This is a genomic window from Qipengyuania polymorpha, from assembly GCF_019711435.1.
Taxonomy (GTDB): Bacteria; Pseudomonadota; Alphaproteobacteria; order Sphingomonadales; family Sphingomonadaceae; genus Qipengyuania; species Qipengyuania polymorpha.
In genome coordinates this window covers 1-113978 of record NZ_JAIGNK010000004.1, presented here as the reverse complement: position 1 = coordinate 113978, position 113978 = coordinate 1, and the positions used below count along the sequence as shown (strand labels likewise).

General features: G+C 63.4%; 106 protein-coding genes, 1 tRNA gene and 1 riboswitch. Of the genes, 55 read left to right on the top strand and 52 right to left on the bottom strand.

All coding sequences use genetic code 11. The features are described from left to right. Window positions 1–30: 30 nt before the first annotated feature. From K3152_RS12700 to K3152_RS12675, 6 genes are all read left to right on the top strand, one after another. The gene (locus K3152_RS12700) at window positions 31–357 is read left to right on the top strand and encodes a hypothetical protein (RefSeq protein ID WP_221574510.1); all 327 of its coding nucleotides are present in this window, start codon (window positions 31–33) and stop codon (window positions 355–357) included. A gap of 25 nt (window positions 358–382) precedes the next feature. Further along, on the top strand, window positions 383–616 hold the full coding sequence (locus K3152_RS12695; protein WP_221574509.1) for a hypervirulence associated TUDOR domain-containing protein: 234 nt from the start codon (window positions 383–385) through the stop codon (window positions 614–616). Continuing rightward, window positions 616–807, top strand: coding sequence for a DUF3008 family protein (locus K3152_RS12690; protein ID WP_221574508.1), 192 nt, complete (start codon window positions 616–618; stop codon window positions 805–807). Before K3152_RS12695 ends, K3152_RS12690 begins: the two co-directional genes overlap by 1 nt. A 34-nt stretch (window positions 808–841) precedes the next feature. Then, window positions 842–1273 (top strand): DUF1810 domain-containing protein, encoded by a 432-nt coding sequence (locus K3152_RS12685; RefSeq protein ID WP_221574507.1) that lies wholly within the window; start codon window positions 842–844, stop codon window positions 1271–1273. Window positions 1274–1343: 70 nt separating this feature from the next. Next, window positions 1344–1634 carry a DUF427 domain-containing protein gene (locus tag K3152_RS12680; RefSeq protein ID WP_221574506.1) on the top strand — a complete coding sequence of 97 codons (291 nt, stop codon included), beginning with the start codon at window positions 1344–1346 and terminating at the stop codon, window positions 1632–1634. Next, entirely contained in the window at window positions 1631–2032 is a 402-nt protein-coding gene (locus K3152_RS12675; protein WP_345719810.1) for a DoxX family protein, read from the top strand. The genes K3152_RS12680 and K3152_RS12675 overlap by 4 nt, the downstream gene beginning before the upstream one ends. 4 nt (window positions 2033–2036) lie before the next feature. Here K3152_RS12675 and K3152_RS12670 read toward each other — a convergent pair whose 3' ends face one another. Both K3152_RS12670 and K3152_RS12665 read right to left on the bottom strand, forming a co-directional pair. Next, entirely contained in the window at window positions 2037–2288 is a 252-nt protein-coding gene (locus tag K3152_RS12670; RefSeq protein WP_221574504.1) for an SWIB/MDM2 domain-containing protein, read from the bottom strand. Window positions 2289–2321: 33 nt separating this feature from the next. Continuing rightward, window positions 2322–2903: a YbhB/YbcL family Raf kinase inhibitor-like protein gene (locus tag K3152_RS12665; protein ID WP_247713427.1), complete on the bottom strand. Its 582-nt coding sequence runs from the start codon at window positions 2901–2903 to the stop codon at window positions 2322–2324. 268 nt (window positions 2904–3171) lie between these two features. Here K3152_RS12665 and K3152_RS12660 point away from each other — a divergent pair, with 268 nt between their 5' ends. Together K3152_RS12660 and K3152_RS12655 are read left to right on the top strand one after the other, a co-directional pair. Beyond that, window positions 3172–4569 (top strand): S41 family peptidase, encoded by a 1398-nt coding sequence (locus tag K3152_RS12660; protein ID WP_221574502.1) that lies wholly within the window; start codon window positions 3172–3174, stop codon window positions 4567–4569. A gap of 150 nt (window positions 4570–4719) precedes the next feature. After that, window positions 4720–5052, top strand: coding sequence for an Mpo1-like protein (locus K3152_RS12655; RefSeq protein WP_221574501.1), 333 nt, complete (start codon window positions 4720–4722; stop codon window positions 5050–5052). Here K3152_RS12655 and K3152_RS12650 read toward each other — a convergent pair. From K3152_RS12650 to K3152_RS12635, 4 genes are all read right to left on the bottom strand, one after another. Beyond that, the gene (locus tag K3152_RS12650; protein ID WP_221574500.1) at window positions 5049–5501 is read right to left on the bottom strand and encodes a DUF3429 domain-containing protein; all 453 of its coding nucleotides are present in this window, start codon (window positions 5499–5501) and stop codon (window positions 5049–5051) included. The genes K3152_RS12655 and K3152_RS12650 overlap by 4 nt on opposite strands. A 16-nt stretch (window positions 5502–5517) precedes the next feature. Further along, window positions 5518–5946, bottom strand: a complete 429-nt coding sequence (locus K3152_RS12645) for a COG3650 family protein (RefSeq protein WP_221574499.1) — start codon at window positions 5944–5946, stop codon at window positions 5518–5520. Beyond that, on the bottom strand, window positions 5943–6866 hold the full coding sequence (locus K3152_RS12640) for an alpha/beta hydrolase fold domain-containing protein (RefSeq protein ID WP_221574498.1): 924 nt from the start codon (window positions 6864–6866) through the stop codon (window positions 5943–5945). Before K3152_RS12640 ends, K3152_RS12645 begins: the two co-directional genes overlap by 4 nt. Before the next feature lie 70 nt (window positions 6867–6936). Further along, entirely contained in the window at window positions 6937–7839 is a 903-nt protein-coding gene (locus K3152_RS12635; protein ID WP_221574497.1) for a hypothetical protein, read from the bottom strand. 203 nt (window positions 7840–8042) lie between these two features. Between K3152_RS12635 and K3152_RS12630 the strand changes: the two genes are divergently transcribed. The 4 genes from K3152_RS12630 (at window position 8043) to K3152_RS12615 (ending at window position 10317) form a co-directional block, all read left to right on the top strand. Further along, window positions 8043–8630 (top strand): hypothetical protein, encoded by a 588-nt coding sequence (locus K3152_RS12630; RefSeq protein ID WP_221574496.1) that lies wholly within the window; start codon window positions 8043–8045, stop codon window positions 8628–8630. A gap of 77 nt (window positions 8631–8707) precedes the next feature. Then, window positions 8708–9388, top strand: coding sequence for a hypothetical protein (locus tag K3152_RS12625; RefSeq protein ID WP_221574495.1), 681 nt, complete (start codon window positions 8708–8710; stop codon window positions 9386–9388). Between the two features lie 12 nt (window positions 9389–9400). Then, window positions 9401–9826 (top strand): ion channel, encoded by a 426-nt coding sequence (locus tag K3152_RS12620; protein ID WP_221574494.1) that lies wholly within the window; start codon window positions 9401–9403, stop codon window positions 9824–9826. Window positions 9827–9897: 71 nt separating this feature from the next. Further along, window positions 9898–10317 (top strand): pyridoxamine 5'-phosphate oxidase family protein, encoded by a 420-nt coding sequence (locus K3152_RS12615; RefSeq protein ID WP_221574493.1) that lies wholly within the window; start codon window positions 9898–9900, stop codon window positions 10315–10317. A 75-nt stretch (window positions 10318–10392) separates the two neighbouring features. On the opposite strand, the gene K3152_RS12610 is transcribed toward K3152_RS12615, so the two are convergent. The 4 genes from K3152_RS12610 to K3152_RS12595 form a co-directional block, all read right to left on the bottom strand. Continuing rightward, window positions 10393–10968, bottom strand: coding sequence for a fasciclin domain-containing protein (locus K3152_RS12610; protein ID WP_221574614.1), 576 nt, complete (start codon window positions 10966–10968; stop codon window positions 10393–10395). Window positions 10969–11123: 155 nt separating this feature from the next. After that, complete coding sequence (locus tag K3152_RS12605) at window positions 11124–11468, bottom strand: HPF/RaiA family ribosome-associated protein (RefSeq protein ID WP_221574492.1); 345 nt, start codon at window positions 11466–11468, stop codon at window positions 11124–11126. 226 nt (window positions 11469–11694) lie between these two features. Further along, a complete protein-coding gene (locus tag K3152_RS12600) occupies window positions 11695–11910 on the bottom strand; it encodes a hypothetical protein (protein WP_221574491.1) in 216 nt (71 codons plus the stop codon). Window positions 11911–11972: 62 nt separating this feature from the next. Further along, entirely contained in the window at window positions 11973–12185 is a 213-nt protein-coding gene (locus K3152_RS12595; protein WP_221574490.1) for a cold-shock protein, read from the bottom strand. Between the two features lie 213 nt (window positions 12186–12398). Between K3152_RS12595 and K3152_RS12590 the strand changes: the two genes are divergently transcribed. After that, window positions 12399–12857 carry a YaiI/YqxD family protein gene (locus tag K3152_RS12590; protein WP_221574489.1) on the top strand — a complete coding sequence of 153 codons (459 nt, stop codon included), beginning with the start codon at window positions 12399–12401 and terminating at the stop codon, window positions 12855–12857. Window positions 12858–12912: 55 nt separating this feature from the next. Then, the gene (locus tag K3152_RS12585) at window positions 12913–13347 is read left to right on the top strand and encodes a hypothetical protein (RefSeq protein WP_221574488.1); all 435 of its coding nucleotides are present in this window, start codon (window positions 12913–12915) and stop codon (window positions 13345–13347) included. 117 nt (window positions 13348–13464) lie between these two features. On the opposite strand, the gene K3152_RS12580 is transcribed toward K3152_RS12585, so the two are convergent. The 3 genes from K3152_RS12580 to thiC are packed head-to-tail and all read right to left on the bottom strand — an operon-like array spanning window position 13465 to window position 16330. Beyond that, the gene (locus K3152_RS12580; protein WP_221574487.1) at window positions 13465–14052 is read right to left on the bottom strand and encodes a DUF2199 domain-containing protein; all 588 of its coding nucleotides are present in this window, start codon (window positions 14050–14052) and stop codon (window positions 13465–13467) included. After that, window positions 14052–14435, bottom strand: a complete 384-nt coding sequence (locus tag K3152_RS12575) for a hypothetical protein (protein WP_221574486.1) — start codon at window positions 14433–14435, stop codon at window positions 14052–14054. The genes K3152_RS12580 and K3152_RS12575 overlap by 1 nt, the downstream gene beginning before the upstream one ends. Beyond that, window positions 14432–16330 (bottom strand): phosphomethylpyrimidine synthase ThiC, encoded by a 1899-nt coding sequence (thiC, locus tag K3152_RS12570; RefSeq protein ID WP_221574485.1) that lies wholly within the window; start codon window positions 16328–16330, stop codon window positions 14432–14434. Before thiC ends, K3152_RS12575 begins: the two co-directional genes overlap by 4 nt. A 34-nt stretch (window positions 16331–16364) precedes the next feature. After that, window positions 16365–16473, bottom strand: a riboswitch (TPP riboswitch). Window positions 16474–16617: 144 nt separating this feature from the next. On the opposite strand from thiC, the gene K3152_RS12565 reads away from it, so the two are divergent. Beyond that, a complete protein-coding gene (locus K3152_RS12565) occupies window positions 16618–19593 on the top strand; it encodes a hypothetical protein (RefSeq protein WP_221574484.1) in 2976 nt (991 codons plus the stop codon). A 70-nt stretch (window positions 19594–19663) separates the two neighbouring features. Here K3152_RS12565 and K3152_RS12560 read toward each other — a convergent pair whose 3' ends face one another. From K3152_RS12560 to K3152_RS12540, 5 genes are all read right to left on the bottom strand, one after another. Continuing rightward, window positions 19664–23368 carry a calcium-binding protein gene (locus K3152_RS12560; RefSeq protein ID WP_221574483.1) on the bottom strand — a complete coding sequence of 1235 codons (3705 nt, stop codon included), beginning with the start codon at window positions 23366–23368 and terminating at the stop codon, window positions 19664–19666. Window positions 23369–23540: 172 nt separating this feature from the next. Continuing rightward, the gene (locus tag K3152_RS12555) at window positions 23541–27638 is read right to left on the bottom strand and encodes a calcium-binding protein (protein ID WP_221574482.1); all 4098 of its coding nucleotides are present in this window, start codon (window positions 27636–27638) and stop codon (window positions 23541–23543) included. Between the two features lie 150 nt (window positions 27639–27788). Continuing rightward, the gene (locus K3152_RS12550) at window positions 27789–28412 is read right to left on the bottom strand and encodes a TetR/AcrR family transcriptional regulator (protein ID WP_221574481.1); all 624 of its coding nucleotides are present in this window, start codon (window positions 28410–28412) and stop codon (window positions 27789–27791) included. A 146-nt stretch (window positions 28413–28558) separates the two neighbouring features. Then, window positions 28559–30148: a calcium-binding protein gene (locus K3152_RS12545; RefSeq protein ID WP_221574480.1), complete on the bottom strand. Its 1590-nt coding sequence runs from the start codon at window positions 30146–30148 to the stop codon at window positions 28559–28561. Window positions 30149–30275: 127 nt separating this feature from the next. Next, window positions 30276–30349, bottom strand: a tRNA-Gln gene (locus K3152_RS12540). Window positions 30350–30530: 181 nt separating this feature from the next. Between K3152_RS12540 and K3152_RS12535 the strand changes: the two genes are divergently transcribed. Together K3152_RS12535 and K3152_RS12530 are read left to right on the top strand one after the other, a co-directional pair. Further along, on the top strand, window positions 30531–31766 hold the full coding sequence (locus K3152_RS12535; RefSeq protein ID WP_221574479.1) for a Ppx/GppA phosphatase family protein: 1236 nt from the start codon (window positions 30531–30533) through the stop codon (window positions 31764–31766). Next, the gene (locus K3152_RS12530; protein ID WP_221574478.1) at window positions 31759–32418 is read left to right on the top strand and encodes an RlmE family RNA methyltransferase; all 660 of its coding nucleotides are present in this window, start codon (window positions 31759–31761) and stop codon (window positions 32416–32418) included. The genes K3152_RS12535 and K3152_RS12530 overlap by 8 nt, the downstream gene beginning before the upstream one ends. A gap of 74 nt (window positions 32419–32492) precedes the next feature. Here the strand turns inward: K3152_RS12530 and K3152_RS12525 are convergent, their stop codons facing one another. Beyond that, window positions 32493–33173 carry a c-type cytochrome gene (locus K3152_RS12525; RefSeq protein WP_221574477.1) on the bottom strand — a complete coding sequence of 227 codons (681 nt, stop codon included), beginning with the start codon at window positions 33171–33173 and terminating at the stop codon, window positions 32493–32495. Window positions 33174–33307: 134 nt separating this feature from the next. On the opposite strand from K3152_RS12525, the gene K3152_RS12520 reads away from it, so the two are divergent. Beyond that, a complete protein-coding gene (locus K3152_RS12520) occupies window positions 33308–34201 on the top strand; it encodes a prephenate dehydratase (RefSeq protein ID WP_221574476.1) in 894 nt (297 codons plus the stop codon). 15 nt (window positions 34202–34216) lie between these two features. On the opposite strand, the gene K3152_RS12515 is transcribed toward K3152_RS12520, so the two are convergent. After that, window positions 34217–35266: an isoaspartyl peptidase/L-asparaginase family protein gene (locus tag K3152_RS12515; RefSeq protein ID WP_221574613.1), complete on the bottom strand. Its 1050-nt coding sequence runs from the start codon at window positions 35264–35266 to the stop codon at window positions 34217–34219. A 108-nt stretch (window positions 35267–35374) separates the two neighbouring features. Between K3152_RS12515 and K3152_RS12510 the strand changes: the two genes are divergently transcribed. The 5 genes from K3152_RS12510 to K3152_RS12490 all read left to right on the top strand — a co-directional run bounded on the left by K3152_RS12510 (window position 35375) and on the right by K3152_RS12490 (window position 40803). Then, window positions 35375–36628 carry a mechanosensitive ion channel gene (locus K3152_RS12510; RefSeq protein ID WP_221574475.1) on the top strand — a complete coding sequence of 418 codons (1254 nt, stop codon included), beginning with the start codon at window positions 35375–35377 and terminating at the stop codon, window positions 36626–36628. A gap of 112 nt (window positions 36629–36740) precedes the next feature. After that, window positions 36741–37703: an SDR family NAD(P)-dependent oxidoreductase gene (locus K3152_RS12505; RefSeq protein WP_221574474.1), complete on the top strand. Its 963-nt coding sequence runs from the start codon at window positions 36741–36743 to the stop codon at window positions 37701–37703. A 68-nt stretch (window positions 37704–37771) separates the two neighbouring features. Then, entirely contained in the window at window positions 37772–38302 is a 531-nt protein-coding gene (locus K3152_RS12500; RefSeq protein WP_221574473.1) for a sigma-70 family RNA polymerase sigma factor, read from the top strand. A gap of 1 nt (window position 38303) precedes the next feature. Beyond that, window positions 38304–38945: a DUF1109 domain-containing protein gene (locus K3152_RS12495; protein WP_221574472.1), complete on the top strand. Its 642-nt coding sequence runs from the start codon at window positions 38304–38306 to the stop codon at window positions 38943–38945. Window positions 38946–39021: 76 nt separating this feature from the next. Continuing rightward, window positions 39022–40803, top strand: coding sequence for a DUF885 domain-containing protein (locus K3152_RS12490; RefSeq protein WP_221574471.1), 1782 nt, complete (start codon window positions 39022–39024; stop codon window positions 40801–40803). 3 nt (window positions 40804–40806) lie between these two features. On the opposite strand, the gene K3152_RS12485 is transcribed toward K3152_RS12490, so the two are convergent. Beyond that, entirely contained in the window at window positions 40807–41808 is a 1002-nt protein-coding gene (locus K3152_RS12485; protein WP_221574470.1) for a zinc transporter ZntB, read from the bottom strand. Between the two features lie 111 nt (window positions 41809–41919). Between K3152_RS12485 and K3152_RS12480 the strand changes: the two genes are divergently transcribed. The 5 genes from K3152_RS12480 to K3152_RS12460 all read left to right on the top strand — a co-directional run bounded on the left by K3152_RS12480 (window position 41920) and on the right by K3152_RS12460 (window position 47743). After that, window positions 41920–43911 (top strand): pyrroloquinoline quinone-dependent dehydrogenase, encoded by a 1992-nt coding sequence (locus K3152_RS12480; protein WP_221574469.1) that lies wholly within the window; start codon window positions 41920–41922, stop codon window positions 43909–43911. A 70-nt stretch (window positions 43912–43981) separates the two neighbouring features. Then, a complete protein-coding gene (locus K3152_RS12475; protein WP_221574468.1) occupies window positions 43982–45289 on the top strand; it encodes an OmpP1/FadL family transporter in 1308 nt (435 codons plus the stop codon). A 56-nt stretch (window positions 45290–45345) separates the two neighbouring features. After that, window positions 45346–46485 carry a flavodoxin-dependent (E)-4-hydroxy-3-methylbut-2-enyl-diphosphate synthase gene (gene ispG / locus K3152_RS12470; protein ID WP_221574467.1) on the top strand — a complete coding sequence of 380 codons (1140 nt, stop codon included), beginning with the start codon at window positions 45346–45348 and terminating at the stop codon, window positions 46483–46485. Further along, window positions 46482–47246, top strand: a complete 765-nt coding sequence (locus K3152_RS12465; protein WP_221574466.1) for a hypothetical protein — start codon at window positions 46482–46484, stop codon at window positions 47244–47246. The genes ispG and K3152_RS12465 overlap by 4 nt, the downstream gene beginning before the upstream one ends. Then, window positions 47243–47743 (top strand): thioredoxin family protein, encoded by a 501-nt coding sequence (locus K3152_RS12460; protein ID WP_221574465.1) that lies wholly within the window; start codon window positions 47243–47245, stop codon window positions 47741–47743. Before K3152_RS12465 ends, K3152_RS12460 begins: the two co-directional genes overlap by 4 nt. Here the strand turns inward: K3152_RS12460 and K3152_RS12455 are convergent. Beyond that, a complete protein-coding gene (locus tag K3152_RS12455) occupies window positions 47740–48477 on the bottom strand; it encodes a 2OG-Fe(II) oxygenase (protein ID WP_221574464.1) in 738 nt (245 codons plus the stop codon). The two genes, K3152_RS12460 and K3152_RS12455, sit on opposite strands and share 4 nt — an antisense overlap. 66 nt (window positions 48478–48543) lie before the next feature. On the opposite strand from K3152_RS12455, the gene K3152_RS12450 reads away from it, so the two are divergent. Both K3152_RS12450 and K3152_RS12445 read left to right on the top strand, forming a co-directional pair. Continuing rightward, entirely contained in the window at window positions 48544–49545 is a 1002-nt protein-coding gene (locus K3152_RS12450) for a hypothetical protein (RefSeq protein ID WP_221574463.1), read from the top strand. Between the two features lie 40 nt (window positions 49546–49585). Beyond that, window positions 49586–50476, top strand: coding sequence for a histone deacetylase family protein (locus K3152_RS12445; protein WP_221574462.1), 891 nt, complete (start codon window positions 49586–49588; stop codon window positions 50474–50476). Here K3152_RS12445 and K3152_RS12440 read toward each other — a convergent pair. After that, entirely contained in the window at window positions 50454–51680 is a 1227-nt protein-coding gene (locus K3152_RS12440; RefSeq protein ID WP_221574461.1) for a hypothetical protein, read from the bottom strand. The two genes, K3152_RS12445 and K3152_RS12440, sit on opposite strands and share 23 nt — an antisense overlap. A gap of 128 nt (window positions 51681–51808) precedes the next feature. Between K3152_RS12440 and K3152_RS12435 the strand changes: the two genes are divergently transcribed. Together K3152_RS12435 and K3152_RS12430 are read left to right on the top strand one after the other, a co-directional pair. Continuing rightward, a complete protein-coding gene (locus K3152_RS12435) occupies window positions 51809–53257 on the top strand; it encodes an NAD(P)-binding protein (RefSeq protein WP_221574460.1) in 1449 nt (482 codons plus the stop codon). A 46-nt stretch (window positions 53258–53303) separates the two neighbouring features. Beyond that, a complete protein-coding gene (locus K3152_RS12430) occupies window positions 53304–54011 on the top strand; it encodes a murein L,D-transpeptidase catalytic domain-containing protein (RefSeq protein ID WP_221574459.1) in 708 nt (235 codons plus the stop codon). 18 nt (window positions 54012–54029) lie between these two features. Here the strand turns inward: K3152_RS12430 and K3152_RS12425 are convergent, their stop codons facing one another. After that, complete coding sequence (locus tag K3152_RS12425) at window positions 54030–55436, bottom strand: L,D-transpeptidase family protein (protein WP_221574458.1); 1407 nt, start codon at window positions 55434–55436, stop codon at window positions 54030–54032. 143 nt (window positions 55437–55579) lie between these two features. Between K3152_RS12425 and K3152_RS12420 the strand changes: the two genes are divergently transcribed. Then, window positions 55580–56470 carry a DMT family transporter gene (locus K3152_RS12420; protein WP_221574457.1) on the top strand — a complete coding sequence of 297 codons (891 nt, stop codon included), beginning with the start codon at window positions 55580–55582 and terminating at the stop codon, window positions 56468–56470. A gap of 12 nt (window positions 56471–56482) precedes the next feature. Here K3152_RS12420 and K3152_RS12415 read toward each other — a convergent pair whose 3' ends face one another. Continuing rightward, window positions 56483–56647, bottom strand: a complete 165-nt coding sequence (locus K3152_RS12415) for a hypothetical protein (protein ID WP_221574456.1) — start codon at window positions 56645–56647, stop codon at window positions 56483–56485. 231 nt (window positions 56648–56878) lie between these two features. Here K3152_RS12415 and acnA point away from each other — a divergent pair, with 231 nt between their 5' ends. Together acnA and K3152_RS12405 are read left to right on the top strand one after the other, a co-directional pair. Continuing rightward, window positions 56879–59554 carry an aconitate hydratase AcnA gene (gene acnA / locus K3152_RS12410; protein WP_221574455.1) on the top strand — a complete coding sequence of 892 codons (2676 nt, stop codon included), beginning with the start codon at window positions 56879–56881 and terminating at the stop codon, window positions 59552–59554. Beyond that, window positions 59554–59970 (top strand): rhodanese-like domain-containing protein, encoded by a 417-nt coding sequence (locus tag K3152_RS12405; protein ID WP_221574454.1) that lies wholly within the window; start codon window positions 59554–59556, stop codon window positions 59968–59970. Before acnA ends, K3152_RS12405 begins: the two co-directional genes overlap by 1 nt. Here K3152_RS12405 and ruvB read toward each other — a convergent pair whose 3' ends face one another. Genes ruvB through ruvA form a run of 4 tightly spaced genes read right to left on the bottom strand, consistent with a single transcriptional unit; the run spans window position 59971 to window position 62718 of the window. Beyond that, window positions 59971–61005 carry a Holliday junction branch migration DNA helicase RuvB gene (gene ruvB, locus K3152_RS12400; RefSeq protein WP_221574453.1) on the bottom strand — a complete coding sequence of 345 codons (1035 nt, stop codon included), beginning with the start codon at window positions 61003–61005 and terminating at the stop codon, window positions 59971–59973. After that, window positions 61002–61541, bottom strand: coding sequence for a DsrE family protein (locus tag K3152_RS12395; RefSeq protein ID WP_221574452.1), 540 nt, complete (start codon window positions 61539–61541; stop codon window positions 61002–61004). Before K3152_RS12395 ends, ruvB begins: the two co-directional genes overlap by 4 nt. 17 nt (window positions 61542–61558) lie before the next feature. Beyond that, complete coding sequence (locus tag K3152_RS12390) at window positions 61559–62116, bottom strand: DsrE family protein (protein WP_221574451.1); 558 nt, start codon at window positions 62114–62116, stop codon at window positions 61559–61561. Then, window positions 62113–62718 (bottom strand): Holliday junction branch migration protein RuvA, encoded by a 606-nt coding sequence (gene ruvA, locus K3152_RS12385; RefSeq protein WP_221574450.1) that lies wholly within the window; start codon window positions 62716–62718, stop codon window positions 62113–62115. Before ruvA ends, K3152_RS12390 begins: the two co-directional genes overlap by 4 nt. A gap of 157 nt (window positions 62719–62875) precedes the next feature. Between ruvA and aroC the strand changes: the two genes are divergently transcribed. Beyond that, window positions 62876–63949, top strand: a complete 1074-nt coding sequence (aroC, locus tag K3152_RS12380; protein ID WP_221574449.1) for a chorismate synthase — start codon at window positions 62876–62878, stop codon at window positions 63947–63949. A 33-nt stretch (window positions 63950–63982) separates the two neighbouring features. Here the strand turns inward: aroC and K3152_RS12375 are convergent, their stop codons facing one another. Further along, window positions 63983–64696 (bottom strand): methyltransferase domain-containing protein, encoded by a 714-nt coding sequence (locus K3152_RS12375; protein ID WP_221574448.1) that lies wholly within the window; start codon window positions 64694–64696, stop codon window positions 63983–63985. Between the two features lie 237 nt (window positions 64697–64933). Here K3152_RS12375 and ahpC point away from each other — a divergent pair, with 237 nt between their 5' ends. From ahpC to K3152_RS12355, 4 genes are all read left to right on the top strand, one after another. Next, window positions 64934–65500 (top strand): alkyl hydroperoxide reductase subunit C, encoded by a 567-nt coding sequence (gene ahpC, locus K3152_RS12370; protein ID WP_221574447.1) that lies wholly within the window; start codon window positions 64934–64936, stop codon window positions 65498–65500. Between the two features lie 172 nt (window positions 65501–65672). Further along, window positions 65673–67262: an alkyl hydroperoxide reductase subunit F gene (gene ahpF, locus K3152_RS12365; RefSeq protein ID WP_221574446.1), complete on the top strand. Its 1590-nt coding sequence runs from the start codon at window positions 65673–65675 to the stop codon at window positions 67260–67262. Window positions 67263–67463: 201 nt separating this feature from the next. Then, window positions 67464–69680 carry a catalase/peroxidase HPI gene (gene katG / locus K3152_RS12360; RefSeq protein WP_221574445.1) on the top strand — a complete coding sequence of 739 codons (2217 nt, stop codon included), beginning with the start codon at window positions 67464–67466 and terminating at the stop codon, window positions 69678–69680. A 100-nt stretch (window positions 69681–69780) separates the two neighbouring features. Next, on the top strand, window positions 69781–70395 hold the full coding sequence (locus K3152_RS12355; protein ID WP_221574444.1) for a Pr6Pr family membrane protein: 615 nt from the start codon (window positions 69781–69783) through the stop codon (window positions 70393–70395). Here the strand turns inward: K3152_RS12355 and K3152_RS12350 are convergent. The 3 genes from K3152_RS12350 to K3152_RS12340 are packed head-to-tail and all read right to left on the bottom strand — an operon-like array spanning window position 70376 to window position 72801. Then, window positions 70376–70930: a Smr/MutS family protein gene (locus K3152_RS12350; protein ID WP_221574443.1), complete on the bottom strand. Its 555-nt coding sequence runs from the start codon at window positions 70928–70930 to the stop codon at window positions 70376–70378. The two genes, K3152_RS12355 and K3152_RS12350, sit on opposite strands and share 20 nt — an antisense overlap. Beyond that, window positions 70927–72111: a murein transglycosylase A gene (mltA, locus tag K3152_RS12345; protein WP_221574442.1), complete on the bottom strand. Its 1185-nt coding sequence runs from the start codon at window positions 72109–72111 to the stop codon at window positions 70927–70929. The genes K3152_RS12350 and mltA overlap by 4 nt, the downstream gene beginning before the upstream one ends. Window positions 72112–72141: 30 nt before the next feature. After that, window positions 72142–72801 carry a Tim44/TimA family putative adaptor protein gene (locus K3152_RS12340; RefSeq protein WP_221574441.1) on the bottom strand — a complete coding sequence of 220 codons (660 nt, stop codon included), beginning with the start codon at window positions 72799–72801 and terminating at the stop codon, window positions 72142–72144. 234 nt (window positions 72802–73035) lie between these two features. Here K3152_RS12340 and secB point away from each other — a divergent pair, with 234 nt between their 5' ends. Genes secB through trpS form a run of 3 tightly spaced genes read left to right on the top strand, consistent with a single transcriptional unit; the run spans window position 73036 to window position 76216 of the window. Continuing rightward, window positions 73036–73566 (top strand): protein-export chaperone SecB, encoded by a 531-nt coding sequence (gene secB / locus K3152_RS12335; protein WP_221574440.1) that lies wholly within the window; start codon window positions 73036–73038, stop codon window positions 73564–73566. 22 nt (window positions 73567–73588) lie between these two features. After that, window positions 73589–75193 carry a murein biosynthesis integral membrane protein MurJ gene (murJ, locus tag K3152_RS12330; protein ID WP_221574439.1) on the top strand — a complete coding sequence of 535 codons (1605 nt, stop codon included), beginning with the start codon at window positions 73589–73591 and terminating at the stop codon, window positions 75191–75193. A 6-nt stretch (window positions 75194–75199) separates the two neighbouring features. Continuing rightward, window positions 75200–76216, top strand: a complete 1017-nt coding sequence (gene trpS, locus K3152_RS12325; protein ID WP_221574438.1) for a tryptophan--tRNA ligase — start codon at window positions 75200–75202, stop codon at window positions 76214–76216. Here the strand turns inward: trpS and K3152_RS12320 are convergent. From K3152_RS12320 to K3152_RS12305, 4 genes are all read right to left on the bottom strand, one after another. Next, window positions 76213–76560 carry a heavy metal-binding domain-containing protein gene (locus tag K3152_RS12320; RefSeq protein ID WP_221574437.1) on the bottom strand — a complete coding sequence of 116 codons (348 nt, stop codon included), beginning with the start codon at window positions 76558–76560 and terminating at the stop codon, window positions 76213–76215. The two genes, trpS and K3152_RS12320, sit on opposite strands and share 4 nt — an antisense overlap. Before the next feature lie 10 nt (window positions 76561–76570). Next, window positions 76571–76822 (bottom strand): hypothetical protein, encoded by a 252-nt coding sequence (locus tag K3152_RS12315; RefSeq protein WP_040966238.1) that lies wholly within the window; start codon window positions 76820–76822, stop codon window positions 76571–76573. Between the two features lie 63 nt (window positions 76823–76885). Beyond that, on the bottom strand, window positions 76886–77122 hold the full coding sequence (locus K3152_RS12310; protein ID WP_006833088.1) for a DUF2312 domain-containing protein: 237 nt from the start codon (window positions 77120–77122) through the stop codon (window positions 76886–76888). An 82-nt stretch (window positions 77123–77204) separates the two neighbouring features. Then, window positions 77205–77516, bottom strand: a complete 312-nt coding sequence (locus K3152_RS12305; protein ID WP_221574612.1) for a DUF1244 domain-containing protein — start codon at window positions 77514–77516, stop codon at window positions 77205–77207. 49 nt (window positions 77517–77565) lie between these two features. Here K3152_RS12305 and pyk point away from each other — a divergent pair, with 49 nt between their 5' ends. Continuing rightward, window positions 77566–79035, top strand: coding sequence for a pyruvate kinase (gene pyk, locus K3152_RS12300; RefSeq protein WP_221574436.1), 1470 nt, complete (start codon window positions 77566–77568; stop codon window positions 79033–79035). A gap of 3 nt (window positions 79036–79038) precedes the next feature. Here the strand turns inward: pyk and K3152_RS12295 are convergent, their stop codons facing one another. The 6 genes from K3152_RS12295 to rpoB form a co-directional block, all read right to left on the bottom strand. Then, window positions 79039–80748 carry a SulP family inorganic anion transporter gene (locus K3152_RS12295; RefSeq protein ID WP_221574435.1) on the bottom strand — a complete coding sequence of 570 codons (1710 nt, stop codon included), beginning with the start codon at window positions 80746–80748 and terminating at the stop codon, window positions 79039–79041. A gap of 47 nt (window positions 80749–80795) precedes the next feature. Then, window positions 80796–82142 carry a glutamate--tRNA ligase gene (gene gltX / locus K3152_RS12290; RefSeq protein WP_221574434.1) on the bottom strand — a complete coding sequence of 449 codons (1347 nt, stop codon included), beginning with the start codon at window positions 82140–82142 and terminating at the stop codon, window positions 80796–80798. A 28-nt stretch (window positions 82143–82170) separates the two neighbouring features. Beyond that, window positions 82171–82602: a hypothetical protein gene (locus K3152_RS12285; protein ID WP_221574433.1), complete on the bottom strand. Its 432-nt coding sequence runs from the start codon at window positions 82600–82602 to the stop codon at window positions 82171–82173. After that, window positions 82602–84956: a putative bifunctional diguanylate cyclase/phosphodiesterase gene (locus K3152_RS12280; RefSeq protein WP_221574432.1), complete on the bottom strand. Its 2355-nt coding sequence runs from the start codon at window positions 84954–84956 to the stop codon at window positions 82602–82604. The genes K3152_RS12285 and K3152_RS12280 overlap by 1 nt, the downstream gene beginning before the upstream one ends. 206 nt (window positions 84957–85162) lie before the next feature. After that, window positions 85163–89488 carry a DNA-directed RNA polymerase subunit beta' gene (gene rpoC, locus K3152_RS12275; protein ID WP_221574431.1) on the bottom strand — a complete coding sequence of 1442 codons (4326 nt, stop codon included), beginning with the start codon at window positions 89486–89488 and terminating at the stop codon, window positions 85163–85165. Between the two features lie 60 nt (window positions 89489–89548). Further along, the gene (gene rpoB, locus K3152_RS12270; RefSeq protein WP_221574430.1) at window positions 89549–93730 is read right to left on the bottom strand and encodes a DNA-directed RNA polymerase subunit beta; all 4182 of its coding nucleotides are present in this window, start codon (window positions 93728–93730) and stop codon (window positions 89549–89551) included. A gap of 317 nt (window positions 93731–94047) precedes the next feature. Here rpoB and K3152_RS12265 point away from each other — a divergent pair, with 317 nt between their 5' ends. The 3 genes from K3152_RS12265 to K3152_RS12255 all read left to right on the top strand — a co-directional run bounded on the left by K3152_RS12265 (window position 94048) and on the right by K3152_RS12255 (window position 96915). Then, the gene (locus K3152_RS12265; RefSeq protein WP_221574429.1) at window positions 94048–94671 is read left to right on the top strand and encodes a VOC family protein; all 624 of its coding nucleotides are present in this window, start codon (window positions 94048–94050) and stop codon (window positions 94669–94671) included. Between the two features lie 106 nt (window positions 94672–94777). After that, window positions 94778–95893, top strand: coding sequence for a metallophosphoesterase (locus K3152_RS12260; protein ID WP_221574428.1), 1116 nt, complete (start codon window positions 94778–94780; stop codon window positions 95891–95893). After that, entirely contained in the window at window positions 95890–96915 is a 1026-nt protein-coding gene (locus tag K3152_RS12255; RefSeq protein WP_221574427.1) for a CotH family protein, read from the top strand. Before K3152_RS12260 ends, K3152_RS12255 begins: the two co-directional genes overlap by 4 nt. Before the next feature lie 9 nt (window positions 96916–96924). On the opposite strand, the gene K3152_RS12250 is transcribed toward K3152_RS12255, so the two are convergent. After that, window positions 96925–97596, bottom strand: a complete 672-nt coding sequence (locus K3152_RS12250; protein ID WP_221574426.1) for a DUF4956 domain-containing protein — start codon at window positions 97594–97596, stop codon at window positions 96925–96927. Window positions 97597–97755: 159 nt separating this feature from the next. Between K3152_RS12250 and K3152_RS14315 the strand changes: the two genes are divergently transcribed. The 7 genes from K3152_RS14315 to K3152_RS12220 all read left to right on the top strand — a co-directional run bounded on the left by K3152_RS14315 (window position 97756) and on the right by K3152_RS12220 (window position 101832). Next, window positions 97756–97884 (top strand): hypothetical protein, encoded by a 129-nt coding sequence (locus tag K3152_RS14315; protein ID WP_282098373.1) that lies wholly within the window; start codon window positions 97756–97758, stop codon window positions 97882–97884. 21 nt (window positions 97885–97905) lie between these two features. Continuing rightward, on the top strand, window positions 97906–98445 hold the full coding sequence (locus K3152_RS12245) for a DUF2975 domain-containing protein (RefSeq protein ID WP_221574425.1): 540 nt from the start codon (window positions 97906–97908) through the stop codon (window positions 98443–98445). Further along, complete coding sequence (locus K3152_RS12240; protein WP_221574424.1) at window positions 98445–98672, top strand: helix-turn-helix domain-containing protein; 228 nt, start codon at window positions 98445–98447, stop codon at window positions 98670–98672. Before K3152_RS12245 ends, K3152_RS12240 begins: the two co-directional genes overlap by 1 nt. A 287-nt stretch (window positions 98673–98959) precedes the next feature. Further along, complete coding sequence (gene rplJ / locus K3152_RS12235) at window positions 98960–99475, top strand: 50S ribosomal protein L10 (protein WP_221574423.1); 516 nt, start codon at window positions 98960–98962, stop codon at window positions 99473–99475. Window positions 99476–99556: 81 nt separating this feature from the next. After that, window positions 99557–99934 (top strand): 50S ribosomal protein L7/L12, encoded by a 378-nt coding sequence (rplL, locus tag K3152_RS12230; protein WP_221574422.1) that lies wholly within the window; start codon window positions 99557–99559, stop codon window positions 99932–99934. Window positions 99935–100143: 209 nt separating this feature from the next. Next, window positions 100144–100488, top strand: coding sequence for a hypothetical protein (locus tag K3152_RS12225; protein WP_221574421.1), 345 nt, complete (start codon window positions 100144–100146; stop codon window positions 100486–100488). Between the two features lie 69 nt (window positions 100489–100557). Further along, window positions 100558–101832: a Xaa-Pro dipeptidase gene (locus tag K3152_RS12220; RefSeq protein ID WP_221574420.1), complete on the top strand. Its 1275-nt coding sequence runs from the start codon at window positions 100558–100560 to the stop codon at window positions 101830–101832. Window positions 101833–101836: 4 nt separating this feature from the next. On the opposite strand, the gene K3152_RS12215 is transcribed toward K3152_RS12220, so the two are convergent. Together K3152_RS12215 and K3152_RS12210 are read right to left on the bottom strand one after the other, a co-directional pair. Next, entirely contained in the window at window positions 101837–102187 is a 351-nt protein-coding gene (locus K3152_RS12215) for a c-type cytochrome (protein ID WP_221574419.1), read from the bottom strand. A gap of 144 nt (window positions 102188–102331) precedes the next feature. Beyond that, a complete protein-coding gene (locus K3152_RS12210; RefSeq protein ID WP_221574418.1) occupies window positions 102332–102865 on the bottom strand; it encodes an acyloxyacyl hydrolase in 534 nt (177 codons plus the stop codon). 138 nt (window positions 102866–103003) lie between these two features. Here K3152_RS12210 and K3152_RS12205 point away from each other — a divergent pair, with 138 nt between their 5' ends. After that, window positions 103004–104008 (top strand): transglutaminase-like cysteine peptidase, encoded by a 1005-nt coding sequence (locus tag K3152_RS12205; RefSeq protein WP_221574417.1) that lies wholly within the window; start codon window positions 103004–103006, stop codon window positions 104006–104008. 207 nt (window positions 104009–104215) lie between these two features. On the opposite strand, the gene K3152_RS12200 is transcribed toward K3152_RS12205, so the two are convergent. The 6 genes from K3152_RS12200 to K3152_RS12175 all read right to left on the bottom strand — a co-directional run. Further along, window positions 104216–105481, bottom strand: a complete 1266-nt coding sequence (locus K3152_RS12200; RefSeq protein ID WP_221574416.1) for an HlyD family type I secretion periplasmic adaptor subunit — start codon at window positions 105479–105481, stop codon at window positions 104216–104218. Beyond that, complete coding sequence (locus tag K3152_RS12195) at window positions 105478–106494, bottom strand: cell wall hydrolase (RefSeq protein ID WP_247713424.1); 1017 nt, start codon at window positions 106492–106494, stop codon at window positions 105478–105480. The genes K3152_RS12200 and K3152_RS12195 overlap by 4 nt, the downstream gene beginning before the upstream one ends. After that, complete coding sequence (locus tag K3152_RS12190; protein WP_221574415.1) at window positions 106491–108614, bottom strand: type I secretion system permease/ATPase; 2124 nt, start codon at window positions 108612–108614, stop codon at window positions 106491–106493. The genes K3152_RS12195 and K3152_RS12190 overlap by 4 nt, the downstream gene beginning before the upstream one ends. A gap of 48 nt (window positions 108615–108662) precedes the next feature. Beyond that, window positions 108663–110066: a TolC family protein gene (locus K3152_RS12185; protein WP_221574414.1), complete on the bottom strand. Its 1404-nt coding sequence runs from the start codon at window positions 110064–110066 to the stop codon at window positions 108663–108665. Between the two features lie 15 nt (window positions 110067–110081). After that, window positions 110082–110789, bottom strand: a complete 708-nt coding sequence (locus tag K3152_RS12180; protein ID WP_221574413.1) for an OmpA family protein — start codon at window positions 110787–110789, stop codon at window positions 110082–110084. 34 nt (window positions 110790–110823) lie between these two features. Then, window positions 110824–113978 (bottom strand): DUF5801 repeats-in-toxin domain-containing protein (locus K3152_RS12175; protein ID WP_221574412.1); only part of this gene is annotated, 3155 nt, incomplete at its 5' end.

Sequence of the window (113978 nt, the reverse complement as noted above, 5' to 3'; positions counted from 1 at the left end):
CGGGATCGCGATAACAGGGAGTAATCTGACGTGCACAAAGAAGGCGACGAAATTCACGTCTCCGAAACCGAAGCCAGCGGCGGCTCGAAAGAGGGCGTGGTGCGCTGGATCCTGCTCGGCGGGCTGGTGCTTGCCGTGTTGCTGATGTCGATCGTCTGGATCATCCCTGCGATGATGCAAGGTGATGTCGAGGAAGAAGCCACCGTCAGCGGAGAAATCCAGTCGATGGAGGAAGAGGGCGATAATACCGACAGCATTGTCGGCGTCCCCAGCAAGACGGACCTCGGCGACGACGAGACGGCAACGCCGGAAGACGAGACGACCACCGAAGACGGTATCGAGGTCATCGAGAACTGAGCGCGCGGACAGCAGGAGAGGTCGTATGAGCAATTCCAACAGCTTCCAGACGGACCAGTACGTCAAATGGAACTGGGGCAATGGCGAAGGCCATGGCCAGGTGAAGGAGCGGTTCGAGCGCGAAGTGACCCGCACGCTGCAGGGCAGTGAAGTCACCAGGGACGGTGACGAGGACAACCCCGCCTACCTCATCAAGCAGGAAGATGGGGACGAGGTCCTCAAACGGGGAAGTGAACTGTCGGCCTGGGACAAGGGCTGATGCCAAAAGCCTCGAGCAAGGCGCAGCAGCAAGCTGCCGGGGCCGCCCTTTCCGCAAAGCGCGGAGAGACCAAGGTCGAAGACCTAGAGGGCGCTTCCAAGGACATGTACGACAGCATGAGCGAGGACGAACTCGAGGACATAGCCTCGACCGATCGTTCCGACCTTCCCGAAACATCGGGCGCCGACTGATGGATCGACACGCGGGTCACTATCCGCTGAGGTAATGGCGCAAAGCGAACCATTCGACCACTTCGTCAAGGCGCAGGATGGCGGCACCTACGAGCAGGCGCTCGAGGAAATTGGCGAGGGTGCAAAGAAAAGCCACTGGATGTGGTTCGTTTTCCCGCAACTCGAAGGACTGGGTAGAAGCGCCAAGGCGAAGAAATACGCGCTGGCCGATCTCGACGAAGCCGCTGCCTATTGCCGACATGAGGAACTGGGGCCACGCCTGTTCGAGGCGACCGAGGCCATGCTCGAATGGGCCGGCACGATGAGCGCGGAAGACATTCTCGGCACTGTCGATGCGATGAAGTTCAGGAGCTCGATGACGCTCTTCGAGCGCGCCTGCCGTGACGAGGATGCGCAGGTCTTTTCCGATGCCCTCGAGGCATTCTACGACGGAGAACGCTGTCCGCTGACGCTGGAGCGCATTTAGCGGGAACGGGCAACGACAGGACATGCAACAGCCGTGCCTTGGCGCAGCCAACACTAAGGATAGGAAGTCGATGACAGTCGTGGCGCGATGGAATGGCGAGGAAATCGCCCGCAGTGAAGATACGGTGGTGGTCGAGGGCAACCACTATTTCCCCGCTGGCGATGTGGCGCGCAGTGCACTGGTGCCGAGCGAAAGGACCAGCGTTTGTCCGTCGAAGGGGACGGCGCAGTATCACTCGGTGAATGCTGGCGGAGCCATCAATCCCGATGCGGCATGGTATTACCCCGCCCCGAAGCCCGAGGCCGCGCAAATCAAGGACCGCATCGCATTCTGGAACGGCGTGGAAGTCACCGAAGAGTGAGACGCAACGGCCTGCGCTGGCTGCTCGCGGCATTCTATGCACTGGCAGGCACCATGCACCTTGCCAGTCCCGCCCCGTTCCTTGCCATCATGCCTGACTGGGTACCCTTCCCCGCGGCTGTCGTCTGGTGGACGGGCATAGCCGAGCTACTGGGCGCAGCATCACTGGCCCAGCCGTGGTCGCTCAATCTGAGGAAGGCCGGCGCTATCGGCCTGGCGCTATACGCAATTTGCGTCTTCCCCGCCAACATCAACCATTTCGCTATCGATATGGCGCGCGAGGACAAAGGTCTGGGGCTTGCCTATCACCTGCCGCGCATGCTTGCGCAGCCCGTGTTCGTCTGGCTGGCCCTGTGGGTCGGCGGCGTCACGGACTGGCCGTGGCGCCGCCGCTCCTAGGAACTTAGGACATGTGCTTCGAAACGGCACCCGTCATCTTGAACATGGAGATCTGCTCCTTGCCGATCACTGCACCCAGCTTGTCGTCGGGATTGATCATGCGCTTATCCTTCGAATCCTGAAGGTCGTTCGCCTTGATGTGATCCCACACCTTCTTGGTGACCTGCGCGCGGGTCATGGGGCCCTTGCCGACCACGTTTTCCAGTTGCGGCGACAGGTTCACCGGCTTCTGCAGTGCGTTGTTCTTGCCAGCCATGTCAGTATCCTTTCAGTTGGCTTCTTTTATTGATCAGTCTTCGATGTCGAAGTCTGCCGCGTCCAGCTCCTCGACCTCATGCCCTTCGAAACGGGCAGTGAGGACCGCGGCGGCTGTGACGTGTCCCTTGATATTCCTAAGCAGCTCTTCGTACCCCGCGCCCGGCATCAGCGTGAGCGGCAGGTCGACTGCGAAGAGCTGGAAAACATAGCGGTGCTCCACGCCCAGCGGGGGGTCGGGCAGCAGCCATTCCGAATTGCCGAGCGCGTTCTTGCCCGTGCGCGGCGGAGCCTCGCCCTCGAACAGCGCGCCCTTCTGGGCCTTCAGGCCCCAAACGAGCCAGTGGACCTTGCCGTCATCGGCATCCTCGACCACCAGCACCAGTTCCTGCGAGCCCGGCGGGGGCGCGGTCCATTCGAGCGGCGGAGCAACGGCGTCTTCCTCGACAGCGGTGAAGCTGGGGTCCATTTCCCCGCCATCGCGGAAGGCATCGCTCGACAGCGCGAAACCGGATTTGCCGAGCAGCTTCTCTTCGGCGACCTGGCCGATGGTGAGCGGGGCCTTTGCCTCGCCGCCGATTGCCTGCTGAACCCAAGCGGGTGTTCCGGTACTCAAAATCAAACTCCATTTCATCGCCTTGGCGCACAAGGAGCGCCTTGGAGGGGCAAGCCTAGGCGCAGGATTTGGCAAAAAGCCATGGCGCCAAGGCGTATTTGCACGATTTTCCCCTCGGTTCGGCGTGGTTTTCCACCGGATTCGCCTCTCGGAGGCCGTCTCGAAGGCATCAAAGGACATGTTGCTTGCTCACGGGCAGTTAATTGGCCAAGCTCCAGACGAGTCGACACGCCAGGAAGATGTCGTCCGGAACCGGGGAAAATCGCATATGAAATTGGGTCGCACCGCACTCGTCGCAGCCATGGCTGCATCGCTCGCCGCTTGCGGGGGAGATGACGATTCAGGTTCGAATGCCGGAGGACAGGTAGGCACCTGTTCGCTGTCGGCACGCCAGGACTGGGCCCGCGACGTGCTCGAAGAATGGTACCTCTTCCCCGAATTGCTCGACACCAGCGTCAACAAGGCGGCGCATGGCAGCGTGCAGTCGTATATCAACGCAATGGTCGCCGATGCGCGCGCACAGCGCAAGGACCGCTATTTCACCTACATCACGTCGATCGAGGAAGAGAACGACCTCATCAACAATGGCTCTAACGCGGGTTTCGGCATCCGCCTGGCCTATGACGAGGCGGCGAACCGGGTTTTCGTTGCCGAAGCTTTCGAGAATGCCCCGGCCTATCCTGCGGGTTTCGACCGTGGGACCGAAATCCTTTCAGTCGATGGCCAGTCGACCGCGTCGATCATGGCCGCGGGAGGGGACGATGCATTCAGCGAGGCGCTCGGCCCGAGCGACCCCGGCGTGACGCGTAGCTTTACGCTCCGCAGCCGCACCGGTGTGGAAACGACCGCCACCGTGACCAAGGCGGAATATTCGCTCGATCCCGTATCGGATCGCTACGGCGTCAAAATCCTTGACGACGGTGCGGGCGGCCAGGTCGGTTACGTCAACTTGCGCACCTTCATCGTGTCCGATGCCGCGCCCCAGCTGCGCGCCGCTTTCCAGCAGTTCCAAAGCCAGGGAATCACCAATGTCATTCTCGACCTGCGCTACAATGGCGGCGGACTGGTTTCGGTGGCCGAACTGCTCGGCGACCTGATGGCGGAAGGTCTCGAAGGCCAGATCTACTCGCAAACCATCCTGCGCCCGTCGAGGTCGGCGGAAAATTCGACCGCCTTCTTCAATGACCAGCCGCAGCAGATCCGCGCCATGAAGCTCGCGGTCATCGGCCGCGGCGGCACGGCGTCGGCCAGCGAGCTGGTGACCAATTCGATGATCCCTTACCTTGGCAGCAACATCGCGCTGGTCGGCGCGAACACTTATGGCAAACCCGTGGGCCAATTCGCCTTCGACCGCTCGGCCTGTGACGACCGCCTGCGCGCCGTCACCTTCAAGACGGTCAATGCCAACGGCCAGGGCGAATATTTCGACGGCCTTGCCAGCGTGATGCCCAACACCTGCCGCGCCGGCGACGACCTCACCGCGCAGCTGGGCGATGCCAACGAGGCGTCGGTGGCGGTCGCGCTCGACTTCATCGCTGGCAGGACCTGCACCCCGATCAGCGCTTCGGCGAAGGACGGGACGGTGAAGGCCGAAGGTGGCTCGCCGCGCCTGCTCCAGCCAGAAATGCCGAGCGCCGTGCAGCGCGACATTCCCGGCCTATACTGACCTGAACCGGCTGCAGGAGGGCAAGTCCTCTTGCCGTCGCAGGCGAGAGGAAGAACGCTCTCCAAGGGGTGACGCGGCGTGCATGCGCAAGCTTGCGGCACCCCATGCGCGGCCTTGACCCTTCCGCGATTGCGGCGTTTGATGCGTGCCATGTCCGAACGTTACGAAACATTTGCCGATTTCTGGCCCTTCTACCTGCGGGAGCACTCGAAGCCTCGCACGCGGGCGCTGCATTATGTCGGGACGACGCTGGTCGTGCTGCTGGCAGTAGCGGCAGCCCTGACCGGGCGCTGGCTGCTGCTCGCCGCCATGCCCGTGGCCGGCTATTTCTTTGCCTGGGTCGCGCATTTCGGCGTCGAGAAGAACCGGCCAGCGACCTTCACCTATCCGCTGTGGAGCCTTGGCGCGGATTTCAGGATGTGGTGGCTGTGGCTGACGGGGCGGCTCAGGCCGGAACTGGAGCGCGCCGGGGTCGCGGGCTAGGCGAGTCCGAGCGCTATCGTTGCCGCGCCCAGAATGAGCGACAGGGGCACGCGCAACTGCATCCACCAGCGCGGCGCAAGCGAGCCGAGCCGCACATCGACGGCAACGGCCATGAGCAGCCCGCCGCCAAGCATCACGAGCAGCGGTTCGAGCTGCAGCCGGTCGAGCATCCAAGCACCGACCAGCCCGAATGCAAGGAGGCTGGGCACGACCGCCGCCACCCACGCCCACGCCAGCCCGCCCCGACGTTCGGCAGCCGGAGCCCCCGCGGCGATGCCCCACCAAGCGCCGCCCAGAAAAGTAAAGATGAGCGCCGCGTAGAGCGCCCCCAAGGCGCGGGCCGGTTCATGCACATCACCAGGCCCTAAGAGCGCTACCAGCAATGCGCCCAACTGCGGCAGCAGGCCCGCCAGCCCGAGCAGGCGCGGCCAGCGTGGCACTGTGTTCATAGTCGAGAGCCCCGCATCATGGATGAGCGGGCCCGCTGAACGCCTGCCTGTCGGTCCATGCGCAGCCATTGCGCTGTTCACCGTCGATCTCCAGCGTGGCGACGAAGGGGTAGGTCCGATCGCTCATGCCGTCACTGCAATCCCCGGGAGTGACCATCAGGTCGAACCCGGCTCCGTCGATGCTTCCGGTGAAGGAAAGTCCGTTGTTGCCTGCAAAACGCTCGACATCGAAGCGCATGCCGTCCTGGTTCTCGGGCGTCGTGTAGAGCGCCTTGCCGCCAGCAATTTCACCGCCCCAGAAAGGTTCGGTGCCCGTCAGGTAAATGATTTCATCCTCCGCGATGCCGGAATAGGCCTGCGTGGCACCCGAACCTGCGCTGCCGTCTCCCGACTGGCACGCCGCGAGCAAGAAGGCGGTCAGGGCGATAGGAAGGAATTTGGTCATGCGGCCTCGCGTGAATGGTGCAACCGGATGAAGTCGACCGTTTCTGCCTGGGCTCTTTTACCCTCAGGCACCGGCAACAGCATCCAGTCGTGGAACATGTCCTCATACTCGCGGTAGAGGAAGTCGTTCACGCCGAGCGCTTGCAATTTTTCGACCAGTCGCCGCGCATCGACCACGAGGATGTCGCTCGTGCCGGCAAAGATGGCCATGGGCGGAAGGTTTTCGAGCGTGCCGAACAGCGGGCTCACGCGGGTATCGGTCAGCGGCAGCTTCCCGGCATAGCGCGTGCCGCAAGCCTCGAGCCCGCTTGGCGAAAGCATCCGGTCCTTGGGCTCGATTTCGTCCTGCCCCTCGCCCGAGACAGTCGCATCGAGCCAGGGCGAGAAAAGCACGAGGCTGGCCGGCAGCATCCCGCCCGATGCAGCCACAGCTTGCGTAAGCGCCAGCGCCATCCCGCCTCCGGCGCTGTCGCCCATGACGGTCAGGTTCCCTGCCCCGTGCATCCCGGCCAGCTCGGTATAGAGCGACTGGATTGCGGGCAGGGTCTGATCGGCCGTGACTTCGGGCGCGAGAGGGTAGAGCGGCACCGTGGCCGACGCGCCCAACTGCTCGCACAATCTGGCGACAGTGTCCCAATGGACCGCGGCGATGGGCATCACATAGCCCCCGCCGTGCAGGTACAGGAGGTGGGGCGCACCCGGTTTCGCCCCGCCCTTCGGAGCGAAGGTGAAGACCGGGAAGCCATGGCTCGATGTTTCGCCGATATCGAGCCGCTTGTACCATTTCGCGCCCGGTCGGACGGGCTTGGCGCGTCGCAACTTGGCGATACGCGCATCCATCTTTTCCGGCTGCGACATGAAAGCCTTTACCCCGAGCAGCGGCAAGGCGAGGTTGACGAGGCGCGCGCGCAGGCTTGGCATTTCGGAAGCTCCCCTGTTCGGCAGGGAGCCTAGCGCAGCCGCCGGGGAGCGCAAGCCGGGAGTGGGGACATCAGCGCCCGAAGATGCGGGCCATCAGGCTCTTCCTGGGCGGCTCTTCCACTTCGCTCGATTCCGAGACGCGGCGGCGCAGGTCGGTACCGGAAGGGGGCTCCTTCACCTCCTCGACCTCGCGGCGGGTAATCATTGCAGCCGGCAGCATCTCGGCCATCTGCGGACCTTCGTCCTCCTCGGCGCGCAGAGCCGGGCGTGCGCCTTCGACCTCGCCGTGCACCGCCATAACGTCGGGCTTCATGTCGACCATGCCGGCCAGCACCGGCACATGATGCGGCAGGGGCTTTTGCGAAATGATCTTCTCGACCGCACGGTGGAACAGCAGCGCACGCCACCAGCAGGCCAGCACATATTCGACATAACGGGCAGGCGCCTGCTCGGGCATGTCGTCGCGGAAGAAGTGGCGCTCCTTGTGGTGCACCAGCGCGGTGTTGATGGCGTCGAGACCTTCACACTCGAGGAAGACCTCGATGTCCTCGTCATAGCCGGCCCAGGCGGGCCCTTCTTCCGAGCTTGCCTCGGCGAGCAGATCGTGGCCGCTCTTGCCGCTGAAGGTATAATGGTCGTCGCTATAGAGGCCGAGCATCATGTAGGGATGGTGCACCTGCCCCTTCTCGAAGGCGCGATCGGCCTCGTTCGCAATGGCCAGCGTCACGCCCGTGATGGGGTCGCCTTCGTGCAGTTCGATGGCCTCGTACAATTCGTCCCAGCCGGCAATATTGACGCGGTCCGGATCGTCGATGAGGCAGCGCGTCGCCAGTTCGGTGCCGAGCGCTTCGAGCTGCGAGACCAGATAGGCCTGCGCCTCGTCCAGCGAGCCGGTGTGGAAATGCTCGTGCATCACCGCATTCCATGCGGCCTCGCCCTCTTCGCTGGCGAACTGCTTTTGTAACTCGTGCATCGTCTCGCGTTCCGTAAACCGTAATTTGCGCCGGGCTTATCGCGCAAAAATATCACTATCGCATTAACTGTGGCCTCCAAGCTTTGCAGCGGGCTTACCGGGTGTCGTTAAAGAGGGATGAAGCCAACCCGGGGCTTAGGAACGGGAACCCGCCCCGCGCACCAGCCGTTATCCTGGGCAAGACGCTTTTGCGGAGACATTCGATGAAATTCACCCCCCATATCCTGGGCGCGGTGGCGGTGGTGGCGATTGCCGGAGCCGTTTCGGGCGCCACCATCGGAGACAGCCCGGTCCTCAAGCGGGGCCTTACCGAGACCATGCCCGAAGCACCCATCGTGCGCGCTTCCAACTCTGCCATGCGCGACGGCAAGCGCCCGCCCGACCATTATCCGCTCAAGACTCCCGACGGCACCATCGAGGTCGCTGAACTCTCGCTCCACGGCCGCATGCGTGACCGCGGCGGCGACCTGTGGTGGGAAGGCCGCGATGACGAGCGCGCCTATATGGACGCGGGCTACGATTTCTACGAAACCGCAAGCCCCGAACGTATCGAGCACGAGCGACGCCTGCTTGCCTTCCACGGCAGTGAGAACGTGCAGACGCAACAGCAGGCCGCGCCTCCCACGGGCCAGCCCGAGCGAACGGCCATGACGCGCGCGGAAGCGCCGATGGCGCTCGCCGAACCGGCAGAAGTCGTCGCGCAGGAACCGGCACCCCAACCCGCCGACGAGGCCAGTATCGGCAATTCGCGGACCATCGACGTATCTGCCGCGCTCGCGCGCCGCGACTGATTGCGTCGGACGCCGGGAACGACCCGGCTGGGGAAGGTCATTGCGAAGCCGAAGGAAACGCGGCAGTCTCACCCGTGATGAGCGATGTCGACGAATTCAGTGCAACCCTTGGCATCGCCCCCGAGGCGACCACGGGCCGGCACATGCGCATCAAGAACAGCTTCCGCGGCATTTCGACCCGTACCCGGCTTCGTACGCTGATAGCGGGCGCGGTGAACCAGGATTTCTTCGAGGAGATCTGCCAGCTCACCGCGCTGGAGGACCTCAGTCTCGAATGGCCCACCACCGCGACCTCGCTCGACGGGCTTCAGCGACTGACCCGGCTGAAGCGGCTGCGCATCGATTCCCCGCGCAACATCACCGACTTCACGCCTATCCTCGCGCTGCCGAACCTCACGCAGCTCGACATCGAGAATGCCAAGCACCTCTATGACCTTCGCTGGATGCGCCCGCTGAAGGACCGGCTGGTCAGACTGAAACTCGACGGTTCCATCAACACCGTCCAGAAGCTCGCGAGTATCGACCCGCTCGATGGATTTGCCTTCGAGGAGCTCTCGATGTGCAGCACCAGCATCGCCGACAAGGACCTCTCCGCGCTCATCAATTGTCGCGAGCTGAAGAAACTGAGCTGCGCCAAGGCCGTATCGACCTTCGAAGGGTTCATGGCGCTTGCCGATGCGCGGCCGGACATCGCCTGCGCCTGGTTTTCGCCGGAAAGCTGGCCCGGTCGCAAGTTCCGCGGCGCACCGGCGACCTGAGGCGCGGCACCGATGCTCGCGCAACTCGCCATAGCAACCGGAATGGTCCTGGTGACCGTGACCATCCATGGCCTTGGACTGGTGTTCCTCAGCCGCATCCTCCGGCTGGAGCGTATGGAAGAACGCGAGGCTGCCATTTCCCCGCTCAGCGCCCAGGGGGTAGCCGTGACCTTCGGCGTGGTGCTGGGCCTGTTTGCAATCCACGGTCTGGAAATCTGGCTTTACGCGGTACTCTACCACTTGGGCGGAGCGTTCCCGGACCTGCACACGGCGGTCTATTTCAGCACCATCACCTACGGCACGATCGGCTATGACGACGAGGGGCTCGTCCGCGCCTGGCAGCTGGTCGCCGCGATCGAGGGGATCAATGGCATCCTGCTGCTGGGCTGGAGCACGGCCTTCTTCGTCGCCCTCATCGCCCGGCTCAACCGCCGCTGAGCCCTTGCGGGCACGAGTTGCCTCCCTGCCGGTTACTCCTTCACCGCCCACCTATGAAGGAGTCGCAGCCAATGTCCGACCGTTCGCTTTCCCAGATTGCCGGCAAGCTCAAATCCATCGATGTCGCCATGCTCGTTACCAAGACCGGTAGCGAGGGAGCAATCGCCGCACGCCCCATGTCCAACAACAAGGATGTGAGCGAGGAGGATGGCACATCCTATCACTTCGCCACCGACGACGGCCGTATCGACGATGATTTGAAAACGTCGAACCAGTGCGGCGCGACCTACAGCAGCGGCGACTTCTACTGCGCGGTCCAGGGCACCGGCAGGCTTCACCGCGACCGCGAGGTGCTGGAGAAGCACTGGGTTGCGGACCTCGAAGCCTGGTTCGAGAATGGCCTCGATACCGAGGGGCTGATCCTGATCGAAGTCTCACCCAGGCGCATCGACTGGTGGGAGGGACGCGAGGAAGGGCAACTGACTTTCTGAGCACAACTCTGAGAACGAGCACGAAAAAGGCGGCCCTGTTGAGGGGCCGCCTTTTCGTTGTCTGGCTACTCGCGCTTACTGCGGCATCAGCACGGTATCGATGACGTGGATCACGCCGTTCGAAGCCGCGACATCGGTTGCCGTCACAGTCGAGGTGCCACCTGCGGCATCAGTGAGGACGACATTCCCGTCGACCACATTGGCCGTCAGGGTGCCACCACCCACGGTGTTGATCGTATAGCCTGAATCGCCTGCATCGGTGATTGCCTGCGTCAGCGTAGCGGCGTCCACATTGCCTTCGACAACGTGGTACTGGAGGATGTTGCCCAGCGTTTCGGTGTCGTTGGTGGTAAGTTCGGTCAGCGTCGCTTCGGGAATCTTGCCGAAGGCGTCGTTGGTCGGCGCGAAGACGGTGAACGGACCTTCGCCCGACAGCGTTTCGCCAAGGCCGGCTGCGGTCACGGCACTGACCAGCGTCGAGAACTGGCTGTCGCCCTGCGCGACCTCCACGATCGTGCCGGTTTCGGCCGTGTCGTTGGCCATCTGGTCGGCCATGGCGGTATCGTCGGCCACCGGCTCTTCAGCTTCCCCGCCACAAGCGGCGAGTGCGAGCGATGCGGCAGACGCCAGCGCAAGTGTCATCTTGTTAATGATAGGTCCCTTTTTCTTTCGTAGAATAAGCGCGATGCAGCCGGCTCACCCGGCTGCTGCTTCAAGTTACGAACGATAGAGACATTCGGATGTTTCGAAATCCGGCGTAACTATGGCGAAGCGCGCCTCATACGGGACGAGCCGCGCCCCAGTTCTTACATCACCTTGTCGGGACGTGCGTCATGCTTGTGCTTGTCGCCCTTGCCGAAATGGCGCTCGAGGCGCTGAGCCAGCGTGTTGGCTGCCTTGCCGGCGGCATCGTCGACCTTGGCCGCATGGGCGGTCACCCCGATGGGCTTGCCCCCGCTCGGCCTTGCCTCGATCGTGCAGGCCTTGTCGTCGCCCCCGCCCTTGGCACCGTTCTCGTCGCGCACATGGATTTCGAGCCGGGTCAGCCGGCCTTCGAAACGCGAGAGCTTGTCGCGCACACGGGCCTCGATACGCTCGGCCACGTTCTCGGTGCCCATGACGCTGCTGTCGGAGTTGAACTGGACCTGCATTGGGAACTCTCCTTTGTTATCTTTCCTTCCCAACGATCGATATGGGGTTCCGCTCCCCGAATTTCGAGCGATTTCGCATCCCCAATCCAACAGGATGGAACGGATGGAACACGGTCCAGCGCGGAAACCTCCGTCGGGCCACGGGCCGCGGAATCCTGCGCAAATCATGAAGGTCGGACAGCATCATGCGAGGGGCGTAACGCGCACCTCATACTGTAGGAAAGAGCTAGGCTTCGAGCGCCCCTGCCGCCTCGCGGGCTTCACGCTTTTCGCGTTCGACCTTCACGCGCGCTTCGGCCACGCCGCGGGCGTGTTCGGCCAGCTCTTCCCACGATTTCGCCGCGCGCAGTTCGCGATCCCGGACATTGTCGAGCGTCGCGGCATCGGCGGCCTTGCGGGCCTCGTCGGCGCGGGCGGCGTAGAATTCGTAAGTCTGGGCCATGGGGGCTCCGGGGCAGGAGGGTGGCTCCCCTCCCGCACTCGTCGGGAGGGGAGACCGGATAATCAGTCGGCAGCCGAGAGGTTCACGGCGCTTTCCTTGCCGTTGCGGCCCTGCTCGACTTCGTAGTTGAGGCGCTGTTCCTTATCGAGCGTCTGCATGCCGGCGGCCTGCACGGCGCTGATGTGGACGAAGCTGTCGGCAGAGCCGTCGTCGGGCTGGATGAAGCCATAGCCCTTGTCGGTGTTGAAGAATTTTACGGTGCCAGTCTTGGCCATGATCGGTTCCTTTCGAGAACGCTAAAGGTTGCCGCCGCGCGACATACGCGCCGGTCGTGCATCAAATCGTCCGAAGAAAGGAAATCGTCGCCTGGTTTGCGCCGGGGCCATCTAAGGCAAGCGGCGGTCTTCAAATCTCGACATCCGTCGCAAATTTCGACGTCAGCAAGGGCTGGGTAGCACGGGAGTGCCGAAACGCCTAACGATTGCTGCATGAGCGATCCCGTCACCATACTCGTCGACGCCGATGCCTGCCCGGTGAAGGAGGAGGTCTACCGCGTGGCGCAGCGCCACAAGGCGCATGTCCGCGTGGTCAGCAACAGCCCCTTCCGCGTGCCGGTGAGCGAGCGTGTGAAGCGCGTGGTGGTCTCGGACGGCTTCGATGCCGCGGATGACTGGATTGCCGATAATGCGGGGCCGCGCAGCGTAGTCATCACCGCCGACATCCTGCTGGCCGAACGCTGCCTAAAGGCGGGCGCAAACGTCCTGCGCCACAATGGCAAACCCTTCGACGCCGCCAGCATCGGCAGCGCCATCGCCACCCGCGCGATCATGGAGGACCTACGCGCCGGGATGGACGGAGTTGGCGGAGGCCCGCCGCCGTTCAGCAAGGCGGACCGGTCGAACTTTCTACAAGCGCTGGACCGGGTGCTGGTGAAATTGGGCAAGTGATGCCCCCACGCTTGGGCGTTGACGAACCCTGTGTATTGTGTAAGCAATACACCCTATGAAACGCTTGCTGGCCATCCTTGTCGCCCTTGTCTTCCTCGCCTCCGGGCTCATCCGGATAGGTGTGAGCGGGCTGATGATCGGACAGGCGGCCGAATGGTGGAATTTTGGCGGAGAAGCGGTCGAGGCGCTGGCCGACACACGCGCCTTTTTCGGCTCGGCAGAGGTCAACCTCGTCGGCTTCTCGGTGCCCGCCTATTTCGCCTATATCGGGGCAATGGGAATGGTCGTCTCGATCGGCGCGATCGGTGCCCTTCTGCGCCGGAGCTGGGGCCTCGGCTGGCTCGCCGCCTATACCGCGATGCATGCGGCGCTCTTCGTGAACTTCTGGACGGTCAATCCGAAGCTGTGGCTGGTTCTGCTGGCGGTTGCCGGTATCGGTGTGATTAGGTGGGGGAACTCAGCCAAATTCACGCCGCGCGCGATGCGGTGAAGAAGGAAGCGCTGCGCAAGGCGGGCATCGGCTATCACGAGATCGTCGCCGGCCACACCACGCCGAGCGAACTCAGGGCGCTGGTGGAGAAGCTGGTTCCGGTGGGGTAGCCCTGCTTCAGCCTTCAGTTGCGGCTGGTGCGTGGCCGTAGTGGCCGAATACCTCCAACATCCGCTCGGCTGTGATGCCCTCGGATTGCGCGATCGCTAGTGGATGCTCCTCGTCCTGCACCCATAGCATCGGGCGCTGGCGTCCAGGCTGCGGCTGGACGATCACTCCTAGCGGCTCCGCCCCCGGCGCGAGGTCCGCAAGCCGGTTCATCAGCCAACCGGTCCATTGCGGCGCGTCCGGGTACTCACCGGCGTCGAAGCCGTCGATATATTTGTCGAAATTCGTCTCGCTCAGTGTGCTCCAGCATCCGAATGCGAACTCGCCGGGCACGCCGATCACCGACACGGGAAGGATCGCGCGCACCATGAAGTGCTTGCCGCCAAGGATACAGAAGTCCTCAGACAGGAAATCGCCATCGAAGCGCAAATCGCCGTTCTGCTCGTAGGCTACCTCGTGCGGCCACGGATCGGGTGCAAAAGCGGCAAGGTCGAAGGGCCACCTATGCCACTCGTCACAGCTGACGCACTTCCATTTCCCCGACGCGAGCTGATCGGCAGCGCTGACGCGCTTCTGCTTGCCGAACCCGAAGACCATTAACCGACCCCCTCCGTGCCGAGCCAATCGCGTAGCCGCGCTTCCGTGTCTTCCGTCACCACGATCTCCAAGCTGACTTCCTCGCCTGTCGGATCGCTATAACCGCCCCAGCCGATATCAATCCCGCGTGACCGCGCCTGTGCGAGGAGCTCGGCGATTTCCGGTTCGCCTTCGATCTCCGCGCGATAAGCCTCGGAAACCTGCTTGTACGTCTCCTGACTCACACTTGGCGGCAACTTGATCCCGGTGAGAAAGATGCGCGGGTAATTCCCGTCAAGAGCGCACCGACACTCTCGATAGGCCGCAGAGAGGCGCTGGCGAACATCTATTGCCCACTCTTCGCACGGGAAGGCGCGGTACTTGCTGAAGTCGATGTCGCTCACTTGCTGGGCATGTAGAGATCGCCGCCCTCGCGGTACTTCTCGGCCATTTCCTCCATGCCTTCCTGCGCGACCTCGCGTTCGTCCTCGCCGGTCTCGCGCTTGATGTTCTCGCTCGCCAGATAGCTGTCCGAGTTCTGCTTCGCCGCAAAGTCACGCACTTCCTGCGTGATCTTCATCGAGCAGAATTTCGGGCCGCACATCGAGCAGAAGTGGGCGGTCTTGGCGCCTTCTGCGGGGAGGGTCTGGTCGTGGTATTGCTCGGCCGTGTCGGGGTCGAGGCTGAGGTTGAACTGGTCGCGCCAGCGGAATTCGAAGCGCGCCTTGCTCAATGCGTCGTCGCGGACCTTGGCGGCCGGATGGCCCTTGGCGAGGTCGGCTGCGTGGGCGGCGAGTTTGTAGGTCACCACGCCCACTTTCACATCGTCGCGGTCGGGCAGGCCGAGGTGTTCCTTGGGCGTGACGTAGCAGAGCATGGCGGTGCCGTACCAGCCGATCTGCGCCGCGCCGATGCCGCTGGTGATGTGGTCGTAACCCGGCGCGATATCGGTTACGAGGGGCCCGAGCGTGTAGAAGGGCGCTTCGCCGCAGGCTTCGAGCTGCTTGTCCATGTTCTCCTTGATCTTGTGCATCGGCACGTGGCCGGGGCCTTCGATCATCACCTGCACGTCCTGCTCCCAGGCGCGCTTGGTGAGTTCGCCCAGCGTGTAGAGCTCGGCGAACTGGGCTTCGTCATTGGCGTCGGCGATACTGCCGGGGCGCAGGCCGTCGCCCAGCGAATAGGCGATATCATAGGCCTTCATGATCTCGGTGATCTCGTCGAAGCGTTCGTAGAGGAAGCTTTCCTTGTGATGCGCGAGGCACCATTTCGCCATGATCGAGCCGCCGCGCGACACGATGCCGGTGACGCGTTTCGCGGTCATCGGGACATAGGGCAGGCGCACGCCGGCGTGGATGGTGAAATAGTCGACGCCCTGTTCGGCCTGTTCGATCAGCGTGTCGCGGAAGATTTCCCAGGTCAGGTCCTCGGCAATGCCGCCGACTTTCTCCAGCGCCTGGTAGATCGGCACGGTGCCGATGGGGACGGGGCTGTTGCGGATGATCCATTCGCGCGTGTCGTGGATGTTGCGGCCAGTCGAAAGGTCCATGACCGTATCCGCGCCCCAGCGGATCGACCAGACCATCTTGTCGACCTCTGCCGCCACGTCGGATGCCACGGCGGAGTTGCCGATATTGGCGTTGATCTTGACGAGGAAGTTGCGCCCGATCGCCATCGGCTCCGTCTCAGGGTGGTTGATGTTGTTGGGAATGATCGCACGGCCGCGGGCGACTTCGTCACGCACGAATTCCGGCGTCACATAGTCGGGCAACTCGGCGCCCCAGGGCTGGCCATCGTTGCGCGCGGTGAGGCGGGCGGCTTCGTCGCGCAGCATTTCGCGGCCCAGGTTCTCGCGCTCGGCGACATATTCCATCTCGGGCGTGATGATGCCGCGACGGGCGTAGTGCATCTGGCTGACGTTCATGCCCGGCTTGGCGCGCAGCACCTTTTTGGCGACATTGGGGAAGCCGGGGACGCCGCCACTGCGGTCGGGGCCGAGCTGGCCGTTATCTTCGGGCTTCACTTCGCGCGCGTCATATTCCTCGACATCGCCGCGGGCCATGATCCACTCGCGGCGCTTCTGTTCGAGGCCTTTGCGGATGTCGATGGTGGCATCGGGATCGGTATAGGGGCCGGAGGTGTCGTAGACGCGCACGCTGGGTTCACCGCCCTCGAGATCGATCTCGCGCATGGCGACCTGTATGCCGCTGCCCGACTTGGCGCCGACATGGACCTTGCGGCTGCCGCGGATGGGACCGGTGGTGACGCCGATGTCGAATTTGCTGTTGATGTCGGCCATGCGTGCTCTCTCCATAAGGCGGACGGAGAGCGGTTACCTGGCGCCGCTCCACTCCCTCCGCCGATGCTAATCGGTTCAGGTTCGACGGGTCGGAGGGTGCGAGACCTCCCTCTCAGCGCACGCGCGCTCCCCGGGGATGGCGTGCTTTGTAGGCGCAACACGTCGCATCGTCCAGCTTGTCGCGCGCTTACAAGGTTTGACGCAGAACTTGGGGTAAAATCTTAATCAATGCGGGAGGTTAGAGGTCGGGAAGGATTCCCGCGACACCCCGCGAGGGGAGCCTTACCATGTCCATGCCACCTCGTTCCATCCGCCTGACCCTGCTCGCTGGCGCAGCGATGGTCGGGCTTTCAGCCACTCCTGCAAAAGCCGACGAGTGTATTCTCGAATCCAATGACGACCCGAACCAAGCGCCAGACGGAGACGGCTTTGCCGAAGCGGACAACGAATTAACAGCGATCGCGTGTGGCGGCTTTGCCGAAGCAACCGACAGCGACAATGACTTGACGACACCATCCTACGCATCGGCATTCGGCTACGAGGCCGGTGTTTTCGATACGGGCGGCATCGCCATTGGCGCATGGGCAGACGTCAACAGCAATTCCGGCTACAGTATCGCGATTGGATATCAGGCCGCCGCGACCGGCCCCTACTCGGTCGCCATTGGCAATGAGGCTCAGGTAAGCAGCATTTACTCGGTTTCGATTGGCAATGAGGCCAATGCCGCGAGTATTTGGTCGGTCGCGCTTGGGAGTTTTGCTCTTGCTTCCGAAGTATCGACCACGGCCATTGGTGAATCGGCTCAAGCCGTAGCCATCGGCGCCATCGCTATTGGCGCAGACGGCGGGGACGAAGATGAACGCGGTGCATTTGCAGAAGGTCCGACCAGCATCGCGATCGGTATGGACACCCACACCCTCGGGCGGAATGGCATTGCTATCGGCACCAATGCCGAGACGCTCGGCGCGCAAGCGGTCGCACTCGGCGTGTCTTCAAGCGCTAACGGGATCGGCGGAGTTGCGATCGGCCAGATGGCCAGCGCAGATGGCCAAGACTCGCTGTCCCTGGGCGTTTTCTCCAATGCCATCGGCAACAGGAGCATCGCCATCGGCACAGATGCCGAGAACCTCGACGGCATAGGCGCCGTCGCGAATGGTTTATTCGGGATAGCCATAGGCGCGGATGCGAACCAATCGGGCGAACGGAACATCGCGATCGGCGCCAATGCTCTCACCAGCGCACAATATGCGATCTCAATGGGCTATGCGGCTGGAACCGAAGGAATGCGCAGCGTCGCGCTCGGTAGCTTTGCCAATGGCTATGACGATTACACAATCGTCTTGGGCGCAAACGCATTTGCGGGCATCGATGATGAGGATGCCACGAATGCAGCCTACGCCATGGCAATCGGATATGGTGCCCGGGCGGTTGGCCTTCAGTCCGTCTCGCTTGGTCCGCAAACCACAACCAGCGGAGAGGGAGCCATCGCCATAGGCGGCGACAGCGGCGATTTCCAAGAACTCGGTGCACGCGCTTCGGAATATGGCGCCATCGCAATCGGCATGGATTCCATCGCGACAGGCTATGAAGCCATAGCCCAGGGTTCTGCCGCCGAAGCGAACGGTTCAAGCTCCATCGCGATGGGAACCGATGCGGTTTCAGATGGCTCCAGCAGTATTGCTATCGGGTCAAGAGCCACCACCGAAGCAGGTTCCTATGGAGGCATCGCCATAGGCACTAGCACACGCGCAAGCCAATACTACTCGCTCGCCTTGGGCCAACAGGCCAATGCCGCAGAGACAAATGCCATCGCGATCGGCACAGGAGCGCAAGCACTTGCATTCAATGCCATCGCGATCGGCGCCAGTTCGCGCAGCGATGAGGAATTGACGGTTTCTTTCGGCCGCGCCGAGGAAGACCGCAACGGCAATGGGTCAATCGATTTCAACGAGACCGAAATCCTGAGGCGGTTGACCAATGTCGCCGCACCGATCGATGACACCGATGCAGCGACCAAAGCCTATGTTGATGCGGTGATCGGCAGCGCGGGGAGTGATGCCTCCACCGCACTGGACACCGCCAATACAGCACTTGCCGCAGCCAACACGGCGCAGGATGTTGCCGACACTGCCCTCGCGGCGACGGTCGTAAACGCGAATGCTATCTCCGACCTGCAAAGCAGCGCCGCAGCGAATTCTGCCGAACTGGCCCAGTTCGCGACCGGCGCAGCAAGCGGCCTGGCAGGAGCAACGGGCGAATACGCGCTCGCCATCGGCGGGGACGGGCTCGAGGGCGAGGATGCACTCGGCGCCCAGGCTGCCGGGCTCGGCGCGACGGCCATCGGCACCGATGCCAATGCTGCCACCAACCTCTCGGTCGCGCTCGGCTATGGCGCGCAGGCTACAGGGGGACAGGCTTTCGCTCTGGGCAGCCGTGCGCAGGCAACCGAATTCCACGCCATGGCAATCGGCACCGACGCTTCGGCGACAGGTCAGCGAACGCTTGCCCTAGGGCGTGCATCGAGTGCGGCAGGGTTCGGCGCGCTGGCCATGGGTGGCAGTTCCAGTTCCCAGTCGCGCGGCACCGCAATCGGCTATGCGGCAACAGCGGGCTACCAGGGCACGGCAATCGGCGAAGCCTCGGTCGCGACCGGAGCAGGGTCGACTGCGGTGGGCCAGAACGCGCGAGCCACGCTCAATGGCTCGACAGCAATCGGCCAGAACGCGCAAACGACAAACGCCAACCAGATCATGCTCGGCACCAGTGGCACCGCGACGGTCGTGGCCGGGCTGGAAGAAGGCAATGCGCGCCAGCAGGGTGCCATCTACACGGTGACCGCCGATGCCAATGGTGTGCTCGGCCGCACGGCGGTCGCCAGCCAGTCGAGCGTCTCGGCAGGCTTCGATCAGCTGCGCGCGCAGATGAACACTATCGCCGCCGTCACCGACGAGCAGTTTGCCATGCTGTCTGCCGATGTCGCCATGCTGGAAAGCGGGCTTGCGGATACGAACTTCCGGCTCGAGGAACTGGATTCCGCCACGCGCGGCGGGATCGCCTCGGCCATGGCCATGGGCGCACCTGCCATTGCGCCGGGCAAGACCATTTCTCTGGCTGGCTCGGTCGCGAACTATCGCGGCACGCAGGCCTTTGCGGGCAGCCTCACCGGCGCGGTGGCCGAAGACGTCTATGTGACCGTCTCGGCCAGCGGCAACACTGCCGACGGCGATGTGGGCACGCGGGCCAGCGTCCTGTTCGGCTTCTGAAACAGGGCAGCAATTGTAAAGTGGGCCACAGCATTCAAGCTGCGGCCCACTTTTGACATTCCAGTCCTGACTAGATCGCGAAAATATCGAGGCTCAATGGCTCGACCGGCTGGAAGTCGGGCAAGCTCGCCGCAGCCGCCTCCTTGGGCATCTCGGCAGCCTGTTGCAGATAATAGGCTTCGAAATTGGCCGCAGACAGCTGTGTGCCCGCGGTGACCTTGGCGAAGAGAACTGCTGCCCCGCCGCCACTGCCATCGGCGTCGTAGAAAATCTCGCCTGTGGTCTTGTGGTAGATGATGCGGTCGCTGGCATCGGCTGCCGACGAGCCCTCGTGGAAGGCCGATGCCGACAGGACACCCGATTGCGCGATGCCTGCGAAGACATCGCGATCGAGAACGATGCCGTCCTCGCTAACGTTGAAATCGGTGATGGTATCGACATTGCCTGCACCCAGCGCCGTGTTGAAAATGAACACGTCCACACCCGCACCGCCCGTGAGCGTGTCCGAACCCGCGCCGCCCAGCAGGACATCGTAGCCATCTCCGCCGTCGATGACATCCCAGCCGCCATCGCCGAACAGAGTGTCGTCGCCGAAACCGCCGTAAATACGGTCGGCACCGTCGCCGCCTTCGATATAATCATGGCCCGCCTCGCCGAAGAGCTTGTCGTTGCCCGCGCCGCCGTAGATCGCATCGTTCGCATTGCCGCCCTCGATGAAGTCGTTGCCGTCTTCGCCATGGAGGGTGTCCGCGCCGTCTCCGCCGCGCATGAAGTCACTGCCGAGGCCGCCGTACATGGTGTCGACATTGCCTTCGCCGTTCATGGTGTCGTCGCCATCGTCACCATGCATGAGGTCTTCGCCCCAGCCGCCGGACATGGAATCGGCGCCTGCTCCGCCATGGAGTTCGTCGTCTCCCGCCTTGGCGCGGATGATGTCGTCGCCAAGCCCGCCGAAAGCAGTGTCGATACCGCCGCCGCCGATGATCTTGTCGTCGCCGTCGCCGCCGTCGAAGTGGTTATCGCCCAGCCAGCTGAAGAGCTCGTCGTTTCCGGTTCCGCCGATGAGGGTATCATTGCCCTTCCCGCCGTTGAGGAAGTCGTCGTCCGCCCCGCCATCGAGCGTATCGTTACCGACCTGACCGGAGAGGGAATCGAAGCCGTCCCCGCCGAAGAGCGTATCGTCGCCGGCCTGGCCCGACATGGTGTCGTCGCCCGCATAGCCATACATGGAGTTGTTACCCCACAGGCCTTTCAGCGTATCTCCGGCCTCGCTGCCGTAGAAGGACAGCGTGCCGGGGTCCCAGCTGAAATTGGACGTGGTCACAGTACCGATGTCAACGCCTTCGAAGACTGCAATCGTACTGTACCCTCCGAACCCTGAGACATCCACTTCCAACAGGGCATTTTCGCCCTCCTGAACCAGCCTCAGGCTTTGGGTGGTGAAGGGGTTCCATGCGGAGAGGTAACTGAATTTTCGCTCGAAGTAGGCAGCGAAGTCAAAAGTGTCGCCCGCCTCGCCGGTCTCGAAATCGGCTATCACTATGTGGTCTGCCCACTCGCCATAATTCGAGGTGTACCGCAGGATCAAACGGTCCTGGCCAGCACCGCCACTGATGCGATAGTCTGCGCCGCACATCGAGAATGTGATCTCGTCGTTTCCACCACCGCCATAGATTTCGACAGTACCTTGGCCGCTAGTGTACAGAATGGTGTCGTCTCCACCACCAGCATAAATGTAGGTGAGGACGCTGGCCGAATAACGGACGTTCAGTTCGTCATTGCCGGCACCCAGATTGATGAACAGGCTTTCCTGCTCGCCATTGTTGCCATGGCCGATTTCAACAGTATCGTTTCCGGCTCCCGCGTCGATGAAATCGTTTCCGAACCCATTGCCGTAGTCGGTGATGCTGTCATCGCCCGCCCCCCCATAGAGCAAGTCGTTGCCAGCGCCGCCATCGATAATGTCATTGCCGTCTCCGCCGTAGATAATGTCGTCGCTGCCTGCCCCTTCGATGACGTCGTCGCCGCCACCGCCACGGATCGTATCGGCTCCAAATGTCCCAGCTATCACCTCGGCGTCGTCAGAGCCTTCGAAAGTGATGCCTTCCGGGTCGCTGCCATCTGGGTTGTGACCCAGATTATCGGAATTGAAATCGGCTACGTTGGTGTTCTGGAAAACGGCGAAGGGATAGTAATCTTCGGGGTCTCTTCCTCCCGTGTCGCTGTATTCGAGATGTACATCATCCCCCTGCTGGACGAGACGAAAGTTCCCGTTGCGGAAGGGATTGTCCGGCAGGTCCATTTGGCGGCGCAGGTTGTTCCAGAACTCGTCCATGTCGAGAACGTCGCCGCCGGGTGACGTGTCGAAGTCGGTAATCTGGATCGGCCGTTGGTAGACCGTTGAAACCATAGATGCCAGGAAACGGAGCGTATCCGAACCATCTCCCAAGGTAATTTCGTAGCCCCCGGCAGGCAGCAGTTCGATCACATCGTCGCCTGCCCCGCCGTCAATCACGATGCTTGAGGAACTGCTTGTGAAGACGCTTGAGGAAATGACGTCTGCACCTTCTCCGCCAAGCGCGGTGACACTTATGTTTCCGTCGAAATCGAGAAGAATAGTGTCATCGCCGTCGCCGCCGTCCAGAAACGCCTGTTCGGCTTCGTTCTGATAGGGAGACAGGAAGATGCCCAAAGTATCGTTGCCGGCTCCCCCATAAGCTCGGCCGCTGCCTTCACCCAAAGACAAGCCGTCATTTCCTCCACCACCATACAGGATATCGTCACCGGCGGCGCCTATGAGCGAGTCATCCCCACCTTCTCCGTAGAGTGTATCACCGCCATTACCGCCCCACAGGTAGTCGCCCTGAGGGCCGCCAAACATGATGTCATCGCCATCCAGACCCCAAAGGCGGTCTACACCGCCAAGGCCGCGTACGGTGTCCCCGCGCTCTGTGCCGTTATATTCGTCGTCACCCTCGGTTCCCGTCCACGTTTCCCCCGGAACTTGCGAACCATCGGTGGTCCAGCCGAGGTTGTAATAGCCGACTTCGGTCGCTTGCACGTTTTGAAGAGTGATCAGCGTTTCCCACGCTCCAACCTGCCCCAGGTCGAACTGCACAAGAGTGTCGTCGCCCGATTGCACCAGACGTATGAAACCCTGGACAAACGGATTGCTCTCCCTGTCCCAGGCGCTCTCATTCGAGAGGAGGTAGTCGAAATCGATACGATCGCCGTCGATACCAGTCTCGAAGTCTGTAACCGTGATGTCTTCGTCCACAGGCCGGTGTCGGTAGATCTTGGTGAGACGGACCGTATCGATGCCCGCGCCCAGCGTGAGTGTGTAGGTCAACCCTTCGACTGCTACAGAGAAATAATCGTTGCCGTCGCCGCCGTCCGCCGTGACCGTTACCCCGGTCGCACTTCTGCCCTCAAGCGTAAAGCGGTCATCGCCCGTGCCTCCGAGCGCAGTCACATTCGAATTGTTAGAACCGCTGACAGTTATAACGAATGAATCGTTGTCGGCCCCGCCATCGACAAGGACGGTGTCGGAACCCTCACCGTCTCGCCAGACACGCAATGTGTCATCGCCAGCCTCCCCGTAGAAACGGTCATCGCCTTTGTTGGAATACAGGGTGTCGCTACCGTCTCCGCCGTACGCGGTGTCGTTCCCCCTGGTCGAGTTGAGCGTATCGTCACCTGCGAGCAGGTTTACGGTATCGTCCCCGTCGGTATCCCAAAAAAAATCGTCTCCGGCCGTGCCGGTAATATTTGTCATGATTGCGACCCCACAAAAAATTCGACCCGTAACATGCGAGGCGCGCAAGGTTTGTCTAGCCTGTGGTCAGGAATATCACGGGAATGAATGAAGACGTTGCCAAAATACACCGAAGCGACGCCCGAATTTTTTCGCGCGCCGCTTGGCGGTCAAGAATTACGTTGCCGGTGTATTAGAGAACCGGCGTTTCCGCGCCGGTGAGGAAATCTCCCGAGTGCCACGCGGTCCCGCCATCACCCAGTGAAGCCGTTTCTTCGAGGAAATAGGCCTCGATGTTGGAGGCTTCGAGCGCAGAGCCCGGTGTCAGCTTGGCAAACAGGATCTTGGCACCGCTGCCGCTGCCGTCCGCATCGTACCACAGCTGGCCGGTGTTCGCGTCGTAGATGATGCGGTGGCTCGTGCTGGTGGCATTGGTGCCCGCGTGGAACTTGCTCGCAGAGAGCACGCCTTCCGCGCCAATGCCGAAAAATACGCTGAGGTCGAGAACGATGGCGTCTTCGTAGAACCGGAAGTCGCCCAGCTCGTCGACATTGTCGATGCCCAGCGCGGTATCGAAGACGAAAATGTCGACACCCTCGCCGCCCCAAAGGCGGTCCGAACCGCCGCCGCCGAAGATGATGTCGGTCCCCGCGCCGCCGTAAATGCGATCGCCGCGATCGCCGCCGACGAGCAAGTCGTCGCCATCCTCTCCGTAGAGCTCGTCACTTCCGTCGCCGCCGATCAGGAAGTCGTGGCCGCCGCCGCCGTAGATGAGGTCGTTGCCGTCTTCTCCGGCAACATCATCATCGCCAAGACCTGCAAGGATAACGTCGCTTCCGGCCCCGCCGAGGATGAGGTCGGCGCCGTCGCCGCCATCGATTTCGTCATCGTCGGCCCCGCCGTCGATGACATCGTCGCCAGCGCCGCCCGAAAGCGTGTCTTCACCCTCGTCGCCGAACAGCGCGTCCTGCAACAGGCCGCCTTCGAGCAAATCATTGCCCGTGCCGCCATAAAGGACGTCGACACCGTCACCGCCATACAAGCGATCGTTCCCGGCCTCGCCGTGCATCACGTCGTCGCCGTTTTCGCCGTATAGCTTGTCGCCGTTGTCGCCGCCCCAAAGCTCGTCGTTGCCGTCTCCGCCGAAGAGCTGGTCGAGCCCCTCGTCGCCGCGCAGCTGGTCAGCGCCCAGCCCCCCGCGAAGGATATCGTCGCCGAGATTTCCCTCGATGTAATCATTGCCGGCAGAACCATCGACCGTGTCGGCGCCGTCACCGGCATAGATTGAATCATCGCCGTCGCCGCCGTCGATGGTGTCGTTGCCTTCATCGCCCTGGATAAAGTCGATACCGCCGCCACCGAACATGGTGTCGTTGCCAAGGCCGCCGAACATGCGGTCGCCGCCGCCTTCGCCCAGCATGCGGTCGCCGCCTTCGCCGCCATACAGGACGTCGTTGCCCCAGCCGCCGGTGAGGATGTCGTAATCGGCGCCGCCGTGAAGCTCGTCGTCGCCCGACCGGCCACGCAGGACATCCTTGCCAGCGCCGCCATAGGCGATGTCGCTGCCGCTGCCGCCGAGCAGCGTGTCGTTGCCGTCGCCGCCGTCGAAAATGTTGTTGCCCGACGCGCTGTAGAGCTTGTCGTCGCCCGCGCCGCCTTCGAGCCAGTCGTTACCGGAGCCGGCATCCATGACATCGTTGCCGTCCTGGCCGTACATGGTGTCGTCGCCGATGCCGCCGATCAGCTGGTCGTCGCCCATGCCGCCGTCGAGCGTGTCGTCACCGCCCTTGCCGCGCAGGATGTCGTTGCCGGCATAGCCGAACACCTTGTTGTTGCCCCAAAGGCCGTTCAGCGTGTCCGCACCCTCGGTGCCATAGAGCGTGCGGGTGCCCGGGTCGTAGCCGAGGTTGTAGCTGTCGGTGAAGGTGCCGATGTCGACGTTCTTCAGGACGACGATGTTTTCCCAGTTGCCGGTCTTGTAGACATCGAACTGGATGATGGCGTCGCCGCCGACCTGGATGAGCCGTGCGCTCTGGGTCGCGAAGGGATTCCAGGAATTGATGTTGATGTAGCTGGCGTAGGTCAGCGGTTCGAGGTCGAGCCGGTCGCCTTGGGGGCCGACCGTGAAGTCGTTGATGATCACCGCATCGCTATAGCGGCCCTGCTCGATCTGGCCGCCAAAGCGGACGAGGTCTGCGCCTCCACCAAGCGTGAATTCATAGGTCGATCCGGTGAGGAAGATTTCGAAGGTGTCGTCGCCGCCACCGCCATTCATCACGGCATGGCCCTGGCGTGCGGCATACCACACGTAATCATTGCCAGCGCCGCCATAAACGAGGTTGCGGGCCGAACCGGACTGGTAAACATAGAGCGTGTCATTGCCCGACCCGAGGACGATGCCCAACTGCTCGTCAGGGCCTGCGACCGAGTGGATGATGGTGACGACGTCGTCGCCATCGCCGGCATCGATGAAGTCGTTGCCGATGCCATTGCCCCAGTCGTCGATGGTATCGTTGCCGGCGCCGCCGTAGATGGTGTCGGCTCCGTCGCCCCCGTCGATCGTATCGTTGCCGCCACCGGCGTAGATGACATCGTCACCGTCATAGGCGCGAATCCAGTCGTCTCCGCCCATGGCATAAATTGTGTCGCTCCCCGGCGTCCCTTCGTAGACGTCGGGGCCGGAGGTCCCCGACCAGACCTCGCCCGGGGGATAGCTGCCGTCGGGCGCGAAGCCGAAGTTGAAGCTCGTGAACGCGCTCGCCTGGGTGTTCTCGAAGCGGACGATGGCCTCGTACATATCTGGCGCGTTGACACCGCCATAGCTGTATTCGAGCACGGTATCGCTGCCGTCCTGCCGCAGGCGCATGTATTCGCCGCGGAAGGGGTTGCTCTGGCCGTCCCAGCTCTGGTCGAAGTAAGAGAGCACTTCGGAAAAATCGAGCGTGTCGCCCGCGTCACCGGCGACGAAATCCGTGATGACCACACCGCCGGCCAGATTGCCGAAGCCGCTGGTCAGGCGCACCGTATCGGTGCCGGTGCCAAGCGTAATCCTCGACCCGACGCCGAAGGGCGAAACCTCGACCAGATCGTTGCCTGCGCCGCCATCGGCGTTGACCTGTCCGAAGCTGCCACTGATTTGGAGCGTATCGGCTCCGTCTCCGCCGAACATGTTTATGGTTGTGCCGCCGTCGGAGATGGCGACCACCAAGTCGTCGCCTCCCCCGCCGTAAAGCCGGGCGACGTCCTCGAAGCTGGCGTTGAAATCGTGATTGGCGGTCAGAGTGTCATTTCCGCCGCCGCCATAGGCCACGTCCGTCCCGGTCCCGACCGAGATGATGTCGTTGCCGCCTTCGCCGTAGATAAGGTCGTCGCCCGCCTCGCCGAACAGGCGGTCGTGCCCTGCTCCTCCAAGGATGGCATCATCGCCGAATCCACCGCCGATGATGTCGTCGCCGCCCATGCCGCGCAGGTCGTCGTTATAGTCCGTGCCCTGCCGGACATCATTGCCTTCCGTACCGACCCAGATTTCGCCCGGGATGGGGCTGCCGTCGGGCGTGTAGCCTAGGTTCTGGTAAGTGAAGTCGCCGAGCTGCGTATCCTTGAAGGTGATGAACGTCGTCCACGCGCCTTCCTGCCACTGGTCGATCTGGAGCAAGGTATCGGCGCCCGATTGGACCAGCTGCATGTATCCTTGCGCGAACGGGTTTTCCTGCGCAGACCCGAAAAGCATCTCGAGGAACTCGCGCATGTCCAGCACATCGCCGTTGGCGCCCGTCTCGAAGTCGGTGACAGTGATCAATTCGGCAAGGTCGTAGCCGCCCGAGCCTTGCAGGTGGATCGTGTCCACGCCCGCGCCGAGCGTGAGCGTATAGACAAGGCTGTCAATCTCGAGGTTGAAGACATCCGCGCCGTCCCCTCCGTCGGCGATGATGGTCCCGCCCCAGCCCGAGGCGTAGAACGTGTCGTCACCCAAGCCGCCTATCAGAGTGACTATCGAGCCGTTGGAGATATTGGCTTCGAGGAAATCGTTTCCGGCCCCCGCATCGAAACGGATCGTGCTGGCCGGCTCGCCGTAATAGCGCAGGGCATAGAGCAGATCGTTGCCGCCGCCGCCGAAGAACCGGTCGTCGCCGGCGTAGGAGGAGAGGGTATCGTCACCGCCCTCGCCGTAAGCGACATCATCACCTTCGCTGCTGGAGAAGGTGTCGTTACCCGCACCGCCCTTGACCACGTCGTCTTCCGGCGTGTCCACGAGATTGTCGTTGCCCGACGTTCCATCGATCTGTGCCATGCGACCCTAACCCCTCCGACCTTTCGGGAATCGCCGGAATGCGCGACCCCTCCGACAACATAATCCCTCATTCAAGTATTCGGCACAACTGTTCTTCGAAAGCCTTCCGAAATCATGGTGCAGTCCTGCAACAGCGCTTGAGCGCCAACCTTATTCCTTGCCTGCCTTTTGCCGCTCCCGCAGCCGCTTCAGACCCGCACTGACGAATTCCGCCAGGTCGTCACCCATCGCCTCCAGCTCGCCGGCCAGCCTTCCTTGACGATGCGCGCGCGACAGCAGTTCGGTCGGCCCCAGGAAAGCGGCCTGGTAAAACGCCGGTTGCAGGACCGGCAAGGCGCCGCTGGCGAAATGCTCCCGGGCCCACTCGATCACCGGCTGCTCCTCCTCGGAGGCCACTTCCAGCCACACATCGACATTCTGGCGCAGCCACTCGCTGTCGGAAAATTCGGCTATCAGTCGCTCGTAACGAACAGGGTGTTCGGCCTGGTAGCGCATGGCTGCGCGGGTCCCGGCGGCAAAGGCATCGCATGGGTCGCCCTCATGCGCGAGGATGGCTTCCTGCACGGCGTGGAGGTAGGCACCACGCTCTGCCCTGAAGAGCTGGCGGATGATGCCTTCCTTCGACCCGAAGTGGTGAAACACGCTGCCGTTGGACACGCCCGAACGCTCGCAGATGTCCTTCAGCGAGACCTGCTCGTGACCGTGTTCGATGATGAGCTCGCGCGCTGCCTCGAGGACTTTGGCCCGCGTTATGCGACTTCTTTCCTGCACCATTAACCGTGTTTTGGCACACGCTTCAGCTTTTGTCACTCTCGGCGACAAACCAGTCACTTAAGCTCAGGATTTATCGCTGGCAGAAACAAAACGGGCGCCTGACCGCAATCGAACAGGCGCCCGCCCATTTACCTTGTCGAGGTCAATCAGCCGAAGAACATTTCGTTCACCGAGAGGTCGGCATCCATGAAGCTTGCCTTGGCCGGTTCTGCTGCCTGCCCGCCACCGGCGTAGATGTCGGTGACTTCCAGAAGCGTGCCCTCGCCGAGGTTGGCGAAAAGGACCGCCTCGACTTCGGTACCGTTTCCATCGGCATCGAAATAGAGATTGCCGGTCGCCTGGTCGTAGATGAGGCGGTCGTCCGCATCATCAGCCTCGGTTCCGAGTTGGAAGTTGTCGGCGTTGAGCTCGCCATAATAGGAGAGGCCGAAATTCCACGGCGATACGCCCAGCGTATCCTCGCCGCTGGTGAAGTCGGTGATGGTCGCGACGCTTGTCCCATCGGGCACTCCGTTGAAATTGAACCAGTCGTTGCCCTGGCCGCCCGTGAGGATATCATTGCCCGAGTAGGTGGTCAGGAAGTCGTCGCCCAGCCCGCCCGAAAGACGGTCGTTGCCGGCATCGCCGTAGAGATAATCGCCATCAGCGCCGCCGGTAATGACGTCGTCACCGTCACCGCCGCTGATATAGTCGAAGCCGTCGCCGCCGATGAGCACGTCGTCGCCGTCGCCGCCTCCGAGATAATCGTTGCCGACACCACCGTCGACGCGGTCGCTGCCTTCATCGCCGAAGAGGTTGTCGTGTCCGTCTTCACCGAAGAGACGGTCGTTGTCCTGCCCACCGTAAAGGGTGTCGGTCTCGGTGCCACCGTAGAGCGTGTCGTTGCCTGCCTGGCCGTTGAGGACATCGATGCCGCTGCCGCCATTCAGCTCGTCATTGTTGTCACCGCCGTAAAGAGAGTCGTCACCGGCATCACCGTTGATCACGTCATTGCCGGCATCGCCGTACAGGTCGTCCGAATCCGCGCCACCATTGAGACGGTCGGCGCCGTAGCCGCCCTGGATGAGATCCGTGCCAGTACCGCCAAAGAGATTGTCGTCGCCGTAGTCACCCTGCAGCACGTCATTGCCGTCGCCGCCGTCGATATAGTCGTTGCCTCCCTGGCCGCGGATGGTGTCGGCATCGCCATTCCCGAGGAGGGTGTCCGCGCCGAGACCGCCATAGATCTCGTCCATGCCGTCACCGCCCCGCAGCACATCGTCACCATCTTCACCGAACATGGTGTCGTTGCCGGCTGCGCCATTGGCATCGTCATTGTCCGCACCGCCGTAAACGGTGTCGTCGCCGTCGCCGCCGCGCAGGATGTCGTCGCCGTCGCCGCCTTCGAGGCGGTCGGCGCCGAAGTTGCCGAACAGCGTATCGATGCCCTCATCGCCATAGAGACGGTCGTTGCCGTTGCCGCCTTCGAGGCGGTCGTCGCCAAGGTCGCCTTCGATGACGTCCCAGCCGTTCGAACCGTAGATGGTGTCGTTGCCGCTACCGCCGAAGATGATGTCGTTGTTGAAGCCGCCGCGGATAACGTCATTCCCGCCTGCGCCGTCGATGGTGTCCTCGCCGACGAGGCCGTCGATGGTATCGTCTTCCTCGGTGCCGTTGAGGATGTCGTCGCCGCCAGTGCCCGTCATTTCCTGCGAAAGCGGCTTATCGATGCGCTGGATCTTGTAATCGAATTTCATGGTTTGACCCCTGTTTTTGTCCGGGGCCCCGAATGCCCCGCAGAGGTAAACGAGCGGTTTTCCAAATCTGTATAAATCGTGGATTCTGCAAAAAATCGCAGAAGTGAGCCGCTTTTTGAGGAAGCAATGGATGCCCCGTGAGGATTCGAACCTCAATTGACGGAGTCAGAGTCCGTAGTCTTACCATTAGACGACGGGGCATCAGGCTCTCAGGTCAGCCGGGCAGAATCGCCTCGCAGCCGCAAGAGAGGCCGCGCATCTAGTTTCGCGAACGCGGAAGGTCAACCCTTCTGCTTGCCCCTTTCGTCATCGCCCGCTAGCATCGCCCACAGGTCCCCGCGCGAGGTGGTTTTGCGCGGGAGGAATAACGAAAGACATCCCCATGGCGGAACGTAATCCGCCGGACATGAAACGGGGGCACGGAAAGACAAGGGGCGGCACGTCCGGCAAGGTAGCCGATTTCCGCTACAAGCGCCCCTCCCGGCCCGACAAGCGGCCCCGCCAGAACGGGGCGAAGGCACGCGACGCATCGCCGCGCCAGCCGCAGGCAGAACAGCAGAAATCCGCCCGGACCAAACCCGCTCCTCCGCAATTCCCCCGTGGCCGCAAGCAGGCCTATGCCGCGCTCGACCTCGGCACCAACAATTGCCGCCTGCTGATCGCCCGGCCCTCGGGCGAGAATTTCACCGTCATCGATGCCTTCAGCCGCGTGGTGCGGCTGGGCGAAGGGCTGGCCGCCAGCGGACGCCTGTCGGACGAGGCGATGGACCGCACGCTCGCCGCGCTCCACGTCTGCGCCGAAAAGCTGCGCCGCCGCCATGTGCACCTTGCCCGCTCGGTCGCAACCGAGGCTTGCCGCCGCGCCAGCAATGGCGAGGAATTCATCGAGCGAGTGCGGCAGGAAACCGGCATCGTGCTCGACATCATCTCCGCGCAGGAAGAGGCGCGGCTTGCCGTTCTGGGCTGCCACATCCTCCTGGAAGACGGGGCGGGCCCTGCGGTCATCTTCGACATCGGCGGCGGCTCGACCGAGCTGGTGCTGGTCGAACCGAGTGGCGCAGTGCCGCGCATCCTCGACTGGATGAGCGTGCCCTGGGGCGTGGTCTCGCTGACCGATACCGTCGATGGCTCGGACGACAGCGAGGAACTCAGGCTCGACCGCTATCGCCGCATGCGCAAGACCGTGCTCGACAGCTTCAAGCCCTTCGCCGGGCGCGTGCGCGAATTCGCCAAGGGACCCAACCCCATCCGCCTCCTCGGCACCAGCGGAACGGTGACCACGCTTGCCAGCCTGCATCTCGAACTGCCGCAATACGACCGGCAGGCGGTCGACGGGCTCATCCTGCCATCCAAAGCCATGCGCGATATCTCTTTCAAGCTATCGCACATGAGCGGGCCGGAAAGGCGGCAATTGCCCTGCATCGGCGATGACCGCGCAAACCTCGTGGTGGCGGGCTGCGCCATCCTCGAGAGCATTCTCGATATCTGGCCGTCGGAGCAACTGGGCGTGGCCGACCGCGGCATTCGCGAAGGCATCTTGCGCAGCCTGATGGCGGCCGATGCCGATGGCGAACGCAGCCGCAACGCGCTCCAACGGATGAAGGAACAGGATGTCTAGGTCAGGCAAGGACAAGGATACGCGCGTCCGCACGGCGAAGAAACGCTCGGAATCCTCCACCCGCTGGCTGCAGCGGCAATTGAACGATCCTTACGTGAAGCAGGCCAAGGCCGACGGCTATCGCAGCCGCGCGGCCTACAAGCTGATCGAGATGGACGAGAAGTTCGGCATCCTGAAAGGCTCGAAGCGCATCGTCGACCTCGGCATCGCGCCTGGCGGCTGGGCGCAGGTGGCGCGCAAGGTGGTGCCGAAAGCGCAGGTGGTCGGCATCGATTTGCTGGAAGTCGAACCCATCGAGGGCGTCGAGATCTTCCAGATGGATTTCATGGACGATGATGCGCCGCGCGTGCTCGAAGAGGCGCTGGGCGGCAAGGCCGACCTCGTGATGAGTGACATGGCCGCCAATACCGTCGGCCACAAGCAGACCGACCATCTGCGCACCATGGGGCTGGTCGAGGCCGGCGCGTGGTTCGCGGTCGAGAACCTCGAGAAAGGCGGGACCTTCCTCGCCAAGGTGCTCGCGGGCGGGACCGACAAGGACCTGCTCGACCTCCTGAAGAAGCACTTCAAGACGGTCAAGCATGCCAAGCCGCCCGCCAGCCGCAAGGGCTCGAGCGAGTGGTACGTCATCGCGCAGGGGTTCAAGGGCTAGGAGCCCCAAGAACCCTTGGCGCACAAAAAACCCCGCGCGGTGGCGGGGCTTTTCGTAATCGCTTGTAGCGAGGCTTAGTCGACCTTGGTCGCGCCTTCGTTGTCGCCTGCGGCATTGTCCGAAGCGACCGGCTCGTCAGCACCCAGTGCACCGGCTGCTTCTGCTTCGGTCGGGTCTTCGCCCTCGATGCTTACGCCTTCTTCGGTGACTTCGGCTTCAGGCACGAATTCCGGCTTGGCTGGTGCGCCGCCCATGGAGGCCATGTATTCCATGACATTGGCGCGGTCTTCAATCTTGGAGAGGCCGGCGAAGCTCATCTTGGTGCCGCTGGCAAAGGCCTTGGGGCTCTTCAGCCATTCGTCCATGTTTTCCCAGGTCCACTGGCCGCCCTTGTCGGACAGGGCCGAGGAATAGGCGAAGCCTGCGTGGCCGGCGATGGCCTGGCCCATGGTGCCGTACAGGTTTGGGCCGATACCGTTGGCACCACCCTGGTTGATGGTGTGGCAGGCCTGGCACTTGGCGAAGACCTTCTCGCCCGCAGCCGCATCGGCAGTGACGAGCACTTCGGCGAGGCTCGGTCCGGCATCCGCGCCGCCTTCTTCCTCTACGCCTTCCACGTAATAGCCTGCTTCGCCCTGTTCGAGCACGTCATTGCTGTCGGCGTGGAAATACATGCCGGAGGCGATCGAAGCGCCGAGCGCGACGATACCCGAAAAGAGAACCCAACCGGAGGCGGTGTTGAAACGATCGTCCATTGCGTAAAAGCCTGCAAGAATCCGTAGTGGTCTGGTGGTTGCGCGCCGCTCTAGTGCCGCGCGCGCTCATGTGCAAGAGCACAAGACCCGTTAGCGCTTGCGACATGCGAATTGCCCGCTAACACCGAGGGCCTATGCGTACTTTTGCCAGACCCGCCATCGAAATGGTCGACATCATGCGGCAAGCCGCCGCTGCCGAGCCTACGCGCGCGATCGCCTTCGGCGGTGCGCCCGGGTCGAACTCGCACCAGGCGGCGATGCAGTTCGATCCCGAATGCCTGCCGCTGCCCTATCTCGGGTTCGAGGATGCGCTCGATGCGGTGAAAAGCGGCAAGGCGGGCTGCGCGATGATCCCCATCGAGAACAGCCAGCACGGGCGCGTGGCGGATATCCACTTCCTTCTGCCCGAAAGCGGGCTCGCCATCGTGGCGGAGCATTTCATGCGCATCACCCATGCGTTGATGGCGACCGGGCCGGGTCCGTTCGAGGCCGCCTACAGCCACCCGCAGGCGCTCGGCCAGTCGCGCGAATTTTTGCAAGAACGCGGGATCGTCGCCCTCGCCCATGCCGACACTGCGGGTGCGGCAGCTTACGTGGCAGAGTTGCAGGACCCGAATTACTGCGCCATCGCCCCGCCCATGGCCGCCGAGCTCTACGGCCTCGACATCATCGAAAACGCGGTCGAGGACGCCGCCGACAACACCACGCGCTTCGTGGTGCTTGCAAGGGAGCCGCGAAAGCCTGCCGATATCGAGGCGGCGATGAAGATGACCACGCTCATTTTCGAAGTGAAGAATATCCCCGCCGCGCTTTACAAGGCGCTGGGTTGCTTTGCGACCAACGGCGTCAACATGACGAAGCTGGAAAGCTACCAGAAGGGCGCGAGCTTCGCTGCGACGATGTTCTACGCCGACATCGAGGGCGCACCGGGCGACAGCCGCGTGGACGCCGCCCTGGAAGAGCTTGAGTTCCAGACCAACGGCGTCCGCCTGCTCGGCAGCTATGCACAGGCCCGCAAGCGGGGCTAGGCCCCGGCGACAAGGCTATTCGTCGCCGTAAATGGCGACTTCGTTCACGCCCTCGCTGGTGGCGCGGCCGCGGTACATGCCTGCGGTGTTGAAGCTGTAGAGCGCATGGCCGTCGGGCGTCACGACAATTACACCACCGTCGCCGCCAAGCTCTTTGACATCATCCATGACGGTATCGGCCACAGCTTGCGCCATCGTCCCCTTTTGCAACCGCTCCTGTTCGCTTGGGCCAAAAGCACCGACGCCCATGAACCTCATCGCAAGACAGATCTGCTGGGCCACACCGACACGGATAAAGTATTCGCCCCAGCCCGTGGCCGAGACTGCGCAGCTGCGATTGTCGGCATAGGTGCCTGCCCCGATGATGGGCGCGTCGCCGATACGGCCCCAGCGCTTGCCGGTCATGCCGCCGGTCGAGGTGCCTGCGGCGAGGTTGCCATGCGTGTCCAGCGCGACCGCCCCGACCGTGCCGAACTTCACGTCGACATCCAGCGCGGAAAGCTTGTCCGCCTTCACCCGTTCGAGCGAGCGGCGACGGAAATCGGTGTCGAACCACTCGTTGGGGACCACTTCGAGCCCATGCTCGGAAGCGAATTCCTCTGCGCCCTCACCTGCCAGCATGACATGCGGGCTATCGGTCATCACTTTCCTCGCCAGCAGGATGGGATTGCGGATGCCGGTCACACCCGCGACCGCACCCGCATCGCGGTTCCGCCCGTCCATGATGGATGCGTCGAGTTCGTGGGTCTCGTCCCAGGTGAATACCGCGCCGCGCCCGGCGTTGAAGCGCGCATCATCCTCCAGCATCACAATCACCGCCTCGACCGCATCGAGCGCCTCGCCGCCGTCTTCGAGCACCTTGCGCCCCGCATCGAGCGCGGCCTGCAAAGACGCGCGATAGGCGGCATCTTCCTCGTCGCTCATGTTCTCGCGGGCGATGGTCCCCGCCCCGCCATGGATGGCGATCGACCAGCGCGGCTCCTCTTCCTGCGCCCAAGCGGACGGGGCGAACACGGTCAGCGCAAATGCGAAACCGGTGGCGGCGGCGGTGAAAAATCCTCTCATCCCGCTGGCATAGCACGCAAAGTTATCCACTCCATCCCTTCCGGCTGTTTGGACAAAACCGACAGCAGTGATAGCTCGACGCTACGGAAACCAAGAGGGAGAGGTTTCATGCGTATCGGAAATTATCGTTTCGACGAAGTGGTCGCGATGGAGGTGCTCGAAAAACTCGGGCTGGCCCTCGTCGCGCTGCTCGTGACATGGGTCGCGGCCAAGGCTGCGAAATGGGCCTTTGCCAAGCTGGTGGACAATATCTCGTTCTTCCAGCGCAATACCGGCAGCGGCACGTCGCTGGGTGAATCGCTCGGCAAGATCGTATCCTTGCTCATCTGGCTGTTCGGCCTTCTCATCGTGCTGCAAATCCTCGGTCTCGGCGCAGTTGCCGGCCCCGTGGACAGCCTGCTCGAAAACGTCGTCGAGTTCGTGCCCAACCTCATCGGGGCCGGCCTCATCTTCTTCATCGGCATGATGGTGGCGCGTATCGTGCGCGACCTCATCACCACGACGCTGCAGACGGTCGAATTCGACAAATGGGCCAATCGCGGCGGGGTGGACAATGTCACCGGCAACACCGCGATCAGCAAGACCATTGCGACGATCGTCTACGCCATCATCGTCATCTTCGTGTCGATCATGGCGCTGGATGCGCTCAATATCGAAAGCATCTCCGGACCTGCCAGCTCGATGCTTCAGCTGATTTTCAACGCCATCCCGAACATCATCGCGGCAGCGGTCCTGCTCGGTATCGGCTACCTCATCAGCAAGTTCGTGGTGCAGGTGCTGAAGGAAGTGCTGCCCGGCCTTGGCGTCGATCGGGCGCTGGCGGAAAGCGGCATGATGGCGGAAGGCTCGCGCGCCTCCAGCATCATCGCCCGCGTGGTGCAGGTGGCCATCATCCTGTTCTTCGCCATCGCTGCGACGCGCCTGCTCGGTTTCCCCGAACTGACGCGCATCCTCGACAAGGTGCTGGAACTGGGCGGCAGCGTCATCTTCGGCGCGGTCATCATCGCCTTCGGCTTCTTCATCGCCAACCTGCTTGCCCGCCTGATTTCGGGCGACGGGGAGAACGGGACCGCAGCCACCATCGTGCGCTGGGCGACCATCATCCTGTTCGTCTTCATGGGCCTGCAGTTCACCGGCATCGGCGGCATGATACCGGCCAATGCGCTGACCATCCTGATTGCAGGCGTGGCCGTGGCGGGCGCGCTGGCCTTCGGGCTCGGCGGCCGCGACTGGGCGGCGCGCAAGCTCGACCAGATGGACAGCGACCTTGGAGGCGCGAGCCCCACACCGGCAGCGCCCAAGCCCAAGCGGCGCAAGGCGGCTGCTCCGAAGAGCGACGATCCGCTTCCTCCGGGCGCGTGAAGCACGGCTGACAAGACACCAGGGAGAGAGGGTGTCGGGGGCGCGGGGACAAAATCCTCGCGCCCCCTTTTCTTTGTGCTACGTCCTCTTTTGCAACTCACGAGGGCGAGACATGAGCGAATTCGGATTTGAAAGCACTGCAGACGAGGTCCTGGCGGACAGGGACCTCAAGGGCCGCACCGCGCTGATAACCGGAGGATACTCGGGTCTCGGCAAGGAGACGGCCCGCGCAATGGCAGCCAAGGGCGCGCACATCATCCTCTCGGGCCGCGATGCGACCAAGCTGTCTGCCGCTGCCGACGAACTCGCCACTGCGACCGGAGCAAAGGTCGATACGCTGGTCTGCGACCTTGCCTCGCTTGACAGCGTGAGGAAGGCAGGGGCCGAAGCCAACGAGCGCTTCGAGAAAATCGACCTGCTCATCAACAATGCGGGCGTGATGGCCTGCGACGAGGCAAAGACCGCCGACGGGTTCGAGATGCAGTTCGGCACCAACCATCTGGGTCATTTCCTGCTGACAAACCTCCTCATGCCGCTGGTCGAGAAGGGCGAGCGCCCGCGCATCGTGAACCTGTCCAGCCGCGGCCACCACATCGCGCCGGTCGATTTCGACGACCCCAATTTTGAAAGCCGCCCTTACGAGAAATGGGTGAGCTACGGTCAGTCGAAGACCGCCAATGTCCTCTTTGCGGTCGGGCTTGAGGAACGATTGGCAGAACGCGGCATCCACTCCTACGCGCTGCACCCGGGCGGCATTCACACCAACCTCGGCCGCCACATGAGCGAAGAGGATGTGCAGAACCTGATGGAGCGCATCCGCAAGTCCGCCGAGGAGCGCGGCGAGGAACCGCAGCCGTTCAAGACAATCCCGCAAGGCGCGGCGACCACCTGCTGGGTCGCGACGACCGAGGAACTGGAGGGCGCAGGCGGGCTCTATTGCGAGGATTGCCACGTTGCCGACGAGGACAATGAGGACACCGGCGGCGGCGTGCGCAGCTATGCCATCGACAAGGACAAGGCCGACCGGCTGTGGTCGATGAGCGAGGAAATGGTCGGGCAGTCCTTCGCCTACTGACGCGCTGTAACCTTTCCGGCCACGCGTCCGAATGACGGTCCAGCACACGACGGTGCAGGAGTGGTTCGATGATAGCCGATGAAGCCAGCATGGCGCAGATGATGGTCGCCGCCCAGAAGGGCGACCGGGCCGTCTACCGCGCGCTGCTGGCCGAAGTGCAGCTATGGCTCGAACGCTATTTCCGGAAGCGCGTCGCACCTGCCCAGCTCGACGACCTCGTGCAGGAAGTGCTGCTGGCGGTGCACAACAAGCGCGCGACCTGGGACCCGAAACGGGCTTTTTACCCCTGGCTCGCGGCCATCGCGCGCTATCGCTGGATCGACCATTTGCGCAAGGTCTACCGCTCGGCAGAGGACGAACTCGGCGACCACGATGCCGCCGAGGACAGCGAAGAAGAAGCCGTGATGGCGCGCATGAGCCTCGAGCGGCTCTTCGTCCACCTGCCCGAAAAGCAGGTCGAAGCCATCGAACTCGTGAAAATCGAAGGGCTGAGCATTGCCGAGGCGTCCCAGCGCTCCGGCCAGAGCGAAAGCCTCGTCAAAGTGAATATCCATCGCGGGCTGAAGAAGCTGTCCGCGCTCGTAGAGAAGGCTGACTAAAATGAACCGGGTCCATAATTCGCTCATCGACGAGCTTTCCTATGACCTCGACCCGGTGCGCCCCATGCGCATTTCGGGCGGGCTGGCGCTGGTGGCGCTTGCCGTGGTCGCTACGGTGGTGCTGGTCGAACTGCTCGACGGGCTGTGGCGCGGCGTACTTGCGGGCGAGGCATCGCCCGTATTCTTCATCACCAACGGTATGCTCGCGCTGCTGGGTGCAGCCGCTTCCTTCGCGGTCCTGCGCATGGCGAGCCCGCATGTCGGCAACACGCATGATGGCGCGCGCTGGTCGGCGGGCATGCTCGCCTTGCTTCCCACAACCGCGCTGATGATGCTCGGTATCGGCGGGTTCGCGGCGGCGGTGATGGAGGACATGTACGGCCTCGGCTGCTTCCTTGCGGGCAGCGCCTTCGGGCTGGTGACGGCAGGCGCGCTCATCGTCTGGCTGCGGCGCGGCGCGCCGGTCTCGCTCGCCGCTGCCGGGATCTATACAGGCATTGCCGCAGGCGCGCTCGGCAGCTTCGCCTTCGGCCTCGCCTGCCCCATCGACGACATCGGCCATCTCGGTATCTGGCATGTCGCGCCAGTTCTATTGTGCGGCATCCTCGGGCGCTTCGCGGTGCCGCCGCTGGTCCGCTGGTAACAGCCCTTCGTCGGGTGGAGGCTTGCCATAGGCGGCTCCGAGCGCCACCCCTCCCTCATACCGAGGGAGAGAATCCATGAAGACTTTCGCCGCTGCCATCGCGCTTGCCGCCGCGAGCGCCCTGCCCGCCGCCCCCCTGCTGGCGCAGGATGCCGCCGAAACGCCGGCCACGCCCGACTGGGTCGAGACCAGCAATGCCTACACGCAGAAGGCAATTGCGCTGCAGGCATCTTTCTATCCCATCGGTGCCTCTTCGGCGGGCTACGAACAGTATGATGGCCTGGTCAACGACATGTCGCTCGACCGGAACGCGCGCTATGTCGCTGCTGCCAAGGCTCTCATTGCGGAATACGAGGCGGCCCTTGCGACCGAGACCAACCCATTCGTGCGGCAGGACCTGCAAATCCTCATCAACTCGCTCGAGATGGACAATGAGGGCATCGCGCTGAACGAAAAGTACATGCTCGATTATGCGGAAGTCCCGCAGGGCATGTTCTACGCCATCGGCCAGCTGCTCTCGGACCAGACCGCCGAGCATCGCCGCGCCAAGGCGCTCGAATTGCTGAAACGCTTCACCGGCACCTGGCCCGGTACCGAGCCGATGACCGAACTCGCCAAGCGCCGCTACGAAGCCAGCCGGGGCGCGGGCAAGATGGGGCCCTACCGCGTGGAAGTGGCGGAATCGCTCGAGAAAATACCGACCTTCACCGCCGGCATCCGCGAATTGTTCGAGAAATACGAAATCGAGGGCGCGGAAGAAGCGCTGGACGCGATGGACCGCCAGCTCACCGACTATGGCGAGTGGACCCGCACCACCGTGCTTCCCGAAGCCCGCGACACCGCGCGCCTGCCCGAAGAACTCTATGCGCTGAGCCTCAAGCAGGTCGGCATCGACATGAACCCCCAGGAATCGATGCGTCAGGCCCGCCGCGGTTTCTACGAACTGCGCGCGCAGATGGAAGCGCTCGCCCCGCAGATTGCCGAGAAATATGGCTGGGAAGAAACCGACATGGCCTCGGTCATGGCGAACCTCAAGAAACAGACCATCGACAATGACGAAATCGAGGAATTCTACCGCAATGTGAACCGCGAGCTGGAGGCGAAAATCCGCGAGAACGATATCGTCTCACTTCCCGACAGCGAGCTGCAGATGCGCGTCGCCTCGGCTGCCGAAAGCGCTGCCCAGCCGGCCCCGCACATGCGCCCGCCGCGCCTCATCGGCAACACCGGCGAGCAGGGCACTTTCGTGCTCACCGTGGGCAATCCTTCGGCAGGCGCCGACAATGTCTATGACGACTTCAACCACCCCGCCGCCAGCTGGACACTGAGCGCGCATGAGGCGCGTCCGGGCCACGAAATGCAGTTCGCCGCGCTGGTCGAACAGGGCGTGAGCCTTGCCCGCATGCTCTATGCCTTCAACAGCGTGAATGTCGAAGGCTGGGCGCTTTATGCCGAGGCCGAGATGCTCCCGCACGAGCCCATCGAAGGCCAGTTCATCGCGCTCCAGTTCCGCCTGCTGCGTGCCGCCCGCGCCTTCCTCGATCCGGCGCTGAACCTCGGCCTCATGACCCGCGCAGAGGCCGAGCGCGTGCTGCGCGAGGAAGCGCTGTTCTCGCCCGGCATGACCAAGCAGGAACTCGACCGCTACGAATTTCGCATGCCGGGGCAGGCAGGCTCCTATTATTACGGCTATCGCAAGCTCATCGACCTGCGCGTCGAGACCGAACTGGCGCTGGGCGCGGACTTCAACGAGAAGGCGTTCAACGACTTCCTGCTGAGCCAGGGCATCATCCCGCTCGAACTCATCGCCAAGGCCGTGCGCGAGGAATTCATCCCCTCGCAGCGCAGCGGCGGGTGAGGCCTAAAGCCATCGTAGTCGCCTGAACACGACGATCAGCGCGACGAACAGGAAACCGCACAGGACGACCACGGCCCAGAAGGCGTCGGGGTCGTCCATGCCGGGCATGCCGCCGACATTGATGCCGAGCAGGCCGGTGAGGAACGAGAGCGGCAGGAAGATGCCCGCCACGATCGTGAGCATGTAGGTCGCGTGCTCGCTCGATGCGAGGCTGCGGGCGCGCAATTCGTCCTGCATCACCAGCGCGCTTTCCTTGCTGATGTCGATATCGTCGAGATAACGGCGCAGTCGGGCGATACTCTCGGCGATCTCGCGGCGGTCGTGATCCTCGAACCAGTAGGGCGCATCGCGACTGATCTGCTCGAGCGCCTCGTGCTGCGGGGCCATGTGGCGTTTCAGCCCAAGGCAGTTGCGGCGGATGGTCGAGATGCGCTTGAGCATGTCGTCCGCATGCTCTTCCGCGTCCATGTCTTCCAGTTCGTCGAGCACATGGTTCATGTCGATGATCGACTGGCTCATGCGCGCAATCATCAGTTCTGCAAGCAGCGTGATGGTGGCACCGGCATCGGGCGGGCCGCTGCCGCGGTCGAGCCTTGCCACCACCTCGCGCGGGGTCTGGAGGGGATGACGGCGCAAGGTGATGAGCCGCCTGCCATCGCACCATATCTGCATCGAAATCATGTCTTCGGGCTGCGCGCCGGGATTGAAGTTGATACCGCGCAGCGTGCCGACCAGTGTCTCGCCCTCGGCAAAGGCGCGGGGACGGGTCTGGTCGCTGGTGAGCAACTCCGCGGTCGGCTCGGGCACCCCCAGCGTGTTCTCGAGCCAGTCCTGCACCCCGGGCCGGTTGCGACAGACATGGAGCCAGAGCACCTCGCCCGGTGCCACCGGCTGCCAGTCGATGGCCTCCTCCCACTCGATGGTCCGTGCGCCGCCCTGCCCGTCGAGCACACGCCCGAACAGGAGCGCATTTTCGGTGATGACATCATCGGTCGCTTCGCTCATTTGCAAGCTGTTGCCGCATAGACCTACAAATATCCAGATACTGGCTGCAATGTGGCGCGTGGACCAGCAGGCCGAGCCGGGTCGGCGGGACATCCGGGAGGAGTGGGGATAGTGCGAAAGATCCTGAAAATTGCAGGACTTGCAGTGCTCTTGCTGGTGGCCGCCAGCTTTCTCGGCGGGTCGACGTTCTGGCACCTGATCGGTCTGGGGCAAACTCTCGATATCGAGGGAGAGGCACGGGTCGTGAGAAGCGATCCCGGCGACCTTGGAACAGCTTGGCGAGCCTATGGCGGGGACCCGGGCGGCAACCGTTATGTCGCCGCCGGCCAGATCGACCGCGACAATGTGTCCAGCCTCCGGATTGCCTGGACACATCGCAGTGGCGCGCTCGCAGGGCGACCCGATAGCGACCGCGCGAACAGCGCCTTCCAGGCAACACCGATCCTTGTCGCCGACGCGCTTGTGTACTGCACCCAGTTCCAGCAGGTCATCGCAATCGATCCCGGGACGGGCACGGAAAAGTGGCGGTTCGATCCGCAAGTCCCTTCGGGAAGCTATCCGGGCAACCAGTACACATGTCGCGGGGTGTCCTACTGGGCGGACGACCAAGCCGACAGCGACGCAGACTGCGCAGAGCGCATCTTCCTCGGGACGGTCGATGCCCGCATCATCGCTCTCGACGCGCGAACGGGCAAGCCGTGCGAGGCGTTCGGCACAGAAGGACAGCTTCGCATCGAACCCTCGCTTACGCTTCGCTGGCCGGGCGAATTCCAGATCACCTCGGCGCCCGCCATCGTCGGCGATATTGTCGTGACCGGCACCTCGATCAGCGACAATCTGCGCACCGATGCGCCCGAAGGAACGGTGTTCGCGTTCGACGCGCGAGACGGCGAGCCGCGCTGGACATTCGACCCGCTGGAAGCCTCGCCGGAGATCCGCGGGAATCACGCCAACGTCTGGTCGACGATCTCGGTCGACGAGGAGCGCGGGCTCGTCTTCCTCCCGACGTCCAGCCCCAGCCCGGACTATTTCGGCGGCAACCGCGCAGGCGACAATCGTTACGCCAACAGCCTCGTCGCGCTCGACGGGGAGAGCGGCACAGTCGCCTGGCATTTCCAGGCTGTCCACCACGATGTCTGGGACTACGACCTGCCCGCACAGCCTGGTCTCTACGAGGTCTGGCGCGACGGCCGGCTGCACGAAGTGGTCGCGCAGGTGACCAAGACGGGCCATGTGTTCGTCCTCGATCGCGAGACCGGCGAACCTTTCCTGCCGATCGAGGAAAGACCGGTCCCCCAGGCGGGCGTAAATGGCGAGCGGCTTTCGCCGACCCAGCCCTTTCCCGCACTGACACCCGCAATCGTGCCCGACCGCCTCGATCCCGACGATGCGTTCGGCCTGACCGTTTGGGACAAGCTCGCCTGCCGCTCCAAACTGGCATCGCTGCGGGCCGAGGGGCTCTATACCCCTCCCTCGCTCGAGGGCACGCTCGCCTACCCCTTCCAGGGCGGAGGTGCGAACTGGGGAAGCACGGCCTACGATCCTTCACGCAACCTCATGGTCGTCAACATGAACAACCTGGCGGGATATGTGCGGCTGCACCGCGGTTCGGACGAAGCCCGGGCATCGAACCGGATCAGCGAAAGCGACGAATTCGCACCAATGGAAGGCGCCCCCTATTCCATGTCGCGCGATCCGCTGGTGTCGCCGCTCGGCCTGCCCTGCTCCCCGCCGCCCTGGGGCGTTCTTGCTGGCGTCGACCTCGACAGCGGTGCCATCGTCTGGCGCCGGACATTGGGCACGACCGAGGAGCTGGCGGGCGGGCTCGCGCTGGAGCTCGGCACGCCTGCGCTGGGCGGCCCCATGATCACCGGCGGCGGCCTTGTCTTCATCGGCGCTGCCATGGACAACTACCTGCGCGCCTTCGACGTGGCGACGGGGCGGGAACTGTGGAAGGGCCGCTTGCCCGCAGGCGGACAGGCCACCCCGATGAGCTATGTCTGGCAGGGGCGCCAGTATGTGGTCATCGCGGCAGGCGGCCACTCACGGGTCGGAACCAAACCCGGCGACCACCTCGTCGCCTTCGCGCTGCCAGGGAACTGACCCAGGCCCCCTGGCCGGCTCCGATTGCGATAATCGGAAACCACCGGTCGCCTTGGAGGGTTACCCTTGCATGACCCACTCCCTGCGCCCCGCTTCGTCCGCGCTTGGCCTCGGCATCGCGCTCGGCCTCGCCGCGCCTGCTCACGCAGGCGGTTTCTACATCCAGGAGCAATCCACGACCGAGGCCGGGCGCGCCTATTCGGGCGAGGCGGCCGCCGCCGATACGCCGGCGACGATCTTCTTCAACCCTGCCGGGATGACCGAGCTCGAAGGCATCCAGATCGAAGGCAATGCGCAGGCGCTGTTCGTCGACGCGCGCCAGTCCAACACCGGCACCAGCCGCAGCGTGCCCGGCCTGCCCGTCACCCTGCCCGTGACCGGCAGCGATGGCGGTAACCCCTTTGCCCAGCCGCTGGTCGTACCGTCTCTTTATGCCAGCGCGCAAGTGACCGACCGCTTGTGGGTGGGTCTCGGGGTCAACAGCCCCTTCGGCGTGGTGGTCGACTATGACGAGGATTTCTTCGGCCGCTACGATTCGGTGACGTCCGACCTCTTCACACTGAACGTGCAGCCCAGCATTGCCTACAAGCTGTCGGACAATTTCTCGGTCGGCGCGGGCATCGACGTCCAGTACATCGATGTCGAGCTCGCCAATGCCGTGCCCAATCTCGACCCGGCCGACCCCGATGGCGCGCTGCGCATCACGGGCGACGATATTTCGGTCGGCTGGAACGCCGGCTTCATCGCCACTTTCGATCCCGTGCGCATCGGCGCGCACTACCGTTCGGCGGTCAAGCACGATCTCGATGGCGAATTCGACCTGTCGGGCCTCACCGGCCTGCTCGCCGGAAACAATGTGACCACTCCGGCTGTCGCGCCGCTTTCGACCCCGGACATCGCCACCGTCAGCGTGATGTTCGGCACCGACACGCCATGGCGCGTCTACGGCACCTGGCGCTGGTACAACTGGAGCAATTTCGACGAGATCCTTGTCGAGCCCGAGGGCCTCGAGCCGCAGGTGAACGAGCAATTCTACCGCGATACATATTCGATGGCGCTGGGCGCGGAATACGATGTCGACGAACGGCTGACGCTGCGCGCGGGCACGATGTTCGACGAATCGCCCATCACCGACGAATACCGCACTACGCGCGTGCCCGATGGCGACCGCACCTGGCTTTCGGTCGGGGCGAGTTACGACATCAACGACACCTTCACCGCCAGCCTCGCCTATGCGCATGTCTTCGTGAAGAGCGAACCGATCGACCGCACCGACACTTTCTTCAAGGGCACACCTGCCGCCGTCGACGCACGGATCCGCAGCGACAGTTCGGGCAATGCCGACATCCTCGCCTTCTCGGTCGGAGCGCGCTTCTAAAACCAGACGCGCGGCGCGTCATTGCCCCTTCACATTAGGCGCTCTATATCGCGCCCATGTCTTCCGTACGCCCCTGGCGCGATATCGAGCGCCGTCAGTCCCGCCAGATCATGGTCGGCAATGTCCCCGTCGGCGGGGATGCGCCGATTTCGGTGCAGACCATGACCAACACACCGACCGAGGATGTGGGCGCGACCATCGACCAGATCCGCCGCTGCGAGGATGTGGGCGCGGACATCATCCGCGTGTCCTGCCCGACCGAGGAATCGACGCGCGATTTCGACAAGATTACGCGCGCGTCTAACGTCCCCATCGTTGCTGACATCCACTTCCACTACAAGCGCGCGCTCGAAGCGGCGGACAAGGGCGCGGCCTGCCTGCGCATCAATCCGGGCAATATCGGTTCTTCCGAGCGCGTCGCCGAAGTGGTCCGTGCCGCCAAGGCCAATGGCTGCGCCATCCGCATCGGCGTGAACGCAGGGTCGCTCGAAAAGGACCTGCTCGAAAAATACGGCGAGCCCTGCCCCGAAGCGCTCATCGAGAGCGCGCTCGACCATATCAAGCTGCTGCAGGACCACGATTTCCACGAATACAAGGTCGCGGTGAAGGCCAGCGACGTGTTCCTTGCGGTCGCTGCCTATCACGGGCTGGCAGAGGCAGTGGACTGCCCCCTGCATCTCGGCATTACCGAAGCAGGCGGCCTTATCGGCGGCACGGTGAAGAGCTCCATCGGCATCGGCAGCCTGCTATGGGCGGGCATCGGCGACACCATCCGCGTTTCGCTGTCGGCAGAGCCCGAGCAGGAAGTGAAAGTCGGCTTCGAGATGCTGAAAGCGCTCGGCCTTAGGACCCGCGGCGTACGCGTCGTCTCCTGCCCCAGCTGCTCGCGCCAGGGCTTCGATGTCATCCGCACGGTAGAAACGCTCGAAAAGCGGCTCGAACACATCAAGACGCCGATGAGCCTCTCGGTGCTTGGCTGCGTGGTCAACGGCCCTGGCGAAGCGCGCGAGACCGACATCGGCCTCACCGGCGGCGGCAGCGGCAAGCACATGGTCTACCTCTCGGGCGTGAAGAACCACCACATCGAGAGCGACGAAATGCTCGACCACATCGTGAAACTGGTCGAGGAAAAGGCGGCGAAAATCGAGGCAGGTGAAGAGACCGCCTTCGACCCCCACGCGGAAGCAGCCGAATGAAGGACATGCTGGGGCGGCTCGCGAACGGGCTGCGGGTCACTTTCCTTGGCGGCCTTTCACTGTTCTGGCTGGCACCGCTCATCCCGCTGATCGTGATCGTGCCTGAGTTCGTGCAGCACATTGCCGAGATCGATCTGGGCATGTTCGGCAGCAAGGACGCCTTCAACGCGCTTGCCAACGACCCCATGCGATGGGCCTTCGGCTATTTCAAGGTTGCCGGAGTCATCCTCGCCACGCTTGCCGCAGCACGTTTCATAGGCGGAGCAGGCAAGCGCTGGTGGGACCTGCGCACCATTGCGTGGAAGCAGTTCCTCATAGCGTTGGCGCTTAATATCGGTTCCGGCCTTGTCGGATATGCGATCAAGGAAGCGATGGATGGCGATGTGCCATTGGTGCTCGACTACGGCTTCCAGATCGCGACCCTGCCGCTGCTCATCTATCTTGTCGGGCCGCTTTGGGGCGACACCAGCATGACCTTGCGCCGCGCTTATACGGTAGGCTGGATCGCGACCCTCTTCGCTGCTTTCCTCTCGATGCTGGCCTTTGCTCCTGCGCAAATGCTTCACGAATACAACCACACGCTCGCCATGGGACAGAGCGATGCCGTAGTCTGGGGCTTGATGGTCTGGGATTCGCTGCTTGTCGGCCTGATGTGCTGCTGGATGGGCGCCGGGCTCGCGGCCGGCTACTGGCTTGGCCGCCCGCCTGTTCTGGATAGCCAAGTGAACATGGCCGAGACACCCGAAGGACAGCCCGCATGAAGCATTTGGTAACGCCGCTCCTCGCACTTTCGCTGGCGGCATGCACGACCACGCCGCAGGTCGCCACGCCCTCGCATCCCGAGGCGAAATCCTACGCCGTCTCCGAAGATGCCGGCGCCGATGTCGATGCGGCGCTCGAGCGGGCGATGGCGAGCGGCAAGCATGTGCTGCTGGTGATGGGCGCCAACTGGTGCCACGACAGCCGCGCACTGGCGGGCTGGCTGGAAACGCCGCGTTTCAAGGAACTGGTCGAGGCCGAGTACGAACTCGTCTTCGTCAATGTCGGCTTGCCGCAAACGGGCGACGGGCACAATCTCGACATCGCGCATCGCTTCGGACTGGAGAAGCCGGAGGGCACGCCCAATGTCCTTGTCCTCACACCCTTCGGCACGCTGGTGAACGCCGATACGGCCACGACCTGGCGCAATGCCGCCAGCCGCAGCGAGGACGAGATTTACGACGGACTCGCCGCCTTGGCCGAGGCGGACCCGGCCTAACCCTCGCCGAAAGGCCCCGGCGGGTCGTCGGCGCGCATCCAGCCGGTTATCGAGAACCGCAAGCCCGGCGCCCACTGCGTCACGCTGCTCACCGAATGCGGCTGCGGCACGGTGAAGATATTGAGCGCATTGAAAGTGGGCTTGAAAGCCAGCTCGACATCGCCGCGCTCGTTCCAGAACTGCAACATCCCGCCCCAGTCGGTGTCCCACTCGGTGGTGAAGTTGAGCACATAGGCGGCGCGGCGCTTGTGCTCGCTCTGCGCATCGGTGTGGTACTTGAGGAAATGCGTCGGACGGAACAGCGTCGCCTGCGCATCGCACCACTTGATGTCGCCATGCCCGGTCAGCTTACGCGCGAAATCGAGGAAGCGGGCCGAATTGAGGAATTCATACACCGGGTCGAGCGACATCGGCGGCAGCTTGGGCGCGAAATAGCCCGCATACATCGGGTAGTAATTGTAGATGAACTGGTACTGCCGCCGCGCGTTCTCGAAGATTTTTTGCTGGATGGCGGCGCTGTCCTGCGGCGTCAGCTGGCGCAGGTGCAGCGGGTGCAGTTCGTTGACATGATTGCCGTCATTATAGGTCAGCCACCAGTCGAGTTCGGACAGCCGCTTGTGGATCTCCTTCGCGGTATCCTCGGTGAAGATATTCTCCACCCGCAGCCTGCTCGCCTCGGCATAGCGCGTCGCCAGCCGCTTCGCATCGAGCTTGGGATTGAGCCTGAACTTCATGCCGTCCTTCACCGTACCTCAGGCCCGCTTGTCGCGCCCGAACCATTCTGCCATTTGCGCTAGCCGATGCCCGAGGCAAACGACATTTTCGCCGATACCGACTGGCTGCCGCATGCCTACGACCCGGCGGCCGACCGCGTGCAGTTCCTACGCATCCCGCAAGGGGCTCGCAAGGAGCTGACATTCCTCGCCGAATACAAGCCGCAAAGTGCCGCGGATGCAGTGTGGATTGCAGGCGACGAGGTGCGCGCTGCGGCAGCCACTGGCCCTGCCCCCTCCTATATCTTCCACAGCGCCTTTTGCCGTTCGACGCTGCTGGTGAAAGCGCTTGACGCCTTGGATGGCGTGCGCGGGCTGAGCGAGCCGATGATATTCAACAGCCTGCAAGCCTCGCCGCCGACGCCGCAGGCACGCAGCCTCATCGCGCCGCTGATGCGCCTGCTGGGCCGCCGCGACGGGGACGAGGTGGTCATCGCCAAGCCCTCGAATTTCGCCAATGGCCTCATCCCGCTCCTGCTGCAGGACGATACATCCTCCAAGGCCATCTGCATTTACGGCACCTGCGAGGAATTCCTGCGCTCTGTCGCCAAGAAGGGGCTGGAGGGGCGCATCTGGGCGCGCAAGCAGCTGGCGCACAACCGGCGCATCGTGCCGCTCGACCTCGGCCTCGATGAAAACGCCTTTTACGAGCTGACCGATATGCAGGCCGCTGCGCTCATGTGGCTTTTCCACGTGCGGCAGTTCCACGGGCTGACGCAGACCTTCCCCGACCGCGTGCGCACGCTCCTCTCCAGCCGCTTTGTCGAGGACAAGGGAGCGACCTTTGCCGCCGCCGCCGGGTTCTACGGCTTCGAGGCGGGGACGGAGGAAATTGCCGAAGTGGCGCAGGGGCCGCTCTTCGCCAGACACGCCAAGCAGGGCGGCGATTACGAAGAGGTGGTGCGCGAACAGGAAGAGCAGGGTCGCAGCGCCGTGGTGGACGGGGAAATTGCCAAGGTCGGCGAGTGGGTTACACTCATCGCGCGCCAGTTGCAGATGCCCGTCCCGCTGCCTGCACCGCTGTTCTGAGGGCCGCGCCATCCTCCACGTCGTCCATCATGTCGATTACATGGCCCCCGCCCCGACCCGGGGGACCTTCCGCTTCGACAAATACATGGCGGTGATGGCGGCGCTGCGGACAAGCGATTACCCCGTCACCGAACATGCCCCGCCGCCCATGCCGCGCCGCTGGCTGGAAGCGGTGCATTGCCCCGACTATGTCGAGCAGGTCTTCACCGCCAGCGTCCCGCACGAGAAGGAGCGGCGGATCGGCTTTCCGGTCACGCCGCACATCGCGCAACGCGTCCAGCATACCAATGGCGGGACATGGTTCGCCGCGCAGCTTGCCCGCGGCCACGGCTATGCCGCCAATTCCGCCGCAGGCAGCCACCACGCGCTCTACGATACCGGGGCAGGCTATTGCGTGTTCAACGACCTCGCCGTGGCCGCGAACCGCCTGATTGCCGAGGGCGAAGCGCAGCGCATCCTGATCGTCGATCTCGACGTGCACCAGGGCGACGGGACAGCCAGCCTCACCGCAGGGCGCGAGGACATCTTCACGCTTTCGCTCCATGCCGAGAAGAACTTCCCGGTCCGCAAGGCCAATTCCAGCCTCGACGTGCCGCTGCCGGACGGGGTGGATGACGATGGATATCTGGAAGCGCTCGACCGCCAACTGCCGCGAGTGCTCGACGGGTTCGAGCCCGACCTCGTCCTTTACCAGGCCGGGGTCGACGGGCATGCGGACGACAGGCTGGGCCGCCTGTCACTCTCCGACGAGGGTCTGGACCGCCGCGATGAATTTGTCATCGCCGCAGTCCGCTCGCGAGGCCTCCCCGTCGCCAGTTCGCTGGGCGGCGGCTACGGCAAGGACCCGCGTGTCATCGGCGCCAGGCACGCGCGTTCGATGATTGCGTGCGCGCGTGCCAACGAGGGCTTCAGCGCTCTGCCAGCGGCGTAGCGGGCACGCCCGCCGACGTCGTCAGGATATAATCGAAACCGAGGACGACGAACCTCGTCATTCCGTCGAGTTCGGCCAGCCCCTTGTTGCGCAGCGCGCGCTTCACCGGTTCCGTCGGAATGAGGAAATGGCCTTTGTCTGCTTCGATCGGCGCGATGTCCACGCCGGCTTGCACGAGCAGGGCGCGCAGCTTGGTGCCGTCGGTATCCTTGATGGTGAAAAAACCGTCGGGGCTCGGCATGGTCGCGAGCTGCTTTCCGGCGAGCGGTAGATAGGCGATGTGTAGCGCCTCCATCCCGTTAGCTGCCGCCATGCCCTCGATAAGCGGGCCGAGGTCGAACGTGTTCATCGGAGTGGTCGCGCGCGAGCCATGGGTGGCCCCGAACTTCATCAGCACGCGCGGCGGCTTGCCTTCGCGCGCCTCGGCCGCGCGATAGGCATCGAGGAAATATTCGCGGATGATTTCGATACGGTCGAGATTGTTGTCGAGGCCGCGCCCGGTCACCCAATGCTTGTAGACCGTGGCACTGCGGCGAAGCTGAGCGAGACGGTCGAGCGCGCTCTCGTTACCCGCAAAGGCCCCCTCCAGAGCGTCCCATTCCGCATCGGTCATCGAGAACATCAGCACCGCCTGCTGGTTGCCGGTTGAGAAGGCTTCTTGCTCGCGCCTGGTCAGGTCGCCCAGCAGTGCGGGGTCCCCGCCTTCGCCCAGCAGCTCGAGATGGACCAGTGGCGAGCCGATGAATTCCTGGTCGACGCCCCAGAGTTTGCCTTCGCCAAGAAAGCCCATCGCCGCTTCGGCTTCCTCGCGATTGCCGAGGAAGGGCAGCGCCAGCGGTCGACCTTTGAGCGCCTTGGCCAGCGCATCGGGACCGCCGTCCGCAAGAACGTCACGTAGCCAGGCGGTGCTGTAAGGACCGACTTCGATGGCATAGTTGTCGAAGCCTAGGTCCGCGCCTTCGGCAGCGAGCGCGCCGAGGAATTGTGGCGCGCCCGCATAGCCATGGTCTTCGCCGACCATGACAAACTGCGATTGCGCCATCTCTTCGCGGATAATGTCGGCGCCGGGACCGGAAAGTCCGTCGGCATCGATACCGAGCGCTATCGGTGCGATGGTCGGTTCGGGGGCGGTCTCCTCCTGTGCGAGGGCAGGAGTGGCGGCAAGGCCCAGCGACAGGGCGACCAGCATGGTCAAGCGCATCATACAGTCCTTATGGGTATTAGATATATAACACACTATAACGGTAGCTGCGCTTGTCAAGCCGCCCCCCTTGCTGACCCTGGCGGCTTTCCCTGCTACAGCGCGCGCTCTGGCGGAGTCGGGAGGAGAGAATGGCCGATATGGAAACCGACTATCTCATCGTCGGCGCAGGCGCGGTCGGCCTCGCCTTTGCCGATACGCTGGTCGCGGAAGACCCCGACTGCACTGTCACCATCGTCGACCGCCATGCCAAGCCCGGCGGTCACTGGAACGACGCCTATGGCTTCGTCGCCCTCCACCAGCCGAGCGCGAACTACGGGGTGAATTCGCTCGCCTTTCCCAATGAGCACATCGATACGCACGGGCCCAACAAGGGGCTGTTCGCACTGGCGAGCGGGTCCGAAGTGCTCGCCTATTTCGAGACGGTGATGAGTGCGCGCCTGCTGCCGACGGGGCGGGTGACCTACCTTCCCTCGCACGATTTCGGCGGGATGGACGAGGACAGGCGCGCGACTGTCAGGCCGCTGTTCTCGGGCGAGGAAAAGACCATAAAGGTGCGTCGCAAGCTGGTCGATGCAACCTTCTACCAGACCTCGGTCCCCTCCACCCACAAGCGCCAGTTTGAAGTGGCCGACGGTGTCGACATCGCCCCGCCCGGCGGGCTGCTCGAGCTTTGGAAGCGCGCGGAGCAGCCGGAGCATTTCGTCATCCTCGGCGCGGGCAAGACCGCGATGGATACCGGGGTGTGGCTGATCGAGAATGGCGTCGCGCCGGAAAACATCAGCTGGGTCCGCCCACGCGAAAGCTGGCTGTGGAACCGCAAGTATACGCAGCCGGGCGCGGACAATCTCGAAACTTCGATGAGCATGCAAATCGCGATCCTGGAAGCCGCAGGGCAGGCGCAGGACGGAGCGGAATTGATGCGCATCCTTGGCGAGCAGGGATATTACCTGCGCATCGACGAAAGCGTCGAGCCGGAAATGTTCCACTTCGCCACCATCTCGCAAGGCGAGGTCGATATCCTGCGCAAGATCGAGAATGTCATCCGAATGGGACGGGTCACGGCGATCGCGCCCGGCAAGCTGGTCTTCGCGGCGGGCGAGGCCGAGGTCCCTCGAGCTAGCCTCTTCATCGACTGCACGGCCTCGGCGGTGCCGCTCGACGTGCGGCGGTCGAAGCGGCCCATTTTCGACGGCGACACCATCACGCTGCAGCCGCTGCATGTTCCGGTGGTAACCTTCAGCGCCGCGCTGGCAGCTTTCCTCGAAACGGCGTTCGAGACCGACGAGGAGAAGAACCGCTTCGCCATGCCCGGACCGTTGACCGATTCGCCAGCGACTTTTCCCTATGCGCAACTGGTCACGATGATGAACCGCGGGGCATGGGCGCAAAGCCCCGAAATCGGCAAATACCTCTCGCAATCGCGGCTCGATTTCGGCGGACCGACGCTCGCCAGGCTCATCGCGGAAGGCAGCCCGAAACTCGCGGTGCTGGGCAAGTTCCAGCAGGCGATCGCCCGACACATGCCAGATCTGATCCGGCTCGGGATGCAGGCGAAGGCGCTTCACGAGCAATCCTGAAAAGCGTTCACGGGAACGATAGATTTGTGGTATATGTTCCTTAGGTATGAAGCGACGCGATATCCTCAGGACCGGCCTCACCGCAGGCGCAGCGCTCACGCTCCCGGCGCGCGTGTTCGCGCAGGCTTCCGCCACGTCGGCGCGCGACAAGGCGCTGTTCGACATCGCCCGGCGCGAACTGGCGCGGGCAGGCGATATCATCTGGAAGAAGGATATCGTCGGGATTGCCGATTTCGGCCTGCATTCCTCGCAGGAACGCTTCCATTTCGTCGACCTCGTGAACGAGCGGGTCGAAAGTTTCTTCGTCAGCCACGGCACGGGCTCCGACAGCGAGCATGACGGGTGGCTGAAACGCTTTTCCAACATCGAGGGCAGCGAGGCGACCAGCCGCGGTGCCTATATGACGCGCAGCTGGTATCGCGGGAAATACGGCACCTCGATCCGGCTCGACGGGCTCGACCCGACCAATGACCAGGCCTTGTCGCGGGCGATCGTGATGCATCCGGCCGAATATGCGCGCCCCGAACATATCACGAAATGGGGCCGCCTCGGCCGTTCCAACGGCTGCTTTGCCCTTGGCCCCGACCAGTTCGCCAAGGTGCTTCTCGAACTAAGCGGCGGCCGACTGCTCTATGCCGACAGCCTCGGCCTGAAGCCCGATGGCAGCCGGCGGATGCCGCCGGTGGCGCAAGTCGACCTGTTGCGCAGGCCCGGTGGCGGCACTTTCGAACGGACGAACCCCGGCGTCTACTGAGCCGGGGCTATCGCTGCCTCAAGTCGTAATCTGCATATCGTCGATGATTTCGACGGCTTCCTCGCTCGTTTCACGCGCGCGGTCGGAAACGCGCGGTGCGTCGAGCGCTTCGAGCACCGGCGCATCGCGGTCGTAGATGTCCTTGAAGGTCTTCATCTGGCCTTCGACATCGGTCGCCATGGTGAAATAGGTGATATAGACCGGCCACTGCTTTTCCATCGCATAGCGCGTGTACTCGCCGCTCATGGTGATTTCGGACACCTCCTCCCGAATGGCGGGGATGTCGGCCTTGGTCTTGGCATTGCCCAGCATCGACATGGTCATGGCGAGTTCGCGCGCGCCCTGCACGCGAATGCAGCCGTGGCTCAGCGCACGGTTGTCCTGGTTGAACAGGTGACGGCTGGGCGTGTCGTGGAGGAAGATCGCGTGCTCGTTGGGCATGTCGAGCTTCATCAGGCCGAGCGAATTCTGCGGCCCCGGCTGCTGGACCACGGTGATCCAGCCGTTCGCGCCCTTCGTCGCCGTATAGCCGGCATTGCGCGCCCAGGTCGGGTTGTTCAGCACCTTGTTGCCCAGCCCCTCGCCCACGACGATCGACTGCGGTACGGTCCAGGTCGGGTTGTAGATCACCGCCTCGACCATTTCGGCAAGCTGCGGCGTCGCGGTGCGGCCGGGCTTGCCGACCACCACGCGGTAGGTGTCGATGATCTTCCCGCGCACCGTCAGGCGCAGCATGTATTCGGGCACATTGGTGACGAGGTACTGGCGCCCCAGATCCTGCGGCAGCCAGCGCCAGCGGTCCATGTTCGCGCGGATAAGCTTGATGCGGCTTTCGTCGGTCGCGGTGGCAAGCTCGGCCTTGAGCGCGGCATAGTCGGGATGCTTGGGATGGAGCGAGGTCAGCGTTTCGGCAATTTCGCCGCTGGCCAGTGCATCTTCGAGCAGCTTCCAGGTCGGCAGGCGGTCGGCATCAGGGTCGACGACGAACCACTGGCGGCGCGATTCCATCGGCGTGCGACCATCGCGCAAATCCTCGACCAGCCAGACGAAGATTTCGCTGGCGAGCTTGTTCAGTTCCTCGCTCTCCCCCGCAGCGATGGCGGCGGTGAGCGCGTCGGGTTGGTAATCGGACGGGTTCAGGCCCTCGGCCTTCATGCCGGGGATGAAATCGAGCAGCGCCTGCGCCTGCGACACGGTCCACTCGCCCTCGAGCGAGGGGATTTCCTGCACCACCTCGCCGCTCGCCATCTGGATGTCGCCGAAGGCCTCGTCGACGGTCTGCGGCGTGGCGGGAGCCTGCGTTTGCTCCTGCTCGGCCTTCGGCTGTGGCAGGATGCTCTCGGGCGCGGCGTCCTGTGCGCCTGCCGAGGTTGCAAGGAGGACGGCTGCAATCGCGCTGCCGGTCATGGTCTGGAACTTGGTCATTGGGCCCACCGAATAATGCCGTGCGCGGCGTCAATCGCGCGCTACCGGCTACATAATGCGTTATCTGGAGCGCACAATCGGCGAAAGCGGCTTGACCCTCGCTGAACCGAGTTGCGCCTGCGGCAGGGCGCTCTATGCCAGCGATGATGAGCGCGCCCGACCATTCGCTGAAACCCGTCCTCGCCACCATGGCGGGCATCGCGCTGTTTTCAGCGATGGATGCGGTAATGAAGAGCGCCAGCATCGCGGTGGGGGCCTACAGCGCCTACTTGCTGCGCTGCGCCATCGGTTTCGCCATCATCGCACCCTTCTGGTACTGGCGCGGCGGACGGATGCCAAAGGGCGAGGTGCTCAAGGTCCATTTGGTCCGCGGAGTGGTGGTCGCCTTCATGGGCTGGACCTTCTTCGCTTCGCTCGTGCGCCTGCCTCTGGCCGAAGCGATTGCCATCAGCTTCGTCGCCCCGCTGATTGCGCTTTATCTTGCGGCGATATTGTTGGGCGAGACCATCGAGCGCCGCGCGGTTTTCGCGGCCTTGCTGGGGCTGGCAGGCGTGGTGGTGATTGTCGGCGGACGTATCGGGCGCGAGAAGCTGACCGAGGACACCATGCTCGGCCTGATGCTCATCGGCATATCGGCGCTGCTCTATGCCTGGAACCTCGTGCTGCAACGCCAGCAGGCTCTGGTCGCAGGCCCTGCCGAGGTAAGCACTTTCCAGAATGGTGTGGTGACACTGACCCTGCTCGCCGGCGCGCCCTTCCTGCTCGAATTGCCGGAAGGCCGCGCATGGCTCGAAGTCACCGCAGGCGCGCTGCTTGCGGTGGGCGCGGCGCTGTTTCTAGCATGGGCCTACGCCCGCGCAGAGGCGCAGAGGCTGGTGCCGATAGAATATACCGGCTTCCTCTGGGCTTCGCTCTTCGGCTGGCTCTATTTCGGGGAGGGGGTGAGCGGCGCGACCATCATCGGCGCGGCGCTCATTATCATCGGGTGCTGGATAGCCACCCGCAGGCGACGACCCGAGCAAAGCGCTCTCTAGCGCTTCGTTATCTTATTCGGCGGTTGCGACCGTTGGTGCTGCCTCATTGGCCTGCGCTTCGCTGCCTGCGAAGGTGGCCGCGGCGGTAAACATGCCTGCCACGCCAAGGGCGGCGGCAATCACGGCGAGACGAAGGGTTCGGTGCGACTTGTCGGTCGCCTCGAGCAGGGCACTCATAATTTTAACTCCTCATGTGGGCCGCGCGCTTGCCGCGGGTTTGGCCGTGCGGCGCGATTGCCCAGATTTTGCCTTAATAACCGATGAAGCGCGCCTCGGGTTCCCGTCGAGCCGTGCCCTGAGCGCGGCCACCCTTGATTTTTTGCCCGTCACAGCGCACAGGCGCGGCACATTTTGCCGCCCTGCCCATTGGTCGGGTGACGGCTCCATACAGAAAGGAAGAAGCCCCGCATGACCCAGGTCGGCCAGGACACGCTCGGAACACGCTCCACCCTCACCGTCAACGGCAAGGATTACGCCTATTATTCCTTCGCCAAGGCAGCCGAGAAAATCGGCGACGTGTCGAAGCTCCCGTTCAGCCTCAAGGTCCTGCTGGAAAACATGCTGCGCTTCGAAGACGGCGGCTTCACCGTTTCGACCGACGATGTGCAGGCGATTGCCGACTGGCAGAAGAACCCGGCCACCGGCAAGGAAATCCAGTACCGCCCGGCACGCGTGCTGCTGCAGGACTTCACCGGCGTGCCCTGCGTGGTCGACCTTGCCGCCATGCGCGACGCGATTGCCAAGCTCGGCGGCGATACCGCCAAGATCAACCCGCAGGTTCCCGTGAACCTCGTCATCGACCACTCGGTCATGGTCGACGAGTTTGGCCACCCCAAGGCATTCGAGAAGAACGTCGAACTCGAATACGCGCGCAATGCCGAGCGTTACGACTTCCTCAAATGGGGTTCGAAGAGCTTCAAGAACTTCACCGCCGTGCCCCCGGGCACCGGCATCTGCCACCAGGTGAACCTCGAATACCTCGGCAAGGGCGTGTGGAACAGCGAAGGCCCCGACGGCCATCTGGTCGCCTATCCGGACACCTGCGTCGGCACCGACAGCCACACCACCATGATCAACGGCCTCGGCGTGCTTGGCTGGGGTGTCGGCGGTATCGAGGCAGAAGCCGCCATGCTCGGCCAGCCGATTTCGATGCTCATCCCCGAAGTCGTCGGCTTCAAGCTGACCGGCGCGATGGCCGAAGGCGTGACCGCAACCGACCTCGTGCTGACCTGCGTACAGATGCTGCGCGAAGTCGGCGTGGTTGGCCGCTTCGTCGAATTCTACGGCGAAGGCGTTGCCAACCTCACCCTCGCCGACCGCGCGACGATCGCCAACATGGCACCCGAATACGGCGCGACCTGCGGCTTCTTCGGCATCGACGACAAGACGCTCGAATACATGCGCCTTACCGGCCGCGACGAGGAAACCATCGCGCTGGTCGAAGCCTATTCGAAAGAACAGGGCATGTGGTTCACGCCCGAGAACGAGCCGGTCTTCACCAAGACGCTCGAACTCGACATCTCCAAGGTCGTCCCCAGCCTCGCCGGTCCCAAGCGTCCGCAGGACCGCGTCGCGCTGCCGCAGGTTGACGAGCTGTTCAACACCGACCTCAAGACGCTCTACAAGAAGGACGCGCCAGTTCGCGTCGATGTGGAAGGCAAGGACCATGATGTCGGCGACGGCGACGTGGTCATCGCGGCCATCACCAGTTGCACCAACACCTCCAACCCCGACGTGCTGATTGCCGCCGGTCTCGTCGCCAAGAAGGCGCGCGAGAAGGGCCTGGCGCCCAAGCCGTGGGTCAAGACCAGCCTCGCACCGGGTTCGCAGGTCGTCACCGACTATCTCGAAAAGAGCGGGTTGCAGGACGATCTCGACGCCATGGGCTTCGACCTTGTCGGCTATGGCTGTACCACCTGCATCGGCAACTCGGGCCCGCTCGCCCCGCCGATCAGCAAGGCCATCAACGGCAACGACATCGTCGCCGCATCGGTCCTGTCGGGTAACCGCAACTTCGAAGGCCGCGTGTCGCCCGACGTACGCGCCAACTTTCTCGCCTCGCCGCCGCTCGTGGTCGCCTACTCGATTCTCGGCACGGTGACGCAGGACATCACCGAAACCCCGCTCGGCCAGGACCAGGACGGCAACGACGTGATGCTGGCCGATGTGTGGCCGACGAACGAGGAAATCCGCGATCACCGGACCAAGAACATCGACCGCCAGATGTTCGAGACCCGCTATGCCGACGTCTACAAGGGCGACGAGCACTGGCAGGCGATCAAGGTCGAAGCTTCCGACACCTACAGCTGGAACCCGACCAGCACTTACGTCGCCAGCCCGCCCTATTTCGAAGGCATGGGCATGGAGCCGGCTCCGCTGACCGACATTAACGGTGCGAAACCGCTCGCCATCCTCGGCGATTCGACCACTACCGACCACATCTCGCCCGCCGGCTCGATCAAGGAAGATTCGCCTGCTGGTGAATACCTCAAGAGCCACCAGGTCGCGAAGCAGGACTTCAACTCCTACGGCTCGCGCCGCGGCAACCACGAAGTCATGATGCGCGGCACCTTCGCCAATATCCGCATCAAGAACGAGATGGTCCCGGGCGTCGAAGGCGGCGAGACCGTCTACAATGGCGAGCAGATGCCGATCTACGACGCGGCGATGAAGCACAAGGCCGACGGCACGCCGCTGGTCGTCATCGCAGGCAAGGAATACGGCACGGGTTCGAGCCGCGACTGGGCGGCGAAGGGCACGATCCTTCTGGGTGTGCGCGCCGTGATCGTCGAAAGCTTCGAGCGTATCCACCGCTCCAACCTCGTCGGCATGGGCGTACTGCCGGTCCAGTTCAAGGATGGCGACACGCGCCAGAGCCTGGGCCTGACGGCAAGCGACAGCTTCACCATCAAGGGCCTTGCCGACCTTACGCCGGGCCAGGACATCGAAGTCGAAGTCACCCGCGAAAACGGCGAGACCTTCAGCTTCACCGCGCTCTGCCGCATCGATACGGCGAACGAGATGGAATATTACCGCAACGGCGGCATCCTCCATTACGTCTTGCGTAAACTGGCCGCAGCCTGATGCTGCGCGGGGCGCTCCTCCTGCTGGCGGCGGCGAGTGTTGCCTCCTGCGGGAATGCGTCCCCCGTTGCCGAAACCAAGACCCCCGGCCCACGCGAGGTCGGGGTCCTCACCATCGAGCCGCAGGCACTCGCCACGCGGCTCGAGGCTGGCGAGGCTATCCAGCTCATCGACGTGCGCTCTGCGGAAGAGTTTGCCGAGGGCCACATCGCTGGCGCCATCAACCTCCCGGTCGACGTTTTCGACCCCGCCAAGCTCCCCGATGCAGGCGGTGCGGATCTCTTCCTCTATTGCCGTTCGGACCGCCGTTCCGGCATCGCGGCCGAGAGATTGGCCGAGGCGAAGAACGCCACTGCCGTCCATATGGAGGGCGGCATCCTGGCGTGGGAAGAGGCGGGCCTCCCCGTTAAGCAGTAACTATTTATCGAACATGTCGCCCTGCGGCCTTTCGGGTGCACCCGGCGGTGTCATGCCGAGGTGGTTCCAGCCGCCATCGTTGAGCATCCGCCCACGCGCGGTGCGGGCGATGAGGCCGAGCTGGATGAGGTAGGGCTCGATGACCTCCTCCACCGTATCGCGCGGCTCAGAGAGGCCAGCGGCCAGCGTTTCCACGCCCACAGGCCCGCCCTTGTAGGTGGTCGCAATCATGGTGAGGTAGCGCCGGTCCATCGCATCGAGGCCAAGGCTGTCGACCTCGAGCCGAGTCAGCGCCTCGTCCGCCACCTTGGTCGTCACCACATCCTCACCCAGCACGCTGGCGAAATCGCGCACGCGGCGCATCAGGCGGCCTGCGACGCGCGGCGTACCGCGCGAACGGCGGGCAATCTCGCGCGCCCCGCCCTCGTCGATCCCCATGCCGAGCAGCCCGGCCCCGCGGGTGACGACCTTCAAGAGCTCGTCCTCGGTATAGAAGTTGAGGCGCACCGGAATGCCGAAACGGTCGCGCAAGGGCGTGGTCAGCAGCCCCTGCCGCGTGGTCGCGCCGACCAGCGTGAAGGGCGGCAAATCGATCCGCACGCTGCGCGCCGAGGGCCCCTCGCCGATAATGATGTCGAGCGCGCGGTCCTCCATCGCCGGATAAAGCACTTCCTCGACCACCGGATTGAGGCGGTGGATCTCGTCGATGAAGAGCACGTCATTGGGCTCGAGATTGGTGAGCAGCGCGGCAAGGTCGCCCGCCTTGGCGATCACCGGCCCTGACGTAGCGCGAAAACCGACGCCCAATTCCTTCGAGACAATCTGCGCCAGCGTGGTCTTGCCGAGGCCGGGAGGGCCGAAGAACAACACATGGTCCATCGCCTCGCCGCGATTCTTCGCCGCCTCGATAAACACGCGCAAATTCTCGCGCGCCGCCTTCTGCCCGACGAACTCGGCGAGCGATTTAGGACGCAGCGCCGCATCCGGGTCTTCCGGCTGCCGGTCAGGCGAATGGAGGGGGACGGGGTCAGTCACGGTATGTTGGTGAAGCCTTCGTTGTGCAGAACGGAATTGGCAACGGTTTGCGACAAGGTCATCGTCACTCCCGGTAGCAAATCTTCATTGCGGATGCCGTGAGAGGCGGCAGCTTGGCCGCATATGAAGAACCGGACACCCTTTTCGAGCATCTTGGCGACAACCTCACGATTGGGATTAGCTCGGTCCGGATACTTGCGCGAATATGCCGTATCGTTGGTCACATCCCAGCTCGCTGACCCGTGCACCACAATTGCAACGTGAATATACTCGGCAGGAACACCATTATCAGCCAGCAGATTGATATAACGAGCGGCACTATCGAAACGCCAATTTATCGCGCCGTCCTTGGCCCCTTCGGAGGTATCGAAAACTGCCTTGAAAACCTGTCCTTCGACAGGTTGCATGTTTTCGACAGGCGCCCAGCGGCCGAATACCGAGAACACCGGACCACTCTCACTCAGGAAGTCCTGCGCCTGCACGGGGGCGGCGAATGCGCAGGCGGCAAGGAGGCAACCGACTATCCGCTTAAACATGCTAAAACTCCATCCTGTCAAAACGGGTTCACCGTGTAGCCGCGCTGCTGGAGCTTGGCGTGGGCGGTCATGGCGGAGAGGTCCATCTCGACGCCTTCGATCAGTTGGTCCGCGCTGACGCCCTGCGCGGTGGCGCTCTGGCCGCAGACGATGAAGCGCACGCCGTGGTCGAGCATGGCGCGCACCATCGCAGCGTTGCCGTTCTCGCCCTCGCGCTCATGCGCCGCCCAGCCCTCTGCCGAAAGCACGTCGAGCACGGCAGGCCCGTGTACCACCACGGCCACGCGAATATTCTCTTCCGCCACACCATTGGCGACATGCATGTTGATGAACCGCGCCGCGCTCTCGAAGCCGCGATTGCGCGCGCCTTCCTCGGCCGCTTTGGCGACATCGAAGCTGTGCGAAAACTCGGTGTCGGCAGCGAAGGGCTCCAACCCATCTATTGCAGCATGCGGGCCGAAATCGTGAAACACCGGGCCGGTCTTGAAGGCGCTCATATCCTGCGCGCTGACCGAGCTGGCCAGCAAGGCCGCCGCCGCGCTCATCAAAGTCATTTTCAATGCGATGGCCTTCATCCCGCTGCCCTCTTCAAAGCCACGCGGATGAGGTCGCCCTCGCTCGCGCCTTCGCCCAGCTCGCCCTGCGCCGCTGCCACCGCGCGTGCCGCCACGGCGGGCTTGAAGCCGAGGTTCTCCAGCGCGCTCACGGCATCGGCGCTCGCCCCGCCCGCAGGCGTCGCCGGGGCCGCGCCGCCAGCCATTCCGCCGCCCGGAAGCGCGCCCGCCTTGTCCTTCAACTCGTTGACGATGCGTCCGGCAAGTTTCGGCCCCACGCCCTGCGCGCGGGCGATCGTCGCCGCATCACCGTTCGAGCAGGCCTGCTGCACCTCGCCGGTCGACAATGCCGAGAGGATCGCGAGCCCGACCTTACTACCCACGCCCTGCACCTGCGTAAGCAGGCGGAACCAGTCACGCTCGGCAGCCTCGGCGAAACCGAGGAGGCGCATGTCGTTCTCGGACACCTGCAAGTCGGTATAGACCGTGCAAGCCTCTCCCTTCTCGCCCAGCGCGGCGAGCGTCTTGGTCGAGCAGTGGACGAGGTAGCCGACGCCCGAAACATCGATCACCGCCCAGTCGCTACCGGTTTCGTCGAGCAGGCCCTTCAGCTTCGCAATCATGGTTTGTTCTTTACGCTACCCTTGCAGATTTGCCAGTCCGCCTCGTCGCTTCTCCCCGTTCGTATCGAGCGCAGTCGAGAGACCGGCTTGGGTGGGCGCGAGAAAACGTGTCTCGACTACGCTCGACACGTACGGCGGTTGGGTTAGAAGGGCGGGCATGAGCTGGAACACATTCGGACGCGTGCTTCGCTTCACCACCTGGGGAGAAAGCCATGGCCCTGCCATCGGCGCGGTTCTCGACGGGTGTCCGCCGGGTATCGAACTTGCCGAGGCCGACATCCAGCCCTTCCTCGACGCGCGCAAGCCGGGGCAGAACAAGTTCACCACCCAGCGCAAGGAGCCGGACGAGGTCCGCATCCTGTCGGGCGTGTTCGAGGGCAAGACCACCGGCACCTCGCTCTCGCTGCTGATCGAGAACAAGGACCAGCGCTCGAAAGACTATTCGGAAATCGCCAAGACCTATCGTCCCGGCCATGCCGACTATGCCTATGACGCGAAATACGGCTTTCGCGACTATCGCGGCGGCGGCAGGTCGAGCGCGCGCGAGACGGCGATGCGAGTGGCGGCGGGCGCAGTGGCGCGCAAGATCATCGGCGGGGTCAGCATCCTCGCCTATGTCAGCGAAATCGGCGGCGACCGGATCGACCCTGCCAATTTCGACCGCGAAGAAATCGCCCGAAACCCTTTCTGGTGCCCCGACGCCGAGGCGGCGAAACGCTGGGAGGCGCTGGTCGACGACGCGCGCAAGGCCGGTTCATCGCTCGGCGCGGTGGTCGAATGCGTGGCGACGGGCGTGCCTGCCGGATGGGGCGCACCGGTCTATGCCAAGCTCGACAGCGACCTCGCGGCAGGGATGATGAGCATCAACGCGGTCAAGGGCGTGGAAATCGGCGACGGCTTCGACGCCGCACGCCTGACCGGCGAGCAGAATGCCGATGCCATCTCACCGGGCGAGGATGGCCCCGAGTTCGCCGCCAATCACGCTGGCGGTATCGCGGGAGGCATCTCGACCGGCCAGCCGGTGGTGTGCCGCGTGGCGTTCAAGCCGACCAGCTCGATCCTTACCCCCGTCGCCAGCGTGGACCGCGAAGGAAACGCCGCGCAAGTCCGCACCAAGGGCCGCCACGACCCCTGCGTCGGCATCCGCGGCACGCCCGTGGTCGAAGCGATGATGGCGCTGGTGCTGGCAGACCACATGATGCTGCACCGGGCTCAAGTCTCTGAAAGGTAGCACGAGCGTTAAACCGCTCTGTGCGGGTTATAATCAGCCCCGCTGGGGCTCTGCCACATACATGACCGCGCCGAGCCCCAGGCCGTATTCGATACATTCCTCGGGCGTTGGCGAATAGGCCTCGACCGCAAAGCCGGCATCCTTCACCCGCTCGACAAAATCGCGGCCATAGCGGCGGATATGGTCGAACTGGCCGAAGTACTTGATGCGCTCCGCCACGGTGGGCGCGGGGCGTTCGAAGCTTTTTTCCCAGTGGTGAACCATGGGGACCATCAGCAAGGCGAAGCCGTCATCGGTGAGGATGCGTTCGAGTTCGCGCAGCGCCTTGGCGTCGTCGACATGCTCGAGCACGTGCGAGCACACGATCACGCCGACAGATTTATCGGCCATGTCGATCTGTTCGATGTTGATAACGAGCTCGGCAACGCCGGGTTCGAGATCGGCTGTGACATAGCTTTCGACATGGGGACGAAGCAGCGTCTCGATCGCCTTTTCGGGCGCAAAATGAAGCAGGCGCTTGCCCGCGAAACGCGCCTTGTTGCCATCGCGTTCGAGCCACAGCGCCAGCTGGCGGTGCCTCTCGAGCGATTTGCATTTGGGGCATTGTGCTTCCGGCCTTACCGGAAAGCCGAAGGGGCCGAACAAGCCCTCGTACTGGCAGATGGGGCAGGAGCGCTTTTCCGGCCTGGTCGCGTTGCGCAAAGTGTGCACCGCCTGCTTTGCGCGCCAGATCAACCTTCCAAGCATTTTCGACCCCTTTTGCCCATATGCTGCGATACCACGCCTAACACCAATATGCGCGGATGACAGCCGATATAATGCTGCCATTTACCATCGAAATCCTATTTACTGCGGGCTTTCCGAAAGTTCCAAGTCACTGATTGAAAATTCCGATGTTCGCAATCGCACAAAATCGCTTTTGTGCATCGCAGCACGCCCTATCTGGGAGCCCTGAGTTTCAAACCCGAATAACGGAGAAAAACCATGGGTATCATCGGAAGCACCATCAAGCCTTTCAACGCCACCGCCTTCCAGGCCGGCAAGGACTTCTTCGACGTCACCGACGAAGACGTGAAGGGCAAGTGGGCCGTCTTCTTCTTCTATCCGGCCGACTTCACCTTCGTCTGCCCGACCGAGCTCGAAGACCTCGGCGAGCAGTACGCCATGCTCCAGAAGATGGATGTCGAAGTCTATGCCGTGTCGACCGACACGCACTTCAGCCACAAGGCTTGGCACGACACCTCGGAGAAGATCGGCAAGCTGAACTTCCCCTTCCTCGGCGACCAGAACCACGTCCTTGCACGCAACTTCGACGTGCTGCGTGAAGGCGCAGGCCTTGCCGACCGTGCAACCTTCGTGGTCGACCCGGACGGTGTCATCCAGATCATGGAACAGACCTGCGAAGGCGTCGGCCGCAATGCCAACGAACTCGCCCGCAAGATCAAGGCTGCACAGTATGTCCGCGCCAACCCCGGCCAGGTCTGCCCGGCAGCCTGGGAAGAAGGCAGCGACACGCTGGCCCCCTCGCTCGACCTTGTCGGCAAGATCTAAGCGGAAACCTCCCGTTAAGGTGGGCGAACATAGTGGCGCCCACCCCAAGAGCCCGAGAGCCATAATCTCGGGTCGCTGGAAGGCCCGGGGCACTCCCTCCCCCCCGCCCCGGGCCTTTTTCCAAATCCAATTTTTTCAAAGCCCCATCGCAACCAACGCCCGGAGTCCGTCCATGCTCGATGCAAACCTGACCCAGCAGCTGAAGACCTATCTTGCGAACCTGCGCGAGCCGGTAGAGCTGGTCGCTTCGCTCGGTGACGACGAGAAGTCGCAGGCGACGCGCGAACTGCTCGAAGAGATTGCCGCGCTGCACGATATGGTGTCCGCCAGCTTCGACGGCACCGACGAACGCAAGCCCAGCTTCGTCATCCGCCGCGCCAGCGATGCGGAGAAGTGGGTGCGCTTTGCGGGCCTACCGATGGGTCACGAGTTCACTTCGCTCGTGCTCGCGCTGCTCTGGGCCGGCGGTCATCCGCCCAAGGTCGATGCCGACCTGCTCGAACAGGTCCGCGGCCTCGAAGGCAATTTCCATTTCGAGATGTATTTCTCGCTCTCGTGCCACAACTGCCCCGACGTGGTGCAGGCGCTGACGCTGATGGCGCTCGAGAATCCGCGCGTCACCGCAACGCTCATCGAGGGCGGTACTTACAAGGACGAGGTCGAGCAACGCGACGTGATGGCCGTGCCCGCGACCTTCCTCAACGGCGAGCCGTTCTACAACGGCAAGATGGAGCTCGCTGAAATCCTCGCCAAGGTCGACACTGGCGCAGACGCAAAGGCAGCCGAGAAGCTCGCCGCCAAGGACCCGTTCGAAGTGCTCATCATCGGCGGCGGGCCCGCCGGTGCAGCCTCGGGCATCTATACCGCGCGCAAGGGCTTTCGCACCGGTATCGCGGCTGAACGCTTCGGCGGCCAGCTGCACGACACGCTCGGCATCGAGAACCTGCCCGGCACCGCCTACACCGAAGGCCCGAAGCTGGCTGGCCAGCTCGAAAGCCAGGTCGGCGAGAACGAAATCGACCTGATGAACCTCGCCAAGGCAGTGAAGCTCGTGCCCGCCAAGGAAGAAGGCGGCTTGCATACGGTCGAACTCGGCAATGGCGCTTCGCTCAAGGCCCGCAGCCTCATCCTTGCAACCGGCGCGCGCTGGCGGAACCTCGGCGTTCCGGGCGAGGCCGAATATCGCAACAAGGGCGTGGCCTATTGCCCGCACTGCGACGGCCCACTTTTCAAGGGCAAGCGGATCGCGGTCATCGGCGGCGGCAATTCGGGTGTCGAGGCCGCCATCGACCTTGCCAAGATCGTCGGCCACGTCACGCTCATCGAATATGACGACAAGCTGCGTGCCGATGAAGTGCTCCAGAAGAAGCTGCGGAGCATGAGCAATGTCGAAATCGTCACCAGCGGCCAGACCACCGAGATTACCGGCAAGGATGGCAAGGTCGACGGGCTCGTCGTGAAGGACCGCAAGAGCGGCGAAGAACGCCGGATCGATCTGGAAGGCGTGTTTGTGCAAATCGGCCTCGTGCCGAATACCGAATGGCTCGAGGGCAGCGGCCTCGAACTGACGAAATTCGGCGAGATCGTCACCGACGAGGAAGGCCGCACCAATCTGCCCGGCATCTTCGGCGCGGGCGATGTCACCGACGTGCCCTACAAGCAGATCGTCGTGGCGATGGGCGAAGGCTCGAAAGCCGGTCTCTCGGCCTTCGACTATCTCATCCGCACCGAGCCTGCCGAGGATATCGCGCAAGCTGCCTGACCCGGCCATAATCCGGACATGAAAGCGCCGTCATTCCAGCGGGATGGCGGCGCTTTTGCTTGCGAGAGCTTGACCTGCCGCAAAATCGCCTCAGGCAATCAATTTGAACCGTTTAATCGATTGGACGGATTAGAAGGCGGGGTTCACTGTGCTCTCATTCTCGGACGGGAGACCGAGTCTTTTATAGAGGAGAGAGCTTTCATGGACGCAAAGACCGGAGATATCAGCGGATGCCCCTTTCACGGAGATAGCGGGACACGCGGGCTTTTCGGACGCCGCAACCGTGACTGGTGGCCGGACCAGCTCGACCTCGAGATCCTGACCGAGGGTGGCCGCGCGGCCGACCCGATGGGTGACGACTTCGACTATTGCGAAGCCTTCAACGCGCTCGACTACAAGGCGCTGAAGCAGGACCTCACCGATTTGATGACCGACAGCCAGGAATGGTGGCCGGCAGACTATGGCCACTACGGCCCCTTCTTCATCCGCATGGCCTGGCACGCAGCGGGCACCTATCGCACCGGCGACGGGCGCGGCGGCGGCGGCAGCGGCCAGCAGCGCTTCGCCCCCTTGAACAGCTGGCCCGACAACGGCAATCTCGACAAGGCGCGCCGGCTGCTGTGGCCGATCAAGCAGAAATACGGCAAGCACATCAGCTGGGCCGACCTCTTCATCCTCACTGGCAATGTCGCCATCGAATCGATGGGCGGCCCCGTCTTCGGTTTCGGCGGCGGCCGCAAGGACGTCTTCGATCCGGAAACCGTCTATTGGGGCACCGAGGAAAAGTGGGTCGATACGGGCGCCGAAACCCGCATCCAGCCCGACGAGGGCATGGCGCTGGAAAACCCGCTCGCCGCGATCCAGATGGGCCTCATCTACGTCAATCCGGAAGGACCGGGCGGCAATCCGCATGATGCCGAAGGCATGGCCCGCGACATGCGCGAAACCTTCTCCCGCATGGCGATGAACGACGAGGAAACCGTTGCCCTTACCGCGGGCGGGCATGCCTTCGGCAAGGCGCATGGCGCCAAGCCCGCCGACACCTTCGGCAGCGCACCCGAAGGCGAGACGCTGCACCGCATGGGCTTCGGCTGGCTCACCGATCCCGACGAGATCGGCAAGGGCCACATCACCACTTCGGGCATCGAGGGCGCATGGACCCCGAACCCGACGCAGTGGGGCGGCGACTATTTCCGCCTGCTGTTCAAATATGACTACGAGCTGGTCCAGTCGCCCGCGGGCGCAAACCAGTGGCAGCCGGTCAATCCGGACCCCGAGGACATGGCGCCCGATGCGCGCGACCCGTCCAAGAAGGTCCCGACGATGATGACCACCGCCGACATGGCTCTGAAGCGCGACCCGGAATATCGCAAGATTTCCGAGCGTTTCCGTGACGACCAGGCGGCGCTCGACGACGCCTTCGCGCGCGCATGGTTCAAGCTGTGCCACCGCGACATGGGACCCAAGGTCCGCTATCTCGGCCCCGAGGTTCCCGAGGAAGACCTGATCTGGCAGGATCCCGTCCCGGCCGGCACGCAGGTTTCGGACAGCGATGTCTCATCGTTCAAGTCGAAGGTGCTCGATAGCGGGCTGTCGATTGCCGAACTGGTGAAGGCAGCCTGGGCCTCGGCCTCGACCTACCGCAATTCGGACCATCGCGGCGGCGCCAACGGCGCGCATATCCGCTTCGACGAGATCAGGAACTGGAAGGTCAATGATCCCGAAGAGCTCGGTAAGGTTCTGAACAAGCTCGACGAGATCCGCGGTGGCATTTCGATGGCCGACGCCATTGTCATCGCCGGCTCGGCTGCGGTCGAGAAGGCGGCGAAGGATGCGGGATTCGACATCTCCGTCCCCGTCACCACGGGTCGTGGCGATGCGAAGGCGGAAGACTTCGACGCGGAAAGCTGGGAGCCGCTGGAACCGTTCGCCGACGGTTTCCGCAACTACCTCAAGACCAAGGCCTCGGTGAAAACCGAGGACATGCTGGTCGACCGCGCCCACCTGCTCGGCTTGTCGATCCCGGAGATGACCGTATTGGTCGGGGGCCTGCGCGCCATGGGTGCGGTCACCAGGCACACGACGCATGGCCACAAGATGGGCGTCCTCACCGAAACGCCGGGCAAGCTCGACAACAGCTTCTTCACCAACCTGCTCTCGATGGGCGTGATTTGGGATGCGGTCGACGAGAGCGGCGACGAGGAATTTGTCGGCACCTGCCGCAAGACCGGCAAGGAACTGTGGCGCGCGACGCGCACCGATCTCGTCTTCGGTTCAAACTCGCGCCTGCGCGCTGTGGCCGAAGTCTATGCCGAGAATGGCAATGAGGAGAAGTTCGTGCGCGATTTCGTCAAGGCCTGGGCCAAGGTCATGGACGCCGATCGCTTCGACCTCACTTACGCGAAGTACCATAAGTAGGGCCGCCAAGGACCCTTCGGGACTGTAGGGAGCCCCCGTCCGCAAGGCGGGGGCTTTTTGCTGGCTTGGCCACGGGGACCGGCGCGGCTAGGTGGCGAAAATGGACATCACCTCATCCGGGCCCTCGCGCAGCCTTGCCGCGCTCGTCTCCATCCTCGCCATCGGCTCGCTCGTCGCGCAGGTGGCGGGCAATATGCAGCGCGGGGATGCCTTCTTCCCGGTCGTCGGCTGGATGTTCCAGTTCTTCACCATCTGGGGCAATCTCGCAGCCGGACTGGTCTTCGGCTGGATAGCCGTGAGCGGGCGAGTTGAACCTCGCGTGCCTTTCGCGCTGGCCGCTGCGCTGGTGATTATCGCGGCGGTCTATCACCTGCTGCTCGCTTCCGCGCACCACCCCGAAGGTATCGACTGGTGGACCAATATCGCCCACCACACGCTGGTGCCTGCAGGCGGCGTGCTCTGGTGGCTGCTGTTCTCGCGCGACGGCCTCGCCGGTTGGCGCTCGCTACCCATCGTGATGCTGGTGCCGGTGATTTACGGCGCCTTCGCACTGGTGAATGGCGCGTTGACGGGGTTCTATCCCTATTTCTTCCTCGATCAGCCTAGCCTCGGGCTGGGAATGGTCCTGCTCAACATGGTCGGGCTCGCCATCATCTTCATGGCCGTCGCCGCCTTGCTGCTGCTCGTGCGCAAGCTTATCCGCGCTGCCGCCTGAGCACGATGTAGAGCGCCCCCTCGCCGCCGTGGCGGATATGGGCGCGGCGCACGGCGGCAATGGCCGAATGGTGGCCCGAATGTGCCAGCCAGTCGAGCACCTTGGCCCGGATTGCCCCGCGCTTGCTGCCACGGTCGGCAGGGTCGACCGGGCGCGGCTTGCCGGTCACCAGCAGGATTGTGCGCGCTCCCATGGCGCGGGCCTGCGCAATCCCGCTCATCAGCTGGTCGTAGGCGGCATCGAGACCATGCCCGTGCAAGTCGAGCGTGAAGTCGGGCTGGATGGCACCGGACTTGAGGCGCTTGTCCCACTGCCCGTCAAGATTGCCCGGCGGGTTAGGCGCCGGCCTGGGTTGGGGCATCTTCGGCGGTGCAGGCCGCTGCGGCTTCAACAGGATTTTCTTCGGGAGAACCGGAGCAGGAGCAGGGTTGGCGGCGAGCGTTTTCACGGGGCGCGCATGCATCGGCTCGACGGTCGCGGCGACCTTTTCCCAGGCCTCCGCTTCTTCGGCGCTCAGGCCACGCGGCGCACTCATTGCTCGAGGCGCGCGAGCGTCCCCTTGGGCAAGAGCAGGTAGGCCTTCCCGCTGCTGCTCATGCCGCCCGCAATTTCACGAGCGTCAGCGCCATTGCCCCAGAAAGTGTCGAAGCGATTGGCGCCCTTGATGGCCCCGCCCGTGTCCTGTGCGATCCAGAGGCCGTCGGCCACGTCCGCCTCCATGTCGAGCCAGACCGGCGCGCCGTAGGGGACGAACTTGGGGTCCACCGCCACGCTGTCTTGCCGGAAGACAGGCACTTCGAGCGACCCCAGCGGCCCCTCGGTGTCGAGCTCGCGGAAGAAGATCCAGCTCTTGTTGAGGTTCATGATCTCGTCGGCGCGTGTCGGATTGTCGCGCAGCCAGCCCATCAGGCCCTGCATCGATGTCGGATAGTCGGTCCCGTCGCCGATCAGCCCCTGTTCGCGCATGGGCCGCCCGATGGCGACATATTCACGGCCGTTCTGGCCGGAATAACCGATGCGCATCACGCCGCCGTCGGGGAGCCGCAGCAGGCCGCTGCCCTGTATTTGCAGGAAGAAGAATTCGACCGGGTCTGCCGCCCAGGCAATGACCGGAACCTTGCCGTCGAGAGCGCCCGCGACGATTTCGGAGCGCTCGTAATATTGCACGAACTCGCCTTCCTCATTGTAACGCCCGAGCGGCGGGCGTCCGGTGCGTTCGGCTTCAGGCATATCGTCAGGCCAGGCGCGCACGAGGTCTTCGGGATAAGCGTAGACGGGGACCTCGTAACCGGGAGCCTGCACGCGGCTGCCCTGGATTTCGGGCTCGTAATAGCCGGTGGCAAAGGCACTCCCGTCGCCAACCACGACGGTTTCGAATTGCGCGCGGAAGAAGTCGGCGGCATCACCGGACCAGTTTGCAGCGGCCCCGCAAGGTGCCTGCCAGTCGATGCGGCGGGTCAGCCCGCTCACGTCATCACGGAAGAGGATCTTGTCGCAAGACCGCTTGAACGCCGCGAGCGCCGACCCAGCATCCCAGTCGACAAAGGGCATGGTCTCGATTGGCGGACCGGCCGTCAGCGTGGCTGCAAGCGCGGTATCCGCCGGTATCGGTTCGGGCTGGTCTACTACGCCGCTGTCCAGTGGCGGGCGAGCGTCGGGAATGGCAGTACATCCCGCGAGACTGATGGCTGCGACCAGCCCGGCGAGACGATGCATTTTCCTGGCTCCGGATTTTAAGGGTTTGGCTCAGCCCTGGTCGGTTTCGTCGAGAACCCAGTTCGGGTCCAGCGCATCGACATTGCGGGTGAAGGTCCAGATGTCGCGGCTTTCGACCGCATCGTCGAGCGAACCGTCGATGACATTGCCGTCCTTGTCGCGCGTCAGCGAGGCAATGTCCGAAACGAACAGCACGGCAATCCGCGCGGTCCGCTTGTCGAGCTCGGCCGAATGGATCGTCGCATCCTCGATCCGGATGAGGCGGTTCTCCAGCTTTTCGCCAGCCGCTTCACGCGCATCGATGGCTGCCGAGAAGCCGGCATAGACATCATCGTCTGTCAACTCGCGCAGGGTTTCCTTGTCGCCGTTCCAGAAAGCTTCGAGAACCATGCCATAGGCGGCCTTGGCGCCTTCGAGGAAGGCCAGCAGGTCGAAACGCGGATCGGCGCTGGCAATCGCGCGAATGGCGCTTTCATTGGCCGACGACGCATTGTCCACGCTGCGCAGCTGCACCGGCTGGCGGACGGGCTGGGCTGCAGGCTGTGCGGCCGGGGGCACCTGCCCATCGGGCGCGTCGAAACGGTGGCGCGCAGGCTCTTCTTCATGCTCGCTGCGTTCGCCGAGCACGGAATAGAGGCGCAGCCCGAGAAAGGCGGCGATAACGGCGAGAATGACGATCTCGGTGATCACGATTAACTGTCCAATCAGGTGTTCTTATCTGCCTACGAGCCACGGGGGCGTGCAGTTCCACATATACCTGCCTTAGATAGGGAGGAATTACAAACGGGCAATGACTTGCCGCGCTCCATTTGCGGCGCATTGCTCCGCTGGGCGCGGAGTGCTAGGCGCGCCCACGAACCAATCCGGGCAGCCATAAGGCCGCCGGAACCTCCGATTCGATTTACGTGAAAGCAGTGATTTCCCATGGCCGATGAAAACGACGTACTGACCGACATCAACCCCGACCCCGCAGCGGGTGCGAATGGCGCGGACAACCGCCCCACCGTCGGCCTGATCAACCAGTACATCAAGGACCTCTCGGTCGAGAACCCGAACGCTCCGAAGGCTTTCCAGTGGAAGGAACAGCCGAAGATCGACGTGCAGGTCAACATCGCTTCGGAACGCGTGAACGAGGAAATTCACGAGGTCGAACTCAAGCTCATCGTCCGCGCCGACACCGAGAAGGGCAATCTCTACCTCGTCGAGCTGTCCTATTGCGGTCTCGTCGGCATCCGCAACGTGCCCGACGAGCACGCACATGGCTTCCTCTTTGCCGAGACCCCGCGCCTGCTGTTCCCCTTCGCGCGCTCGATCATTGCCGAAGCCACGCAGAACACCGGTTACCCGCCGCTGATGCTCGATCCGATGGATTTCGATGCCCTCTACCAGCAGCAGCTCCAGGCCCGCGCGGCGCAGCAGGGCCAGACCGCGCCCGCGCCGGCCGGCGACGCCTGATAGACGAGAGACCAGCTAGGCCATGAGCCTGCTCAAACATGTCGGGACGATCGGCTCGCTCACCATGGTGAGCCGCGTCGCCGGCATGGCGCGCGAGATGATCTTCAGCCGCGTGCTCGGCGCCAATGCGGTGACCGATGCGTGGTTCCAGGCCTTCATCATCCCCAATGTCTTCCGCCGCCTGTTCGCGGAAGGAGCGTTCTCGGCCGCCTTCGTGCCGATGTTCTCCAAGCGCCTCCACGGGGACGGCGGCCTTGAGAGCGCACGCAGCTTTTCCGACGATGTGCTGAGCATCTTCCTGCCGGTCCTCATCCTGCTGTGTGCGGTGATGATGATTGCCATGCCCTGGGTCATCTGGGTGCTGGCGGAAAAGCCCATTGATCCGACCGAATTCGACATGGCGGTGCAGTTCGCCCGCATCATGTTCCCCTACATCCTGCTGGTCAGCCTGGTGACGCTGTTCACCGGCATGCTGAATTCGGTCAGCCGGTTTGCGCCCGGAGCAAGCTTCCCGATAATCCTCAACCTCGTCCTCATCGCGGCGCTGCTCGGCAGCGAATACGCCGCGGCAACGCTCGGCTGGAGCGTGGAGAAGGTCGGCTTCGTCGTCGCCTGGGCCGTGCCCGTGGCAGGCGTGCTGCAGCTTTTGTGGCTCTATATCTGGACCCGGGTGGAAGGCTTCCGCCCGCGTATCCTGTGGCCGCGCATCACGCCCGAGGTGAAGCGGCTGTCGATCATCGCCCTGCCCGCAGCCATCGGTGGCGGCGCCTACCAGATCAACACGCTGGTCCAGCTCTACTTCCTCAACCAGCTCTACGAGGGCTCGGTCAGCCACATGAACTACGCCGACCGGCTGAACCAGCTGCCGCTCGGTATCATCGGCATCGCGCTGTCGACCGCCATCTTGCCGACGCTGTCGAAGTTCGTCGGCGGCAATAACAAGGAAGGCGCGGACCGTATCCAGTCCGACGCAATCGAGCTGTCGATGCTGCTGACCATTCCTGCAGCGGTCGCCATGGCGATTTGCGCGACGCCTTTCATTACGATGATTTTCCAGGGCGGACGCTTCACGATTGAAGATGCTGCTGCAGCAGGCTCGGTGCTGGGCGTGCTCGTGCTCGGCCTGCCCGCCTACGTTCTGGTCAAGGTTCTGGTGCCCAATTTCTACGCCCGTTCGGATACGAGGACGCCGGTCTACGCCGCCTTCATCTCCTTGTTCGTATTCGTGGCGAGCTGCATCTGGAACATCGGCCTCACCCTGCCCGGCCTCACCATCGAGCCGCTGGGATATGGCGTGTCAGGAATTGCCGCCGCCAGCGTCATCGGCGCGTGGATCAACGTCGGCTATCTCTACGCCGTGCTGGTCAAGCGCGGCTATTACACCGTCCCGCTCGCGCTGCTGGGCCGCGTGGGGCGCCAACTTGTCGCCGCTGCCGCCATGGGCGCCGCCTTGTGGTTCGCGCGCGATTTGCTAACCGGCTGGTATTCCGCCGGACTGTTCGAGCGACTGGGCGCGCTGCTCGTGCTCGTCGGCTGTTCGGCAGTGGTCTATTTCGGCATGGCCTTCGCGGTCGGCGCCATCGACAGGCAGCGCATCGCTGCCCTCACCAAGAAGAGAGCTCCCTAAGTCATCATGCGTGTAGTCTCCGGCATCCAGCCCACCGGCAACCTCCATCTCGGCAATTACCTGGGTGCCATCCGCAACTGGGTGCGCATGCAGGACGAGATGGGTGACGGGGAACAATGCCTGTTCTTCCTCGCGGACTTGCATGCCATTTCGATGCCGCATCAGCCTGCAGAGCTTAAGCGCGGCACGCTCGAAATGGCCGCCGCGCTGGTCGCTTGCGGTATCGACCCGTCGCGCTCCATCCTCTTCAACCAGGCGCAGGTCCCGCAGCATGCCGAGCTACAATGGCTGCTGGGCGGCACGGCGCGGATGGGCTGGCTCAACCGCATGACGCAGTGGAAGGACAAGGCGGGCAAGAACCGCGAGGGCCAGTCGGTCGCGCTGTTCACTTATCCCGTGCTGCAGGCCGCCGACGTGCTGCTCTACCAGGCGACCCACGTACCCGTGGGCGAGGACCAGAAGCAGCATCTCGAACTGGCGCGTGACATTGCGCAGAAGTTCAACAACGATTTCGCATCCGAGGACGCGCCGGTTTTCACCCTACCCGACCCCATCGTCCCCCCACAGGCCGCGCGCATCATGAGCCTGCGCGACGGTGCGAAGAAGATGAGCAAGTCGGACCCTTCCGACATGAGCCGCATCAACCTCGCCGACGGTGCTGACGAGGTCATGAAGAAGGTCAAGAAGGCCAAGACCGACCCCGAGCCCTTGCCGAGCGAGGAAAAAGGTCTGGAGGAGCGCCCCGAAGCGCTGAACCTCGTCACTATCTATGCCGCGCTGACCGACAGAAACGTCGACGATGTGCTGGGCGAATTCGGCGGCGAAGGCTTCGGCAAGTTCAAGCCCGCGCTGGGAGAGCTGCTGGTCGAAACCCTTCGCCCGATTTCCGAGCGTTTCACTGGTCTCTTGGAAGACCGCGAGGCGCTCGATGCCATCTTGGCGCGCGGTGCATCGCAGGCGCGCGAGATTGCCGTTCCGACGCTGGAGAAAACCTACGAGGCATTGGGCCTCGTGAGGGGTTAAATCCTGACAGCGGTCCCGCTGGCGGAGACCATCAGCATCGAACCTGTGTCGCCGATAACCTCGTAATCGAGGTCGATGGCGACCACCGCATTCCCGCCGAGCGTGGCTGCTTCAGCCTGGATTTCCTCGATAGCCTGCTTGCGCGCATCGGCGAGGATGCGTTCGTAGCTGCCCGAGCGCCCGCCCACGATGTCGCGGATATTGGCGAAGAGGTCGCGGAAAAGGTTCGCACCGACGATGACCTCGCCCGTCACGATGCCAAGGTATTCCTGTATCGGACGGCCCTCGATTGTGGGCGTGGTGGTGACGATGACGCCGCGCGCATCTTTCCAGGGACCGGGCATGAATTATCTCCTATCGGCGGTTGGGGAATGAGGTTCGCAGGAAAGTCGCGATGAAACCCAGCATCGCGCCCAATTGCCACGCCGGGATTTCCTCGCCGAATATCAGCGTGGTCAGCCGCTCGAAAACTTGCGGGAAAATCAGCCCCGCAAGCCAGCCGGCGGCCGCTCCGAAGAGCATAGCAAGCACCGATACGACCGCGATGATGACCGGCCCGAACAGGACCAGCCCGACGAACTTCGATCCACTGCTTGTACGCGCCATGCAACCCTCCCCTGATTTGCTTGGTGTGTTGCTGCACTAAGTCACACAGGAAAGCAAGCAATATCAACCCATTCCGAGCGCGGCCTTGTAAGTATCGAGGATGGTTTCCTGCTCGCTGCGCTCGTCGGGCTTCATTTTGCGAAGCTTGATGATCTGGCGCATGATCTTGGTATCGTAACCCACCGCCTTGGCTTCTGCGTAGACGTCGCGGATGTCGTCGGCGATGCCCTTCTTTTCTTCTTCGAGGCGTTCGATGCGCTCGATGAGAAGGCGCAGGCGGTCGTCGGTGGCTTCGGCCATTTTCGTGAAAACTCCAGTGAAATGAGAATCGGTTGGTGGACCGGATAGCCACCCACCCGGCTTGGGTGAAGGCGGCGACTCGCTAGTCCACGCGATTTTTCGCGATGCTGGCTTCCATCCGCGCCAATTGCTCTTCGGTCGCGGGCGTCTGACGGGTCGCTTTCCACTCCTCCTGCGGCATGCCGTGGATGAGTTCGCGCGCGGCCAGCTTGTCGCCTTCGAAGCCGGCGTCGAGTATCCAGTCGGCAAGGCAGTTGCGGCAGAAACCCGACAATCCCATCAGGTCGATATTCTGCGCGTCATGGCGATGCTGCAAATGGCGCACCAGCCGCCGGAAAGCCTTTGCCGCTACGGCATCGGGCAGGTTGTCGAGCGCATCTGAATTGGTATCCATCGAAAGCTTGTCCTTGAGTTGCCGCACGTCTCTGCCATAGGCGTTGTCCATGCAAAAGCTCGATCCCAAACGCGTCGATCCCCGTGGCCGCAAGGTCAAGATCCTCGCCACCGTCGGCCCTGCCAGCCGTTCGCCCGAAATGCTTGCCCGCCTGTTCAAGGCCGGCGTCGACGCCTTCCGCGTCAACATGAGCCATGGCGAGCATGCCGACCACGAGAAGACCATTCGCGCCATCCGCCAGATGGAAAAGGACTTCCATCGTCCCATCGCCATCCTCGCCGACCTCCAGGGGCCGAAGCTGCGTGTGGGCAAGTTCAAGGACGGGCAGGCGGTCATCCGCCATTCGGGCCACTTCACGCTCGACCGCAAGGAAGAACTCGGCGACGAAACCCGCGTGCAGCTACCGCATCCCGAGCTGTTCGGCCTGCTCGAAAAGGGCCAGCGCCTGCTCATCAACGACGGCAAGATTCGCCTGAAGGTCATTCGTGCCGACGAGAACGAGATTCTCTGTTCGGCCGAAGTCGGCGGCGTCATTTCGGACCGCAAGGGCGTCAACGTGCCCGATGCCGAAATCCCGATTCCTGCAATGACCGACAAGGACCGCAAGGACCTCGCCTTTGCCATGGAGCAGGGGGTCGACTGGATCGGCCTCAGCTTCGTCCAGCGCCCCGAAGATCTTGCCGAAGCGCGCCGCCTGATGGGCGGCAAGGGCTCGCTCTGCGCGAAAATCGAGAAACCGATGGCCGTGCGCCGCCTCGATGAAATCATCGAAATGTCAGACGGTATCATGGTCGCGCGCGGTGACCTCGGCGTCGAGCTTGAGCCGCAGGAAGTCCCGCCTCTGCAGAAGCAGATCGTCAATAAGGCGCGCACCGCTGGCAAGCCCGTCATCGTGGCAACGCAGATGCTCGAGAGCATGATCGAAAGCCCCGCCCCGACACGTGCCGAGGTCTCCGACGTCGCGAACGCGGTTTATGACGGTGCCGATGCGGTCATGCTCTCCGCCGAGACTGCCGCAGGCGACTGGCCCGAAGAGGCTGTCACCATCATGCACCGCATCGCGCGGCAGGTGGAAGGCGACGAGGCCTATCTCGACCGCGTGCGCTTCCTCGATACCCCGCCCGACCGGACCACGGCAGACGCGCTCGCCCATGCCTGCATGACCGTGGCCGACACGGTCAAAATCGAGGCGATTACCGTCTTCACCGGCTCCGGCTCCACCGCCCGCCGCGTCGCCCGCGAACGCCCGAGCGTGCCGATGCTGGTGCTAACGCCGAGCATGACGACCGCCCGCCGGCTCGGACTCCTGTGGGGTGCGCATGCCGTGGCGACCAAGGACATCGGCAGTTTCGAAGAGATGATTGCCAAGGGCAAGCGCATGGCGCTGCGCCACGGTTTCGGCAGCGCGGGCTCCAAGCTGGTGGCGCTGGCAGGCGTCCCTTTCGGCACGCCGGGTTCGACCAACCTCATGCACGTCGTCACTATCTCGGGTAACGAGCTCGACAAGCACGAGGGCTGAGCCTCAGGTCGGCGCGATGTCGGTCTGGAGATAGACACCGCAACCTTCCACCGCATGGCCGACCGTGCGGTGAAAGCTGCAGACATTGCTGTCGAGGGATTTCAAGCTCTCGGCAATCGGTTCGTGGACGGCGGCGAAATGCAGGTCGATCCCTTGCGACTTCAGCCGCTGGACCGTGCGCCGCAGCATGGCGACACCGCTGGCGTCGATGTCGTTCACCGCGCTCATGTCGAGCACCAGGCTGGTGACCTTGTCGTGGCGCGACAGGCGCTTGAACAGTTCTTCCTCGATATAGGACGCGTTGGCGAAATATATCGAGCGGTCGATGCGCACCACGAGCGCGGGCAGTGTGGTCAGTTCCACCTCGTCGCGCTCGATCGAACGGAATGTCGTTCCGCCGTCATCGGTGCCGATACGGGTCACGCGGGGGACGGAGGAGAACCACAGGAAATAGGCCAGCCCGAGCAGCGCGCCCACGGCAAGTCCCAGCCGCACGCCGAAGGCGAGCGTGGCGAGGAATGCCGCGAGGATGATGAAGCCTTCTATCCTGTCGTGCTTCCACACCGCGCGCATTTCGCGCAGGTTGATGAGACCGAACACGGCGCTGATGACCAGCGCAGCGAGTGCCGTTTTCGGGAGGTAGGACAGCATCGGCGCGAGGAGGAACAGCACCGCAATAATGGCGAGCGAAGCGATCGCCGAAGCCAGTGGGGTGCGCCCGCCGCTATCGCGCACCAGCGCCGATCGGCTGAGACTGGCCCCGACGGCATAGCCCCCGGTCAGCGCAGCCGAGACGTTGGCAGCACCCAGCGCCACCGCCTCTCGGCTGGTGTCGAGCTTGCTCCGGTCTTCACCCGCCAGCGCCTTGGCAACCGCGGTGGCGGTGACAAAGATGATGATGGCCACTGCCAGCGCGCTCGGTAGCAGGGATATCCAGTCGGCCATTGTGACGAAAGAGGTAAACGGGCTTGGTAGGCCGCCTTCGATGGATCTTACCGTCGGCACTTCGGCGTCTACGCTCCGTGCCGCCCAACCAGCTGCCACGATGACAAGCAACGGGAGAGATTTCGCCAGCGCCAGCCGGAAGGGCGGTTTCACCCCGATTTTCCAGAGTATCGCCGCCGCGTAGCGATTGGCGAACAGCAGGGCCACAAGCGCGGCGGCGCCGATGAGCGCAGTCGTGGGGCGCAAGTCCGGCAGCCCTGCCCCAAGAGCTTGCAATGCGGTCGGCAGGTCTCCCGCCCGCGCCACTTCGATACCCAGCAGGGTGGGCAGCTGGCTGGCGGCGATCAGGAACGCCGCAGCTGCCGTGAAGCCGAGCAGCACCGGCTCGCTGATGAAATTGACCAGCCGGCCGAGGCCAAATCCGCCGAGCAAGAGGAGGAGGACGCCCGCCTCGATCGCAACGATAGCTGCGCCGACCTCTGGTGCGAGACCGCTGTTTCCCACCGCCTCCCCGATAACCAGCGAGACCAGTGCGACCGGGCCGACCGACACGAAGGGGCTGGTACCGAAGAAGAAGTACAGGAGCGGCGGTGTAAGCGCTGCAAAAAGACCCATCTGCGGCGGGAGCCCCGCCAGCTGCGCATAGGCCATGGCCTGCGGGACCAGCAGGATGGAGAGCACGATACCGGCGATGGCATCGCGCATGGCGCTGCCCGGCGTAAGCGCCGCGAGCCACCGTTTCGTAGGCACCAGCGCCTTACCTGCCATCTTGTCGACTACCCCTGTGCTTGTGCCCCATGGGGTAGTGAACGCGGCTAGGAGGCGGCGCGTTCCAGTCGCGCCCTCGCTTCGGCCTCGCCGATAAGCGGAAGGAGCTCTTTCATGTCAGGGCCATGGTCCATCCCGGTCAGTGCCTGGCGCAGCGGCAGGAACAGCGCTTTGCCCCCTCGCCCGGTGCTTTGCTTGAGCGTGGCGGTGAGATCCTGCCAGGGTGTTTCGGACCATGACAGCGCCTGTGCCGCGGCCGCGAGAAACGCGCTGTCCTCGGGCGAGAATTCGCAGCTCTCGATCGGCCCGGTGACCAGCTTCCACCAGTCCGATGCTTCGCTGACGTGCGTCAGGTTCGGCTGCACGGCATGCCACCCTGCCTCGTCCATGCCTTCGGGGAGGCGGTCCTTCACATCTTCGAATGCCATCTGGTGCACGATTGCAGCATTGAGCCGATCGAGCTCGGTGTCGTCGAATTTCGCAGGCGCCCGGCCGAAAGTAGAAAGGTCGAACGCTTCGACCAGCTTCGCGCGGTCGGCAATCGGTTCGACCGGCTGCGAAGTACCAAGGCGCGCCAGCATGGCGACAAGCGCCTCTGGCTCGATATCGCGCTCGCAGAAGGCATCACAGCCGAGCGAACCGAGACGCTTGGACAGCTTGCCTTCCTTGCCCACGAGCAGCGCCTCATGCGCGAAACGCGGCATCTGCGCGCCGGAATAGCGCGTAGCGACAAGCGCGGTGAACATCTGTATTTGCACGGCTGTGTTCGAGACATGGTCCTCGCCGCGCAGGACATCGGTCACGCCCATGTCGAGATCGTCGACCGCGCTCGGCAACATGTAGAGCCAGCTGCCGTCTGCGCGGCGAATGACCGGGTCCGAGAGTTGTGCAGGGTCGAATTTCTGGAGCCCTCGCACGCCGTCGTCCCAGCGGATGGGCTCTTCGTGATCGAGCCTGAAGCGCCAGTGCGGAACGACGCCTTCGGCTTCTTTTGCGGCGCGCTCTTCGTCGGTCAGCTTGAGAGAGCCGCGGTCATAGATCGGCGGCAACCCGCGCCCCAGCTGTATCTTGCGCTTGAGCTCGAGCTCCTGCGCCGTCTCGTATGCAGGATAGACCCGCCCCGCCGCCTTCAGCGCCTCGAAGGCTGCTTCGTATTTCTCAAGCCGCTCGGACTGCCGCTCCTCGCCATCGGGTTCGAGCCCCAGCCACTCGAGGTCGGCGCGGATGGCCTCGACATATTCCTCGCGGCTGCGCGCGGCATCGGTGTCGTCGATGCGCAGGAGGAAGCGACCGCCAGCTTTCCTCGCAAGCATCCAGTTGTGGAGCGCGGTGCGGATATTGCCGACATGGAGCCGCCCGGTGGGAGAGGGCGCGAAACGGGTTATCGTAGTCATCGAGCGCGCCGATAGCGCATGGCGAGGACTATTGCGAGAACAGGGTTACGCTGCGTCCATTGCCCGAAATCTGCACACCGTTTTGAGGTGTCCGCTCGATGCGGTCGGCAGCTTCCAGCGCGGACCAGATTTGTGGCAGTTCCTCGGGGAAGCCGATATCGCAGACTTCGAGGTTGGCGTTACTGCGCATGGGTGCAGTGAAGGTGTCGCCCGATATGCTGTAGTCGCGATATTGCAGCGCGCATTCGGGCTCCCACCAGATGCTGTCCTCATCCGCCACCAGCGCGATTGCGTAGGAAGCATCGAACGGTTCACCGTCAATTCCCGCGACCCGCCAGTATCCCTCCAGCTCGACAGCGGGCTCGAGCGCCGGCGTTTCCATCGATGTGGGAGCAGGCGCATCCTCTTCGGCGGGGCTGCATCCGGCAAGCAGAAGGGGAAGCACGAACAGGCTGCGCATCAGGCGGTATTCTTTCCCTTGCTGCGGGCGCTCATGCCTTTCCGCCGTTTGCGGTAGCTTTCGAAATCGGCGGCCAGCACCACTTCGCCCTTGCCACCTTCCATGTCGAAGAGTTCCTCCGGCGGTACGGGGCGCGAGATGAGGTAACCCTGCGCTTCATGGACTCCCAGCTTGCGCAGCAATTCCAGCTGTGCGGATTCCTCGATGCCTTCGGCTGTCGTATCCATACCCAGTGCGTCGGCCAGCCGGGTGATGGTGGAGACAATCGCCTGGCTGCCGAAATCGCTGGCGATGTCGGTGACGAAACTGCGGTCGATCTTGATCCGATCGAAGGGGAAGCGGCGCAGGTACCCAAGCGAAGAGTAACCGGTACCGAAATCGTCGAGCGCGATGCGGATGCCCAGCTCGCGCAGGCGCATGAGCGTGGTATGCCCGCTCTCCTGGTCTTCCATCAGGACGTGCTCGGTAATTTCGAGCTCGACCCGTTCAGGCGCAATATTGGTCGCATGGATCGCCTGCGCCACGGTGGCGACGAGATTGGGGTTCTTCACCTGCGTCGGCGACAGGTTGATGGCAATGCGCAGGTTTCCGGGCATGGCCGAGACATCGGCGAGCGACTGGCGGATGACCCATTCGCCGAGCGAGCTGATCAGGCCGGTCTCCTCGGCAACCTGGAGGAACTCGCCCGGGCCCATGATGCCGCGCTCGGGATGATGCCAGCGCAGCAGGGCCTCGAACCCTGTCGTCTCACCCGTGTCGAGATCGACGACCGGCTGGTATTGCATGCGCATCTGGCCCTTGCGCAGCGCCTCGGACAAATCGCTTTCGATGCGGCGGCGCTCGCGCGCGGCGATATCGAGCGCCGGCTCGAACAGCGCCAGCTTGTCGCGCCCCTGCGCCTTGGCTGCGTAGAGGGCGAGGTCTGCGCGGCGCATCAGTTCTTCCGCATCGCATTCCCCGTCGGCAGAGCGGGCGACGCCGACGCTGGTCGAGATGCGATAGGAATTGCCGTCGACTTCGTAGGGCGCGCGCACCACCGACAGGAAGCGGTGGGCGCGCTCGATCAGAAGGCCGTCACCGGCGCGGGTCTCGATCAGGACGGCGAATTCGTCACCGCCCAGCCGTGCGACGAGGTCTTCGTTGCGAACCTCCTGCTCGAGCCGCGTCCCCACTTCGCGCAGCACGCGGTCGCCGACGAGGTGCCCGCGCGTGTCGTTGATCGCCTTGAAATCGTCGAGGTCGAGATAGAAGAGCGCGATGTTCGAGCCTTCTGCGTCCCTGCGCCCGGTCAGGGCGCGCAGGCGCTCGTTGAACAGGTAGCGGTTCGCGAGGCCCGTGAGATTGTCGTAATGCGCCATGAAAGCGACGCGTTCCTCGATGAGCCGGTCGGCGGTAACATCGCGCGCCACCCCGCTCATCCGGCCATCCTCGCGCGGGCGGGCAGAAAGGCGCCAGAAGCGCTTTTCACCTGCAACGCGCAGACTGACGAGCACATCGCGGAACGGGCGCCGCTCGATAACGCAGCGCGCCAGTTCCTCCGCCTCCTCGCCATTATGGAAGAGCCGGGTTATCGGCGTGCCTTCGAGCTGCCCGGGCTTGCGCCCTGCTGCATGGGCAAAGCGTTCGGTCACGTCGCGCAAATTTCCGTGCGGCCCGACCGTCCACAGCCAGTCGGAAGACTGCTCTTCATAATCGTTGAGCAGCATGCCGACTGTCGCCGTGCTCTCGCGCCGATCGATCTCGGTCTTTGCTGCGCTTACGAAATATCGTTCCTGCGCGCGCGTTTCGCCGACGAGGGCGATCGCGAATGCGCCGATAAGCATGATGGTCGGCCACGCACCCCATTGGCCGATCAGGAAGGATGAGACGACCAGCGAGGGCGCCATGGTCAGCGTGTGGAAGAGCGCGGCCTGCGGTGCGTTGCGGTGGACCAGCAAGGTCCCGCACAGGACGGCCGTGCCGATGACACCAAGCACCGCGATCTCGAGGCCGGTCGCGAAAGGTGCAAGATAGGGAAATACCACGAACCAGATGGTGCTGCCGATTGCCTGGAGGATGAGAATACGCCGCCAGTGCGCCTGCATTTCGTCGAAGCTGGCGCTATCGAGATCGAGTTGCTTGTCGAGCACGACAAATATGCACAGCTGTCCGATCTGGGCGAACGCCCATAGCAGGATGACGATGTGCGGCGCGTCGTTCCAGAAGGTCCAGAGCAGGGCGAATATCGATGCGAGCGCGGGCAGGAGCGAGGTCCATGCTCCCGAGCTCAGGCTCTTGATTCGACGGAACAGGAGCAGGCGCTGCAAGGGGTCTGCGCGCACGGCGTCATCCTCCTCGACCTCAAGATCGGTCACATCCTGGCTTTGCGACACCTCAGTCCCCCGTGTGCATGCGCCCCGCAGCCGCGGTTTCCCTTGGCTACGGGAAGATGGTGCAACCTCGCCGGTTGATGGTCAAGCGTTAGAATTTCCGCGGGATTCACGCTTCATTGACGGTGCCCAAGAAAAAGCCCCGCCGGATCGCTCCGGCGGGGCCAATTCGTTAGTCGCCATGGACTGGCTTATTCGCCGTCTTTGGCGTCTTCGTTGAGGTATTCGCCTGCATCGGCATCGGTGCCGTGGGTTTCACCTTCCATCGCCGCCAGCGGATCGTCGCCGATCGCAGCTTCGGGGCCCTGGGCGAGTTCTGCCTCGTGCTCTTCTTCTGCGGTGTTGGCAGCGATGATCGCTTCCTGCGCCTTCTTCCACTGTGCCCGAAGCGCAGCGTCGCGGCTGGAAGCGGTCACGCGCATGCGGTTCATGCCCGCGCCGGTACCGGCCGGGATGAGACGGCCCACGATGACGTTTTCCTTGAGGCCGACCAGCGTGTCCTTCTTGCCCTCGACCGAAGCCTGGGTCAGCACGCGAGTGGTTTCCTGGAACGACGCGGCCGAGATGAACGAACGCGTCTGGAGCGAGGCCTTGGTGATGCCGAGAAGGATCGGAGTGCCCTTGGCAGGCTCCTTGTTCTTCGCGAGCTTCGCATTGGTCTCGTTCATTTCTTCCAGGTCGACCTGTTCGCCCGGCAGCAGCACGGTGTCGCCACCGTCGGTGATCTCGACCTTCTGCAGCATCTGGCGAACGATCACCTCGATGTGCTTGTCGTTGATCTTCACGCCCTGCAGTCGGTAGACTTCCTGGATTTCCGTGCAGAGATACTCGGCCAGCGCCTCGATCCCGAGGACATCGAGGATGTCGTGCGGGTTCGGCGAGCCGGAAATCAGCGTGTCGCCCTTCTTGACGAAGTCGCCTTCCTGGACGTCGATGATCTTGGTCTTCGGGATCAGGTACTCGACTGCATCACCTTCCTCGGGAACGATCGCAATCTTGCGCTTGGCCTTGTATTCGCGGACGAATTCGATCTTGCCCGAAATCTTGGCGATGATCGCATTGTCCTTCGGCACGCGGGCCTCGAACAGTTCGGCAACGCGCGGCAGACCACCGGTGATGTCGCGGGTCTTGGCTGCTTCACGCGAAGCACGGGCGAGGATGTCACCTGCCTGCACTTCCTGACCGTCCTCGACCGACAGCACCGTGCCCGGAGCGAGCATGTAACGCGCCGCTTCGCTGTCGTCGCCGGCATCGTTGAAGAGCGTGAGGCGCGGACGAAGGTCTTCCTTCTTGCGGCCCGTGGTCTTCAGCTCGGTAACGACGCGCTGGGCGATACCGGTGGCGTCGTCGACGCGCTCTTCCATGGTCTGCGTATCGACGAGGTCCTGGAAACGGACCACACCCGACTGCTCGGTGATGATCGGCAGCGAGAACGGATCCCATTCTGCAAGACGATCGCCTTCCTTCACCTTGCCGCCATCCTTGTGCATCAGCACGGTACCGTAAGGCACCTTGTGGATTTCGCGCTCGCGGCCTTCGGCGTCGATCACTGCCAGTTCGCCATTGCGGGCGAGCGACAGGATACGACCCTTCTTGTCGGTGATGGTGGGCATGTCGCGATAGACGACCTTACCGTCCGACACGGCTTCGAGATGCGAGGTCTCGTTGAGCTGTGCGGCACCGCCGATGTGGAAGGTACGCATGGTCAGCTGCGTGCCGGGTTCACCGATCGACTGTGCGGCGATGACGCCGACAGCTTCGCCGATGTTGACCGGCGTACCGCGAGCAAGGTCACGGCCGTAGCAGGTGGCGCAAACGCCCTGCTTGGCTTCGCAGACCAGCGGGCTGCGGATCTTGGCGACCTGCACTTCGGCTTCCTCGATGACCTTGACCATCGGCTCGTCGACGAGCGTTCCGGCCTTGGCGATCACTTCGTCGGTCGAAGCGTTGACGATGTCTTCGGCAACCGTACGGCCGAGGATGCGCTCGCCGAGCGAGGCGATAACGCTACCGCCCTGCACGATGGCGCGCATTTCGAGCGCATTGTCGGTCTTGCAATCCTCTTCGACGATGACGCAGTCCTGCGACACGTCGACCAGACGACGGGTCAGGTAACCCGAGTTCGCCGTCTTCAGCGCCGTATCCGCGAGACCCTTACGGGCACCGTGGGTCGAGTTGAAGTATTCGAGGACGTTAAGGCCTTCCTTGAAGTTCGAGATGATCGGGTTCTCGATAATCTCGCCCGAAGGCTTGGCCATCAGGCCGCGCATGCCGGCCAGCTGCTTCATCTGCGCCGGGCTACCACGCGCACCGGAGTGCGACATCATGTAGATCGAGTTGATCTGCGCTTCCTTGCCGTCCTTGTCGACCGGCTGCGAGCGGATCTCTTCCATCATGGCGTCGGCCACGCGGTCGCCGCACTGGCTCCACGCGTCGATCACCTTGTTGTACTTTTCCTGCTGGGTGATGAGACCGTCCTGGTACTGCTGCTCGTAATCGGCAACCAGCGCCTTGGTCTCTTCGACCATGCCCGCCTTGCTGTCGGGAATGATCATGTCATCCTTACCGAAGGAGATGCCGGCCTTGAACGCGTGGCGGAAGCCCAGCACCATGATGGCGTCGGCGAACAGCACCGTGTCCTTCTGGCCGGTGTGACGATAGACCTCGTCGATCACGTCGGCGATGTCCTTTTTCGTCAGCAGGCGGTTGACGATGTCGAAGGGAACCTTGTGGTTCTTCGGCAGGCATTCGCCGATGAGCATACGGCCAGGCGTCGTGACGAATCGCTTCATCTCGACCTTGCCGTTCTCGTCGGCCTGCGGGACGCGCGCCATGATCTTCGAGTGCAGCGTAACCGACTTCACTTCGAGAGCCTGGTGCACTTCGGCCATGTCGGCGAACATCGGCAGCTGCTCGTGCTTCTCGCCATCGTCGCCTTCGATGAACTCGGGCGTCTTCTCCTGGCGTTCCATCGACAGGTAGTAGAGGCCGAGGACCATGTCCTGCGACGGCACGATGATCGGCTTGCCGTTGGCAGGCGAGAGGATGTTGTTGGTCGACATCATCAACACGCGCGCTTCCAGCTGCGCCTCGAGGCTCAAGGGCACGTGGACGGCCATCTGGTCACCGTCGAAGTCGGCGTTGAAGGCGGCGCAGACCAGCGGGTGGAGCTGGATCGCCTTACCTTCGATCAACACAGGCTCGAAGGCCTGGATGCCGAGACGGTGGAGAGTCGGTGCGCGGTTGAGAAGTACCGGGTGCTCGCGAATGACTTCGTCGAGGATGTCCCAGACTTCCTTGCGCTCCTTCTCGACCCACTTCTTCGCCTGCTTGAGGGTCATCGAAAGACCCTTGGCGTCGAGGCGGGCGTAGATGAACGGCTTGAACAGCTCGAGCGCCATCTTCTTCGGCAGGCCGCACTGGTGCAGCTTGAGTTCGGGACCGGTCACGATGACCGAACGGCCCGAATAGTCGACGCGCTTGCCGAGCAGGTTCTGACGGAAGCGGCCCTGCTTGCCCTTGAGCATATCGGACAGCGACTTCAGCGGACGCTTGTTCGCGCCGGTGATGACGCGGCCGCGGCGGCCGTTGTCGAACAGTGCGTCGACAGCTTCCTGCAGCATGCGCTTTTCGTTGCGGACGATGATGTCCGGCGCGCGCAGCTCCATGAGGCGCTTGAGGCGGTTGTTACGGTTGATCACACGACGATAGAGGTCGTTGAGGTCGGACGTCGCGAAACGGCCGCCGTCCAGCGGGACGAGCGGGCGCAGTTCGGGCGGAATGACCGGCACGACTTCGAGGATCATCCACTCGGGGCGGTTCCCCGATTCAATGAAGCTTTCGACGACCTTGAGGCGCTTGATGATCTTGGCGGGCTTGAGCTTCGACTTGGTGGTCGCGAGCTCTTCCAGCAGGTCTTCCTTTTCCTGCTCGAGGTCCAGGTCCATCAGCATGGTCTTGACCGCGGACGCGCCGATGTCGGCCGAGAAGGCGTCTTCGCCATACTCGTCCTGCGCTTCGAGCATTTCGTCTTCGGTCAGCAGCTGGTGCTTTTCGAGCGGGGTAAGGCCCGGCTCGGTGACGATGTAGGCCTCGAAGTAGAGCACGCGCTCGAGCTGCTTGAGCTGCATGTCGAGCAGCAGGCCGATGCGGCTCGGCAGCGACTTCAGGAACCAGATGTGCGCGACCGGAGCGGCGAGCTCGATGTGGCCCATGCGCTCGCGGCGGACCTTGGTCACGGTGACTTCGACGCCGCACTTTTCGCAGACGACGCCCTTGTACTTCATGCGCTTGTACTTGCCGCACAGGCATTCGTAGTCCTTCACCGGACCGAAGATGCGGGCGCAGAACAGGCCGTCACGCTCGGGTTTGAACGTACGGTAGTTGATCGTTTCCGGCTTCTTGATTTCGCCGAAGGACCACGAGCGGATGCGCTCGGGGCTGGCGATGCCGATCTGGATCTCGTCGAAGGTTTCGGGCTTCGCGAGCTGGTTGGTGAATTTGGTCAGTTCGTTCATGACTTAATTCCCTAAGGGGTAATTCTAATGGGCGGAGAGCGGTGGGGAACTTGCGCTCCCCTATTCCGCCGCGATCGCGAGGCCGTCGTCGTCCTCGTCGTCGGCAAGCGACTTGAGTTCGACATTGAGACCCAGGCTGCGCATTTCCTTGACGAGCACGTTGAAGCTCTCCGGAATGCCGGCCTCGAAGGTGTCGTCACCCTTGACGATGGCTTCGTAGACCTTGGTACGGCCGATGACGTCGTCCGACTTGACGGTGAGGATTTCCTGCAGCGTGTAGGCTGCACCGTAGGCCTGGAGTGCCCAGACCTCCATCTCACCGAAGCGCTGGCCACCGAACTGCGCCTTACCGCCCAGCGGCTGCTGGGTGACGAGGCTGTAGGGGCCGATCGAACGGGCGTGGATCTTGTCGTCGACGAGGTGGTGCAGCTTGAGCATGTAGATGATGCCCACAGTGACCTTACGGTCGAATGCTTCACCGGTCCGGCCGTCGAAGAGGACCGACTGGCCGTCTGCGTCGAGGCCTGCCTTTTCCAGTTCCACAGTCACATCGCCTTCGCGCGCGCCGTCGAACACCGGGGTGCCCATCGGGACGCCGCGGGCAAGGTTGCCGGCGAGCTCGACGATTTCCTCGGTCGAACGCGATTTGAGGTCTTCGGCATAGCGGTCGCCATAGACTTCGTTCAGGCGCTCCATCACGGCTTCGGGCGGCTTCGCCTTGGCGTAGTCTTCCGAAGCGTTCGGGTTGGCCTTCTTCCACTCTTCGAGCTGTTCGCCGATCTGCATGCCCAGATTACGGGCAGCCATGCCGAGATGCGTTTCGAAGATCTGTCCGACGTTCATGCGGCTAGGCACGCCCAGCGGGTTGAGGACGATGTCGACCGGCGTACCGTCGGCGAGGAACGGCATGTCCTCGACCGGCAGGATACGGCTGATGACACCCTTGTTCCCGTGACGGCCGGCCATCTTGTCGCCCGGCTGCAGCTTGCGCTTCACGGCAACGAAGACCTTGACCATCTTGAGCACGCCCGGAGCGAGTTCGTCACCGCGCTCGAGCTTTTCTTTACGGTCTTCGAACTTGTCGTCGATGACCTTCACGCTCTCGTCATACTGCGACTTGACCGCTTCAAGCTGGGCCTGGCGGTTGTCATCCGCAACGGCGAACTTGAACCACTCGTGCTTGTCGACGCCTTCGAGCACGTCCTCGGTGATTTTCGTGCCCTTCTTCACGCCCTTGGGCGCTGCCGAAGCCGTCTGGCCGACGAGCATGTCGCGCAGGCGGTTGTAGGTTGCACGGTTGAGAATGGCGCGTTCGTCGGCAGCGTCCTTGCGGAGGCGTTCGATTTCCTCGTTTTGGATGGCGCGCGTACGGTCGTCGATCTCGATACCGTGGCGGTTGAAGACACGAACTTCGACGACGGTGCCGGCAACGCCCGGCGGCAGGCGGAGCGAGGTGTCGCGAACGTCGCTGGCCTTTTCACCGAAGATGGCGCGCAGGAGCTTTTCTTCCGGCGTCATGGGGCTTTCGCCCTTCGGCGTGATCTTGCCTGCGAGGATATCGCCCGGGTGCACTTCTGCGCCGATGTAGACGATGCCCGCTTCGTCGAGGTTGCGCAGCGCTTCCTCGCCGACATTCGGGATGTCGCGGGTGATGTCTTCAGGGCCAAGCTTCGTGTCGCGAGCCATGACTTCAAACTCCTCGATGTGGATCGAGGTGAAGACGTCGTCCTTCACGATACGCTCGGAGATGAGGATACTATCTTCGTAGTTGTAACCGTTCCACGGCATGAAGGCGACCAGGCTGTTGCGGCCCAGTGCCAGTTCGCCAAGATCGGTCGAAGGACCGTCGGCGATAACGTCGCCGGCTTCGATCGTCTCGCCCACCTTCACCAGCGGACGCTGGTTGATGCAGGTATCCTGGTTCGAACGCTGGAACTTCTGCAGCGTGTAGATGTCGACGCCCGACTGGCCGGGTTCGACATCGCCGATGGCGCGGATGACGATACGCGTCGCGTCGACCTGGTCGACCACGCCGCCACGCTTGGCGGTGATGGCCGCACCCGAATCGCGCGCAACGGTTTCTTCCATGCCGGTGCCGACCCACGGCGCTTCCGCCTGGACAAGCGGCACGGCCTGGCGCTGCATGTTGGCGCCCATCAGTGCGCGGTTGGCGTCATCGTTTTCCAGGAACGGAATGAGCGATGCACCGACCGAGACGAGCTGCTTGGGGCTGACGTCCATCAACGTGATGGTTTCGCGCGGAGCCATGAGGTTGTCGCCGGCCTGGCGTGCCGAGACCAGCTCTTCCACGAAGCCGCCATTGTCGTCGAGTTCGGCCGAAGCCTGTGCGACGGTGTGCTTCTGCTCTTCCATCGCCGAGAGGTAGATAACCTCGTCGGTGACCTTGTTGTCCTTCACCTTGCGATACGGCGTCTCGATGAAGCCGTACTTGTTGACGCGCGCGAAGGTCGAGAGCGAGTTGATCAGACCGATGTTCGGGCCTTCCGGCGTTTCGATCGGGCAGATGCGGCCATAGTGCGTCGGGTGAACGTCGCGGACTTCGAAGCCTGCGCGCTCGCGGGTAAGACCGCCCGGGCCGAGCGCCGAAACGCGGCGCTTGTGGGTGACTTCCGACAGCGGGTTGGTCTGGTCCATGAACTGCGAGAGCTGGCTGGAGCCGAAGAACTCGCGCACGGCAGCCACGGCGGGCTTGGCGTTGATGAGGTCGTTCGGCATCACGGTCGACACGTCGACCGAGCTCATGCGCTCCTTCACCGCGCGTTCCATGCGCAGCAGGCCGACGCGGTACTGGTTTTCCAGCAGTTCGCCGACCGAGCGGACACGGCGGTTGCCGAGGTTGTCGATGTCGTCGACTTCGCCCTTGCCGTCCTTGAGGTCGACCAGTTCCTTGACCACGGCGAGGATGTCTTCCTTGCGCAGCGTGGTGACGGTGTCTTCGGCATCGAGGTCGAGACGCATGTTGAGCTTGACGCGGCCGACGGCCGACAGGTCGTAGCGCTCGGCATCGAAGAACAGGCCTTCGAACAGCGCTTCTGCGGTTTCCTTGGTCGGCGGTTCGCCGGGGCGCATGACCTTGTAGATGGCCTCGAGGCCCTCGTCACGGTTCTCGGCCTTGTCGACCTTCATCGTATTGCGGATCCACGGGCCGGTGTTGACGTGGTCGATGTCGAGCAGCTCGAGGCTGTCGACACCGGCAGCGTCGAGAACTTCGAGGTTCTCTGCCGAGACTTCGTCACCGGCTTCGATGTAGATGCGGCCGGTGTTTTCGTCGATCAGGTCTTCGCTGGCGAAGCGGCCGAAGATTTCCTCGGTCGGCAGCAGCAGGGTTTCGAGTCCGTCCTTGGCTGCCTTGTTGGCAGCGCGCGGCGAAATCTTCTGCGCGGCGGGGAAGACTTCTTCGCCCGTCTTGGCATCGACCAGCGGGAAGGCCGGCTTCTGGCCGCGCCAGTTTTCGGCGACGAAGGGAATTTCCCAGCCGTCCTTGGCACGCTTCCAGACCGACTTGCTGTAGAAGTGCGAGAGGATGTCTTCGCTGTCGAGGCCGAGGGCATAGAGCAGCGCGGTGACCGGCAGCTTGCGCTTGCGGTCGATACGCACGTTGACGATGTCCTTGGCGTCGAATTCGAAGTCGAGCCAGCTACCGCGATACGGAATGATACGGGCAGCGAAGAGGAGCTTGCCCGAGCTGTGGGTCTTGCCACGATCATGGTCGAACAGCACACCCGGCGAACGGTGCATCTGCGACACGATAACGCGCTCGGTGCCGTTGATGATGAAGGTACCGTTGTCCGTCATCAGGGGCATGTCGCCCATGTAGACGTCCTGCTCCTTGATATCGAGGACCGAGCGGGTTTCGGTTTCCTGGTCGACTTCGAAGACGATCAGGCGCAGCGTGACCTTCATCGGCGCGGCATAGGTGATGCCGCGCTGCTTGCATTCGACGATGTCGTGCTTGGGCGGTTCGAGTTCGTAATGGACGAAGTCGAGTTCGGCGGTGCCGGCGAAGTCGCGCAGCGGGAAGACCGAGCGCAGCGTCTTTTCGAGGCCCGAAACGTGGCCCGCGTCCTTGTCGGAGCGCAGGAACTGTTCGTAGCTCTCGCGCTGGACCTCGATGAGGTTGGGCATATCGACGACTTCATGGATGTCGCCGAAGATCTTGCGGATACGCCGCTTTGCGGTACCCGAAGCCGTGCTGCGGGGTGCCTTCGCCTTGGTAGCCATAAGGGGTAGTTACCTCTTCTCGTGTGCTTGCTCCCGCGCGGACAGGAGCGAATTGGGTTCTCATGCGCGTGAGAGCCATATCGCTGGAGACGCAAAAAGGCCGCAGCGAATGCACACCGGTAGCGGCGGCAGCTGCAGCTCATGAAAAGCGTCGCGATATGGAAACGCCGCCTCCATCCTGTGTCCGATCCCCGCGCATGAATCGGACTCGCTCGAAGCGTGCGGTCGAGGGGGCATGTAGGAATTCGCCCGCGCGAGGTCAACTGCGCAAAACCCCGGGTAGGGAAATTCGTCGCAAGCCACGCTACACTCGCCTTATGAGCACCAGCAAGGAGCGCGGGCGCCCTGCCCATCCCGACATACTCACGCCTGCCGAATGGCGGGTCGCAGATGGCGTGCGGCACGGGCTGACCAACCCGCAGATTGCCGCCCGGCAAGGCGTCGGCGTCGATGCGGTGAAGTTTCACGTCTCCAACATCCTCGGCAAGCTCGGCATGGACAGCCGCGCCGACTTGAGGCGCTGGAGCGGAGTGGAAATGGGTAGCGCCATGGAAGGACAGAGCGAAATGAGCAGCGAAAACGCCCTCGGCCCGATCGGGCAGATTGCCCGAACGGTGAGCGATATCGATGCGGCGCGGCAGTGGTATCGCGACGTTTTCGGTCTCGAACCGCTGTTCGATGCCGGAAACATGGCCTTCTTTGCCTGTAACGGCACCCGCCTGATGCTGGTCGAAGGCGAGGCCGGACCCGAGAGCATCCTCTATTTCCGCGTCGGCGATATCCACGCGGTCTTTCGGGAAATGGAGGAACGCGGCGCAAAGGTGGTCTCCGCTCCCCACCGCATCCATACGCATGAGGACGGCAGCGAGGAATGGATGGGCTTCGTCGAGGACAATGACGGCCGCCCACTGGGCCTGATGGCGACTCCCGCCCCTCGATAATCTCTCCCGGCCATGCGGATGGCCCGGCCCGCCCCCGGATGGCCGGAATTCTGACACCGTCGCCCTGTATTATGCTATCGTGTTCCCCTTTCGAACAGGAGGTAGCATGCACCGACTGTTGCTCTGGATGGCCACGCTGACGGCACTGCTTGCAGCGCCCGCCTTCGCGCAAGCCCACGAAGAGCCGCCTGCACGGATCGTGGCCGTGGGTGACCTGCACGGCGATTTCTCCGCCTGGGAAGCGATTGCCCGCGAGGCCGGGCTGATCGATGCAGGCGGAAGCTGGGCCGGCGGTGAGACCACCCTCGTCCAGATGGGCGACATCACCGATCGCGGCCCGGATTCGCTGAAGATCATCCGCCACCTGCAGGCCTTGCAGGAAGAAGCCGCCGGAGCGGGCGGCAAGGTCATCGTCCTGCTTGGCAATCACGAAGCGATGAATGCCATCGGCGATCTGCGCTACGTCCATCCGGGAGAATTTGAAGCCTTCGAGAATCGCCGCTCCGAAAGCCGCCGCGAGGCCGTCTGGAAAGCGAACAAGGAGAAGCTGATCGCCTTCTACCGGCAGGCCGATGCCGAACTGACAGACAAGGAAATCAAGACGAAATGGATTGCCGAGACCCCGCTCGGCATGCTCGAACATCGCCGCGCATGGATCCCCGGAGGCGAGCTCGGCGTCTGGGCGGCGGGACTTCCCGCGGTGATCCAGCTAGGCAAGACGCTGTTTGCCCATGGCGGGCTCAGCGAAGAGTTCACGCGCGAACCCATCGAAGCGATCAATGGCCGGTTCGTTTACGCGCTGGGGGCGGACCCGCTCACCGATCGCACCATACTCGAGGACCCGCTTGGCCCGCTGTGGTATCGCGGGAATGTGATGCGCGAGCCGGTGGTCGCACCCGCGACCAATCCCGGAGAGAACGAAGAGGCAGGGCAGGCCGAAGCAGCTGACGAAGTCGCGGTGCCGCGCCCCGGACGTTCCGAGGAGCTCGATCTCGTCCTGTCGCGCTATGGAGCGCGCCGACTGGTGGTCGCACATACGCCGTCGATCGAGGGGATTGTCGACGACCTCGATGGCAAACTGCTCCGGATCGATACCGGGATCTCCGCGCATTATGGCGGGCCTGCCAGCTATCTGGTGATCGAAGGCGAAGAGGTGCGCGCGTTCCGCCGCGAGGCGGACGGTAGTTGGAGTGCACAGTTATTCGCCAAGAGCTTCCCATGAAGGTTCTCGCTCCGGTGCTGGCTGCGGCGGCTGTTGCAGCGCCGCTGGCTGCACAGGAGAACGCAGGAAAAGTCACGCCTCTTTTTGCGTCCGATACCACGCTGGAGGTGACCCTCACCGGTCCGATAGATAGGATCGCGAAGCGGGCGGAGCGCTCGACCGAGCCGCATCCTGCCCGGCTCGAGGCGGCGGGCGAGGTACACGCGATCACGCTTGCCGCGCGGGGGAAGACCCGGCGGGAGAAGAAGAATTGCCAGTTCCCGCCGCTTCGGGTCGCTTTCCCCGACAAGCCGGAGGCGCAATCGCTGTTCTACAGGAACAGCCGTATCAAGCTGGTCACCCATTGTCGCGACAACGACCGGTTCGAGCAAGCGGTGCTGCGCGAATATGCCGCATACCGGCTATACAACCGGGTGACGCCCGAGAGCCTGCGCGTCCGCCTTGCTCGAATTACCTACATGGACGATGGCCAGAAGGTAGCCGAGCGCCTCGGCTTCTTTATAGAAGATGTCGACGATGCCGCGCGCAGGCTTGGCCGCAAGGAAGTGGATGTCGTCAAGGTCCCCGTGGCCGCACTCGACCAGCAGGATGCCGCGCGATACGCCCTCTTCCAGTACCTTATCGGCAATACCGACTGGGCCATGGCGGTGGGCCCGCCGGGGGATCGCTGCTGTCACAATTCGCGGCTCATCGGGGACAGCAACGGGGCACGCAGCGGGCTTACGCCCATCCCCTACGACTTCGACAGTTCCGGGCTGGTCAACGCCAGCTACGCCGTTCCGAACGAGGGAATCCGCGCGCGTTCGGTCAGGCAGCGGGTCTACCGCGGGCTGTGTCGCTTCAACGCGCTGGTCCCGGCGGAGGCCGATCGGCTGCGCAGCCTCCGGGGCGAGCTCGAGCGCGAGATCGCGGCCACGCCGCACGCATCATCGCGGTCGCGCGACAGCATGACCGGTTACCTCGAGGGGTTCTACAAGGACATTGCCGAGCTTGAGCGCAAGGTCCTGTCCGGCTGCCGCTAAGTCGGCGAGCTACTCGCTCCCCTCGCCCGACTGCTCGTGGTCGTCCGCGTCGTCGTCTGCAGGCTTTTGGTCGGGCGAGCGCAGGTAGCGGTGGGTACCGTCCTTGCCGCCGTAATCGGCCATCCACAGGAAGGCGAAGGCGTAGTTGAAGGTGATCGTCATCACCAGCGCGATCTCCAGCGCGCCGATTCCCGCCGCAAGCCCGATTCCGATCGCGAGCAGGATGTAGATCGCATCGCCGGTACTCTTGAGCGTGTTGCGAAACCGCACCCCGCCGACAATGCCTGCCAGCGAGAACGCCAGCGCGAGCGAATTGTGCACCATGACCACGATGGCCGTCACGGCGATGGGCAGCACGACCATCGTCTCGACCAGCGCCTGGTCGTATTCGGCGCGGCTCCTGCTGGCCATGTAGGTCCAGGTGAGCGGCAGCGTCGTGAGGACGGCCCCTGTGACCGCGATAAACAGCCACAGGACCGAGCCGCCGAGATCGGCGACCTTTTCCGCGCCAATCCTCACGCCGGTCAGCGGATCGCCGGTCGACTGGCTGAGCAGGGTCTGCGCACCGCCAAGCGGCAAATAGCCGGCCAGCTCGGGATCGAACGCGACAAGCGCAGCGACCCCGCCGGTCACGAGCAGGTAAAAAAGGGTGAGCCTGACGAACAGCTTTCCGAAGATCATGGGCCGGGTTTCTCCCCTGCCCTCGCTATAGGGCAAAGGGCGCGGGAGGCCAAACCGACGACCCGAACGGAAGCATTATCGATTTTCGATATTATCGTTTGACAATAAGCCCGACGCGACTTATTGATTATCGATATTGACGATCAAGGAGTTCGATAAATGCCCCGTCTCACCAACCATTTTGCCGCCGCGTTTGCGGCCATCACCATCACCCTCGTCTCGCTTCAGGCCGTGACCAGCGTGCCGCCGGCACAGCTGGCCGTCATCGACGCGCCGACGCTCGCCTAAGCCATCGTTCCGGAGAGAAATATGACTGCCCGTCCCAACGACCCCCTGCTCCTCGCAGGCCGGATTATCGTCGTCGTCATGCAAGCCATCCTCGGCTTTGCGGCCATCGTGCTCACCATCGGCCTGCCGCTCGTCCTGTTCCTGCGTGACAAGATTACCGCCGAGGCGCGGGTCGAGTTCGATAACCCCGATTTCGTCTTCCCGCTTGCCGCCGTGCTCGGAATTATGGTGTTCGCCATCATCTTCCTGGTCGGAGCCTTCTGGTTCCTGCGCCTCCTGCGCAAGATCATCGACACGGTCGGAGAAGGCGATCCGTTCGTGCCCGAGAATGCAGAGCGCCTCACCCTGATGGGCTGGCTCGCACTCGCAGCACAGTTGCTCGCCATTCCTGCCGCAGGCGCTGCGCTCTACATCGCCAAGATCTTCGAGGACCAGGAAGGCATAACTGTCGACGCGGGACTCGACCTCAGCGGTATCGTGCTGGTCGTCGTGCTCTTCATTCTCGCCCGCGTGTTCCGGCACGGCTCCGCCATGCGCGCCGACCTCGAAGGGACCGTGTGATGCCAGCAGAAGAAGGAACCAATATCGTGGTCAAACTCGACGACCTGCTCCACGCCAAGCGCATGACGCTGACCGAACTGGCCGAGCGTGTGGGCCTCACCCTCGCCAACCTGTCCATCCTCAAGACCGGCAAGGCGAAAGCCATCCGCTTCTCCACGCTCGAGGCCATCTGCCGCGAACTGGAATGCCAGCCGGGCGACCTGCTCACCTACGAAAGCGTACAGTGATCGCTTGACAGAATCGCTGAAATCCTTAGAGGCCCGCCACCGAAGGCGGGTCTCTTTGTATCCGCCCTCATCCGTCCGAGACAGTTGGTGACCGGGATCTGCCGGTCTTAATTTCCAGCCTAGACGGGGAAAAGAGATTTTCATGACAGGCTAAACCCCTGTCGTTTCGCGCCACTTGGCGCACTCCTTCCCCATCAACGGACCCGCCCGTGTCGAAATATCGGCATGGACAAACGTAGCCGATCGCTTCGGAGCCATCCGATGCGGTCATAGTGAAGGAGTATGGCATGGATCGTTCGCAGAAAGCCGATTCGGTCGCCCAGCTCAGCGAAGTCTTCAACCAGGCTGGCGTGGTCGTCGTGACCCGCAACCTGGGCCTTTCGGTTGCTCAGTCGACCGAACTGCGCACGAAGATGCGTGAAGCCGGTGCGTCCTACAAGGTTGCGAAGAACCGTCTCGCCAAGCTCGCCCTGAAGGACACCGACTATACGGGAATCGATGAATTCCTGTCCGGTCCGACCGCCCTTGGTTATTCCGAGGACCCGGTTGCTGCAGCCAAGGCTGTGGTGGAGTTCGCCAAGACCACCGACAAGATCGAAATCGTCGGCGGTTCGATGGGCGCGCAGAAGCTCGACGAAGCTGGGGTCAAGGCACTCGCCTCGATGCCGAGCCTTGACGAACTTCGCGGCAAGATCGTGGGTCTCGTCAACGCACCGGCAACCAAGGTTGCCCAGGTCGTCAACGCACCCGCAGCCAAGCTCGCACGTGTCTTCGGCGCATATGCCGCCACGGAAGCCGCGTAAGAGCTGGTTCGACGCACGAACACATATTCATCGGGGCAGAGTCCGCAGGACACCCCGGCCTATTTATTGGAGTGAAACATCATGGCTGATATCGCCAAGCTTGTTGAAGAACTGTCGAAGCTGACCGTCATGGAAGCCGCTGAGCTTGCCACGGCACTTGAAGAAGAGTGGGGCGTGAGCGCCGCTGCTGCTGTTGCTGTTGCTGGCCCGGCCGGCGGCGGTGACGCAGGTGCCGCTGCTGAAGAAAAGGACGAATTCGACGTCGTCCTCACCGGCGACGGTGGCAAGAAGATCCAGGTCATCAAGGAAGTCCGTGCCATCACGGGTCTTGGCCTGACCGAAGCAAAGGCCCTCGTCGAAGGCGCGCCGAAGCCGCTCAAGGAAGGCGTTGCCAAGGCAGAAGCCGAAGAAATCAAGGGCAAGATCGAAGCAGCCGGCGGTACCGTCGAGCTCAAGTAAGCTTCGCTTTCTCTTCGAGAAAACAAGGAAGGGCGGTGCCGCAAGGTGCCGCCCTTTCTCGTGCGCCCGACCTGTTCGGGCCAAAGATGGACAATTCTGGTTTTTTCCTGAATTCGCATGCAACCCCGTTGCATTCGCGCAGGATGCACGCTTAAGGGCACGCCGCGCTCCGGGGGGAGTGCGCGATAAAAAACACAACGGGATCGCTTATGTTCGTCTTCGCACTTCTGTGCGGCTACCTTGCCGCCTGCGTGATACGCATGGCGAAATCCACCGTCAGCGCGCAACAGGTCGAAGACCGTATGTGGCTGTTTCCGGCACTTCCGCTGCTGCTCGCCATCGACGCCCTCGTGATGGTCGGCGAGCTGGTGGAACGAGCAGGACACGCAGCCATGGGATGGTTCGACGACTTCTCGGGTCGTCGCCGCCGCCGCAAGATGCGCAAGCAGTACGGCTACTTCAGTTATGGCTACGCGCCGCCCGCCCGCAAGACTACCCGCAACAAGCCGGCACGCCGTTCGAGCCGCTCGCAACGCCGCCGGATGCGCGCCTGACAACCCGCGTTTGCGTGTCCAGCCATCGGTGATAAGCCTCCCCTGACATCCGGTCAGGGGAGAACACTGATGCGCCTGAAAGCAATAGCCGCCACACTGGTACTTGCCATGTCGACCACCGCCGCGAATGCCGAGGTGGTCAGGCTGACGGCTGCGGCGATGGTCGATGTCGAAAGCGGCGAACTGGTCGCCTCACCCGCCCTCCTCATCGAGGACGGCGTGATTGTCGCCACCGGTGCCGAAGCGCGCGATGCCGAGGCGCCCGACCGCGAAGTTGATCTGGGCGATGCGACCATCCTTCCCGGCCTCATCGACATGCATGTCCATTTGACCAGCCGCTCGGACATCCATGGCTACCGGCAGCTCGCCGTGTCCGATGTCAGGGCTACGATTTCGGGCGTCGCCGCGGCGGAGAAAACGCTCCTCGCCGGCTTCACGACCGTGCGAAATGTCGGCGCGTCGGCCTATTCGGACGTCGCCTTGCGCGATGCGATTGCAGAAGGCGAAATCCCCGGACCGCGCATGATTGTCTCCGGCCCGCCCATCGGGATCACCGGCGGACACTGTTCCGACGACAACCTGCTCCCCGCACAATATGACAGCACCGGCGAGGGGGTCGCGGACGGTCCCTGGGCTGCACGCGCCATGGTGCGCAAGAACCGCAAGTTCGGTGCCGACCTCATCAAGACCTGCTCGACCGGCGGTGTGCTCTCGAAAGGCACCAAGGTCGGCGCGCCGCAATATTCGCTCGAGGAACTCAGCGCACTGGTCGAGGAAGCGCATTCGCACGGGATGAAAGTCGCGAGCCACGCGCATGGCACGGAAGGCATTCTCAACGCGCTGAAGGCCGGCGTCGACACCATCGAGCACGCGAGTTTCATCGACGATAAAGGCATCGCGCTGGCGCGCAGGAACGGGACCTATCTCTCGATGGATATCTACGTCACCGAATTCATCCTCGGCGAAGGCGAGGCCGCCGGTATCCTGCCCGAAAGCCTCGCGAAGGAGCGCACCGTCGGCCAGACCCAGCGGCGCAATTTCGAGCGCGCCCATGATGCAGGAGTGAAGATGGTCTACGGCACCGATGCCGGTGTCTATCCGCACGGCCAGAACGCAAGGCAGCTATCCCGCATGGCCCGCTTCGGCATGACCAGCGCCGAGGCCCTGCAAGCGGCGACCGTAAATGCAGCCGAAGCCCTTGGGATGGGCGGCGAGGTAGGCACGCTGCGCAAGGGTGCGTCGGCCGACATTATCGCCGTCTCGGGAAATCCGCTGGAGGACCTCACCCTGTTGGAAGAGGTGACCTTCGTGATGAAGGAAGGCGTCGTCTACAAACAGGACTGACGCTTCAGTCGCTATGCCGCTCGATGTAAGCGATTACCTGCGCGCGCTGGAGAGGGTCCTTGAGGCCCGCGAAACTCATCTTCGTCCCCGGCACCATCGCGCGCGGATTTTCGAGGAATTTATCGAGAGTGGCCGCATCCCACACCAGCCCCGACTCCTTGAGTGCTGTCGAATAGCGGTAATTCGGTGCTGAGGCGGAAGATCGACCATAGGCGCCAGCGAGCGATGGTCCAATGCCGTGGCGATCGGAGGTAGCAGTATGGCATGCCCTGCACTTGGCGAAAGAGCGGTCGACTTCCACCACGCCCTGGTAGGTTCTTTGGGGTTGGCTGGGCTGGTTCGGATTGGTGAACACCGCGACAGCCCTGAGAGGAGGAGGATATGTCGCGGGCGTAGCCGTTTCAGCCTCGCCTCTTTCCACCGGCGGGCTGCTCGCACAGCTGGCGAGGGCAAGTGCCGCAAACGCTATTCCTGCCCTCATCAGTCGTCCTCCCCGGTTCTAGAAGCCAATGTTCACCCGCAGGCCCATCATGTCGATACCCGGGTTCTGCTCGCTATTGAAGAGGCGCGCATTGCTGATGTGGACCCAGCTCGCCTCGACCGAGAATTTCTCGGACAGGTCGACGCCGATGGCGACTTCGGGCTCGAACAGGACGCGGCTGCCGAGGTCGGTGCGATAGCCGTCGACAGGATCGACCCGCAGCTCCGGCCCGTCATGGATGACCAGGCCCACGCCGGGGCGAAGATAGACGGGCCCGACTTCGGCCTTCCAGCTCACTCCTGCGCCGACGAAGCTGGTGTCCCCATCGAGATTCACCGAACCGAAAACATAAGGCTGCACATCGGCCAGCCCCTCGATGGGGTCGAAGCGGATACCCGCCTGCAAATCGGTCCCCCCCTCGTTCGTTTCGAAAGTGAAGGGTGTTTCCACCCCATGCGCATAGACGCCGCCATAAATCTCCTGCGCCATGGCAGTGGCTGGCATCAGACCGGCAATCAGGGCAAGCGAGGTGAAAGTACGAGCAGGACGCATCGGCAAAATCCCAAGTTTTCATGAATACGCGTTAGGTATTACTTCGTGCCAGCTTACGGGGGGCTGAAGCGGGAAGTTACCCCGCCGTTAACCTTGAGCCGAAACCGTTCCTTGAGCTTGCCGCCCTAGCAAGGGGGCATGGTCGGAAAGCCAACCTCTATCTCCACCATGCGCACCGCGATTGCCAGCGCTGCGCTGCTCGCGCTCGTACCCCAGGTAGCGCAGGCAGCCGTCCCGGCCGTAGCGGTGCAGACCGTCGAGATGATGGCGGGCGATTGCGGTTCCTCTATTGCCGCACCCGCCGCCATCAACGACCCAGCGTACAACAACGGGGCAACCGCACCGATTTCGATCGCCGCGCGCGTGCCGAGCAAGGCTGCGCAGATCATCGGCGGTGCCAGCGCGCTCGACGCCATCCGCGCACAGCAGGCAGGCGCTCCCGCCTCGCACCCGCTGTTCTCGAGCGCCCCTGCCAAGAAGTTCGAACCGGCTGCAGCACCCGTGGCGCAGCGCAATTCGGGATGTGCCATCGGCGCTTCGCCCTTCGCTTCGGCGGGGACTATCGACCTCGGCCAGCGGGCCTTCGCCAGCCGCCCGGTGGTCCAGACCTATTACGCACCTGCGCCGCGCAAGGACCTCGTCCTCGGCAGCCGCATGGTGCCGATCGCCCGCACCAGCTTCGATGCCCAGTGGCAACGTGTCGGTGCGAGCCGCGCTAACCTCTCCGCGACGCTCCTGCATGTCGGCGGCAAAGACGGCCAGCGCAGCGAGCTAGTCGCCTCGGTCAACCGCTGGGTGAACCGCGAGATTTCCCACGCCGAGGACATCGACCTTTTCGGCAAGAGCGATTACTGGGCCGATGCGGCGACCACGCTGCGGCTCGGCAAGGGCGATTGCGAGGATTTCGCACTGCTCAAGATGGAACTGCTCGCCGCGGCCGGTGTGTCGCGGGACGACATGGTCCTGACGCTCGCGCGCGACCTCATCCGCCGCCGGGACCATGCGGTGCTGCTGGTGAAGGACGGCGACGGCTGGCTGATGCTCGACAATGTCGGCAGCGCCCCGCTCGATGCCTCGCAGAGCCACGGCTATCGCCCGGTCATGAGCCTTGGCGCCAAGCAGAGCTGGCTCCACGGCTACTGAGCCAGACGCAAAAGGGGCGCGGAAGCCGATGCCTCCACGCCCCCTGCTCTCCCCCAAGAAAGCTCAGGATTGTGTCATCGTTCAGATGATGACGTGCCGAAAAGCGTAGGACATCGCGACCCGGAGCGCAGCGTACTCCAGTACGTGAGCACCGGAAGCGCGGTGGCATGCGGTTTGCAGGCCGTCAGGGCTGAACAAGGGCGCAATCTAGCGCTCGGTCATTGCGCGGTCGAAGGCGCGGTTCACCGGTTTGAAGAGGTATGACAACACGCTGCGGCGCGCTGTCAGAATTTCGACATCGGCAACCATGCCCGGCACGATGGGCAGGCTCACCCCGCCCTTCTTAATGAACGAGCTGTCGGTTTCGATAATGACCGAGTAATAGGCCTCGCGTTCGACCTCGTCGAAGATGCTGTCGGCGCTGACCTGCGCGACCTTGCCCTTGAGCCCGCCATAGATCGAGAAGTCATAGGCAGTGATTTTGACATTGGCGTTGTCGCCCACCTTCACGAAGGCGCGGTCGCTGGGCGAAATGCGCGCTTCAACCAGCAGCTTGTCGCCCACGGGCACGATCTGCATGATTTTCTCACCCGCGCCGACAAAGCCGCCTTCGGTGGTGATCTGCACGTCGTTGACGATGCCATCCGAAGGCGCGCGCAATTCGTTGCGGTCGCGGCGGGCCGACGCCCCGCGAATGCTCTGCTCGTTGACGGCAATGCGGGTGGCGACTTCGCTGCGTTCGGCAAGCGCCTGCTGGCGGAAATCGGCGCGTGCCTGGTTGAGGTCGGCCTGCGCCTGGCGAATGGCCGCCGAGGCACGGCCTGCTGCCTGACGCGCTGCCGAAAGGCGCCCCTGCAAGTCGACCACTTCGCGCTGGGCGGAAAGGAGGTCGGTCTGCGGGACGATGTTCTTGGCCGCGAGCGGGCGCAGCATGTCGACCTGCTCGCGCGCGAGGCGCAGGCTGCTTTCGAGGCTGGAAGCGGTCGCCTGTGCTTCCGACAGGTCGCGGCGGCGCTGCTCGACTGCCGAGGCGAGCGAGGCTTCGCGCGCGCGCGCAGTGTCGCGGCGGGCCTGAGCGAGGCGCGCCTCTTCAGCACAGGGCGTGCCCGGCTCGCAGCCGATCGCGCTGCCCGACGCCTCGGAATCGAGCCGCTGCGCACGTGCGGCGAGCCGTTCGTTCTCGGTCTGAAGCTCGCCCAGCTGCGAGGCGCTCTGCGAATCGTCGAGCCGGACGAGAAGGTCGCCCTTCTTCACGCTCTGCCCGCTGCGCACGAGGATTTCGGACACGACCGAAGGCTCGGCGGGCTGGACCAACTGCGCCTTGCTCGAAGGAATGACTTTCCCCGTGCCGCGCGTAATCTGGTCGACCTGCGCGAAGGCGGCCCATGCAAAGAGGACGGCGATGCCGACCGCAGCGGTGACAATCAGGCGCTGCGCCGCGCTCATCGTGTTCCAGCGCTGGAAGAGGGTCATTGCTCTTGCTCCGAAGTCCCGGTGGGCTGCGCGGTGGCTGCACCCTGCGAGGAAAGGGTATCGCGATAGGATGCGCTGGCGGCGACCGGGTCGGGAATGGTCAGGCGCCAGGTCTTGGTGGTGTCGATACGGCCGCCGACATCGGCCTTGGCATGGCGATCGGTCACATCGGGCGTAACTGTGAGCCCGGGCGTGTATTCGGGCTCGGCTGCCATGGCGACTACGCCATCATCCTTGGCGAGGAAACGCGCGAAGTCGATCTGCGGCTTGAACTCGCGCCCGCCCCAATTGCCGTAGAAACTGGCAGCGCGGCCCGGCGAACCGGGAAAGCGATAGAAGATATGGCGGCCAATCGTGGCGAGCTTGCCCATGCGGAAAGCCCAGTAGGGGACGACATAATCGGCATGGTAGTGGGTCGAAGTGCCGACTTCGGCGACTTCGCGGCCCGCGAGCGCGTCGCGGGCAATCGCCTTCGACTTGCGCCACAAATCGGCCTGCGGCTTGCGCATCAATGCACCGTCGCAGGTGAAGCTGAACTGGCAGACGGGCTGGTTCCAGCCCTGGTAGACCACGCCGCAAACAGTGTTCGGATAGGCCGGGTGACGGACGCGGTTGAGGACGACTTGCGCCACCGCGCGCTGCCCCTGTTCGGGCTCGAGCGCGGCCTCGTAATAGACCGCCTGGGCGAGGCAGTCGTTCGCCGTGCCGTAATAGCTCGAGGACATCGGAATGCCGGAGAAGCGCCCTACCCGCTCGATACGGCCTTCCATTGTCGGGATGGCCTCGTTCCGCGCCAGCGCATCGCTCTCGTCGATTTCAACTAGCGAATCCATCGCTTCGGCAGAGGTGGTCATCTCGGCAAGGTCGGCCTGCATCTCGGGCGCGAGCTTGGCCATCGCCTCGGCTTTCTCCTGCGGCACCAGCAGCGAGGAAGTGCCGATGACAAGGCTCGCGACGAGGAGGAAGGTGAACCCCCATGCGCGCTTGATCTTGGTGACGGCAGCCTTGCTCATAGCTGGCCTCCACGCGCGCTGCCGGCCTTGGCGAGCACTTCCTGGATCGGCCCGTCGGCGGCAATGCGCCCCTTGTCGAGGACGATGAGGCGGTTGCAGATGGCGAAGAGCGCCGGACGGTGGGTCGAGATGACCAGCGTCTGCTCGGGTGTCATCGCGCCCGACAGGCGTTCGACGAACATCTTCTCGGTCTCGCTATCCATCGCGCCGGTCGGCTCGTCGAGGAACAGCAGTTCGCGCGGCTCGACGAGTGCGCGCGCGAGCGAGAGGAAGCTGCGCTGGCCGCCCGAAAGCTGGCGGCCGTCTTCGCCGACCGAGCGGTCGAACCCGCCCGCATCGCGGCTGAGGAACTGGTCCGCACCGGTCGCGCGCATGGCCTCGATCAATGCCTCTTCCGACAGGCCGAGCCGGCCCAGCGTGAGGTTGTCGCGCACCGAGCCGGAGAAAAGCGCCGCGTCCTGGCCGACGAAACCGAGCGCTTCGCGCAGTTGCTGCGGGCGGTACTGGCGGCTGTCGATGCCGTTGACCATCATGGCCCCGGCGCTCGGCGCATAGAGACCGCAGAGCAGGCGCCCGAAGGTCGATTTGCCCGAGGCGACGCGGCCGACAATGGCGATACGCTCGCCCGGCTCGATGGTGAGGTTGAGGCCCGAAAGCGCAGCGGGCGCTTCCTCGGCATAGCGGAATTCGGCGTCTTCGAAGACGATGCGCGGACGCTTGATGGCAGCGGGTGCCACGCTGGCGCCCTGCTTGCGCTCGTCACCGGTCTCGAACATGCGCTCGATACTGGCGAGCGTTTCCTTGGCCTGCCGCCCGCGGGTAAGCAGGAAGGCAATCTGGCCGGCGGGCGCAAGCGAGCGCGAGGCGAGCATGACGATGGCGATAATCGCGCCCATCGTGATGTCGCCTGCCGCAAACAGGTAATAGCCGCCGATGATCAGCGCCACGGTCGACAGCTGCTGGAAGACCTGCGCGAGGCCCACGGCAATCGAGTTGATATTGCGCAAGCGCAGCTGCGAATGCCCGCCGACATCGGCAAGGCGATGCCAACGCGAGAGCATGCCGCCCTCCCCGCCCATGGCCTTGAGCGTTTCGGCGCCGGTAAGCGATTCGACCAGCAGCGTCTGCTGGAGACCGTAATCGGCCTGAGCATCCTGCGAGGCTTCGACGACCTTTTTCTGCAGGATGAAGCCGGCAATCGCCATGGCTGCGATGATGGTCAGCGGGACCAGCGCCAGCCAGCCTGCAATGATGGCGATGACGCCCACGAAGACCAGCAGGAACGCGACATCGACCAGCAGCACGACCGAAGTCGAGGCGAAGAAATCGCGCACGATAGCGTATTCGGCGACGCGTGCCGCCATCGAGCCGGTGTGGCCCTTGCGCTCCGACAGCGGCATGGCGAGCAGGCGCGAGAAGATTTTCTGGCTCAGCTTGAGGTCGAGACGCTGGGCAATCTCGTCGACGATGGACGTGCGCGCGCGGCGCAGCGCAAACTCGAGCGCGAAGGCGAGCAGCACGCCCGTGCCCAGCACCCAGAGCGTTTCCTGCGCCTGGTTGGGAATGACGCGGTCGTAGACGTTCATCGTGAAAATCGGCAGCGCGACGGCAAGCAGGTTCACCAGCAGCGATGCGAGGATGACCGGCGTGAAGGCGCTGCGTTCGCGGCGAAGCTCGCCCCAGAACCAGTGGGTACGGGCCTTGGTATGCCACGGCGCTTCGTCGGCGCGCATGCGGTCGGGGTCGCCATAGACCGGCATCAGCGTGCCGGCATAACCCTCACCGAGGTCGAGGCGCTTTTCCCATGCTTCGGCGCCCGTTTCCGGACGCCAGACGAGCAGCTCGTCTTCCTGCGCCTCGAGCAGCAGGATGAAACCGCCCTCTTCAAGCGCGGCAATGGCGGGAAGCTGCTTGGCACTGGCCGGCAGGCGGCGCTGGCGCAGCACATCGTGGTTGAGCCCGGCTAGGTCGAGCGCGGCCGGAGCCTGGTGCGCTGGCAGCAAGCCTTCGGGATTGCGCGGCAATTGGGCGAGCATACCGCGCGAAAACGGCAAGCCGTACCGGCTCGCCGCTTCACCAATGCAATCGACGAGCGGGTCCAGGACCCGCCCGTCAATCATGTCAGCCCTTGCTTGTTCCATAGCCAATCATGGCCCTTTGCGTAACGTCTAGTCTCCGTCGACGCGCCGCTGCAGTTCGGCTTCCACGGGCGGTCCGTAATCGAACCGTTCGCGTTCGGTCTGACCCGCTCCGGCACCCGGAGCGATGTTCAGCGCATCGAGGAAGCGGTTGGTAGCAGCAAGCGTCTGGTACTGCGCGAACAATTGCGAGAAGCGTGCCGTTTCGAGACGCACCTGCGTATTGAAGCGCGTGTTCTGCGCATCGAGCACGTCGAGCAGCGAACGGCGTCCGATGTTGAACTGGCTGCGATAGCTCAGCAGCAGGTCGTCGCTGACCTGGCTCTGGCGGTCGAGCTGGCTCGTGATCCGGCGCTGCGTGTCGAGCTGCTGCCATGCGAGTCGGACATCTTCTTCGGCTTCGCGCTGGCGGTCGTGCAAGGCGTAGCGTGCGAGGCTCGCCTGGCGCACGGTTTCCTGCAGTTTGGCGCGGTTGATGCCGCCGTCGAACACGTCCCAGCGCAGCACCACGCGGGCCTGCAGGTCGGTTGTCTCGCCAGCGAAACCATCGATGTCCTCACCCGTGCGGGCGCGGCCTTCGAGGCTGATGGTCGGCCACAGGTCGCCTTCCGCGGAATCCACCAGCGCGTTGGCTGCATCGACATCGGCCTGCGCTTCACGCACGAGCGGGTTGTTGAGCCGGGCAAAGCCGATGGCGGTCGGAAGGTCTGCCGGCATGGCAGCCGACAGGTCGGGCGGCAGCGTGCCGGCCGTGATGTCGAGGCCGGTCAGTCGGCGCAGCGAGATATAGGCGTTCTGGAGCTCCAGGTCCGCTTCCTCGTTACGCACGAGGGCCGACTGGTAGCGTTCCTCGGCCTGCTGCTGGTCGGCAATCGAAATCGAGCCTTCGTCAACGCCGCGCTGGAGGTCGCCCACCAAAGTCTGGTGGAACATCGCATTGTCGCGCGCCGCAGCAGCCACACGTTCCTGCAGCAGCACGTCGAGATACTGGCGTGCAATCTGCAAGGCGATGAATTCCGAACGCTCGGTGACGCGCAGCGAGGCGCCGTCGACACGGGCAGCCTGGCGCAGCAGTTCGCCGCGACGGCGACCGAAATCGAACACGGTCCATTCGGCATTGATGCCGGCTTCGAGCGGATAGAGCTCGTTATCGGCAATGCCGAGCGCGCGGCGAGTGCCGTTTTCGAGGCGGCGGATACCTGCCGACGCCTCGATGCCGACGCGGGGCAGGTAAAGACCCTGCGCCTGGCGGCGTTCGAATTCGATGGCTTCCTTGTTGTACTGGGCCTGCAGGATGTCCGGGTTGGACTGCATGGCGATGGAAATCGCGTCCTGCATCGAGACCGGTTCAGTGGCGGCGGTCTGGGCCATCACGGCCGGAGCCGAGCCTGCCAGCAGGAGCGCCGCGGCACTTGCCAGGGTTGTCTTGCGCATTGTTCGTCCCCTCTCTTACTGGTTGACCAGGATTTCGACGCGGCGGTTCTGCAACTCGCGCACGCCATCGGCGGTCGGCACGCGCGGGGTTTCCTCGCCCTTCGCCTGCGTGGTGATGGCAGCGCCCGAAATACCGCGGGCGACCATCAGGCTCTCGATTGACTCGGCGCGGCGTTCCGAAAGGCCCTGGTTGTAGGCGCTGCTGCCCGCGCGGTCGGTGTGACCGACGACGGTGAAGCTCGTCCAGTTGCAGGGTCCCGCGTTCTCAACGACATATTCCACCGTCTCGACCGCATCCTGCTGCGGCGTGGCGGAATCGAATTCGAAGAAGATCAGGCCCGGTGCCTGCGCGGTGCAGGCTTCGGGGCGCGGTTCGGGTTCGGGCATGGGAGCGGCGACGCGCTGCTGCGGCGTGCGGTTCATCATGTCATAGGCCAACGCGCATTTAGAAAGGCTGACCGGGTCCTTGGTGTTGGACTTGAGATAGCCAAGCGCGATGCCGCACTGCGCCTTCGCCTCGCTCGCCCAGGTATAGCGCGGGTCGTTGGCGGCCACGATGGCAGCGTCGTTGGTGAGCGCGAGCGCTGCATCGTAACGCATCTGGACGGCGCTGCGCAGTTCGCTGCCATCCATTGCCATCAGGTCATCCTGCGCGAAGGCCGCAGCGGGGGTCATCCCCACTGCGGCTCCGGCAAGAGCGAAAATCGCGGTTGTTCTTTTCATTGCAAAGCCCCTTCTTGCAAACTTCTCTTTGCGATTAGGCGGTAGCCGCTGCGAGTGCAGCCGCTTCGTCGTTATTGTCTTGCGTCATCATGCCCATGGCGGTGAGAGCCATATCATTGCCAATCATGCTGTCGAGCAGACCTTCGGCAGGCGACGACATCATGGCCGGACCGTCGCCGATGGCGAAGTGGTCCACGATGGCATCGACCTGAGCTTCGGCAGCGAGGTCGGCCACGGCTTCGCCCAGTGCCTTGCCCGGTTCGAAAGCAGCAGCTTCTGCAAGCTGGGCCGGAGCCTGGAGCATGAGCAGTGCTTCCATCGCATTCGCCGCCTCGCCGCTGCCGGCAAAGCCTTCGAACACGCTCGGGCCACCTGCAAAGTTCGACGTCGCAGCCATGTCGGCCATGAAGTCGACCCCGCCGGTTTCGATGCCTGCCACCGCTTCGAACTGCGGCATGTCGAACGCACTGCCTTCAAGGATGTTGGCCATCATCGGACCTTCGAGCATCGCCGGAGCGGTCTCCACGAAGCCTTCGAAGCTGGTCGCATAGGCTTCCGGAAGCTGCACGGCTGCCATGTCGAGGCCGCCTGCAAACTCGAAATTAACCATATGACCACCGGCGGAAACGGTGTTGCCGAAGGTCTGCGAGAGATCCGTCATGACTTCGGGCATGAAGAAGCCCGAGGCCATCGCCGCAACCGTCGCCATTTCCATGCCGCGCATATCGAAACGCGGGGCGGAAGTGGTCTGGTTCGTCAGCGAACTGGCGAACACCTCGTTGTCGTTGACGGCAAGGTCGAGCGTCGCAGCCTCGGCCAGCTTGCCCGGCGCTTCCATCGTCGAAACGAGGTCGGCATCGAGCGTGACCGAAAGGTCTGCAACCGTACCGGTTTCATCGCCATCGGAGTCGAGCGCGCTGACCGTGAAGTTGAACTCCTGGTCCTGCGGCAGGATGGTCTTGTAGATGGTGAAGCCGGCAATCTGGATACGGCCACCGTCATCGCTCACACCGAGCTCGTCGACGTTCTCGATATAGATGCGGTTGAATTCGATCGACGGGTCGATGTGGATCGCGCCGGTGCTTGTGACAGTCACAGTGCCGCTTTCCTGTGTCCCATCGGCATCGTTGTAGGCGATCCAGTTGATCGTGACATTGGGCCCAGTGCTGTCGCCACCCGCGTTAGGTCCACCGGCATTCTTCAACGTATTGACGTTGATGTCGACAGCGCTGAGGAATTCAGCATCGGTGAGCGCGGGATCGTCGCCATCGGTGCCCGGATTATGGAATTCGGCTTCGAACCACTCGCCTGCATCGAGGAAGGAGTTCGACACGCCGAAGTTGTTGTTGTTGGCATTCACACCAGTCCCGTTCGACGTGAATTCCACGCGGCCATTCTCGTTGACCGGAGTGTTCTCATCGTCGTTCAGTTCGCGGAAGCCCGGGCCACCTGCTGCAAGCTGCGAGAAGGAGAGGTCTTCCGAAGTCGAAAGCTCCGGTTCGAGCAGCTCGAACTCGTAGTTCCCGTCGACATCGACGGCGAACTGGAAGATCGCTTGCCCGCCTTCCGTGGCCGTACCGACCAGAACCGCACCCATTACGGGGTTGTCGATTCCGTCATCGGTCAGGTCGACCATGGTCTGGGTGACCGGCTGGTAGGTAATACCATCGATGGCAGGCGCAGTGATGATGAACTCACCATGCCCGTCCCCGCCCGGCGAGTAGGTGAAGGTGCCCGTTGCAGTCGCATTGGCTACGTTGGCGACAGTCGTCGTATCCGGGCTGAAGGTCCCGATGGTCGGGCTGTCGTCCTCGAATACAACCGACAGGCTGTTCGCGTTGGTGGTGACAGTCGTCCCGTCGTCTGCGCTGACAGGGATCGTGATCGAGGTGGTGCCTTCGACATCGTCGCCATAGGTATGATCGATCTGGGCGAGCTGGGTGACCTCGAAATTGCCGGCATTATCAATGGTGACGCGTACGACGGGGGTGTAATCCACGCCCTCCACGCCGTTGATGTCGCCGGTATAGCCGAGCAGGGTCTGCCCGTCGTCCTGGAGGACCCAGAGCACGGTCTCGCCGCCCGAGGACAGGTCGCCGCTCGGAATGCCCAGGGTAACGGCCTCGATGTCATCGACACCGTCGGCATCGCCAATGACAACCTGGCCCGTAGCGGAAACCGAGTTGGTCGTATCGCCCGGTGTGCCGACGCTGTCGGGGTTGCCCCCGGCAAGGCCTTCATCGGAAACAGCCACGATATCGGCCCCCACGGTTGGCGCATCGTTCGAACCCGTGATGGTGATGGTCAGCGTGGTGGTGCTGGTATCACCGTCGCTGTCGACGATGGTGTAGGTGAAAGTATCGGTCTCGCTGTCGCCGTCGTCGAGGTATTGCACCGCGCCATTGTTGAGCACGTAGGAATAGGTGCCGTCGTCGTTCAGGTAGAGAATACCGAACTCGCCGAAGGTCGAACCGCCTACCGTGCCTGCCCCGCCAAAGCCGGAAATAGCGGTGACAGCCGGGCTGCCTGCGCCATCGGCACCGAAGTCGTCGGCATTGGTCGTCACGACATTGCCGACCACCGAAGCGGTGTCTTCGGTCATGGTGTTGGTGTCGGCCACTGCAATCGGACCGTCGTCGGCGAAGCGGATGTTGCCGCCGAGGTCGAGGACCACGGTTTCTTCAGCCGTATCGCCGTCACCATCGGTGATGGTTGCAGTGCCCGAGAGCGAGAGCACGCCATCGGCAAGCACTGCCAACTGGCTGTCGTAATCGCTGCTATCGCCCGGCAGATCGTGATCGATTGCCTCGTACTGCGTCAGCGTTACTTCACCGGTCGAGGCATCGACCGAGACGCTGAAGACCAGCACGCCGTTGGCAAAGCCTTCGACTTCCGAGCCGTTCATGCTCAGCGTGATCGGGTTGCCGCCACTGGTCAGGCCCGACGTCGCATTGTCGATGACCAGCGAGTAAGCCCAGGCAGTCGAACCTGCGCCGTCTGCGCCGTAGTCGCTCGAGGCGACCGAGAACGCTCCGCCGAAGTTGGCCGTCGACACGTCGGTGTCGCTGGCAGCGCCTTCGGTTTCGGCATCCTGAGTGGTCAGCGTGATCACGTCGCCATCGACAACCGCAGCGTCGATGGTCGGGCCATCGTCTGCGAAGCGGACATTGCCGCCGAGGTCGAGAACCA

Bases quoted from the DNA above. Each gene is read 5' to 3' on its own strand.
- K3152_RS12590 (WP_221574489.1), top strand. From the start codon at position 12,399: ATGAGCGATCCCGTCACCATACTCGTCGACGCCGATGCCTGCCCGGTG.
- K3152_RS12650 (WP_221574500.1), bottom strand. From the start codon at position 5,501: ATGAACACAGTGCCACGCTGGCCGCGCCTGCTCGGGCTGGCGGGCCTG.
- rpoC (WP_221574431.1), bottom strand. From the start codon at position 89,488: ATGAACGAACTGACCAAATTCACCAACCAGCTCGCGAAGCCCGAAACC.
- K3152_RS12315 (WP_040966238.1), bottom strand. From the start codon at position 76,822: ATGGCGCGTACAAGCAGTGGATCGAAGTTCGTCGGGCTGGTCCTGTTC.
- K3152_RS12245 (WP_221574425.1), top strand. From the start codon at position 97,906: ATGACTGCCCGTCCCAACGACCCCCTGCTCCTCGCAGGCCGGATTATC.
- trpS (WP_221574438.1), top strand. From the start codon at position 75,200: ATGCGTGTAGTCTCCGGCATCCAGCCCACCGGCAACCTCCATCTCGGC.
- pyk (WP_221574436.1), top strand. From the start codon at position 77,566: ATGCAAAAGCTCGATCCCAAACGCGTCGATCCCCGTGGCCGCAAGGTC.
- K3152_RS12655 (WP_221574501.1), top strand. From the start codon at position 4,720: ATGTCCGAACGTTACGAAACATTTGCCGATTTCTGGCCCTTCTACCTG.
- K3152_RS12305 (WP_221574612.1), bottom strand. From the start codon at position 77,516: ATGGATACCAATTCAGATGCGCTCGACAACCTGCCCGATGCCGTAGCG.
- acnA (WP_221574455.1), top strand. From the start codon at position 56,879: ATGACCCAGGTCGGCCAGGACACGCTCGGAACACGCTCCACCCTCACC.
- K3152_RS12495 (WP_221574472.1), top strand. From the start codon at position 38,304: ATGAACCGGGTCCATAATTCGCTCATCGACGAGCTTTCCTATGACCTC.
- K3152_RS12615 (WP_221574493.1), top strand. From the start codon at position 9,898: ATGTCCGACCGTTCGCTTTCCCAGATTGCCGGCAAGCTCAAATCCATC.
- K3152_RS12415 (WP_221574456.1), bottom strand. From the start codon at position 56,647: ATGAGTGCCCTGCTCGAGGCGACCGACAAGTCGCACCGAACCCTTCGT.
- K3152_RS12440 (WP_221574461.1), bottom strand. From the start codon at position 51,680: ATGATGCGCTTGACCATGCTGGTCGCCCTGTCGCTGGGCCTTGCCGCC.
- mltA (WP_221574442.1), bottom strand. From the start codon at position 72,111: ATGCATCGTCTCGCCGGGCTGGTCGCAGCCATCAGTCTCGCGGGATGT.
- K3152_RS12580 (WP_221574487.1), bottom strand. From the start codon at position 14,052: ATGGTCTTCGGGTTCGGCAAGCAGAAGCGCGTCAGCGCTGCCGATCAG.
- ahpF (WP_221574446.1), top strand. From the start codon at position 65,673: ATGCTCGATGCAAACCTGACCCAGCAGCTGAAGACCTATCTTGCGAAC.
- K3152_RS12450 (WP_221574463.1), top strand. From the start codon at position 48,544: ATGCCCGAGGCAAACGACATTTTCGCCGATACCGACTGGCTGCCGCAT.
- K3152_RS12685 (WP_221574507.1), top strand. From the start codon at position 842: ATGGCGCAAAGCGAACCATTCGACCACTTCGTCAAGGCGCAGGATGGC.
- secB (WP_221574440.1), top strand. From the start codon at position 73,036: ATGGCCGATGAAAACGACGTACTGACCGACATCAACCCCGACCCCGCA.
- K3152_RS12690 (WP_221574508.1), top strand. From the start codon at position 616: ATGCCAAAAGCCTCGAGCAAGGCGCAGCAGCAAGCTGCCGGGGCCGCC.
- K3152_RS12260 (WP_221574428.1), top strand. From the start codon at position 94,778: ATGCACCGACTGTTGCTCTGGATGGCCACGCTGACGGCACTGCTTGCA.
- K3152_RS12635 (WP_221574497.1), bottom strand. From the start codon at position 7,839: ATGCACGAGTTACAAAAGCAGTTCGCCAGCGAAGAGGGCGAGGCCGCA.
- K3152_RS12210 (WP_221574418.1), bottom strand. From the start codon at position 102,865: ATGCGTCCTGCTCGTACTTTCACCTCGCTTGCCCTGATTGCCGGTCTG.
- K3152_RS12535 (WP_221574479.1), top strand. From the start codon at position 30,531: ATGGCGGAACGTAATCCGCCGGACATGAAACGGGGGCACGGAAAGACA.
- K3152_RS12310 (WP_006833088.1), bottom strand. From the start codon at position 77,122: ATGGCCGAAGCCACCGACGACCGCCTGCGCCTTCTCATCGAGCGCATC.
- K3152_RS12185 (WP_221574414.1), bottom strand. From the start codon at position 110,066: ATGCGCAAGACAACCCTGGCAAGTGCCGCGGCGCTCCTGCTGGCAGGC.
- K3152_RS12390 (WP_221574451.1), bottom strand. From the start codon at position 62,116: ATGAAGGCCATCGCATTGAAAATGACTTTGATGAGCGCGGCGGCGGCC.
- K3152_RS12180 (WP_221574413.1), bottom strand. From the start codon at position 110,789: ATGAAAAGAACAACCGCGATTTTCGCTCTTGCCGGAGCCGCAGTGGGG.
- K3152_RS12500 (WP_221574473.1), top strand. From the start codon at position 37,772: ATGATAGCCGATGAAGCCAGCATGGCGCAGATGATGGTCGCCGCCCAG.
- rplJ (WP_221574423.1), top strand. From the start codon at position 98,960: ATGGATCGTTCGCAGAAAGCCGATTCGGTCGCCCAGCTCAGCGAAGTC.
- K3152_RS12250 (WP_221574426.1), bottom strand. From the start codon at position 97,596: ATGATCTTCGGAAAGCTGTTCGTCAGGCTCACCCTTTTTTACCTGCTC.
- K3152_RS12560 (WP_221574483.1), bottom strand. From the start codon at position 23,368: ATGACAAATATTACCGGCACGGCCGGAGACGATTTTTTTTGGGATACC.
- K3152_RS14315 (WP_282098373.1), top strand. From the start codon at position 97,756: ATGCCCCGTCTCACCAACCATTTTGCCGCCGCGTTTGCGGCCATCACC.
- K3152_RS12565 (WP_221574484.1), top strand. From the start codon at position 16,618: ATGTCCATGCCACCTCGTTCCATCCGCCTGACCCTGCTCGCTGGCGCA.
- K3152_RS12240 (WP_221574424.1), top strand. From the start codon at position 98,445: ATGCCAGCAGAAGAAGGAACCAATATCGTGGTCAAACTCGACGACCTG.
- K3152_RS12505 (WP_221574474.1), top strand. From the start codon at position 36,741: ATGAGCGAATTCGGATTTGAAAGCACTGCAGACGAGGTCCTGGCGGAC.
- K3152_RS12670 (WP_221574504.1), bottom strand. From the start codon at position 2,288: ATGGCTGGCAAGAACAACGCACTGCAGAAGCCGGTGAACCTGTCGCCG.
- thiC (WP_221574485.1), bottom strand. From the start codon at position 16,330: ATGGCCGACATCAACAGCAAATTCGACATCGGCGTCACCACCGGTCCC.
- rplL (WP_221574422.1), top strand. From the start codon at position 99,557: ATGGCTGATATCGCCAAGCTTGTTGAAGAACTGTCGAAGCTGACCGTC.
- K3152_RS12645 (WP_221574499.1), bottom strand. From the start codon at position 5,946: ATGACCAAATTCCTTCCTATCGCCCTGACCGCCTTCTTGCTCGCGGCG.
- katG (WP_221574445.1), top strand. From the start codon at position 67,464: ATGGACGCAAAGACCGGAGATATCAGCGGATGCCCCTTTCACGGAGAT.
- K3152_RS12595 (WP_221574490.1), bottom strand. From the start codon at position 12,185: ATGGCCAAGACTGGCACCGTAAAATTCTTCAACACCGACAAGGGCTAT.
- K3152_RS12355 (WP_221574444.1), top strand. From the start codon at position 69,781: ATGGACATCACCTCATCCGGGCCCTCGCGCAGCCTTGCCGCGCTCGTC.
- K3152_RS12460 (WP_221574465.1), top strand. From the start codon at position 47,243: ATGAAGCATTTGGTAACGCCGCTCCTCGCACTTTCGCTGGCGGCATGC.
- K3152_RS12605 (WP_221574492.1), bottom strand. From the start codon at position 11,468: ATGCAGGTCCAGTTCAACTCCGACAGCAGCGTCATGGGCACCGAGAAC.
- K3152_RS12265 (WP_221574429.1), top strand. From the start codon at position 94,048: ATGAGCACCAGCAAGGAGCGCGGGCGCCCTGCCCATCCCGACATACTC.
- K3152_RS12515 (WP_221574613.1), bottom strand. From the start codon at position 35,266: ATGAGAGGATTTTTCACCGCCGCCGCCACCGGTTTCGCATTTGCGCTG.
- ruvA (WP_221574450.1), bottom strand. From the start codon at position 62,718: ATGATTGCGAAGCTGAAGGGCCTGCTCGACGAAACCGGTAGCGACTGG.
- K3152_RS12195 (WP_247713424.1), bottom strand. From the start codon at position 106,494: ATGAGCAAGGCTGCCGTCACCAAGATCAAGCGCGCATGGGGGTTCACC.
- K3152_RS12405 (WP_221574454.1), top strand. From the start codon at position 59,554: ATGCTGCGCGGGGCGCTCCTCCTGCTGGCGGCGGCGAGTGTTGCCTCC.
- K3152_RS12680 (WP_221574506.1), top strand. From the start codon at position 1,344: ATGACAGTCGTGGCGCGATGGAATGGCGAGGAAATCGCCCGCAGTGAA.
- K3152_RS12585 (WP_221574488.1), top strand. From the start codon at position 12,913: ATGAAACGCTTGCTGGCCATCCTTGTCGCCCTTGTCTTCCTCGCCTCC.
- K3152_RS12375 (WP_221574448.1), bottom strand. From the start codon at position 64,696: ATGCTTGGAAGGTTGATCTGGCGCGCAAAGCAGGCGGTGCACACTTTG.
- K3152_RS12530 (WP_221574478.1), top strand. From the start codon at position 31,759: ATGTCTAGGTCAGGCAAGGACAAGGATACGCGCGTCCGCACGGCGAAG.
- K3152_RS12525 (WP_221574477.1), bottom strand. From the start codon at position 33,173: ATGGACGATCGTTTCAACACCGCCTCCGGTTGGGTTCTCTTTTCGGGT.
- K3152_RS12555 (WP_221574482.1), bottom strand. From the start codon at position 27,638: ATGGCACAGATCGATGGAACGTCGGGCAACGACAATCTCGTGGACACG.
- K3152_RS12445 (WP_221574462.1), top strand. From the start codon at position 49,586: ATGGCCCCCGCCCCGACCCGGGGGACCTTCCGCTTCGACAAATACATG.
- K3152_RS12510 (WP_221574475.1), top strand. From the start codon at position 35,375: ATGCGTATCGGAAATTATCGTTTCGACGAAGTGGTCGCGATGGAGGTG.
- ahpC (WP_221574447.1), top strand. From the start codon at position 64,934: ATGGGTATCATCGGAAGCACCATCAAGCCTTTCAACGCCACCGCCTTC.
- K3152_RS12285 (WP_221574433.1), bottom strand. From the start codon at position 82,602: ATGCGCAGCCTGTTCGTGCTTCCCCTTCTGCTTGCCGGATGCAGCCCC.
- K3152_RS12600 (WP_221574491.1), bottom strand. From the start codon at position 11,910: ATGGCCCAGACTTACGAATTCTACGCCGCCCGCGCCGACGAGGCCCGC.
- K3152_RS12455 (WP_221574464.1), bottom strand. From the start codon at position 48,477: ATGAAGTTCAGGCTCAATCCCAAGCTCGATGCGAAGCGGCTGGCGACG.
- K3152_RS12225 (WP_221574421.1), top strand. From the start codon at position 100,144: ATGTTCGTCTTCGCACTTCTGTGCGGCTACCTTGCCGCCTGCGTGATA.
- K3152_RS12430 (WP_221574459.1), top strand. From the start codon at position 53,304: ATGAAGCGACGCGATATCCTCAGGACCGGCCTCACCGCAGGCGCAGCG.
- ispG (WP_221574467.1), top strand. From the start codon at position 45,346: ATGTCTTCCGTACGCCCCTGGCGCGATATCGAGCGCCGTCAGTCCCGC.
- K3152_RS12295 (WP_221574435.1), bottom strand. From the start codon at position 80,748: ATGGCAGGTAAGGCGCTGGTGCCTACGAAACGGTGGCTCGCGGCGCTT.
- K3152_RS12550 (WP_221574481.1), bottom strand. From the start codon at position 28,412: ATGGTGCAGGAAAGAAGTCGCATAACGCGGGCCAAAGTCCTCGAGGCA.
- K3152_RS12205 (WP_221574417.1), top strand. From the start codon at position 103,004: ATGGTCGGAAAGCCAACCTCTATCTCCACCATGCGCACCGCGATTGCC.
- K3152_RS12190 (WP_221574415.1), bottom strand. From the start codon at position 108,614: ATGATTGACGGGCGGGTCCTGGACCCGCTCGTCGATTGCATTGGTGAA.
- K3152_RS12395 (WP_221574452.1), bottom strand. From the start codon at position 61,541: ATGTTTAAGCGGATAGTCGGTTGCCTCCTTGCCGCCTGCGCATTCGCC.
- K3152_RS12465 (WP_221574466.1), top strand. From the start codon at position 46,482: ATGAAGGACATGCTGGGGCGGCTCGCGAACGGGCTGCGGGTCACTTTC.
- K3152_RS12660 (WP_221574502.1), top strand. From the start codon at position 3,172: ATGAAATTGGGTCGCACCGCACTCGTCGCAGCCATGGCTGCATCGCTC.
- rpoB (WP_221574430.1), bottom strand. From the start codon at position 93,730: ATGGCTACCAAGGCGAAGGCACCCCGCAGCACGGCTTCGGGTACCGCA.
- K3152_RS12630 (WP_221574496.1), top strand. From the start codon at position 8,043: ATGAAATTCACCCCCCATATCCTGGGCGCGGTGGCGGTGGTGGCGATT.
- K3152_RS12420 (WP_221574457.1), top strand. From the start codon at position 55,580: ATGATGAGCGCGCCCGACCATTCGCTGAAACCCGTCCTCGCCACCATG.
- K3152_RS12490 (WP_221574471.1), top strand. From the start codon at position 39,022: ATGAAGACTTTCGCCGCTGCCATCGCGCTTGCCGCCGCGAGCGCCCTG.
- K3152_RS12425 (WP_221574458.1), bottom strand. From the start codon at position 55,436: ATGACCAAGTTCCAGACCATGACCGGCAGCGCGATTGCAGCCGTCCTC.
- K3152_RS12255 (WP_221574427.1), top strand. From the start codon at position 95,890: ATGAAGGTTCTCGCTCCGGTGCTGGCTGCGGCGGCTGTTGCAGCGCCG.
- K3152_RS12320 (WP_221574437.1), bottom strand. From the start codon at position 76,560: ATGCCCGGTCCCTGGAAAGATGCGCGCGGCGTCATCGTCACCACCACG.
- K3152_RS12620 (WP_221574494.1), top strand. From the start codon at position 9,401: ATGCTCGCGCAACTCGCCATAGCAACCGGAATGGTCCTGGTGACCGTG.
- K3152_RS12520 (WP_221574476.1), top strand. From the start codon at position 33,308: ATGCGTACTTTTGCCAGACCCGCCATCGAAATGGTCGACATCATGCGG.
- K3152_RS12640 (WP_221574498.1), bottom strand. From the start codon at position 6,866: ATGCCAAGCCTGCGCGCGCGCCTCGTCAACCTCGCCTTGCCGCTGCTC.
- aroC (WP_221574449.1), top strand. From the start codon at position 62,876: ATGAGCTGGAACACATTCGGACGCGTGCTTCGCTTCACCACCTGGGGA.
- K3152_RS12485 (WP_221574470.1), bottom strand. From the start codon at position 41,808: ATGAGCGAAGCGACCGATGATGTCATCACCGAAAATGCGCTCCTGTTC.
- K3152_RS12625 (WP_221574495.1), top strand. From the start codon at position 8,708: ATGAGCGATGTCGACGAATTCAGTGCAACCCTTGGCATCGCCCCCGAG.
- murJ (WP_221574439.1), top strand. From the start codon at position 73,589: ATGAGCCTGCTCAAACATGTCGGGACGATCGGCTCGCTCACCATGGTG.
- K3152_RS12475 (WP_221574468.1), top strand. From the start codon at position 43,982: ATGACCCACTCCCTGCGCCCCGCTTCGTCCGCGCTTGGCCTCGGCATC.
- gltX (WP_221574434.1), bottom strand. From the start codon at position 82,142: ATGACTACGATAACCCGTTTCGCGCCCTCTCCCACCGGGCGGCTCCAT.
- K3152_RS12695 (WP_221574509.1), top strand. From the start codon at position 383: ATGAGCAATTCCAACAGCTTCCAGACGGACCAGTACGTCAAATGGAAC.
- K3152_RS12545 (WP_221574480.1), bottom strand. From the start codon at position 30,148: ATGAAATTCGATTACAAGATCCAGCGCATCGATAAGCCGCTTTCGCAG.
- K3152_RS12350 (WP_221574443.1), bottom strand. From the start codon at position 70,930: ATGAGTGCGCCGCGTGGCCTGAGCGCCGAAGAAGCGGAGGCCTGGGAA.
- K3152_RS12435 (WP_221574460.1), top strand. From the start codon at position 51,809: ATGGCCGATATGGAAACCGACTATCTCATCGTCGGCGCAGGCGCGGTC.
- K3152_RS12200 (WP_221574416.1), bottom strand. From the start codon at position 105,481: ATGACCCTCTTCCAGCGCTGGAACACGATGAGCGCGGCGCAGCGCCTG.
- K3152_RS12220 (WP_221574420.1), top strand. From the start codon at position 100,558: ATGCGCCTGAAAGCAATAGCCGCCACACTGGTACTTGCCATGTCGACC.